Origin of the sequence: Agrobacterium genomosp. 13 str. CFBP 6927, assembly GCA_900012615.1 — a bacterium.
Lineage (GTDB): Bacteria > Pseudomonadota > Alphaproteobacteria > Rhizobiales > Rhizobiaceae > Agrobacterium.
Window position 1 is genome coordinate 1,095,596 of sequence record LT009757.1, and the last position, 112,571, is coordinate 1,208,166.

104 protein-coding genes, 2 tRNA genes, 2 rRNA genes and 2 pseudogenes (2 of these 110 running past the window's edge) are annotated in these 112,571 nt (G+C 59.1%); 55 read left to right on the forward strand and 55 right to left on the reverse strand.

Annotated elements, in window-relative coordinates; translation table 11 throughout:
• The 3 genes from AGR13A_RS19340 to AGR13A_RS19350 all read left to right on the forward strand — a co-directional run.
• Positions 1 to 1,188, forward strand: a 23S ribosomal RNA gene (locus tag AGR13A_RS19340) (it extends 1,611 nt beyond the left edge of the window).
• A gap of 254 nt (positions 1,189 to 1,442) precedes the next feature.
• Positions 1,443 to 1,557, forward strand: a 5S ribosomal RNA gene (rrf, locus tag AGR13A_RS19345).
• A gap of 236 nt (positions 1,558 to 1,793) precedes the next feature.
• Positions 1,794 to 1,870 (forward strand) — tRNA-Met (locus tag AGR13A_RS19350).
• A 103-nt stretch (positions 1,871 to 1,973) separates the two neighbouring features.
• Here AGR13A_RS19350 and AGR13A_RS24735 read toward each other — a convergent pair.
• A pseudogene (locus AGR13A_RS24735) lies at positions 1,974 to 2,102 on the reverse strand (UDP-galactopyranose mutase); the annotation flags it as partial.
• A 129-nt stretch (positions 2,103 to 2,231) separates the two neighbouring features.
• Here AGR13A_RS24735 and AGR13A_RS19355 point away from each other — a divergent pair.
• From AGR13A_RS19355 to AGR13A_RS19410, 12 genes are all read left to right on the forward strand, one after another.
• Positions 2,232 to 3,140, forward strand: coding sequence for a LysR family transcriptional regulator (locus AGR13A_RS19355; RefSeq protein WP_080838724.1), 909 nt, complete (start codon positions 2,232 to 2,234; stop codon positions 3,138 to 3,140).
• 147 nt (positions 3,141 to 3,287) lie between these two features.
• On the forward strand, positions 3,288 to 4,070 hold the full coding sequence (locus AGR13A_RS19360) for a carbon-nitrogen hydrolase family protein (protein WP_308400350.1): 783 nt from the start codon (positions 3,288 to 3,290) through the stop codon (positions 4,068 to 4,070).
• A gap of 15 nt (positions 4,071 to 4,085) precedes the next feature.
• The gene (locus AGR13A_RS19365; RefSeq protein WP_035228478.1) at positions 4,086 to 4,751 is read left to right on the forward strand and encodes an RraA family protein; all 666 of its coding nucleotides are present in this window, start codon (positions 4,086 to 4,088) and stop codon (positions 4,749 to 4,751) included.
• 62 nt (positions 4,752 to 4,813) lie between these two features.
• Entirely contained in the window at positions 4,814 to 5,854 is a 1,041-nt protein-coding gene (locus AGR13A_RS19370; protein WP_080838727.1) for an ABC transporter substrate-binding protein, read from the forward strand.
• 299 nt (positions 5,855 to 6,153) lie between these two features.
• Entirely contained in the window at positions 6,154 to 7,227 is a 1,074-nt protein-coding gene (locus tag AGR13A_RS19375; RefSeq protein WP_080838729.1) for an ABC transporter ATP-binding protein, read from the forward strand.
• The gene (locus tag AGR13A_RS19380; RefSeq protein WP_035228474.1) at positions 7,224 to 8,102 is read left to right on the forward strand and encodes an ABC transporter permease; all 879 of its coding nucleotides are present in this window, start codon (positions 7,224 to 7,226) and stop codon (positions 8,100 to 8,102) included. The genes AGR13A_RS19375 and AGR13A_RS19380 overlap by 4 nt, the downstream gene beginning before the upstream one ends.
• Before the next feature lie 12 nt (positions 8,103 to 8,114).
• Positions 8,115 to 8,909, forward strand: a complete 795-nt coding sequence (locus tag AGR13A_RS19385; protein ID WP_035228471.1) for an ABC transporter permease — start codon at positions 8,115 to 8,117, stop codon at positions 8,907 to 8,909.
• An 11-nt stretch (positions 8,910 to 8,920) separates the two neighbouring features.
• Positions 8,921 to 10,321: an ethanolamine ammonia-lyase subunit EutB gene (locus AGR13A_RS19390; protein ID WP_080838731.1), complete on the forward strand. Its 1,401-nt coding sequence runs from the start codon at positions 8,921 to 8,923 to the stop codon at positions 10,319 to 10,321.
• The gene (eutC, locus tag AGR13A_RS19395) at positions 10,321 to 11,097 is read left to right on the forward strand and encodes an ethanolamine ammonia-lyase subunit EutC (RefSeq protein ID WP_080838732.1); all 777 of its coding nucleotides are present in this window, start codon (positions 10,321 to 10,323) and stop codon (positions 11,095 to 11,097) included. Before AGR13A_RS19390 ends, eutC begins: the two co-directional genes overlap by 1 nt.
• 104 nt (positions 11,098 to 11,201) lie before the next feature.
• Positions 11,202 to 12,599: an NAD(P)/FAD-dependent oxidoreductase gene (locus AGR13A_RS19400; RefSeq protein WP_080838734.1), complete on the forward strand. Its 1,398-nt coding sequence runs from the start codon at positions 11,202 to 11,204 to the stop codon at positions 12,597 to 12,599.
• Positions 12,596 to 13,858 (forward strand): NAD(P)/FAD-dependent oxidoreductase, encoded by a 1,263-nt coding sequence (locus AGR13A_RS19405; protein WP_080838735.1) that lies wholly within the window; start codon positions 12,596 to 12,598, stop codon positions 13,856 to 13,858. Before AGR13A_RS19400 ends, AGR13A_RS19405 begins: the two co-directional genes overlap by 4 nt.
• Positions 13,858 to 15,255: an FGGY family carbohydrate kinase gene (locus tag AGR13A_RS19410; protein ID WP_080838737.1), complete on the forward strand. Its 1,398-nt coding sequence runs from the start codon at positions 13,858 to 13,860 to the stop codon at positions 15,253 to 15,255. The genes AGR13A_RS19405 and AGR13A_RS19410 overlap by 1 nt, the downstream gene beginning before the upstream one ends.
• An 11-nt stretch (positions 15,256 to 15,266) precedes the next feature.
• On the opposite strand, the gene AGR13A_RS19415 is transcribed toward AGR13A_RS19410, so the two are convergent.
• Positions 15,267 to 17,036 carry a diguanylate cyclase gene (locus AGR13A_RS19415; RefSeq protein ID WP_080838738.1) on the reverse strand — a complete coding sequence of 590 codons (1,770 nt, stop codon included), beginning with the start codon at positions 17,034 to 17,036 and terminating at the stop codon, positions 15,267 to 15,269.
• A 317-nt stretch (positions 17,037 to 17,353) separates the two neighbouring features.
• On the opposite strand from AGR13A_RS19415, the gene AGR13A_RS19420 reads away from it, so the two are divergent.
• Positions 17,354 to 17,758: a hypothetical protein gene (locus AGR13A_RS19420; RefSeq protein ID WP_035223908.1), complete on the forward strand. Its 405-nt coding sequence runs from the start codon at positions 17,354 to 17,356 to the stop codon at positions 17,756 to 17,758.
• Positions 17,759 to 17,871: 113 nt separating this feature from the next.
• Here the strand turns inward: AGR13A_RS19420 and AGR13A_RS19425 are convergent, their stop codons facing one another.
• Complete coding sequence (locus AGR13A_RS19425) at positions 17,872 to 18,591, reverse strand: SDR family oxidoreductase (RefSeq protein WP_167377597.1); 720 nt, start codon at positions 18,589 to 18,591, stop codon at positions 17,872 to 17,874.
• 76 nt (positions 18,592 to 18,667) lie between these two features.
• On the opposite strand from AGR13A_RS19425, the pseudogene AGR13A_RS25225 reads away from it, so the two are divergent.
• The 3 genes and pseudogenes from AGR13A_RS25225 to AGR13A_RS19435 form a co-directional block, all read left to right on the forward strand.
• Positions 18,668 to 18,847: pseudogene (locus tag AGR13A_RS25225) on the forward strand (helix-turn-helix domain-containing protein); the annotation flags it as partial.
• Between the two features lie 12 nt (positions 18,848 to 18,859).
• Complete coding sequence (locus AGR13A_RS19430) at positions 18,860 to 19,588, forward strand: LysR substrate-binding domain-containing protein (protein ID WP_308400303.1); 729 nt, start codon at positions 18,860 to 18,862, stop codon at positions 19,586 to 19,588.
• Between the two features lie 109 nt (positions 19,589 to 19,697).
• Positions 19,698 to 21,647 carry an ABC transporter ATP-binding protein/permease gene (locus tag AGR13A_RS19435; RefSeq protein ID WP_080838740.1) on the forward strand — a complete coding sequence of 650 codons (1,950 nt, stop codon included), beginning with the start codon at positions 19,698 to 19,700 and terminating at the stop codon, positions 21,645 to 21,647.
• 34 nt (positions 21,648 to 21,681) lie between these two features.
• Here the strand turns inward: AGR13A_RS19435 and AGR13A_RS19440 are convergent, their stop codons facing one another.
• Entirely contained in the window at positions 21,682 to 22,935 is a 1,254-nt protein-coding gene (locus AGR13A_RS19440) for an MFS transporter (protein WP_080838742.1), read from the reverse strand.
• Between the two features lie 92 nt (positions 22,936 to 23,027).
• Here AGR13A_RS19440 and AGR13A_RS19445 point away from each other — a divergent pair, with 92 nt between their 5' ends.
• The 6 genes from AGR13A_RS19445 to AGR13A_RS19470 all read left to right on the forward strand — a co-directional run bounded on the left by AGR13A_RS19445 (position 23,028) and on the right by AGR13A_RS19470 (position 28,224).
• On the forward strand, positions 23,028 to 23,879 hold the full coding sequence (locus AGR13A_RS19445) for a LysR family transcriptional regulator (RefSeq protein ID WP_080838744.1): 852 nt from the start codon (positions 23,028 to 23,030) through the stop codon (positions 23,877 to 23,879).
• 169 nt (positions 23,880 to 24,048) lie between these two features.
• Entirely contained in the window at positions 24,049 to 24,258 is a 210-nt protein-coding gene (locus tag AGR13A_RS19450) for a TOBE domain-containing protein (protein ID WP_035223899.1), read from the forward strand.
• 341 nt (positions 24,259 to 24,599) lie between these two features.
• The gene (gene msrB, locus AGR13A_RS19455) at positions 24,600 to 25,085 is read left to right on the forward strand and encodes a peptide-methionine (R)-S-oxide reductase MsrB (protein ID WP_035223897.1); all 486 of its coding nucleotides are present in this window, start codon (positions 24,600 to 24,602) and stop codon (positions 25,083 to 25,085) included.
• Between the two features lie 18 nt (positions 25,086 to 25,103).
• Entirely contained in the window at positions 25,104 to 26,978 is a 1,875-nt protein-coding gene (locus tag AGR13A_RS19460; RefSeq protein WP_080838746.1) for a cytochrome c biogenesis protein DipZ, read from the forward strand.
• A gap of 21 nt (positions 26,979 to 26,999) precedes the next feature.
• A complete protein-coding gene (gene msrA, locus AGR13A_RS19465; protein ID WP_080840336.1) occupies positions 27,000 to 27,701 on the forward strand; it encodes a peptide-methionine (S)-S-oxide reductase MsrA in 702 nt (233 codons plus the stop codon).
• Positions 27,702 to 27,741: 40 nt separating this feature from the next.
• Positions 27,742 to 28,224 carry a GAF domain-containing protein gene (locus AGR13A_RS19470; RefSeq protein ID WP_080838748.1) on the forward strand — a complete coding sequence of 161 codons (483 nt, stop codon included), beginning with the start codon at positions 27,742 to 27,744 and terminating at the stop codon, positions 28,222 to 28,224.
• Positions 28,225 to 28,278: 54 nt separating this feature from the next.
• Here the strand turns inward: AGR13A_RS19470 and AGR13A_RS19475 are convergent, their stop codons facing one another.
• Positions 28,279 to 29,094 carry an AraC family transcriptional regulator gene (locus AGR13A_RS19475; RefSeq protein ID WP_308400304.1) on the reverse strand — a complete coding sequence of 272 codons (816 nt, stop codon included), beginning with the start codon at positions 29,092 to 29,094 and terminating at the stop codon, positions 28,279 to 28,281.
• 55 nt (positions 29,095 to 29,149) lie between these two features.
• Between AGR13A_RS19475 and AGR13A_RS19480 the strand changes: the two genes are divergently transcribed.
• Positions 29,150 to 30,067, forward strand: a complete 918-nt coding sequence (locus AGR13A_RS19480) for an NADP-dependent oxidoreductase (protein WP_080840340.1) — start codon at positions 29,150 to 29,152, stop codon at positions 30,065 to 30,067.
• 87 nt (positions 30,068 to 30,154) lie between these two features.
• Here AGR13A_RS19480 and AGR13A_RS19485 read toward each other — a convergent pair whose 3' ends face one another.
• The 12 genes from AGR13A_RS19485 to AGR13A_RS19540 form a co-directional block, all read right to left on the reverse strand.
• On the reverse strand, positions 30,155 to 31,402 hold the full coding sequence (locus tag AGR13A_RS19485; protein ID WP_080838750.1) for a glucarate dehydratase family protein: 1,248 nt from the start codon (positions 31,400 to 31,402) through the stop codon (positions 30,155 to 30,157).
• Positions 31,402 to 32,199, reverse strand: a complete 798-nt coding sequence (locus AGR13A_RS19490) for a sugar phosphate isomerase/epimerase family protein (RefSeq protein WP_080838752.1) — start codon at positions 32,197 to 32,199, stop codon at positions 31,402 to 31,404. Before AGR13A_RS19490 ends, AGR13A_RS19485 begins: the two co-directional genes overlap by 1 nt.
• Positions 32,196 to 33,230, reverse strand: a complete 1,035-nt coding sequence (locus tag AGR13A_RS19495) for a hydroxyacid dehydrogenase (RefSeq protein ID WP_167377598.1) — start codon at positions 33,228 to 33,230, stop codon at positions 32,196 to 32,198. The genes AGR13A_RS19490 and AGR13A_RS19495 overlap by 4 nt, the downstream gene beginning before the upstream one ends.
• Positions 33,227 to 34,396, reverse strand: coding sequence for an SGNH/GDSL hydrolase family protein (locus AGR13A_RS19500; protein ID WP_080838756.1), 1,170 nt, complete (start codon positions 34,394 to 34,396; stop codon positions 33,227 to 33,229). The genes AGR13A_RS19495 and AGR13A_RS19500 overlap by 4 nt, the downstream gene beginning before the upstream one ends.
• A 14-nt stretch (positions 34,397 to 34,410) precedes the next feature.
• Positions 34,411 to 35,160, reverse strand: coding sequence for an SDR family NAD(P)-dependent oxidoreductase (locus AGR13A_RS19505; protein WP_035223889.1), 750 nt, complete (start codon positions 35,158 to 35,160; stop codon positions 34,411 to 34,413).
• An 18-nt stretch (positions 35,161 to 35,178) separates the two neighbouring features.
• The gene (locus AGR13A_RS19510) at positions 35,179 to 37,509 is read right to left on the reverse strand and encodes an alginate lyase (RefSeq protein ID WP_080838758.1); all 2,331 of its coding nucleotides are present in this window, start codon (positions 37,507 to 37,509) and stop codon (positions 35,179 to 35,181) included.
• 71 nt (positions 37,510 to 37,580) lie between these two features.
• The gene (locus AGR13A_RS19515) at positions 37,581 to 39,110 is read right to left on the reverse strand and encodes an extracellular solute-binding protein (RefSeq protein WP_080838760.1); all 1,530 of its coding nucleotides are present in this window, start codon (positions 39,108 to 39,110) and stop codon (positions 37,581 to 37,583) included.
• A 60-nt stretch (positions 39,111 to 39,170) separates the two neighbouring features.
• The gene (locus tag AGR13A_RS19520; RefSeq protein WP_035223884.1) at positions 39,171 to 40,052 is read right to left on the reverse strand and encodes a carbohydrate ABC transporter permease; all 882 of its coding nucleotides are present in this window, start codon (positions 40,050 to 40,052) and stop codon (positions 39,171 to 39,173) included.
• 11 nt (positions 40,053 to 40,063) lie between these two features.
• Entirely contained in the window at positions 40,064 to 40,993 is a 930-nt protein-coding gene (locus AGR13A_RS19525; RefSeq protein WP_080838762.1) for an ABC transporter permease, read from the reverse strand.
• Positions 40,990 to 42,105: an ABC transporter ATP-binding protein gene (locus AGR13A_RS19530; protein WP_080838767.1), complete on the reverse strand. Its 1,116-nt coding sequence runs from the start codon at positions 42,103 to 42,105 to the stop codon at positions 40,990 to 40,992. Before AGR13A_RS19530 ends, AGR13A_RS19525 begins: the two co-directional genes overlap by 4 nt.
• Positions 42,106 to 42,135: 30 nt before the next feature.
• Positions 42,136 to 42,924, reverse strand: a complete 789-nt coding sequence (locus AGR13A_RS19535; protein WP_237681201.1) for a GntR family transcriptional regulator — start codon at positions 42,922 to 42,924, stop codon at positions 42,136 to 42,138.
• Positions 42,925 to 43,237: 313 nt separating this feature from the next.
• Positions 43,238 to 44,089, reverse strand: a complete 852-nt coding sequence (locus AGR13A_RS19540) for a type 1 glutamine amidotransferase domain-containing protein (protein ID WP_080838770.1) — start codon at positions 44,087 to 44,089, stop codon at positions 43,238 to 43,240.
• A gap of 131 nt (positions 44,090 to 44,220) precedes the next feature.
• On the opposite strand from AGR13A_RS19540, the gene AGR13A_RS19545 reads away from it, so the two are divergent.
• On the forward strand, positions 44,221 to 45,111 hold the full coding sequence (locus AGR13A_RS19545; protein WP_139786098.1) for a LysR family transcriptional regulator: 891 nt from the start codon (positions 44,221 to 44,223) through the stop codon (positions 45,109 to 45,111).
• A gap of 42 nt (positions 45,112 to 45,153) precedes the next feature.
• On the opposite strand, the gene AGR13A_RS19550 is transcribed toward AGR13A_RS19545, so the two are convergent.
• On the reverse strand, positions 45,154 to 46,053 hold the full coding sequence (locus AGR13A_RS19550) for a LysR family transcriptional regulator (RefSeq protein WP_080838774.1): 900 nt from the start codon (positions 46,051 to 46,053) through the stop codon (positions 45,154 to 45,156).
• Between the two features lie 116 nt (positions 46,054 to 46,169).
• On the opposite strand from AGR13A_RS19550, the gene AGR13A_RS19555 reads away from it, so the two are divergent.
• The 6 genes from AGR13A_RS19555 (at position 46,170) to AGR13A_RS19580 (ending at position 52,506) form a co-directional block, all read left to right on the forward strand.
• Positions 46,170 to 47,102, forward strand: coding sequence for a VOC family protein (locus tag AGR13A_RS19555; RefSeq protein ID WP_080838776.1), 933 nt, complete (start codon positions 46,170 to 46,172; stop codon positions 47,100 to 47,102).
• A gap of 142 nt (positions 47,103 to 47,244) precedes the next feature.
• Complete coding sequence (locus AGR13A_RS19560; protein ID WP_080838778.1) at positions 47,245 to 47,937, forward strand: hydrolase; 693 nt, start codon at positions 47,245 to 47,247, stop codon at positions 47,935 to 47,937.
• A 72-nt stretch (positions 47,938 to 48,009) separates the two neighbouring features.
• On the forward strand, positions 48,010 to 48,300 hold the full coding sequence (locus AGR13A_RS19565; RefSeq protein WP_080838779.1) for a XapX domain-containing protein: 291 nt from the start codon (positions 48,010 to 48,012) through the stop codon (positions 48,298 to 48,300).
• Positions 48,300 to 50,282: an amidohydrolase gene (locus AGR13A_RS19570; RefSeq protein WP_080838781.1), complete on the forward strand. Its 1,983-nt coding sequence runs from the start codon at positions 48,300 to 48,302 to the stop codon at positions 50,280 to 50,282. The genes AGR13A_RS19565 and AGR13A_RS19570 overlap by 1 nt, the downstream gene beginning before the upstream one ends.
• 188 nt (positions 50,283 to 50,470) lie before the next feature.
• Positions 50,471 to 50,911, forward strand: coding sequence for a DoxX family protein (locus tag AGR13A_RS19575; protein ID WP_080838783.1), 441 nt, complete (start codon positions 50,471 to 50,473; stop codon positions 50,909 to 50,911).
• Complete coding sequence (locus AGR13A_RS19580) at positions 50,908 to 52,506, forward strand: MFS transporter (protein WP_080838786.1); 1,599 nt, start codon at positions 50,908 to 50,910, stop codon at positions 52,504 to 52,506. Before AGR13A_RS19575 ends, AGR13A_RS19580 begins: the two co-directional genes overlap by 4 nt.
• Before the next feature lie 46 nt (positions 52,507 to 52,552).
• Here AGR13A_RS19580 and AGR13A_RS19585 read toward each other — a convergent pair whose 3' ends face one another.
• Genes AGR13A_RS19585 through AGR13A_RS19595 form a run of 3 tightly spaced genes read right to left on the reverse strand, consistent with a single transcriptional unit; the run spans position 52,553 to position 54,709 of the window.
• Entirely contained in the window at positions 52,553 to 53,149 is a 597-nt protein-coding gene (locus tag AGR13A_RS19585) for an NUDIX domain-containing protein (RefSeq protein ID WP_080838788.1), read from the reverse strand.
• Positions 53,150 to 53,176: 27 nt separating this feature from the next.
• A complete protein-coding gene (locus tag AGR13A_RS19590; RefSeq protein WP_080838790.1) occupies positions 53,177 to 54,022 on the reverse strand; it encodes a PhzF family phenazine biosynthesis protein in 846 nt (281 codons plus the stop codon).
• Between the two features lie 57 nt (positions 54,023 to 54,079).
• A complete protein-coding gene (locus AGR13A_RS19595; protein WP_080838792.1) occupies positions 54,080 to 54,709 on the reverse strand; it encodes a LysE family translocator in 630 nt (209 codons plus the stop codon).
• Between the two features lie 148 nt (positions 54,710 to 54,857).
• On the opposite strand from AGR13A_RS19595, the gene AGR13A_RS19600 reads away from it, so the two are divergent.
• The gene (locus AGR13A_RS19600) at positions 54,858 to 56,237 is read left to right on the forward strand and encodes an aminotransferase-like domain-containing protein (protein ID WP_167377599.1); all 1,380 of its coding nucleotides are present in this window, start codon (positions 54,858 to 54,860) and stop codon (positions 56,235 to 56,237) included.
• 24 nt (positions 56,238 to 56,261) lie between these two features.
• Positions 56,262 to 56,870 carry a nucleotidyltransferase domain-containing protein gene (locus AGR13A_RS19605; protein ID WP_080838794.1) on the forward strand — a complete coding sequence of 203 codons (609 nt, stop codon included), beginning with the start codon at positions 56,262 to 56,264 and terminating at the stop codon, positions 56,868 to 56,870.
• Between the two features lie 14 nt (positions 56,871 to 56,884).
• Here the strand turns inward: AGR13A_RS19605 and AGR13A_RS19610 are convergent, their stop codons facing one another.
• The 3 genes from AGR13A_RS19610 to AGR13A_RS19620 all read right to left on the reverse strand — a co-directional run bounded on the left by AGR13A_RS19610 (position 56,885) and on the right by AGR13A_RS19620 (position 60,168).
• A complete protein-coding gene (locus AGR13A_RS19610; RefSeq protein WP_080838796.1) occupies positions 56,885 to 57,667 on the reverse strand; it encodes a pyrroline-5-carboxylate reductase in 783 nt (260 codons plus the stop codon).
• A gap of 114 nt (positions 57,668 to 57,781) precedes the next feature.
• The gene (locus AGR13A_RS19615; RefSeq protein WP_035223856.1) at positions 57,782 to 58,528 is read right to left on the reverse strand and encodes a F0F1 ATP synthase subunit A; all 747 of its coding nucleotides are present in this window, start codon (positions 58,526 to 58,528) and stop codon (positions 57,782 to 57,784) included.
• Positions 58,529 to 59,007: 479 nt separating this feature from the next.
• A complete protein-coding gene (locus AGR13A_RS19620; protein ID WP_080838799.1) occupies positions 59,008 to 60,168 on the reverse strand; it encodes a calcium:proton antiporter in 1,161 nt (386 codons plus the stop codon).
• A 316-nt stretch (positions 60,169 to 60,484) separates the two neighbouring features.
• Here AGR13A_RS19620 and AGR13A_RS19625 point away from each other — a divergent pair, with 316 nt between their 5' ends.
• A complete protein-coding gene (locus AGR13A_RS19625; protein WP_035223938.1) occupies positions 60,485 to 60,766 on the forward strand; it encodes a K+/H+ antiporter subunit F in 282 nt (93 codons plus the stop codon).
• Positions 60,767 to 60,868: 102 nt separating this feature from the next.
• On the opposite strand, the gene AGR13A_RS19630 is transcribed toward AGR13A_RS19625, so the two are convergent.
• Positions 60,869 to 62,407 carry an FAD-dependent monooxygenase gene (locus tag AGR13A_RS19630; protein ID WP_080840347.1) on the reverse strand — a complete coding sequence of 513 codons (1,539 nt, stop codon included), beginning with the start codon at positions 62,405 to 62,407 and terminating at the stop codon, positions 60,869 to 60,871.
• Between the two features lie 239 nt (positions 62,408 to 62,646).
• Positions 62,647 to 63,501: a LysR family transcriptional regulator gene (locus AGR13A_RS19635; protein ID WP_080838806.1), complete on the reverse strand. Its 855-nt coding sequence runs from the start codon at positions 63,499 to 63,501 to the stop codon at positions 62,647 to 62,649.
• A 167-nt stretch (positions 63,502 to 63,668) separates the two neighbouring features.
• Here AGR13A_RS19635 and AGR13A_RS19640 point away from each other — a divergent pair, with 167 nt between their 5' ends.
• Positions 63,669 to 65,189: an MFS transporter gene (locus AGR13A_RS19640; RefSeq protein ID WP_080838807.1), complete on the forward strand. Its 1,521-nt coding sequence runs from the start codon at positions 63,669 to 63,671 to the stop codon at positions 65,187 to 65,189.
• Positions 65,190 to 65,216: 27 nt separating this feature from the next.
• On the opposite strand, the gene AGR13A_RS19645 is transcribed toward AGR13A_RS19640, so the two are convergent.
• The 21 genes from AGR13A_RS19645 to AGR13A_RS19745 all read right to left on the reverse strand — a co-directional run bounded on the left by AGR13A_RS19645 (position 65,217) and on the right by AGR13A_RS19745 (position 88,035).
• On the reverse strand, positions 65,217 to 66,398 hold the full coding sequence (locus AGR13A_RS19645) for an acyl-CoA dehydrogenase family protein (protein ID WP_080838808.1): 1,182 nt from the start codon (positions 66,396 to 66,398) through the stop codon (positions 65,217 to 65,219).
• Positions 66,399 to 66,513: 115 nt separating this feature from the next.
• Positions 66,514 to 67,617: an LLM class flavin-dependent oxidoreductase gene (locus tag AGR13A_RS19650; RefSeq protein ID WP_080838811.1), complete on the reverse strand. Its 1,104-nt coding sequence runs from the start codon at positions 67,615 to 67,617 to the stop codon at positions 66,514 to 66,516.
• A gap of 176 nt (positions 67,618 to 67,793) precedes the next feature.
• A complete protein-coding gene (locus tag AGR13A_RS19655) occupies positions 67,794 to 68,879 on the reverse strand; it encodes an LLM class flavin-dependent oxidoreductase (protein WP_080838814.1) in 1,086 nt (361 codons plus the stop codon).
• The gene (locus AGR13A_RS19660; RefSeq protein WP_080838816.1) at positions 68,876 to 70,609 is read right to left on the reverse strand and encodes a dipeptide ABC transporter ATP-binding protein; all 1,734 of its coding nucleotides are present in this window, start codon (positions 70,607 to 70,609) and stop codon (positions 68,876 to 68,878) included. The genes AGR13A_RS19655 and AGR13A_RS19660 overlap by 4 nt, the downstream gene beginning before the upstream one ends.
• Entirely contained in the window at positions 70,588 to 71,436 is an 849-nt protein-coding gene (locus AGR13A_RS19665) for an ABC transporter permease (RefSeq protein ID WP_080838820.1), read from the reverse strand. The genes AGR13A_RS19660 and AGR13A_RS19665 overlap by 22 nt, the downstream gene beginning before the upstream one ends.
• On the reverse strand, positions 71,433 to 72,437 hold the full coding sequence (locus AGR13A_RS19670) for an ABC transporter permease (protein ID WP_080838821.1): 1,005 nt from the start codon (positions 72,435 to 72,437) through the stop codon (positions 71,433 to 71,435). The genes AGR13A_RS19665 and AGR13A_RS19670 overlap by 4 nt, the downstream gene beginning before the upstream one ends.
• A gap of 36 nt (positions 72,438 to 72,473) precedes the next feature.
• A complete protein-coding gene (locus AGR13A_RS19675) occupies positions 72,474 to 74,123 on the reverse strand; it encodes an ABC transporter substrate-binding protein (protein ID WP_080840351.1) in 1,650 nt (549 codons plus the stop codon).
• A 481-nt stretch (positions 74,124 to 74,604) separates the two neighbouring features.
• Positions 74,605 to 76,914 (reverse strand): molybdopterin guanine dinucleotide-containing S/N-oxide reductase, encoded by a 2,310-nt coding sequence (locus tag AGR13A_RS19680; RefSeq protein WP_080838822.1) that lies wholly within the window; start codon positions 76,912 to 76,914, stop codon positions 74,605 to 74,607.
• 18 nt (positions 76,915 to 76,932) lie between these two features.
• A complete protein-coding gene (locus AGR13A_RS19685) occupies positions 76,933 to 78,324 on the reverse strand; it encodes an FAD-binding oxidoreductase (RefSeq protein ID WP_080838823.1) in 1,392 nt (463 codons plus the stop codon).
• 120 nt (positions 78,325 to 78,444) lie between these two features.
• Positions 78,445 to 79,047: a 2-hydroxychromene-2-carboxylate isomerase gene (locus AGR13A_RS19690; protein WP_035223836.1), complete on the reverse strand. Its 603-nt coding sequence runs from the start codon at positions 79,045 to 79,047 to the stop codon at positions 78,445 to 78,447.
• A gap of 11 nt (positions 79,048 to 79,058) precedes the next feature.
• Positions 79,059 to 79,622, reverse strand: a complete 564-nt coding sequence (locus AGR13A_RS19695) for a TetR/AcrR family transcriptional regulator (protein ID WP_035223834.1) — start codon at positions 79,620 to 79,622, stop codon at positions 79,059 to 79,061.
• A gap of 49 nt (positions 79,623 to 79,671) precedes the next feature.
• The gene (locus AGR13A_RS19700; protein WP_080838827.1) at positions 79,672 to 80,700 is read right to left on the reverse strand and encodes a ketopantoate reductase family protein; all 1,029 of its coding nucleotides are present in this window, start codon (positions 80,698 to 80,700) and stop codon (positions 79,672 to 79,674) included.
• 392 nt (positions 80,701 to 81,092) lie between these two features.
• A complete protein-coding gene (locus tag AGR13A_RS19705) occupies positions 81,093 to 81,377 on the reverse strand; it encodes a copper-binding protein (RefSeq protein WP_035223830.1) in 285 nt (94 codons plus the stop codon).
• 24 nt (positions 81,378 to 81,401) lie between these two features.
• On the reverse strand, positions 81,402 to 81,878 hold the full coding sequence (locus AGR13A_RS19710; protein WP_035223828.1) for a cupredoxin domain-containing protein: 477 nt from the start codon (positions 81,876 to 81,878) through the stop codon (positions 81,402 to 81,404).
• 40 nt (positions 81,879 to 81,918) lie between these two features.
• Positions 81,919 to 83,268 carry a multicopper oxidase family protein gene (locus tag AGR13A_RS19715; protein WP_080838832.1) on the reverse strand — a complete coding sequence of 450 codons (1,350 nt, stop codon included), beginning with the start codon at positions 83,266 to 83,268 and terminating at the stop codon, positions 81,919 to 81,921.
• Between the two features lie 14 nt (positions 83,269 to 83,282).
• On the reverse strand, positions 83,283 to 84,743 hold the full coding sequence (locus AGR13A_RS19720; protein WP_080838833.1) for a TolC family protein: 1,461 nt from the start codon (positions 84,741 to 84,743) through the stop codon (positions 83,283 to 83,285).
• On the reverse strand, positions 84,740 to 84,970 hold the full coding sequence (locus AGR13A_RS19725; RefSeq protein WP_035223825.1) for a hypothetical protein: 231 nt from the start codon (positions 84,968 to 84,970) through the stop codon (positions 84,740 to 84,742). Before AGR13A_RS19725 ends, AGR13A_RS19720 begins: the two co-directional genes overlap by 4 nt.
• Positions 84,971 to 85,057: 87 nt before the next feature.
• Positions 85,058 to 85,468, reverse strand: a complete 411-nt coding sequence (locus tag AGR13A_RS19730) for a hypothetical protein (protein WP_080838836.1) — start codon at positions 85,466 to 85,468, stop codon at positions 85,058 to 85,060.
• Between the two features lie 89 nt (positions 85,469 to 85,557).
• Positions 85,558 to 86,487 carry a hypothetical protein gene (locus AGR13A_RS19735; RefSeq protein WP_080838838.1) on the reverse strand — a complete coding sequence of 310 codons (930 nt, stop codon included), beginning with the start codon at positions 86,485 to 86,487 and terminating at the stop codon, positions 85,558 to 85,560.
• A 96-nt stretch (positions 86,488 to 86,583) separates the two neighbouring features.
• Positions 86,584 to 87,483 (reverse strand): helix-turn-helix transcriptional regulator, encoded by a 900-nt coding sequence (locus AGR13A_RS19740; RefSeq protein WP_080838840.1) that lies wholly within the window; start codon positions 87,481 to 87,483, stop codon positions 86,584 to 86,586.
• A gap of 105 nt (positions 87,484 to 87,588) precedes the next feature.
• Positions 87,589 to 88,035 (reverse strand): acetyltransferase, encoded by a 447-nt coding sequence (locus tag AGR13A_RS19745; protein WP_080838842.1) that lies wholly within the window; start codon positions 88,033 to 88,035, stop codon positions 87,589 to 87,591.
• Between the two features lie 235 nt (positions 88,036 to 88,270).
• Between AGR13A_RS19745 and bioB the strand changes: the two genes are divergently transcribed.
• The 7 genes from bioB (at position 88,271) to AGR13A_RS19780 (ending at position 95,782) form a co-directional block, all read left to right on the forward strand.
• The gene (gene bioB / locus AGR13A_RS19750; RefSeq protein WP_080838844.1) at positions 88,271 to 89,290 is read left to right on the forward strand and encodes a biotin synthase BioB; all 1,020 of its coding nucleotides are present in this window, start codon (positions 88,271 to 88,273) and stop codon (positions 89,288 to 89,290) included.
• Complete coding sequence (locus AGR13A_RS19755; protein ID WP_080838845.1) at positions 89,287 to 90,429, forward strand: 8-amino-7-oxononanoate synthase; 1,143 nt, start codon at positions 89,287 to 89,289, stop codon at positions 90,427 to 90,429. Before bioB ends, AGR13A_RS19755 begins: the two co-directional genes overlap by 4 nt.
• Positions 90,426 to 91,064: a dethiobiotin synthase gene (gene bioD / locus AGR13A_RS19760; RefSeq protein ID WP_080838847.1), complete on the forward strand. Its 639-nt coding sequence runs from the start codon at positions 90,426 to 90,428 to the stop codon at positions 91,062 to 91,064. The genes AGR13A_RS19755 and bioD overlap by 4 nt, the downstream gene beginning before the upstream one ends.
• Complete coding sequence (locus AGR13A_RS19765; protein WP_080838849.1) at positions 91,061 to 92,356, forward strand: adenosylmethionine--8-amino-7-oxononanoate transaminase; 1,296 nt, start codon at positions 91,061 to 91,063, stop codon at positions 92,354 to 92,356. The genes bioD and AGR13A_RS19765 overlap by 4 nt, the downstream gene beginning before the upstream one ends.
• A gap of 42 nt (positions 92,357 to 92,398) precedes the next feature.
• The gene (locus AGR13A_RS19770) at positions 92,399 to 93,385 is read left to right on the forward strand and encodes a beta-ketoacyl-ACP synthase III (RefSeq protein WP_080838851.1); all 987 of its coding nucleotides are present in this window, start codon (positions 92,399 to 92,401) and stop codon (positions 93,383 to 93,385) included.
• A gap of 105 nt (positions 93,386 to 93,490) precedes the next feature.
• Positions 93,491 to 93,685, forward strand: coding sequence for a hypothetical protein (locus tag AGR13A_RS19775; protein WP_080838853.1), 195 nt, complete (start codon positions 93,491 to 93,493; stop codon positions 93,683 to 93,685).
• A gap of 252 nt (positions 93,686 to 93,937) precedes the next feature.
• Positions 93,938 to 95,782, forward strand: coding sequence for a site-specific integrase (locus AGR13A_RS19780; RefSeq protein WP_080838855.1), 1,845 nt, complete (start codon positions 93,938 to 93,940; stop codon positions 95,780 to 95,782).
• Between the two features lie 350 nt (positions 95,783 to 96,132).
• On the opposite strand, the gene AGR13A_RS19785 is transcribed toward AGR13A_RS19780, so the two are convergent.
• Together AGR13A_RS19785 and AGR13A_RS19790 are read right to left on the reverse strand one after the other, a co-directional pair.
• Entirely contained in the window at positions 96,133 to 96,846 is a 714-nt protein-coding gene (locus tag AGR13A_RS19785; protein ID WP_080838857.1) for a hypothetical protein, read from the reverse strand.
• A complete protein-coding gene (locus AGR13A_RS19790; protein WP_308400305.1) occupies positions 96,846 to 98,222 on the reverse strand; it encodes a DNA cytosine methyltransferase in 1,377 nt (458 codons plus the stop codon). The genes AGR13A_RS19785 and AGR13A_RS19790 overlap by 1 nt, the downstream gene beginning before the upstream one ends.
• Positions 98,223 to 98,381: 159 nt before the next feature.
• Between AGR13A_RS19790 and AGR13A_RS19795 the strand changes: the two genes are divergently transcribed.
• Genes AGR13A_RS19795 through AGR13A_RS19810 form a run of 4 tightly spaced genes read left to right on the forward strand, consistent with a single transcriptional unit; the run spans position 98,382 to position 103,124 of the window.
• Complete coding sequence (locus AGR13A_RS19795; protein ID WP_080838859.1) at positions 98,382 to 99,920, forward strand: ATP-binding protein; 1,539 nt, start codon at positions 98,382 to 98,384, stop codon at positions 99,918 to 99,920.
• Entirely contained in the window at positions 99,908 to 100,699 is a 792-nt protein-coding gene (locus tag AGR13A_RS19800; RefSeq protein ID WP_080838862.1) for a hypothetical protein, read from the forward strand. Before AGR13A_RS19795 ends, AGR13A_RS19800 begins: the two co-directional genes overlap by 13 nt.
• Positions 100,696 to 102,372, forward strand: a complete 1,677-nt coding sequence (locus AGR13A_RS19805; RefSeq protein WP_080838864.1) for a DEAD/DEAH box helicase family protein — start codon at positions 100,696 to 100,698, stop codon at positions 102,370 to 102,372. The genes AGR13A_RS19800 and AGR13A_RS19805 overlap by 4 nt, the downstream gene beginning before the upstream one ends.
• Positions 102,369 to 103,124 (forward strand): MvaI/BcnI family restriction endonuclease, encoded by a 756-nt coding sequence (locus tag AGR13A_RS19810; RefSeq protein ID WP_080838866.1) that lies wholly within the window; start codon positions 102,369 to 102,371, stop codon positions 103,122 to 103,124. Before AGR13A_RS19805 ends, AGR13A_RS19810 begins: the two co-directional genes overlap by 4 nt.
• Before the next feature lie 192 nt (positions 103,125 to 103,316).
• Here AGR13A_RS19810 and AGR13A_RS19815 read toward each other — a convergent pair whose 3' ends face one another.
• Complete coding sequence (locus AGR13A_RS19815; protein WP_080840356.1) at positions 103,317 to 104,549, reverse strand: hypothetical protein; 1,233 nt, start codon at positions 104,547 to 104,549, stop codon at positions 103,317 to 103,319.
• A 271-nt stretch (positions 104,550 to 104,820) separates the two neighbouring features.
• Between AGR13A_RS19815 and AGR13A_RS19820 the strand changes: the two genes are divergently transcribed.
• The 5 genes from AGR13A_RS19820 to AGR13A_RS19840 all read left to right on the forward strand — a co-directional run bounded on the left by AGR13A_RS19820 (position 104,821) and on the right by AGR13A_RS19840 (position 107,952).
• The gene (locus tag AGR13A_RS19820; protein WP_080838869.1) at positions 104,821 to 105,099 is read left to right on the forward strand and encodes a hypothetical protein; all 279 of its coding nucleotides are present in this window, start codon (positions 104,821 to 104,823) and stop codon (positions 105,097 to 105,099) included.
• Positions 105,100 to 105,321: 222 nt separating this feature from the next.
• The gene (locus AGR13A_RS19825; protein WP_080838870.1) at positions 105,322 to 105,765 is read left to right on the forward strand and encodes a hypothetical protein; all 444 of its coding nucleotides are present in this window, start codon (positions 105,322 to 105,324) and stop codon (positions 105,763 to 105,765) included.
• Between the two features lie 852 nt (positions 105,766 to 106,617).
• Positions 106,618 to 106,956 carry a DUF2293 domain-containing protein gene (locus tag AGR13A_RS19830; protein ID WP_080838872.1) on the forward strand — a complete coding sequence of 113 codons (339 nt, stop codon included), beginning with the start codon at positions 106,618 to 106,620 and terminating at the stop codon, positions 106,954 to 106,956.
• Complete coding sequence (locus AGR13A_RS19835) at positions 106,946 to 107,335, forward strand: hypothetical protein (RefSeq protein ID WP_080838874.1); 390 nt, start codon at positions 106,946 to 106,948, stop codon at positions 107,333 to 107,335. Before AGR13A_RS19830 ends, AGR13A_RS19835 begins: the two co-directional genes overlap by 11 nt.
• A gap of 230 nt (positions 107,336 to 107,565) precedes the next feature.
• Entirely contained in the window at positions 107,566 to 107,952 is a 387-nt protein-coding gene (locus tag AGR13A_RS19840; protein WP_080838877.1) for a hypothetical protein, read from the forward strand.
• A gap of 153 nt (positions 107,953 to 108,105) precedes the next feature.
• Here the strand turns inward: AGR13A_RS19840 and AGR13A_RS19845 are convergent, their stop codons facing one another.
• From AGR13A_RS19845 to AGR13A_RS19860, 4 genes are all read right to left on the reverse strand, one after another.
• Positions 108,106 to 108,312: a hypothetical protein gene (locus AGR13A_RS19845; protein WP_139786099.1), complete on the reverse strand. Its 207-nt coding sequence runs from the start codon at positions 108,310 to 108,312 to the stop codon at positions 108,106 to 108,108.
• Between the two features lie 499 nt (positions 108,313 to 108,811).
• On the reverse strand, positions 108,812 to 109,036 hold the full coding sequence (locus tag AGR13A_RS19850) for a helix-turn-helix domain-containing protein (protein WP_167377601.1): 225 nt from the start codon (positions 109,034 to 109,036) through the stop codon (positions 108,812 to 108,814).
• Positions 109,037 to 109,310: 274 nt separating this feature from the next.
• A tRNA-Gln gene (locus AGR13A_RS19855) sits at positions 109,311 to 109,384 on the reverse strand.
• A gap of 123 nt (positions 109,385 to 109,507) precedes the next feature.
• Positions 109,508 to 109,945, reverse strand: a complete 438-nt coding sequence (locus tag AGR13A_RS19860; protein ID WP_035223808.1) for an Lrp/AsnC family transcriptional regulator — start codon at positions 109,943 to 109,945, stop codon at positions 109,508 to 109,510.
• A gap of 128 nt (positions 109,946 to 110,073) precedes the next feature.
• On the opposite strand from AGR13A_RS19860, the gene rocF reads away from it, so the two are divergent.
• Positions 110,074 to 110,994 carry an arginase gene (gene rocF / locus AGR13A_RS19865; RefSeq protein ID WP_035223806.1) on the forward strand — a complete coding sequence of 307 codons (921 nt, stop codon included), beginning with the start codon at positions 110,074 to 110,076 and terminating at the stop codon, positions 110,992 to 110,994.
• An 11-nt stretch (positions 110,995 to 111,005) separates the two neighbouring features.
• Positions 111,006 to 112,061, forward strand: a complete 1,056-nt coding sequence (locus AGR13A_RS19870) for an ornithine cyclodeaminase (RefSeq protein ID WP_080838883.1) — start codon at positions 111,006 to 111,008, stop codon at positions 112,059 to 112,061.
• Between the two features lie 25 nt (positions 112,062 to 112,086).
• Here the strand turns inward: AGR13A_RS19870 and AGR13A_RS19875 are convergent, their stop codons facing one another.
• Positions 112,087 to 112,571 carry the 3' portion of a DMT family transporter gene (locus tag AGR13A_RS19875; RefSeq protein ID WP_080838885.1) on the reverse strand. Its footprint extends 400 nt past the window's final position, so 485 of the gene's 885 nt are visible here — the last part of the coding sequence; its start codon lies off the right edge, out of view; it ends in the stop codon at positions 112,087 to 112,089.

Genomic DNA, 112,571 nt, shown 5'->3' on the forward strand with positions numbered 1-112,571 from the left:
CAAATTGCACGCGTAACTTCGGAAGAAGCGTGACCCCATTTTAGGCAACTATGATGGGGTGGCACAGACCAGGGGGTAGCGACTGTTTATCAAAAACACAGGGCTCTGCGAAGTAGCAATACGACGTATAGGGTCTGACGCCTGCCCGGTGCTGGAAGGTTAAAGGGAGGGGTGCAAGCTCTGAACTGAAGCCCCAGTAAACGGCGGCCGTAACTATAACGGTCCTAAGGTAGCGAAATTCCTTGTCGGGTAAGTTCCGACCTGCACGAATGGCGTAACGACTTCCCCGCTGTCTCCAACATAGACTCAGTGAAATTGAATTCCCCGTGAAGATGCGGGGTTCCTGCGGTCAGACGGAAAGACCCCGTGCACCTTTACTATAGCTTTACACTGGCATTCGCCAAGGCATGTGTAGGATAGGTGGTAGGCTTTGAAGCAGGGACGCCAGTCTTTGTGGAGCCATCCTTGAAATACCACCCTTATCTTCGTGGATGTCTAACCGCGGTCCGTTATCCGGATCCGGGACAGTGTATGGTGGGTAGTTTGACTGGGGCGGTCGCCTCCGAAAGAGTAACGGAGGCGCGCGATGGTGGGCTCAGACCGGTCGGAAATCGGTCGTCGAGTGCAATGGCATAAGCCCGCCTGACTGCGAGACTGACAAGTCGAGCAGAGACGAAAGTCGGTCATAGTGATCCGGTGGTCCCGTGTGGAAGGGCCATCGCTCAACGGATAAAAGGTACGCCGGGGATAACAGGCTGATGACCCCCAAGAGTCCATATCGACGGGGTTGTTTGGCACCTCGATGTCGACTCATCGCATCCTGGGGCTGGAGCAGGTCCCAAGGGTATGGCTGTTCGCCATTTAAAGCGGTACGTGAGTTGGGTTCAGAACGTCGTGAGACAGTTCGGTCCCTATCTGCCGTGGGTGTAGGAATATTGACAGGATCTGTCCCTAGTACGAGAGGACCGGGATGGACGTATCTCTGGTGGATCTGTTGTCCTGCCAAGGGCATAGCAGAGTAGCTATATACGGAATGGATAACCGCTGAAGGCATCTAAGCGGGAAACCAACCTGAAAACGAGTGTTCCCTATCAGAGCCGTGGAAGACGACCACGTTGATAGGACGGGTGTGGAAGCATGGCAACATGTGAAGCTTACCGTTACTAATAGCTCGATCGACTTCTTCGTTCCCATTGAATATGTTCATCAAGCAAAGCTTGATGACATCATCTTCTGTCCTCACGGGCCACAAGGCCCTGCGGACGGCGCGCCAAACGATTGGCGACGGACTAGCGTCCTGTATGGCTGCCAAACTCAACATCGAGCAAGGCAGGCAAACGGACCAGTCAAAGAAAGACGTGTAAATTAAAACGAAGCGCAAGCTTCCCAGCTTCTCGAAACAACACGCATGTGAAAACATGTTCAATGTTGCGTTTTGCCGACCTGGTGGTTATCGCGGGGCGGCTGCACCCGTTCCCTTTCCGAACACGGCCGTGAAACGCCCCAGCGCCAATGGTACTTCGTCTCAAGACGCGGGAGAGTAGGTCGCTGCCAGGTCTGCAAAACGCAACATTCTATCTTCTCTAAGCAAACTTCGGCCCAGCCGATACATAGGGCCGCTTACGCGGCCTTTTGCAGTTTAAGACAAAGCTTTAAAAGCAATAAAACAGCGTACAAAAATCATGTGCGCCTCTTACAGGAGATAAATTGCTCCGCAATTTACTCCGCCAGAAATCCGTCGTCGCTAAAGCAACGACGTAGTCGCGACATTCGGCTTCACCGAATGCGCTGGACGCGGGGTGGAGCAGCCCGGTAGCTCGTCAGGCTCATAACCTGAAGGCCGCAGGTTCAAATCCTGCCCCCGCAACCAATATCTCATAAGACATTCAAGACTTATCAAAGGGCCCGAGGAAGCTCAGGGCCCTTTTGGCGTTGTGCGGAAATTGTCATTCAAGCAGCCAATCCGGCCGGGCCTAAACGGGTGAATGCAGAAATGCAGGCATGGAACCGCCCTCTGATCGCCTGGCGCGATAGAGGCGGGCGGTGTCGAGTGCCTCCCGGATGGTCACGTCCATGTCCAGATAGCGATAGGTCCCGAGGCGGCGGCGTTGATCCCTTGATTATGGGGGCGCGCATCGGACATACTCGCACTCGAACCACAAAGGCCACGGGCAAGACGATGCCAGAGACGCAGTGCTGGATCGCGGCGCCATGCGAGAAGATTTTACCTCATGAATACGCGATTTCTCGAGACTTTCCTCTGGGCTGCACGGCTGAACAGCTTTTCGGCAACTGCGGAACGTTTGCACACCACCCAGGCATCCGTGTCTAACCGCATTGCCGCGCTGGAGAGAGAGCTTGGCGTTGTGCTGTTCACGCGTGATGTGCGCTGCGTCAACTTGACGCCTGCCGGTCGTCTGGCGTTGCAGCATGCCGAAAAGATCGTCAACCTGACCGGGGAGTTCCGGCAGATCGTCAGTAGCCGCGAGGCGCTGAGAGGCACAGTGCGCATCGGTGCTGCGGATACGATTGTATATGCGTGGTTACCACAGCTCATTCGCCGTATGAATGAACGATATCCCGGTGTCAGCCTTGATCTGACCATCGACACCAGCCTGAAATTATCCCAGCGCATTCAGAACGGTGAGGTGGATGTCGGTTTCATCATGGGGCCGGTCTTGGCAGCGAATATCTATAATTCGCCGCTCTGTACATTCGAATCATGTTGGGTCGGCGCGATGGAACTGGCGTTGCCGGAAACGGGTGTCACACTCGAAGATATCGCGCATTTTCCGCTGCTTACCTTCTCGACAGGATCGCAGCCGCACCAGGCGCTGCGCGCGCTGCTCGATTCCCACGGGCTGTCTGACAGTCGCATCTATAATTCCAACTCCCTCTCGATCATGACCCGCCTTGTGGCCGCCGCCGTTGGCGTGGGCGCGTTGCCGCGCGTGCTGGTGGACGGCATCATCAAATCAGGCGAAGCGCGTATTCTCGATATCACGCCGTCGGTTCCGCCTCTGACCTTTCATACCGTTTATCAGGAGCGTGGCGACAACGCGCTTGCCCGCGCCATTGCCGACATGGCGACGGAAATCGTCAGTGAAACCACCACGCAATGGATGACGGCTGCCGCCTAAATTTTATGCTGCAGTGCGGAATGATTAATCTATAAGCTTACCTTATGGGGTTCGATAGAGTTTTTCCGTTTGTAATGGAAACAGTTCCCGTTCTTAATTCTCCTCGCAACATGAGAGGAGAGCAACGTGAAAGTCTCACTTGTTCAAATGAATACCCAGAATAACAAGGCAGAAAACCTCAAGGTTGCTGCCGATCTAATTGAGAAAGCAGTCAAGGCGGATAATCCTGACCTTGTTGTTCTTCCGGAATACTTCGCATTTCTTGGAGATAATCATCAGGAGATGCATGAAAGCGGGGAAGAATTCCCCGGCGGCGAAATCTACGCGCTGCTGTCGGGACTGGCGAAGAAGCACGCGATCACGCTGCATGCCGGTTCCATCGTCGAGAAGGAAGGCAATCGCTTCTACAATTCGACACTCGTTTTTGGTCCGGACGGTAATCAGATCGCCCGCTACCGCAAAATTCATCTGTTCGACGTCGATACGCCGAACGGCATCAGCTATCGCGAATCCGATTCGGTCGCCCGTGGCGAAGATGTCGTGACCTACAAGGTGGGTGACAAGACGGTTGGTTGTGGCATTTGCTACGATATTCGCTTCCCCGAACTGTTCCGCGCCCTGCGGGATAAAGGTGCAGACGTCATCGTTCTGCCAGCCGCCTTCACCCTGATGACAGGCAAGGACCATTGGGAAGTGCTGGCCCGCGCCCGCGCCGTCGAAACCCAGACCTACTTTCTGGCTGTCGGCCAGATCGGCACCCATGCGGGTGGCAAGAAGGCCTGCTGGGGGCATTCCATGGTCATCGATCCGTGGGGCCACATCGTTGCGCAATGCTCTGACAGTGTTGGAACTGCCGGCGCTGCCCTCGATTTCGACTATTCGGCCAAGGTGCGCGCCAACGTGCCGGTGGCGAACCACCACGTTCTCTGATCGGAGAAAGACCCAATGTTTATCGTCAACCCAATGCCGGACCAGATCGACGCGGACATCATCGAGCTTCTTGAAAAGGTCGAAGTCGCAACGATCGGTCATGTGCTTCATTCCGGCTTCGTCGATCCTGAAATCCGGGCGGTTCTTCCGGGCAAGCGGGTGGCGGGCACCGCCGTCACGCTGCGTATTCCGAACGCGGATTCGACCATGCTCCACTATCTGACACAGCTCGTGCGTCCGGGCGATATCGTCCTGATCGACCGTTGCGGTGATACCCGCCACGCCTGCTGGGGTGGTGTCATCACCAATACCATGAAGATGGCCGGCGTTAAGGCCGGTGTCGTCGATGGCCCGGCGACCGACTTCTCGGAGTTCACCAAGGTCGACATGCCCATGTGGTGCCGCGGCCCGTCGCCCATCACCACCAAGATCCTCGGGCTGGAAGGCGCGATCAATGTTCCGATCAGCGTCGGCGGCCAGATGATCAATCCGGGTGATGCGATCCTGTGCGATGAAAGCGGCGTTGTCGCCCTTCATCCGAGCCAGGCCCGCGCCATGGCGGAACGCGCCATCAGCATGCAGGAGGCCGAGATCGTGCTTCTGGAACGCCTGCGCAACGGCGAAAAGCTGCCGGATATTTCAGGTGCCAATAAATTCGTCCAGGCCAAGCTGAGCGCCTGACACAATCTTACGGGTGGCGGACCCGTTCGCCACTCCCAATAACAATAGAGGAGAACAGGACAATGAAGAAATCGATACTTCTGAGTGGGATTCTCATGCTTGGTGCGGCCGCCCTGCCGGCGCATGCCCAGCAGACCGTAACGTTCCTCGGCTATAGCGGCCTTTTCCAGGAGCGTTATACCAAGGCCGTCATCGAGCCTTTCATGGCCGCCAACCCTGACATCAAGGTCGAATATTTCCCGCAGCAGGGCTCCGCCGCCATGCTTGGTTCGCTGCGCGCCCAGAAAGCTGCTCCGCAATCGGATATCGCGCTGATGGATGTCTCCGTGGCCAAAACCGGCACGGATGAAGGTCTGTTCGACAAGATCGATGAAAGTATAACCAAGAATGTCGCCGACCTCTATCCCAATGCGCGTTTCGAAGGCGTGGCTGGCGTTGGCGTAACGTTCGACAATCTCGTACTCATTTACAATACCGACGCCATCAAGACGGCGCCTGACAGCTGGAATGCCCTGAAGGATAGCGCCCTCAAGGGCAAAGTCGCCATGCTGAGCGCCCCCGATATCGTCGGTATCGGCACGACCATCATCATGAATCACATGAATGGCGGCACCGACTTCATCAAGAATATCGATGCCGGCATCAATGCCATGGCTGAAGTTGCTCCAAACGTCCAGACCTGGGAGCCGAAGCCGGAAGTCTATCCGAATGTCGTCAACGGTCAGGTGTCGCTGGGCGTGGGCTGGAATGCCCGCAGCCAGGTGAATGCCGATGGTTCCAAGGGCAAAATGAAGGTCGTCCTTCCGAAGGAAGGCACGATCCTCCAGATCAATACGCTCAATCTCGTCAAGGGTGGCCCGTCGTCAGAAGCCGCGCGAAAGTTCGTTGATTATGCGCTGAGCCAGGAAGCCCAGGCCGCCTTTACCGCCGCCATGTATTATGCGCCGACCAACTCCAAATCCACGGTCGCTGCCGATGTGAGCGAGCGCACGGTCGTCAAGGCGATGGACAAGGTCATCCCCGTGGACTGGATTGGCCTCTCCAAGGTCCGCGACCAGATTACGCAGGACTGGCGCCGCAAGGTCATTCCGCTCAGCCGTTGAGACTTTGCGCCGAGCGCAAAATGAAAGGATTTCCGCAACCTCCACAGCGGTTGCGGAAACGGCATATCAAACACCCACGGCTCATTTCTTCTGTCGGCGCTGGGGCGACGGAAGGGATGAACTGACGCGGCGATGCATTCCGAGCGGGCCGACTGGCCTGCTAAAAGGGAGGCGCCGTGAAAAAACGCCGCGAATTTCGCGGCGCCTGCTTAGATCAAGGGACAGGGCATTTCCGCTCCCCTGCGGGCCGGACGTGTTCTGGAGAAAGGCAAGAAGCCATAATGGGAACTTCAGATATCATGCAGCCAGGATTCCTCTCGATTCGTTCACTGACCAAGCGCTACGAGACCATCGTCGCCGTGGATAATCTCAATCTCGAGATTCCCAAGGGTGAGCTGGTTGCCTTCCTCGGACCTTCGGGCTGCGGCAAGTCGACGTCGTTGCGAATGATTGCAGGCCTCTCTCCTGTCTCCTCGGGTTCGATCCTGATCGACGGCAAGGACGTGACGAAGCTTGCGCCCTACAAGCGGGACATTGGCCTCGTTTTCCAGAGCTACGCGCTCTTTCCCCATATGACGGTCCTCAAGAACGTCATGTTCGGTCTTGAAATGCGCAAGGTGCCGGCTGCCGAAGCGGAACGGCGTGCCCGTGAAGCCATTGCCATGGTCCGTCTGGAGGGGCGCGAAGACCGCCGCCCAGCCCAGCTTTCCGGGGGCCAGCAGCAGCGCGTCGCACTGGCGCGCGCCCTCGTGATCCAGCCCTCCATTCTTTTGTTCGACGAACCTCTTTCCAATCTCGATGCCAAGCTGCGTGACGAGATGCGCGCTGAAATCCGGCGCATCCAGAAACAGCTCGGCATCACATCCATTTTCGTCACGCATGATCAGGTCGAGGCGCTCAGCATGTGTGACAAGGTCGCCGTGCTCAACGGCGGTCGCCTGGAACAGCTCGGCACACCGCACGATCTCTATGAGCGCCCGGCAACCGCTTTCGTCGCCTCCTTTGTCGGTCGCACCAACAGGCTGGTCGGCAATGCGTCCGGCGACCGCATCACGGTTGGTGATGCGGTGCTGCGTGCGCCCGGCGCGCATAGTGGCGAAATCGACCTGATGGTACGGCCGCATCGTATGGCCATGACGGTCGCCGGCGATGCCGCGCCCGATTTCGACGGGGCGCCGGTCAATCGCATCGCCGGCGAAGTCCGCGATGTCTATTATGCGGGTGACATCCTGCATTACGAGATTGCCGCCGGCGGGCAGACCCTGTCCGTGGAGCGTGCGACCTCGGGCGGTGAGACGCCGGTTTCGGCAGGTAGTACAGTCAGTCTTGTCTGGCGCGTGGAGGATACTCTGGTCTTCGGAGCGAACCGATGACAGCGGCGGTCATGATCACGGCTCCCGGCGGCCGCACCTCTTCCATCGTTTTTCTCGCAACCCTTCTTCTTGGGCCGATCATTGCGGTCAACGGTCTGGCCTTCGTCATGCCCGTTTTCAATCTGCTTCTGCTTTCCTTCCGCGAAAGCCTCGGCGGCGGCGGTCTCGGGGAGGCGCACACGCTCGAAAACTGGTCGTCAACACTGACCGACGGTTTTTATATCGAACTGATCGGTCAGAGCATTCTCACCAGCCTTCTGATCACCGTCCTGACGCTTGTCGCCTCCTATCCCATCGCGCTTTATCTTCACCGGGCACAGGGCCGCTGGAAGACGCTGCTGCTGGTGCTGGTCATTTCACCGCTGCTCACGTCGGCGGTGGTGCGCACCTATGGCTGGATCGCGATCCTTGCGGATGATGGGCTCATCAATAACATCCTCTTCGCGCTGGGCGCTGAAAGCGGCGTGCGTCTGCTGTTCAATAAGATCGGCGTCGTCATCGGGCTCACCGAAATCCTGATGCCCTACATGATCCTGGCGCTGCTTGCCGGTTTCGGCAGGCTTGATCCCCGTGTCGAGGAGGCCGCGGAAACGCTCGGCGCATCGCCCTGGAAAGTGTTCTGGCGGATCATCGTACCGCTCACCATGCCCGGTGTGGCGTTGGGCTGTCTGCTCTCCTTCGTTCTGGCGGTCAGCTCGTTCATCACACCCAAGCTGCTCGGCGGCGGCCGTGTCTTCCTTCTGGCAACGGAAATCTACGATCAGGCCATCGTGACGCTCAACTGGCCTCTGGCCGCGACGCTTTCGATGATCATCCTCGTGATCTTCGGTGCCGCTCTGGTGCTCTATTCCCGGCTTCTGCGGGCCATTCTGTAAAGGAGATCGAAGATGGAAGAACGTCCCGCTCCGCTGGCGCTGAAAATCGTCGCCTTCATCATGTTCCTTTTTCTGCTTGCGCCTGTCGTGCTCGTCGTGCCGATCTCGTTTTCGGCCGACAGCTACATGAGCTTCCCGCCTTCGGGCTGGAGCCTGCGCTGGTATGTCGATCTCATGCACAATTCCAAGATGATTGGCGCCCTGGGCACCAGCACACTTCTCGCGATCATCGTCACCGTGCTGTCCATGCTGATCGCACTGCCCGCCTCCTATGCCATCGTGCGGATGCGGGTGCTCGGCGCGGATGCATTGCTCGCCTTCTTTACAGCACCGCTGCTTCTGCCAACCATCGTTCTCGGCCTTGCGATCCTGATCGTCTTTGCCGGCGCGGGCCTGCTCGGCACCTTCACCGGTCTGGTGATCGCCCATCTTATCATCGTCTTGCCCTATGCGCTGCGTGTACTCACGACGTCGCTTGCGGGCCTGCCGTTGATCTTCGAGGAGGCCGCCTCCACGCTTGGGGCATCACCGCTCACGGTCTTTAGCCGGGTCACCATGCCGATGATTGCGCCCGGCATCGTCGCGACGGCAGCACTTTCCTTTCTCGTCTCGTTCGATGAAGCCGTGATTTCGCTGTTCCTCACCGGTCCGCGCATCACAACTCTTCCCGTCGCCATGTATCAGCATGTCGAAACCCAGGCCGATCCGCTTGTTGCCGCCATTTCCGTTCTTCTGATCGTGCTGACGCTTGCCGTTGTCCTGATCGTGGACCGCACGGTGGGCCTGACGAAGACCTTCGTGAAATAAGGGCTGGAAGAATGGCATATCGACAGATCGCCGCCGGCACGACCTATCGTTTCGACGATTTGAAGATCCTGATGGCGAAGGCGACACCGGAAAGGTCCGGTGACCAGCTCGCCGGGCTGTCGGCAGAGGGGCCGGTGGAGCGACTGGCGGCGCAGATGGCGCTTGCCGATCTGCCGCTTTCCACCTTCGTTGCACAGGAATTGATCGCCTCTGATGAGGACGAGATTTCGGCGCTGATCGCTCGCCAGCATGATGCGCAGGCTTTTGTCCCCGTGGCTTCCTTGACGGTTGGTGAGTTTCGCGAATGGCTGCTCAATCCCAGGGTCGGGCAGATGGAACTTGAAGCGGTAACCTGGGGCCTGACGCCGGAAATGGTGGCGGCGGTCTCAAAGATCATGCGGCTTCAGGATCTGGTGGCGGTATCGGCCAAGCGGGAAGTCGTAACCCGCTTCCGCAACACGATTGGTCTTTCCGGCCACCTGTCCACCCGCAACCAGCCCAATCATCCCACTGACAATTCCCGAGGCATCGCCATCTCCGCCATTGATGGGCTGCTGCTGGGCAGCGGCGATGCGGTGATCGGCGTTAATCCGGCCACCAGTGCGGTGTCGGACTATATCCGCGTCGTGCAGCTGCTCGATGATCTGCGGCAATGGCTCGACATTCCAACCCAAACCTGCTGCCTTGGCCATGTGACAACGGCGATACGGGCAATGGAACGGGCTGCGCCCGTTGATCTGGTGTTCCAGTCGATTGCCGGTTCCCAGAAGGCCAATGCGGGCTTCGGCGTCGATCTCGCCCTTCTGCGTGAGGCCCATGAGGCGGGTCTGTCGCTCAAGCGTGGAACGATCGGCAGCAACCTCATGTATTTCGAGACGGGGCAGGGTGCTGCCCTGTCGGCGGGTGCGCATTTTGGCATTGATCAGCAAACGATGGAGGCGCGTGCCTATGCCGTGGCGCGCGAATTCTCACCGCTTCTGGTCAATACGGTCGTCGGCTTCATCGGTCCCGAATATCTCTACAATGGCAAGCAGATCATCCGCGCCGGCCTGGAAGACCATTTCTGCGGCAAATTGCTTGGCCTGCCGATGGGTGTCGATGTTTGCTACACCAACCATGCCGATGCCGATCAGGAAGACATGGATGTGTTGCTGACCATGCTATGCGCCGCCAATGTCAATTTCGTCATCACCGTGCCCGGTTCGGACGATGTGATGCTGAATTACCAGACGCTTTCCCATCATGATTCCATCTATGCCCGCGAAACGCTGAAGCGTCGGCCCGCGCCGGAATTCGAAGCCTGGCTGGTGGCTATGGGCGTCACGGATGCCGCTGGCAATATGATCGAGAACCCGGCGCTGATGAACCGCGGCCTTCGCGAACTCGATTTTCTGGCAAAGGACGCTGCCTGATGCGCCATCCCCGGTCGTCCCTCATCTCCGGTCCGCCGGAACGTCTCAAGGCCCTGCGGGTCGCAACGGATGCACGGGTGGCGCTTGGTCGTGCCGGCGCGGGCCTGCCCACGGGCGCGGTGCAGAGATTTCTGCTGGATCATGCGCAGGCGCGTCAGGCCGTGTGGCGTCCGCTGGATGTTGACAGGGTGGAGCGTGAGTTGCGCGAGGCGGGTGCTGATATCGTGCATGTCGCAAGCCGCGCGCCAGGCCGTGCGGATTATCTGCGGCGACCCGATCTCGGCCGCGCGCTCTCAGCCGAGGGCCGTGCTGCGCTGGAAGGACATGGCAGAGGGGCCGACGTCGCGCTGGTGATCGCCGACGGGCTTTCGGCGACGGCTGTGGAGATGAATGCCGTACCGGTAGCAACGGCGCTGCTGGAAGCGCTGGCAGGCGAAGGGTTGACGGTCGCGCCGGTCACTCTTGCCACGCAGGCGCGGGTGGCGCTGGCGGACGATGTAGGCGCTACGCTTGGAGCAAAGGTGTCAGTGATCCTGATTGGCGAACGGCCCGGCCTTTCGGCCGCCGACAGTCTGGGCGCCTATGTCACCTTCGGGCCAGAGACCGGATTGCCCGATTCCCGCCGAAACTGCATCTCGAACATTCGCGATGGCGGCGTGTCGCCCGCCGAAGCGGCCCGCAGGATCATGGCCCTGATCAGCGCCATGTGCCAGCAGCAGACGAGTGGCGTGACACTGATTGAATCCGAAAGGCCGGTGACGGCTTTGTCCGACTAACAGCAGACCTAACCTCATTCTCAGGCACGACCCCGCAGGGTGTCCCGGCTCGATCCGTCGAGCCTGCCGATTGCGTTTTTGAACCACTAAAATGAAGGGACGTCATGGTCCAGAACCCCTCCATAAAATTCGACATCGCCGTCATCGGGGCCGGGGTGGTCGGTTGCGCGGTTGCCCGCCGTTTCGCGCTGGCCGGTGCGAAAGTCGTGGTCATCGAAAAAGGTTCAGATATCCTTTCCGGGGCGTCGAAGGCCAACAGCGCCATCCTGCATACCGGCTTCGACGCGCCGGAAGGCAGTCTGGAACTGGAACTGGTGAAGGCGGGCCGGGCGGAATATCTGTCGATTCATGGGCAGATGGGCCTCAGCCTTGTTGAAACCGGCGCGCTGGTCTGCGCGTGGAATATCGACGAGGCGCAAAGTCTGGAAGCGATCGCCGGGCAGGGGCGGCGCAACGGAATTGCAGAACTCGGTCTCCTCACGGCGCGGCAGGCCCGGGAAACCATGCCGGGCTTGTCGGGCCATCTTATTGCCGCGCTCGAAGTCCCCGGCGAACATGTCATCGATCCGTGGTCCGCACCGCTGGGTTATCTCACACAGGCGGTGGCGCTGGGCGCGCAGCTGGTGTGCAACGCCGAGGTCCTGTCCGGCGTGTTTGACGGGGTATGGCGTATCGAGACGACCGCGGGTCCGATCCTTGCGGCAGGCATTGTCAATGCCGCCGGGCTGTTCGGCGATATTGTCGATGCGCGGCTCGGCCTTATCCCGGACTTCACCATCAAGCCTCGCAAGGGACAATTCGTCGTTCTCGACAAGGCTGCCCGCCGGCATGTGTCGCGCATCGTCCTGCCCGTTCCCACCGAAATCACCAAGGGCATCGTGGTGTGTCCGACCGCCTTCGGCAACGTTCTCATCGGCCCGACGGCGGAAGAGCAGGATGATCGTGACCGCGCGACGGTCGAGACGGCGGCGCTGGAAGCGCTGCTGAAGCGCGGTACGGAGATCGTTCCGGCGCTGGCCTCCGTTTCCGTGACGGCTGTCTATGCCGGCTTGCGCCCGGCCTCTGAAAAGAAGCATTACCGGGTCTCTGCGCGGCAGGACCGGCGGGCGATAACGCTTGGTGGCGTCCGTTCCACCGGCCTTAGCGCGGCACTCGGTCTGGCGCAGCATGCTCTGGCGCTTCACGAAAGTTTCGGCACGCGTTTTGTGCCCCCTCCCGTGGTGCCTGAGGTAAGGATGCCGAACCTCACCGAAACCTGCGAGCGCGACTGGCAGCGCGCCGATCATGGCGAAATCATCTGCCATTGCGAACTTGTCACCCGCCGCGAGATCGACGCGACATTTTCCAGTCCGGTGCCGCCGGGCGATTTTGGCGGGCTGCGGCGGCGCACCCGCGCCGGCATGGGGCGCTGTCAGGGTTTTTACTGCAATGCCCGGCTGGCAGCGATGACGGGCGACCGTCTGGCTGTACCGCTTGCAGTCTGTCCGGGAGACGACCGATGAACGTCTTGCAGCCTTTTCAGCAGACACGTGAAAATGTTCCAAATGCGGATGTCATCGTGGTCGGTGGTGGCCCGGCGGGTGTGGCGGCAGCGTTGGAGCTGAAGGCCCGTGGCATTGCGCGCGTGATGATCCTCGAACGTGAGCCGGCACTGGGCGGCGCGACCCGGCATTGTTCGCACTCGCCCTTCGGCATGCGCGAATTCGGACGCATCTATTTCGGCCCGGCCTATGCGCAACGCCTGCAGCGGCAGGCGCAGAATGCCGGTGTGGATATCCGCACCGGTCATTCCGTTGTGGAGCTGGGACAGGACGGCTCGCTGCTGGTGACATCGGCGTGCGGGGTCGAAACGTTGAAGGCGCGGCGCATCGTGCTCGCCACCGGCGCGCGGGAAAAACCGCGCTCCGTGCGGCTTCTGCCGGGCGACCGGCCGGTGGGCGTGATTACCACCGGCGCGCTGCAATCCTATGTCGCCTTTCACGGCATCATGCCCTTTCGCCGACCGCTTATCATTGGTTCGGAACTGGTGTCCTTCTCCGCGCTCCTCACCTGTCTGACGCATCATGCGCGGCCGGTGGCGATGATTGAGCCTGAGCCGAAACCGCTGGCGCGGTCGTTTTTCGGGTGGTTTCCGCGACTGGTTGGCGTGCCGTTTCATTGCCATGCAGTGCTCACGGATATTCGTGGGCGCGACCGTGTTGAAGAGGCAGACATCCGGCTGGCGGATGGCCGGGTCCTGACCGTCAAGTGCGACGGTGTTCTTCTGACCGGGCGGTTCACACCGGAGGCAGCACTTCTGAACGCATCTCCGGTCGATGTGGCGGCGGGCAGCGCGGGGCCGATGATCGATCAGGACGGCCGGATGGCCAACCCGATCTTCTTTGCCGGAGGGAACATATTGCGAGCCGTGGAAACGGGTGGCTGGTCGTTCCGCGAAGGCAGCCGCGTGGGCGCCGCCGTCGCCGACGATCTCGCCCGCGAGCCAGGTAATGACCGGCCAGTGCCTGTCACTTTCGCCGATCCCGTCAAACTTGCCGTACCCACCATGGTGCGATCGCAGGGACTTGACCGCCCGGCTTTTCGTGATTTTCAGCTGCGCTTTACAAGAGGTGTTCGAGGCAGGCTTTCGCTTCATCTCGATGGAACGGAAGTGTGGAGCAAGGCCGGCCTATGGCTGCCTGAACGCCGTGTGCTTGTGCCTATTCCCCGCGCCGCTGTTGAAGCGAGCCATATTGCCTTTCACTTCCGGGAGACGGATTGATGCGCATTGCAGCTATCGATCAGGGAACGACATCAACCCGATGCCTTGTGGTAAGCGACGGCGGTACGGCAGAGGTGGTCGCCAGCCTGCGTCATGCGCAATTTTATCCGGCGCCCGGCCATGTGGAGCATGACCCGGAAGAGCTGTTGCGCAACATCCGCGCGGTACTGGCCGCTGCCGGGCCGGTGGATGGCATCGCCATCGCCAACCAGGGCGAGAGTTGTCTGGCCTGGGATGCCGAAAGTGGTGAGGCGCTGTCGCCGGTCATCGTCTGGCAGGATGCCCGCACTGCCGAGGCACTGGAGGCTTTACCGCCATCGGCTGCGCAACGATCAAAAGAGATTTGTGGTTTGCCGCTGGACCCCTATTTTTCGGCCAGCAAACTGTCCTGGCTGGTAAAACACAATCCGGCGGTGGCGCAGGCGCTGGCCGAGGGGCGGTTGCGGCTGGGCACCACCGATGCCTTTTTTCTGGATCGGCTGGCTGGCCGTTTCCGCACCGACCTTGCAACGGCTTCGCGCACCGGTCTCATTGATCTGGCAACCGGTGACTGGAGCCCGGAACTTTGCGCGCTTCACGGCGTGCCGCTGGATTGCCTGCCCGCCATCGGCCCTGTCGATGGCGGCTTCGGTTCCTTTGAGGGAACGCCGATCCGCGTTTCCATCGTCGATCAGCAGGCGGCACTCTATGGCCATGGTTGCCGTAAACCTGGCGATTGCAAGATTACCTTCGGTACGGGAGCTTTCCTGTTGGCGGTGACAGGGAGTGAACCTCCGCTGAAAGGAGAGCTTCTGCCGACCATTGGCTGGCAAAAGCAGGACGCGCCCGCCGTTTTCGCCATCGAAGGCGGGGTCTACGATGCCGGCGCCGCGCTCGAATGGGCGCGAAAGATCGGCCTCTATACTGACAATGCGGAACTCGACGGTTTCGAGGGGCCGTCGGCCATTCGCCGCGGCCTCGTATTCGTGCCCGCACTTTCAGGCCTTGCCGCACCCTACTGGGACAGGCAGGCCGTGCCGCTCTTCATTGGCATGGACCATGCCACCGGGCGGGCTGACATGGTGCGGGCCCTGCTTGAGGGCATCGCCTTGCTGACGGTTCGATTGATCGAGGCGGCGCAGGCCGTCGTTCCCGTCGGCGATACAATTTCCATCGATGGCGGCCTGTCGAACAGTCGCTATTTCGCCCGTTTCCTAGCTGCTGCCAGTGGCCGGACTATTTGCGTTCCGGCCATGCGCGAATTGACGGCGCTTGGTCTGGCGGAACTATGCGACATCAATGTCGCCGCCATGCGAAACGATGTCGAGATATTTACACCTGATGGTTCGGTTGAAACCGCAGACCACGCTCGGTTTGCGCGCGCGATCGACAATGCACGGGGCTGGCGCAACCCGTGAGGCCTTGCCACTCACATGGCGTCCGACGACACCCACCTGTTCCGTCCCGTCTGCTTGGCGTTTAGAAGAGCGGCATCCGCTCTTTCCAATACGCTGCTTACGGTCCCTGCCTCTGGTGACGTTGCGATGCCGATAGAGATGGTAATCGGATCAAGCAGGCGGCCGCGATAGGTAAAGGGCGCCCGTTCAACGGCGTATCGAAGTTTTTCTGCAAGTTTGATGGCATCTTCAATACCCGCGGCCGGCATCAGCACGGTGAATTCCTCACCGCCGAAACGGAATAATTCACCCAGATTGCCAACGGCCTCCGAAAGGACCTGGGCGACATATTGCATCACCGCGTCTCCGGCATCATGGCCGAAGCGGTCATTGAAGCGCTTGAAATGGTCGATGTCGAGCATCAGGCAGGCAAGCGTGCTGGTTGGCTTTTCAATATGCCTGTTCAGCGCCTCATCGAGAGACCGACGGTTCAAAAGACCGGTCAAGGCATCCTGTTTTGCCATGCCGACCAGTCGCTGCCGAAGCTGAAGGTTTGCAACGGCAAGGCCGATATTTTCGGCGAGGAGTTCCAGATACAGGCGCTCTGCCTCCAGAGCCTCGCTGCTCTGCGGAATTTCAAGATACAATAAGCCAACGGTATCGCCCAATGCCGTCAGTGGTATGCACAGGCCCGTTCCAAAATTTCCCTGTAGGTGGTGGCAGACGACATCGTCGCCGTCCGGTTTGCTGGCATGGGGGCGTCCGCGGCGGAGCGCCCAGCAATCGTCGATCGAAAACTCCGGGGCGGAAGATGAAGGATCGGACCATTGGCCCGTCGATTGGAGGACCGAACTATGTTCCTTGAGCACGAGCAGCCGGCCGGCGATGGCGGGGAAAATCTGCGGCATGAATTTCGAGACGACGTCGGATAATTCATCCTGATTCTGACAGGCCTGAATTCGGTGCATCATTTGCAGGATCAGGTCCTTTATGCGCTGGTTCTTGCGATGCTCCGCGTCAAGCCGTTCCCGTTCCAGCCCGTTGCTGCGGAAGATCCTGATGGCCTGATTCATTTCGCCAATTTCGTCACGGCGTCCTTCGTCGGGAACGTCGATACTGTAGTCCTGGCGGGCAAGGCGCATGACAATATTGCTCATCCTGATGAGGGGTACGGCAACACGCCTGCTGAGGACGAAATAGAGTACGGCCACAAACATCAGGGCGGTCAGGGCAAGCATGACCTTGGCGATCGACCCGTAGAAATCGCTTCGGCTTTTGGCCTGGTCAACGGTTGCCTGCGATCGGGCTGCAATGGTCTGCCTCAGCGTCTCGACGGTGCTCACCAGACCCGTATGCAGTTGATAATATTCATCGCCAAACAGGAGTTGTTGTGCATCGTTCTGGCGGCCCGATCGATAGAGACCGATGGCCTCACGCTCCATCTTGTCCAGTGCATCGGCACGCTTGCGTATATCCATAAATGTGCTGGACTCTTCCGGGGAAACACCGTGGGCGGTCAGTTTAGGCAGGGTGTTCTCGAGGCGGTTTTCCTGATCTTCATCGACGTAAAATTTCGCCAGGTGCTGCTCATCGCCGCGCATGACGTAAAGACGCGCCTCCTCGGTACGCTCATCCGCAATGATCGCCAGTTCCTCAGCGAGATCGTTGAGATCAAGGTGAGTTTGGATTGCCACCCGTTCCTGGGAGGCGCTTCTGGCCGACAGAATGAACGTCGTTGCCGATACTGTCGTGAGCACGAGGGTTACGGCATAAGCCAGGTTCGTGATGGTGCTGAGTCGCATGATGGGCGCCGTCTGCTTGCCGCAAGGTGATGACCGGATGCGGCGGGTCTAATTTCAGTGTCTGCTTATTTTAAGCCATCTCGTTAAACGGGAAGTCAACGCTCCGGTTACATCTGCATGCTGCCAACGGGAGCGAAACCGCGGCAATTTCGAAATCAAGGGCCGCCCGCTGTCTCATTTCGAACAGCCACCCGCGTACCAAAAGTTGTTATCGGAGATTGACTCTCGTTTAAGAGTAAGTGAGCTTCGGTAAAGATGGGGCATCGTTCTGACGCGACCCGCTAAAAAGTCAAACATCACCGAAATTGGACATTGATATGAGAACTGTAATTGCCGCCCTCGGCTTCGTTGCCGTTTCGAGTTCCGCTTTTGCCGCTTCTTGCGAAAAAAACTTCACGGTTTCAGGCGTTCCGATGGTAACGGCCGTTTCCTATAAATCCTGGCAGGAATTGCCGAAGGCAAAGGCGTCAACAGTTCTCCAGAAGCTTGCCCAGGCCGTGGCAGCGGAAGGCTTCTCCGGTATCCAGGTCAACAAGGCTTTGTCATCGGTCGATGCGCATCAGGAGACGACCGGGAGCGGAAGAGTTCAGACCCTTCGGGTTGTCGCGCGGCAGAAGGGCGCAGGCGTGCGGATCGACGTTGTGTTCAATATTCAGGCGGGGCAGATCACCGACAAGAACGTCGTTCGCACAGGCATCTGCAACATCATCAGCGGCGCCTGATAAAACGCGGCGGCGCGGCGGAGCCATTATTACCCTGGCGGAGATCGAGATCGTCCAGTCGTTCGACAAAATGGACGATCTCCTCAATAGGCGGAGGATTTTCGACGATCCCGCTACCGCAGGGAATAACCGCCGTCGCTGAACAGCGTATTGCCGGTCATGTTGGTGTTGTCGAGCAGGAACAGCGCCGCGTGTGCCTGCTCCTCAACCGTTGCCGGGCGCTGAACGAGGCACAGCTTTCCCCAATATTCATAGGCGAGCTCGCGTATCTCAGCCGGCCGTTTGCGCCATAACTCGCTATCGGTTGTTCCCGGTGAAAGGCAATTGACCCGGATTGGATTGAGCTCAATGGCAAGTCCACGTGCGAGTCCTTCCAGCGCCGAATTACACGCGGCGTAGGCCGGTGCACCAATAGGGCGCACGGATGCCGCGCCTGACATCAGAAGGACGGATGCGTCAGACGTCAAACGAGGCAGGGCGGCGTGAATGGCCCAATATTGCCCCCAGAATTTCGCTCTGAACAGGTCCTCGCTGGTCTCCGGGTCGCCTTCCGCGAATGTGCCGGTGCTGTATGACGCTGCCGGCGTGAAAAGCCCGGAAAGCGAAGGGGCTTCGGCAAAGAATTGGGCAAGCGAGGCACGATCGGTGATTTCTACGGTGCGGCCTGAAGCCCGATCGCCCAATTCGGCGAGCGTCTTTGACAATCGTTCCTGAGAACGGCCGCCGAGCAGGACATGATCTCCCCGTTCAACGAGTTTGCGGGCGAGTGCCAATCCGATACCGGATGTGCCCCCGATGATGGCGTAGGTTTGATTTTTGCTCATGGAAGACATCTTACGTCACATCTTTCACGCGGCAGAAACGCATAATTTTCCTTCGATTGCGGAATGAAATTCGTTAGTAGAAATTATGCGACATCAATCCGGCGATGACATCGGCGCGTTTCTGGCAGTCTGCGAAGCGGGTAGCTTCGTCGCGGCCTCGGTGCGTTTGCGGCTTTCGGCTTCCGCTGTGGCAAAGTCGGTGGGGCGATTGGAAAATCGGCTCGGTATAAGACTGTTTCAGCGTACGACACGCAGGCTGCACCTGACGGCAGAGGGTGTGATTTATCGCGATGTTTGCCAGCGAGCGCGCAAGGAGATCGAGCGAACCGAGGCAGCAATCGCGGGTCTCGCGCATGAACCGGTTGGCACACTCAATGTCAGTTTGCCGCCGCTCTTTGGTGCGAGGATCGTTGCGCCGGCGCTCTATGCGCTCTGCCGGCAATGGGTGAACCTTGATTTCAGCATTTCCACTTCGACGGAACCGAGCAACCTCTTGGATGGCACGACCGATCTTGCGGTCAGGATTGGCGAAGTTCCGGATGTGAGCGGGCTCAAGGCTCGTTTGCTCGGTCACCAGCGCATTGTTCTCTGTGCTTCCAAGGCCTACTTTGAAGGGCGGCCGGTGCCGCAGAAAATTGAAGATCTGGCGGATCACACCGTGATCGCTTCTCCACGCAACGGCAAACCTGCGCCATGGCAGTTTCGCGGCGCTGAAAGCGAACTCCTGACCTGGCATCCCAAGGCGCGCCTTTTGCTAGATGGAAGCCTGCTGACGTTTTCGGCAATTGTGGAGGGACAGGGGCTCGGTCTTTTGCCCCGCTGGCTCATTCGTGACGAGCTGTCCAGCGGACGTCTGGTTTCCGTTCTGGATGATCGGGTTGCCGGGCATTTGCCTATCCATGTGCTGTGGCCGGCTTCACCCGTCATGCTGCCTCGTTTGCGCGTGGCGATTGATGCCATTGTGCACGCCACGAGGCCCTTGTTTATGGATGGGACGCTGGCCTAAGCGGCAGAAACATATGCGGACGAGCGCTGCCCCAGAAGAAAATTGGAGAATGTATCACCTTCCCTCACAAGGGCGTGAAACCTTTCAGGCGATCATCCGTTAAGCGCCCATGACCGACGCTGACGCAGGACCGAAACCGGTCGATGGTGCCGACCAGAATGGTACCAAAACCGCATCCGCGAAGGATGCTCAAGACACCGATGATCCCCTCCCGCCAGAGGAGATGGAAGCTGCTTTGGGCTTGACGCCTGAAGAGGCCGAACAGGCTCGTCGGAGATATCTGCTGAAGCGCTTCTGGATCAGCGCGCGAGGTTTCTGGAGCCGTCGTGGCGATGGGCTTGCATGGCCATTCTCGCTCGGGCTTCTGGCAATGATTGGCATAAATGTCGGTGTCCAATATGGCATCAATGTCTGGAATCGCGGGATCTTTGACGCGATTGAGAAGAGAGACGCGGCTACGGTCTATTTTCTCGGATCCGTTTTTCCGCCACTCGTCCTGGGAAGCGTCTTCATCGTGACCTCACAGGTCTATGTCAGGATGCGTATTCAGCGGCGCTGGCGCTCCTGGCTGACAAAGGCGCTGGTTGGAAGATGGATCGCAAATGGCCGTTATTATCAGCTCAATCTGATCGATGGCGACCATCAAAATCCGGAGGCGAGGCTTTCTGAGGATATGCGGATCGCCACCGAGGCACCCGTGGATTTCATTTCGGGTGTCATCGCTGCCTTCGTGTCGGCTTCCACCTTTATCGTTGTTTTGTGGACGATTGGTGGCGCCCTGACGGTCTCGATCGGCGGTACTGTGATTACGATCCCCGGCTTTCTCGTCATTGCGGCCGTCATCTATGCGCTCATCACATCCAGTTCCATAGCCTTCATTGCCCGGAACTTCGTCAAGGTTTCCGAAGTCAAAAACCAGGTCGAAGCGGAGTTCCGCTACACGCTCACCCGCGTCAGGGAAAATGGCGAGAGTATCGCCTTGCTTGGCGGCGAAGACGAGGAGCGCAGCGATCTCGACAAGAGGTTCGGTAATGTCCGGCGGCAGTGGCGGTTGATGGCGCAGCAATATATGCGCACGACAATTGTGTCGAATGGATCGATGCTGATTGCCCCCGTCGTGCCGGTTCTGCTCTGTGCGCCGAAATTTCTCGATGGAAGCATGTCCCTTGGCGAGGTGATGCAGTCCGCGTCCGCTTTCACCATCGTCCAGTCCGCATTTGGCTGGCTGGTCGATAATTATCCGCGCCTGGCCGACTGGAATGCCTGCGCGCGCCGCGTTGCCTCCCTGATGATGTCGCTGGATGGCCTCGAACGGGCCGAAAAGAGCGACACTCTCGGTCGGATCGTGCGTGGCGAAGCGGAAGGCGAGACAATACTCAGCCTCAAGGATGTTTCCGTTTCGCTGGGTGACGGAACGGCTGTCGTCAAAGAGACGGATGTCGAAATCGGTTCGGGCGAGAGGGTATTGGTGGCGGGGGAATCCGGATCGGGCAAGAGCACGCTGGTTCGGGCCATTTCCGGTCTTTGGCCATGGGGTGGGGGCAGCGTGAATTTCCGCGCCGGCAGCCGACTGTTCATGCTGCCGCAACGGCCGTATATTCCTGCCGGCACGCTCCGTCGGGCTGTCTGCTATCCGCAAGCGGCTGAGAGCTGGACGCTGGAAGAGATCGGGGCGGCTCTCGACAAGGTTGGTCTCGGTCAACTCAAGGACAGGATCGAAGACGATGCGCCCTGGGACCAGACGTTGTCGGGCGGTGAAAAACAAAGGCTGACCTTCGCGCGCCTGTTATTGAATGCCCCCGATATCATCGTCATGGATGAGGCGACGGCAGCCCTGGACGAAAAAAGTCAGGACAAGATGATGCAGACGGTGATCGATGAACTACCCGACGCCACGATCATAAGCGTGGCGCATCGTGCAGAACTGGAAGCATTTCATAGTCGCAAGATCACACTGGAACGTCGGGAAGGCGGCGCGAAGCTTGTCAGCGATATTGATCTCATTCCCCGCAAGGCGAGAGCAGGCTCGCTGCTTCGCCGAATGGTCAAGCGGAAGTGACGCTTCGGCCGACACTTTGCTCCCACGTCCCACGTTACGAGCCCGTTTGAGAGAGAGGGAGGCGCGACGATGAGATGGCCAGAGGGAGCGCCGTTACAAACACCGGCACGATCAATGCCGACCATGCTGCCCCATAGCCGAAATGGTCGACAAGGAGACCGAATATGTAGGGGCCGATTGCCATGACCGCCAGACAAATGGTGGAAGCGAAGGCGATCGTTGATGCAATCGAACCTTTCGGCGCACTTTCGGCGATTTCCAGCAGGTAAAGCGGAAACCAGCCGATGCCGAATATGCCCAGCAGGACAAGCACCAACAGGATAACGGGTGCCGGGGTGCCGATGGGAAGGATTGCCAGGATTGCGGCAGTGCCTGCGGCAATGATGGATACACGGCCGAATGATTGACCGCGAAGACCGGGCCGAAAGCGATCGCTGATCCATGGCAGCAGAACGCGGCCCGGAATGCCCGCAAGCTGTGTTGCCGCGAACATCGAGGAGGCGACAAAGAGGCCAAGTCCCAGTCCGTCAGCCATGAACCCGATGACATGCGCCGTAAGGGTAAATTGAAAGGCGGACATGGCAATGCCAAGCCGCAATACGGGCCAGAAACCGCTATTCTGACCGACGATGCGGACGAGTTTTGCCAGCGGAAGCGGCGGCTCCGTTTTTGCCGCCAAATCGCTTCCCTCGCGATACAACCCCCAGAAAAGCGCAGCGCCCAGCACGGAGATCGCGGCGCAGAGCCATGCTGCGGCATGCCATCCGTAACGGACTGCCATAAAGGGAAGGAGAGCGGCTGCGATCATCGTTCCGAAGGGAACGGCTGCCTGTCGAAACCCTGTCGCGATGCCGCGTTTGGCGGGCGGGAACCAGCGCATGATCGCCCGCGTGCCGCCCGGCTGGACCGCTGCATAAGTACCACCCAGAAACGCGATGCAGACAAGCAGCGCGGGCAGGCTGTTTGCGAATGCCGCCGCACATGCCATCGCGATCGCCATGCCGAGCATGGCAATGCCGACGATGCGGCGTTCGCCATGAATGTCGATGGCGCGGCCGAGCGTGAACATGGTCACGATCTGGATAGCGTTCATGACGGTGACGGCGAGTGACGCGGATGCAAGAGAGACGCCAAAGGCTTCACGCCAGAAGGGCACGAGAATGTAGATGCCCTGCGACACGAACGAGCCGGCGGTCTGCGTGCCGACTGCCACGGCAAGCACGGCCCAGATCCTGGGATCGGTGACGGAAACGGGTGTGGGCGAAGTCGAAGAAATCTGTGACGACACGGAAAAGCTCCTATCAAGAGTTTTCGTGCAATAGCCTTCCCGGAGAGCCGATAGAATTAAGGACTTGCACATTTCAATGATAACAGCTTGTTATGCAAACCATGCGCTCATTGGATCCCATAGCCGTCGAGGCTTTTCTTCTTGTTGCCGAACTGCAGTCGTTCACCCGGGTGGCGGGCGTCATGAATACGTCGCAGGCCGCCATATCCCTGCGCCTGCGTCGGCTTGAAGAAATGTTGGGGCATCGCCTGGTCGAACGGACGCCGCGCCGGGTGCGATTGACGGCGGCAGGGGAACGTTTCCTGGAGCCGGCCCGCGCCTATGTCGCTGCCGGCCGTCGTGCGAGTGATGTCTTTGAGCAGGAGCCGACACGTCTGGCGATCGGCGTCACGCATCATTTGATCGGAGCCGACCTGCCTCGAATACTCCGGGTGATCAGTGAACTTGAGACCAGCGTCACGCTCCATCTTCGTACAGCCGGCACAAGGACCCTGCTTGAACTCTACGATGCCGGAGAGCTCGACGCGATCGTCGTGTTGCGGCATGACGATATCCGACGAGACGGGGAGCCTCTGTTTCAGGAAAGCTTTGGCTGGTACTCCAGCCCGGATTTTGATCTTCCTGCAAGCGCCCCGGTGCCGCTGGTTCTTCAACCGGAGCCCTGCAACTTACGAGCCATGGCACTTCGGGCGCTGGATAGCGTGGATATTGCGTGGCGTGAGGCTTTTGTCGGAACCGGGGCAACGGCGGTGGGCGCAGCGGCGGAAGCCGGCATCGGCGTCGCGCTCCTGGCGCGAAGCGCCGCTCCGGCGGGCGTGCGGGAGGTGAGGAGCCGCTTTCTGCCGGCGCTTCCAAAACTGGATGTCGTGATGATTTCCACAGTGACCGGCGATCGTGCGAACTCTGCGCTCGCACGTATCACCCGTGCATTTCGATCATCCTGACGAGGCGGGTATTTGCCTTTTCTGGGCTTTTGGAGAGCCAGCGCCGAAGTACCTTTGGTTCAACTGCCTCGTAAATTCTTTTAGTCATTGGCCCCGTAAATTCTTGGCAGCCGCCGCAGAGCATCTTAGACTCGGCCGATCGTATCGACATGGGCAGAAGGAGTTGACGATGAAGATCAGTGCGCGCAATCGCCTCAAGGGCAAGATCATCGATGTCGTCAAAGGGGCGACAACTGCACATGTGCGTATCGATATTGGTGGCGGTATTGTCGTCACCTCATCCATTACCAATGATGCCGTCGATGAACTTGGACTGAAGGTCGGCGGGGATGCCTATGCTGTCGTCAAGGCATCGGACGTCATGGTCGCGGTGGACTGATCCGCCCCCCCTCGAGCTTCTGACAAAAAAGCGGCGTCGGCTCATCCGTATATTGGGTGAGCGGACAACACTCGCAAGTTAAGTCCTTGCCGATAGGCATTTAAGCGACTACCGATATATTCTCATAAACATATCGACGATCATCAATACCGGGGTGACTTGTCAGCGCTGCCGCGCCGAATTTTCGGGACGGCCAGACCTTCAGGCGAAACGAAATGGCCGCGTTACACCTTGAAATGGCGTTTGCGTCCCGATCACGAATATGTGCTCCGAGGGCTGTAACTTCCTCGGCCTTGCCCTCGTAAATATTGAAAGAATTGGTTCAACGGGAGGATCGAGCAATGGTGAACAGACGAGAGCTTCTCAAAGGAGCGGCATTCGCGGCGATTGCGCTTCAGCTTGGTGGCGGACGAGCGTTTGCCGCGACGGGTTCTTTCCCCATCACCCTGACCGATGAGGAATGGCGCAAACGCCTTACCCCGGATCAATATGAGGTTTTGCGGAAAGAGGGCACGGAATATCCGGGATCCAGCCCATTGCTGCATGAAAAGCGCCGGGGCAATTTCGCCTGCGCCGGTTGCGATCAGGAGGCGTTTTCTTCCACCACCAAGTTCGAAAGTGGAACCGGGTGGCCGAGCTTCTGGGCCCCCTTGGAAAACGCGGTCGGCACCACGCAAGATACCTCTCTTGGAATGGTGCGAACGGAGGTCCATTGCGCCCGTTGCGGCGGTCATCTGGGCCATGTTTTCGATGACGGTCCCAAGCCAACCGGTCTTCGCTATTGCCTGAACGGCGTGGCGCTGAACTTCCATCCGACGTCGGCCTGACCGATAGGGAATATTGCGATGTTGCTGTTTCTTCTCGCCTATACAGGCGGCGTGCTGACGATCGTCAGTCCCTGCATCCTGCCGGTTTTGCCGTTTGTTTTTGCACGTGCCGGTCGACCTTTCATGACCAGCATCCTTCCCATGCTGGTCGGCATGGCGGCAACCTTCGCCGGCGTGGCGACACTCGCGGCGGTCGGGGGCGGCTGGGCGGTCGAAGCCAATGAATATGGGCGGGTGGCGGCCATCACGCTGCTGGCAGTCTTTGGCATCTTTCTGCTCTTCCCGTCATTGTCGGAGCGTCTGACCCGGCCGCTGGTGGCGCTGGGCGCGAGACTTTCGCAATCAGCCGACCGGGAAACAGGCCGTGGTTCGGTTGTCGCCGGATCGTTGATGCTCGGCGTCGCCACCGGCCTCCTGTGGGCCCCGTGCGCGGGACCGGTTCTCGGCCTCATTCTGACTGGAGCGGCACTACAGGGGGCCAATGTCGGAACCTCGCTTCTGCTGCTTGCCTATGCGCTCGGCGCGGCGACGTCTTTGATGCTTGCCCTTCTGATCGGCGGCCGGGTTTTTCAGGCCATGAAACGCTCCATCGGGGCAGGGGAATGGATAAGGCGCGGCCTGGGCATTGCCGTGCTTGTCGCGGTCGCCGCAATCGGCCTCGGCCTCGATACCGGCTTCCTGACACAGGCGTCGCTTGCCAGCACCTCAGCGCTCGAACAGAAGCTGATCGATGGATTGGGCGGCAAGCCGGATCAGGATATCGCTGGAGGCGGCGCGATGAAGCCCTCGACCGTGATGCAGAAGGATGCCGTGCAGAATGGCGCGATGCAGGGCAATCCCGCGATGATGTCTGCCAATCCGGCCGCGATGAGTGGCTTGAGCGCGATGATGATGCAGGGCAAGCCATCGGCGTCCACCGCAGAACAGCTTCCGGTCGAAGGCACCGCTCCGTCGCTCGCAGGCGCGGTTGAATGGCTCAATTCGCAACCCCTGAGCATGGAGCAGCTGAAGGGCAAGGTCGTGCTCGTCGACTTCTGGACCTATTCCTGCATCAACTGCCTGCGGTCTATCCCCTATGTCCGCGCCTGGGCCGAAAAATACAGGGATCAGGGACTTGTCGTGATCGGCGTGCACGCACCGGAATTCGCTTTTGAAAAACGCATCGACAATGTCAAAAAGGCGATTGCTGATCTCGGTATTGTTTACCCCGTCGCCGTCGATAATGACTATGCGATCTGGCGGGCATTCAGTAATCAATATTGGCCGGCGCATTACTTCATCGACGCAAAGGGACAGGTCCGCTACCATCATTTCGGTGAGGGCGAATACGACCGGTCGGAGCGTGTCATCCAGCAGCTTCTTGCGGAAGCGGGAAAGACGGATGTCGGCTCGGATATCGTCGCGGTCACCGCAAGTGGCACGCAGGCGGCCTCCGACACGGCCGACGTGCAATCGCCGGAAACCTATGTCGGTTACGAACGGGCGCAGAACTTCATCAGTGCCGGCGGGATCGTCAACGATCAGGCCCACGCCTATGTCGAGGAAAAGCCCCGGCGCAACGAATGGGGTCTAACCGGCAACTGGACGGTTGGTGCCGAACATGCGGCATTGAATGACAGCGGCGGCGGCATTTATTATCGGTTCCGGGCCCGGGACCTGCATCTGGTCCTTGGTCCAGGTGCAGATGGCAAGCCGGTGCGCTTCCAGGTCACGATTGATGGCAAGCCGCCGCGTGAAGACCATGGCATGGATGTCGATCCCGATGGAAACGGCACCATTACCGAACAGCGCCTTTATCAACTCGTCCGCCAGAGTGGACCGGTAGAAGATCACACATTCGAAATCCGCTTTCTGGACGCTGGTCCCGAAGCCTATGCATTCACCTTCGGTTGAAAGGAAAAGGTCATGAGACGCATGTTTGCGTGGAAAGCGGTAACGGCAACGCTGGCCGTCGGATCCGCGATAATGTTGGCAAGTCTGAGTGTAGCCTCGGCGCAGGAAGGCATAGCGCTTCCCGCGCCTGCGGCAGATGTTTCCCCAAGCACCGCAGCCACCGAAACGGCGGTTTTTGCCGGCGGTTGTTTCTGGGGCGTGCAGGGTGTCTTCCAGCATGTGAGCGGCGTCAAAAACGCAGTCTCCGGTTATGCGGGCGGCGCAAGGCAGACGGCGAATTATGAAGCGGTTGGCAGTGGCAAGACCGGACATGCGGAGGCCGTGAAGGTGACCTATGATCCGAAGCAGGTGACCTATGGTCATCTGCTGCAGATCTATTTTTCAGTCGCCCACGATCCGACCGAACTGAACCGCCAGGGGCCGGATATCGGCACGCAATATCGTTCCGCCATTTTTCCCGCAAATGAGGATCAGGGCCGTGTGGCGAAAGCCTATATTGCCCAGCTCAACAAGGCACGTCTTTACGACGCGGCGATCGTGACGACAATCGAGCCGGGCCATGCTTTTTATCCCGCCGAAGCCTACCATCAGGATTTCCTGACGAACAATCCGACCTATCCCTACATCGTCTATAACGACCTTCCGAAGCTCGAAAACCTGCGCAAACTGTTTGCAAGGGATTTTCGCGAGAAGCCCGTGCTGGTCGTCGAGAACGGTATTTGATATCAGCCGTCAACCCAGACGATTAAGGAAGGTGCCGGACATGTTTGAAGCGGTCTCTATCGACACTGCCGACAAGACCGAATTTTACCGCGAGCTCGCCCAGCAATTGCAGGCCTTGTTCGAGGGAGAGGCGGACATGATCGCCAATGCCGCCAACATGTCGGCGCTGATCTATCAGATGATGCCAGACCTTAATTGGGCGGGTGTCTACCTGTTGAAGGGCGAGCAGCTGGTTCTTGGGCCCTTCCAGGGAAAACCTGCCTGTGTTCGCATCCCCGTTGGCCGCGGCGTTTGCGGCAGCGCCGTTGAGCGGAAGTCATCGATCCTGGTTGAGGACGTCCATGCCTTCCCTGGCCACATCGCCTGTGACGCAGCCTCGCGTTCGGAACTGGTCGTCCCGATTTTTCGGGACGGTGCGACGATCGGTGTCATCGATCTCGATAGCCCTTTGCCGTCACGGTTCGATGCCGACGATCAGGCGGGTATCGAACGGCTCGCGGAAATCTTCGCAGGTTCATTTTAGGCTGCAAGGAGAGGCCGCGGCTTGCAGAGGGGCGGTTCTGAAACGATCCGTCTTTCAGGCCAACTGGTCTTCCATGCCAAGGAAGCTGGTCGGCGTCATGTTCGTGACCTGCCGAAAGGCATGTGAGAACGAGGCGGTACTGGAAAAGCCGAATTCGGCTGCCACCCCTGCGATAGGGTTTCCTCTCGCGAGGTGATCCATGGCCTGCACGATACGAGCCCGTTGCCGCCAGGCCTTAAATGTCAGGCTTGTCTCTAAAGGAAAAAGCCTGCTCAGGGTTCGGACCGATGTCGCGGCTCTCGAGGCCAGTTCCTCAATGTTCAATCTGTTTTTATGGTCGTCGAGAGCCATATTGGCGACACGTATTCCGATCGTGCTCGTTGGCAGCGGCAGGAATGTGGGGGCATGGGCGGTGGATGTCAGTTCGTGTAGCATGAGCCTTGCAATGAGTTCGGCCTTCTCCTCCTCGATCTCGGCAACGAAAGCCGCCTCCAGCAGGGATTGCATGAGCGGGGTAACATGCAGGGCAAATGTACGCTCAAGCGGCATCGGCGGCGCCCATGCTCGTGCTGCCGATGGCTCCCAATGAACCATCCATAATTCCGCATCCGTCAGGACATCGACGCGATGGGGAACGCGGGCTGGAATCCAGACTGCGAGCTGGGAGGGCACCAACCACCGGCCCTCTTCGGTATGGACCTGCACCATGCCGGATGCTGCAAAGGTCAGTTGCGCCTCGTCATGGGTATGGATTGGCAAGCCGCCGCCGCGCGGCTTGAAGCCTCGTTGGAACATAAACGGACGTCCGGGCATGATTGGCCTCTCAGCGATGTCGATTGGCAGCACATCGATAAGGCGTTTGGCTAGCATGGAAGACGTCGATGGTCGAGGACTCATCGAAGCCGGAACAAAGGTGAGTGAAGATATGAAATCAGTGATCATCAACGAATATGGCGACAACGCCGTGCTCACAGTTGCCGATGTTGAACGTCCGGAGCCGGGTCCCGGCGAGGTGCTGGTGAAGGTGCATGCGGCAGGCGTGAACCCCATCGACTGGAAGATCCGCAGCGGCGCCGGCCAGCGGATGGGCATGACCCTGCCGATCCATCTTGGCGGCGAGATCGCCGGCATTGTTGAAAAGCTTGGACCGGGCGTCACCGAATTCAAACTGCGCGACGGTGTTTACGGCATCATCAAGGCTGGCGGGTTCTCGGAATATGCGGTCGCCAAAGTGACGGATATCGCAGGCAAACCTTCCAACCTGGAGTTCATCGAGACGGCTGCGGTGCCGCTCGGCGCCTTGACGGCGTGGCAGGCACTGTTCGATGTGGCCGGCCTTTCAAATGGCCAGCGCCTGCTCGTCACCAACAGCGCGGGCGGCGTCGGTTCTCTGGCTGTGCAGCTTGCCAGGGCGAGAGGGGTGCATGTCACCGCAATGGCGTCCGGCCGGAACGAGGCATACGTCCAAAGCCTCGGCGCGGACGAGTTTATCGACTATACGAAGCAGCCCTTCGAAATGGTCGCTCGCGATATGGATGTCGTCTTCGACACGGTTGGAAGCGACACGTTCAAGCGGGCGTTCGCCACTCTCAAACAGGGCGGTTTTCTGGTAACGGCGGTGGCTTTCCCCACCGAAGAGGACAAGCGCCATGGCATCGGCGTCGCGCGTGTGCAATGCAAGCCCGATGCGGAACAGCTCGCATCCATCCGTAAACTGGTCGAGCAGGAGAAGGTGCGGCCCCATGTGGCAACCGTCCTGCCGCTTGCGAGCATAGGGCAAGCGCTGGAACTGTCCGAAAGCGGGCGCACCCGCGGCAAGATCGTTCTGCAGATCAGCAGCTAGGAACAGCGGTTTCGCATCAGCATGGATGGAGGCTCCGGCTCAAGCCGGAGCCTTTTCCTGGTCCGAAACATTGTGATCGGGTTCTGGTTACCAGCGCGGCACGCGTCTTTCATAGGCTGGATCGAAGAGCTTCATGTAAGCCGTGTCATCACGCTCTTTCATGGCTGTCTGCTCATAGAGTGCGGCAAGTTCGGAAAGCTTCTGCCGGTCGAGCGTGACGCCAAGTCCCGGTCCCTCGGGTACATCCAGCCGGCCACCCCGGAACGTGAATGGCGTGCCTTCGATGATGTCGACACCCGTCCATGGGTAATGCGTGTCGCAGTCGAAACTCAGGTTTGGCGTTGCTGCGGCCACGTGGATCATTGCCGCAAGGGTGATGCCGAGGTGGGAATTGGAATGCATGGAGACGCCAAGTCCCAATGTCTCGCAGATTTTTCCAAGATGGGTCGAGGCGCGCAGTCCTCCCCAATAATGGTGATCCGACAGCACGATCTGGACCGCGTTTTTGCGGAAGGCCGTCGCGATCTGGTCGAATTCCAGAACGATCATGTTGGTGGCGAGCGGGATGGACGTCGCGGCTGCCACCTGCGCCATCTGGTCCATGCCGATGACCGGATCCTCCAGATATTCCAGGACATTTTCGAGCTTGCGGGCAATGTAAATCGCCGTCTCCACGGTCCAGCCACCGTTGGGGTCAATCCGCAACGGATGATTGGGAAAGGCTTCCCGGAGCTTCAGCATCGTCTCGATCTCAAGATCGGGATGCAGAACGCCGCCTTTCAGTTTCAGCGACTGGAAACCGTATGTTTCAACCATCCTGCGGGCTTCGCCAACCATCTGGTCGGGTGTGAGAACCTCTCCCCATTCATCCGGGGCCTCGCCGATGTGGCCCGCAAATTTGAAAAACAGATAGGCGCTGAAGGGAACGCTGGTGCGAACCGCGCCGCCAAGCAGATCAGAGACCGGCCGCCCGAGAAGCTTGCCCTGAATGTCGAGGCAGGGGACTTCGAAGGCCGAGGCGACCACGTCCGTCAACTTGTGATCAGCCACCGCCGATTTGGCATTGATGCCGCCGCTGCCCGGCAATGCGGCGACGACGCGGGATTTCAGCGCGTGAAGATGAAACGGGTCCAGCCCGATGAGAGCCGGTGCGGCGCGCCGCAACCCGTCAAGCGCCTTGATACTGCCGTAGCTTTCCCCGAGGCCGACCGTGCCGTCGTCGCATATGACCTCGATGACGGTACGCAGCGCATGGGGCTGATGGACGCCCTTGCAGTTCAGCAGCGGCCTGTCAGGAATGGCGACCGGCGTGAGATGGATTTCGGCTATGCGCATCAAAAAGCTCCTTGTCGCCACCAGCTGCGCGCAGCTTTCAGCGCATCGTCCAGCGGTGGCAGTGCGGGATGCCAGTGGCGTTCCCATTCCAGACTGAGAGGGATGTGTCGTTCGTCCGACTGTAAAATAGAAAGCAGTTCCGCCATGGGAAAATCACCCTGGCCGGGCAAAACGTAGCGTCGCCGACCATCGCTATCCGTGGTGCTGTCCTTGACGTGCAGATGGACGATGTTTTTCGCGATATGGTGCCAAAGGGTCTCAAGATCGCTGCCTTTGGCCCAGGTGTGGTGGGTGTCCCATAAAATCCGTGCTGTCGGCACGCGTTCGATGAAGGTGAGAAGCTGATCGAAATCCGCCAGCGCATCGTGGGTCTCGATCATCAGATCGACATTCAACCCGCGGGACTGCCGTAGAGCACGCCAGTCCTCCAACAGCGGTGCTGCGCGGTTTATCTCATCCGGTGTCAACCGTTTGCCACCGTCGAAGATGCGCAAATGGGAAATGTCAGCAGCTTCTGCCCAGCCAATGAAAGGCTCGATGGCGGCGAGATCGGTGCTTCCGAAGAGCCGAATGGAGGTGTTGAGAGCGGCAATCTTGAGATCGCGTTCGGCCAGAAATGCTGCAAACGCCGCAGGTGTGCCAAACTCGGAGGCGAGGGCCGGGATCAGCTCGACCGTACCGGATAATGCGCGCAATTCCACAGTCGCAATACCGTGTCGTTGCGCCAGATCGGCCGTCTCATGAAGGCTGAGCTCGGAGCAGCCGAGGGTCGAAAAGCAATGCTGGAAAATCGTCATGCCATACGCTCCATATCCCGCTTATGGACTGGATGAAGCGGGGCAAGCCCCGCGATGAAACGTTCGATCTCGGTGATGGCGAGATCGGAAAGCGCCCGCAATTCATTTCCCAGCGACCCGGCGATATGCGGCGTGAGGACGACATTGGGCAAATCGTAAAACGGGCTGTCCGTCGGCAATGGTTCCGGTTCCGGCGTATCGATGAGAATGCGCAACCGTCCTGAAACCGCCTCTGTCAGCAATGCGTCATGATCGACCAGCCAGCCCCGCGCCGTATTGATGAAAATGGCATGATCCGCCATCAGCGCCAGCTCGCGGGCGCCAATCATATGGCGGGTTTCAGGCAGGATCGGTGCATGCAGGGACACGACGTCGGACCAGGCGAGAAGCGCGTTGAGCTCCATTTTAGTCGCGCCAAGTGCCGCGGCCTCATCCACCGAAAGAAAAGGGTCGTAAACGGCGATTTCGAATTTGCCGCGCGCCAGCATCTCCATGACCAGCCGACCAATTCGTGAAGCGCCGACAATGCCGATCCTGCGGGCATGATTGCCGAGATAGGGCAGCCTCATGCCACGCCTGCTGCCAAACCCACCGGTGCCGCGTTCGGCCCTGTGTTCTTCGCGCAGACGAAACACATCCTTGCCGCACATGATGATGGCCGCATAGGTAAATTCGGCAACCGGGACAGCCATGGCGGATGCCGCCGTGGTGATGAGAATATCGGACGTTTCCCAGAATTCGGTGGGTGCAACCGTGCGCACCGAGGATGCGGCATAGGCGACCATCTTTAACTTTGGCGCACGGGCGAGGCGCTCGCGCGTCAAGGAAGGTGTACCCCAGGCGGCCAGCAGGATATCCGCTTCGGCCAGAGCCTCGACCCCCGCTGCCGTGTCGAAATCCGTATAGGGGAAACCGGGGATGATATCCGCCACCGCATTCAACCGTGCCCATTCGCGCTCACCGAAGAAACCTTCCGGTAGTTCCCTGCGCATGGCGATTAAAAGCCGTGGTTTCTTCTGAAATTGTCTCATACGCGCACCGGGCTTGAAACAGGACGAACATCGATGCGGTCAACCTCGATTTCGATCGGTCGGGAACCGGGCCGCAGGATGACATCGAGAAAAAGCTTCGGAGGCGCTTCACCCGGCCTGAGTTTCAACGGAGGAGTTCTGAGCGCTCCGCTCCATTGGGCGGTCGGGAAAGGAAAAAGCGAACCGTCTGACGCGCGGAAAGGCGCAAGGGCGATTGCTTCCTGCCCTTCGGCTGCAGCATCTTTCAGCCGGAGCGATATTCCGAGCACGTGCCCATGCGCCGGCACCTCCACATCGCATATCGCCTCCACCCAGAAGCCCGTGCCCGGATGGATAAGCTGCCCGCCGAGACTATGGCTTTGCTCAGTCGTTTCCGTGACTGTCAGGGCCGAAAAATCCGATGCCAGATTGCCTGTCGGGTTGTTTACCGGGTCGAAACGGTCGTCTTTTGGCAGGATGCGGGCCGGCGCGCGCGGCACGATCGTTTCGAGATAGGTCGCAAGCCGCTTTCCGACGGCAAAAGCGCCGGAAACGGCAAAATGGGTGCCGTCATCGGAATAGCCGGGATAGGGCTCGCCAAATTCACTTTCAGGGTCAACCCACGCCGAATTCCAGTCGAAGACATGGCAATTGGCGTGGCTGGCGGCAAATTCGATGCTCTGCCGGTTGATCCAATGCGCCTTTGCCCGTTCCGCACCGCCGGCCGGCCATTTCCCAATGCCCCGTGCGAGGATCGGAAGCAGGATGACCACCTTGCCCGCGTCGAGCAGAGCCGAGACGATCCGCGCCCGCGTATCTGCAATCGTCTGGCGTGTTTCCACCATCATGTCATTGGTGCCGGCATCGACGATGATCAAATCGAAATCCGATTGCAGCTGTCGCGGCAACCGGCGTTCAATCTCGATCGCCTTCTGGCCGGAGACCCCGAAATTGAGGCCGGAAAAGAACCGGCTGACACCCGGCCGGTTGCTCGGCTCCCAGCCCGGCGGCACGGATGGATCGTGGTGAACGGGGCAGCAAAGCCTGCCATGCGACAGGACCTCGGCCCAGCTCATCCAGCCGCGTGCCGATGTGGCAAGCGAGCTGGCGTCGCCGATATGGTTCTGCTGGACGAGCGAGGTGCCGAGAATGGCAATCCGGCTCGCCCTTGGTAACGATACGGACATGGTTTTACCGGATATCAGGAGAACAGGACGCCGCCATTGATGTCGTAGCAGGCGCCGGTGATATAGGCGGCATCGTCGGATGCGAGGAAAGCCACCAGACCGGCAACGTCTTCGCTCGAGCCTTCCCGCTTCAGCGATGTGGCACCCGCCACCCTTTCACGTACCTCCGGTTTGGTGAAGGTGTCATGGAAGGTGGTCGAGATCATGCCCGGGCAAACGGCGTTCACGCGAATGTTCGGGCCGGCTTCCTTGGCAAGGCCGCGGGTGAACGTCATCACGGCACCCTTGGAGGTCGCATAGGCTAGCGCGCCCGGACCGCCGCCGTCACGGCCCGCCTGCGACGAGAAGGTAACGATCGCCCCGCCCTTTGCCATTTTTGGCAATGCTGCCTTGGCCGTCAGGAACAGCGACGTCAGATTGACGTCGAGGACCTGATGCCAGAAGGCTTCATCCATATCCGCAATTGTCTTGCGGGCGATAAGGCCACCGGCAACATGGACGAGGCCATGGATCTCGCCGAATTTGTCCGAGGCAGCAGAAATCGCGGCCTCGACTTCGCTTGCATTTGTCAGGTCGGCCTTGATTGCCAGAGCCGAACGGCCAAGTTTTTCGATTTCGGCAACGGCCGTGGCCGCACCCTCGGCCGCACCATTATAGGTAAGAACGACATTGGCGCCCTCCTGTGCAAAACGAATGGCGCATGCCCGGCCGATATCCCGGCCGGCGCCGGCGACGACAACGGTCCTGTTGGTAAAACGCTGCATTTGAAGAACCTCGTATGGTTAGAATTGCTTGGGAAGGGAGAGCTTGAAACGCTCGTCATCGACATCGCTGAAATAGATGTCGGTGGAAAAACCCTGGTCATCGATGAAGCTGAAGATGCGCTTCGGCTCCTTCAGGCTGTAAGGCACGAGAAGGGTGACAAGGCGATGCCGGGTGGCGGCTGGAACCGTGGCGCAGACATGATGATGAATGTCTAGCCCTTCGAATTCCTTCGGATCGATATCGGGAAAACCTTCCACGGCGCTGATTTGCGGCGTGCCGGCCGAAGAATAGACGAACTGCCCGTAAAAGCCTGCTTTCTGGCCATTGTAGCGGAAGCTCGACCTGCCGGTCTGCGGGGCTCCGAGTGTATGGCAAAGCCATTGCAGTTCCTGGGGTTCGGAACATTCCACCTCATCGACAATCACGAAATAGCTGTCATTGACGAAGTGGGTTTCGCGCAGAGCCTTTTGAACCAGCGGGTTTGCAACCTGATAAGCGGCCGTCGCATCGCCGACGATACGCACATGGCCGGGCTTTTCCTCGACCGAGACGATGCGGCCGGCGGCGCGGCGGGCAAGCGCCTTGTCCTTTTCGGCATATTGTCCCTTGCCGCCGATCAGCACGGCGTTTTTCGACCGTGTCTGGCGACGCCAGTTCAGATGCATCTGCGAATTGAACGCCACGTAATAGCCGGACTGGATCGCCAGATCCTCGCCATGGGCATAGAGGACAAAGGCATTCTGGTCGCCATGGCTGTGGCTCAGCGAACCATAGGGGCTGGATTTGAAGACGAATTGCAGATGCCGGTCCGGGTCTTCCATGTGTTTCTGGATGGTCGCCCAACCGATATCGTCGAAAACCGCGAGTGCGGGTAAATCGGCCGGTGAAACGGCTTCTACCTGCTGGTAGTCGTGGCGATAGACGAGATCGTCGAAGTTCAGATCCCACCAGCCGTAATTATAGAAGGCCATTTCCGTGCCCGTCGCATCGGCCTTGATGTGATCGAAGTACCATTGATAGTGGCCGTTGCCGGTAACGCCGGCGAATTGGCGGACGTTGTAGCCGAGCTTCAGGCCGGGAAGGTCGCCGAGCGTGGAGTCGTCGCCGAAATTGGCGCGGCGGGTTCCCGGCGCCTTGGTGTAAAGCGGGAAGCGCCCGGTATTCTGGAAAAACGGCCGCTGATAGAGGTCGTAACCCATATAGGAACGGATCAGATTGGCAGCCTCGATGAGATAGGCCATGCCGGTCATCCAGTAGTGCGGACCTTCCGCCCAGCCGCCATCGGTTCCGGCCCATGGAGAATAGAGGGTGGCAAGGAACTCGACGGTATAGTCGAGCCATTCGCCCGCCTCATCGCTTTCGCCCTGAAGCGCGATGCAGGCCGGTGTCAGGACTGCCGAGAGCGAGCGCACCGCATGGCTGTCATAGGGAAACACGTGAATGCGGGCGTGCGCGATGACATGATCTGCAACTTCCCGCGTCCGTTCAAGAAGAACAGACCGCACGGTCTTGCGTTCGTCTTCGCTCAGATGGTCGTAAAGCCAGTCATAACCCCAGGCGAGTGCGACGACGACACGGAAACCCGCCTCGTCATTATAAGCCCGGGAGGTCGCGCCTTTCGGATCCCAGCCGGCGACCGCCAGCAGCCACTTGCGGGATGCATCGAGCAGATCGTCGCGTCCAAGCACACGGCCCGCTATGGCCAGATGCCGGATCGCATAGATCACTTCCTGGCAGTCAATATACATCTGCCGCCAGAGTGTCGCGACGCGCATATTGTTGGGATAGGGCTGTGGTTCCGGCATGACCGGCCGCTCCAGCCAGGGTTTGACCGATTTTTCGTAGAATTCGGACCAGCCGCAATGGTTGGGGTCCTTTGCCACGGCGTCCGCGAAGGCGCTCAACTGCTCGGGATTGAGCCACAGCCTTGGATGGCTGGCATGGGCGGCGGCATGGCGCGCCTGCCTGCCGGGTAGCGGCGTTTTCGGCAGCGACGCGCCGATCTCGAAGCTGCGCACGGTGCTCCAGTTGGAATCCGGCGTTGCGGTGTTCTGATCCCAAAGCGCATAACACCAGTGATAACGGCCTTCCGGCAAGGCCTCATCCGGCGTGAAGAAATTCCAGGCGAGATCTTCGAAGACGAGTGTTTTTTTGTCGGCGAAACCGGGATCGGTGGAAATGCGCAGCACGTAACGCGCGCCGTCGTCGATATCGGGTAGCCATGAAAAGCGCGGAGGGTTCTCCGTCGGTGGTGCTTCTTCGCTCGGCTCGTAGCCAATGGTCAATGAACCCGGCCGGGGTTCATCGAGAAGTGTCTGTCTGGATATGGCCGGGGCAGAGGGACGCATTGCGCTCTAACTCCTATGAAAACGGAAGGAAAAGGATGGCGGCGACAAGGCCGCCATCACGGTCGAAGGGTTTATTGCGCGGCCTTGTATTGACGGTCATAGGCCGATTGCATGATCTTGATGACCTCGTCGTAGCCGAGCGCGGTGAGGCGCTTCTTATAGGCGTCCCAGCCGGTATCGACGTCCTGCGCGCCGAGAATCCAGGTCTGCTGCATCTCGGTCATGTAGGTGAGGATGCTCGGCCAGTAGCGGTCGAAGGTCGCTTTTTCCTCGGCGTTCAGGGAGACGCCCATGAACTCGTCCTTGAGGCAATTGCACTTCTCGTACATGTCGATGCCTTCGAGAGCGATCTTGTTCGTCCACTGGCGCTCATATTCGTAGTCCATCCAGTATCCGCGCGGGATTGCCGCACCGACCGCCCATAGTTGGGCATTCACCGGGTCCTTGTTGGCAAGGATTTCCTTCTTGAACTGCGGTTTGCCGTCGACCATCTCGTAGGTCAGGCCCTCAACACCGAAATTCGACAGGATGCGGCCCTGCTGCGAGAACCAGAAATCGAAATATTTGATGGTTTCGACCGGGTGCTCATTGGTTGCCGAAATGGCCCAGCCGACGGGCTGGACACGCAGGCGGCGGGAATCTTCGAAGCGCTGGCCGGAGACCGTTTTTGGCGGCAGCATCGGCTTTAACGCAAAGCCCTCGATCTTGGGCGATAGCGCATCATTGTAGGTCGAGGTGCTGGCGAACCAGTCATGCGTCATGCCGCCGAGATTATTGCCCAGCAGATATTCGCGCGAGCGGGCGCCGCGGGTGAAAATCTCCTTGTCGATCAGGCCTTCCTTGTACCACTTGGCAACATTGGAAATCCCGGTTTTGTAGTTTTCCTCCGCCCAGGGGTGACGCAGCTGTCCGTCATATACGGCAAAGTCGCCATAACGTTCGGATCCGGACACGCGCGCATCCCACAGATTGATGAGGCGGACGGCATCGATTTCCTCGCGGGCGAAATAGGGAACCTCATCCTTGAGGCCGTTGCCGTTCGGGTCCTTGTCGCGGAAGGCCTTCAGAACCTCATAGACTTCTTCCGGCGTTTCCGGCTGCTTGAGGCCAAGCTTGTCGAGCCAGTCTTGACGGATGAACCAGCCGCGCGAGAACTTGCCATCAGGCACATAGGGAATGAAGTAAAGCTTGCCGTCCGGTCCGGAGATGGCGTTGCGGATTTCCTTGTGGCTGTCGAAGAATGCTTTGAGATTTGGGGCGTTTTCCTCGATCAGCTCGTCGAGCGGAATGAACGCGCCCTCCAGCCCGTAACGGATGAAGTCTTCCTTCAGCCCGCCGGAGGCATCGCCGCCAACGATATCGGGAAGATTGCCCGAGGCGATCAGAAGATTGAAGGCGTCGCGGCTGCTGGTGGTCGCCAGCGACGCCACGTTGCGGACATGAATATTGGTGATTTCCGCGGCCTTCTGCTCCACCGGCCATTTTTCCGAATAGACGTATTTGTCGCGGAAGTGGAAATGAATCGTCAGTTCCAGCGGGTCTTCAGTGATCTTGCCCGTATCCTGTGCCAATGCCGGCAGGGACAGGGTTGCGGCTGTCATCAACGCCAGTAGGGGCGCGCCTTTTCGTAGTGCTCTCACAGGTTCTCCTCCCTTGTGCTGCTACTCTTTCACTCCGCCCAGCAGAATTCCTTTGGTGAAATACTTCTGCGCGTAGGGGTAAATGATGAGGACGGGAATGATTGAAGCGATCATGATCGCTGACGTCACCGTCTCGAACGAATAGTGGGCGGTGAGCAGGCTCGAGGCGAATTCGTCGTTCGAGTTCAGATCGACAATCACGCGCTTCAGATAGACCTGAAGCGGGATCTTTTCCTCGCCGCGCAACAGCACCATGGCCCAGAAATAGCCGTTCCAGCGCGAGACGATGCAGAACAGCGCAACGGTGACGATGGCGGGTTTCGACAGTGGAATGAACACCTTCCACAGCAGCTGCAATTCGCTGGCGCCATCCATCTTGGCGGCCTCTTCGAAGGATTTCGGCACGGCTTCGAAAAAATTGCGCAGCAGGATGACGTTGAAGGCGTTGGCCGCGAAGCCAAGAATGATGCCGAAGCGGCTGTCGAGAAGTCCAAGGTCGCGCATGTTCAGAAAGAAGGGGATCATGCCCGCGTTGAACCAGAGCGTAAATGCGATGGCTATGTTGAAGAAGGTGCGGCCGCGCAGGCGTTTGCGCGAGAGAGCATAAGCTCCGGGGATCATGATCAGCAGGCTCATCAGCGTGCCGCCGAAGGTGTAGATGAAGGTGTTGCCATAGGCGACCCAGAACATCCTGTCGGACAAGACCCGGTCATAGGCGGCAAGCGTGACATCGACGGGCCAGAGCGTGACGCGGCCGGCGGTGACGGCGGCGCCCGAGGAGAGCGAGACCGAAAGCACGTAAATGAAGGGATAGAGCGTCGACAGGACGAACAAGCCGAGAAGAATGGCGTTTGCCCAGCCGAAAATCTTGTCGCCGCGGGAATAGAGATTGAAGTTAGCCATGTTTCAGCTCCTCACCACAGCGATGTCGACGAGACTTTTCGGCTGATGCGATTTGCCGAATAGACGAGAACGAAAGCGATGACGGCGTTGAACAGTCCGGCGGCCGTGGCCAGGTCATACTGGGTGCCCTGCAGGCCGGTGCGGTAGATGAAGGTGGAAACGACGTCCGCCGTCTCATAGGTGGATGGGCGGTAAAGCAGGATGATATATTCAAACCCGACTTCGACCAGATTGCCGATGCGGATGATCAGCATGATCACGATTGTCGGCAGGATGCAGGGCAGGGTGATGCGCCACATCATCTGCCAGCGCGACGCGCCGTCCACCCGGGCGGATTCATAAAGCGTCGGGCTCACGCCGGCGATGGCGGCGAGATAGACGATGGATTCGAAGCCTGCCTCTTTCCAGACGGATGAGCCGATGTAGACGGGGCGGAACCATTCCGGTTGGGTCAGGAAGTAGATCGGCTCAAAGCCAAGGCCTTTCAGCAGAAGATTGACGATGCCGATCGATGGCGACAGGAAATTGATGACGATGCCGGCAACGATCACCACCGAAATAAAGTGCGGCAGGTAAACGACCGTCTGAGCCCAGCGGCGCGCGACACCATTTTGAACCTCGTTGAACATCAGGGCCAGAATGATGGGGACCGGAAAGGCGAAGATCAGTCCAAGGCCGCTGATCTTGATGGTGTTCCAGAAGGAGCGCACGAACATGTCATTGTGGAAGAGTTCGACGAAATTCGCAAAACCGACCCAGGGACTTTTTTCGATACCGCGAAAAATCGAGAAATCCTGGAATGCGATGACCAGCCCGTACATGGGCTTGTAGAGGAAGACCGCAAACCAGATGAGCATCGGCGCCAGCAGCAGATAGAGCTGCCAGTCGCGGCGCATATCTTCCTGAAGATTGTGGAGGCGTTCCTGAAAACCCTGTTTCATGCCTGCGCCCCACCTCTCGCCTTCAGCGATCTGCCGGTCGCCGCATCGAAGACGTGGATGCGCGCGGTATCGATGCCGAGGCGGCTGACGCCGTTCAGAGTATGGTCGCCATAGAGTGTTTCGGCCTTGGCGATAAATGGCTGGCCATCGGCCGTGCCATGCAGGAGCGCTTCCGCACCCAGCGGCTCCACGAGGTCGATGCTGCAATTTAATGTTTCACGACGCTCTTCGGTCTCTACCGACATGATTTCCGGCCGCAGGCCGAGTTTGACCGGCTGCCCTTCCGTGGCGTTCTTCGCGAAAGCTTCGGGAATGCTGAAGCGCTGGCCGGAACCGCCCGCAAGCACAACCTTCACGCTGCCATCCCGTTTCTCGATGGTTCCATCAAGAAGGTTCATTGGCGGCGAGCCGATAAAGCTTGCGACAAACGTATTTGCCGGTTCGAGGAAGACCTCCATCGGTGAGCCGACCTGCTCGATATGGCCGCCATTCATGATGACGATGCGGTCGGCGAGCGTCATCGCCTCGACCTGGTCATGGGTGACATAGATGCTGGTGGCCCGCATCCGCTTGTGCAGCAGCTTTATTTCGGCGCGCATGTGGGTGCGCAGCTTGGCGTCGAGGTTTGAGAGCGGCTCGTCAAAAAGGAAGATTTTCGGCCTGCGCACGATGGCGCGACCCATGGCGACGCGCTGACGCTGGCCGCCGGAAAGATCAGCCGGCTTGCGGGCCAGATATTCGGTGAGCCCCAGTATCTGGGCGGCTTCCGCAACGGCCTTGTCGATGGCGGCTCGTTTCTCGCCCCGGACACGCAGGCCGAAGGCGATATTATCGGCGACGCTCAGATGCGGGTAAAGCGCGTAGTTCTGGAACACCATGGCGACATCGCGGTCTTTCGGGGCGATCTTGTTGACCACCCGGCCGTCCATTGAAACGGTGCCGTCCGAGATGTCTTCCAGCCCAGCAAGCATGCGCAGCGTGGTGGATTTTCCGCATCCCGAGGGACCAACGAGGACAACGAATTCCTGCGGCTGTATGGAAAGATTAATACCATGGACGACTTCGAGAGCGCCGTAGCGCTTGACGACATCGTTGATTTGAACTGCAGACATGAAAGGCCCCTCCTCAAAAGCCTTGAATGTTCAGTCAGGCGTCTTCGACCCCCGTGAAGCGCGCTTCCTCGTGACGCGCGTGTTGACCTGTTCGATGAAGGTCCAGATCTTCGGGTTTCTGGAGAGTTCTGCGATCTTGGTTTCGAGTGATCCGAGATGGCGCTGGACGGCTTCGCGTGCGGCCTCGACATCGCCCGACTCGATGGCGCTTACGATTGCCTCGTGCTCCCCGATCACCTTTTCGGTGCGGCGAACTGCAAAGACGCGCTTCAGGTGGCGCATGCGGTCCATTTCACCTTTCGCCTGATTGACGACGCTCCAGGCGCCGGGAAGGCGGGCTGCTGCGAAGATCGTGCGGTGAAACTCTTCGTCCAGCAGGAAGAAGTCCGTGAATTCCTCGTCTTCGGCTGCCGTGCGCTGCTGGGAAATACAGGTTTTCAGACGGGCGATATCTTCAAGCGAATGCCGCTTTGTCGCCTCTATGACGGCGCCTTCTTCCAGCTTGAACCGGATGAAGCAGGCTTCCATGTAACGCTGAACGTCAATCGGTGAGATATAGGTGCCGCCCTGCGGCACGACAGTCACGAAACCTTCCTCAGAAAGACGGATGATCGCCTCGCGCACGGGCGTCTTGCTGACGTGAAGCAGCGCCGCGATCTCCTTTTCCGACAGCGCCCGTCCCGGAAGAAGCTTTACCTCGACAATCAATTTGCGAAGCAGGGCATGAATCCGATTGGTCATGTTCCCGTCAGCCGGCAGATCTTGCGGGGTGACGAGTTCGGACAATGGCAGCGATGGAAATTCGACTGGGTTAGACATATCAATTACCAAACTGAGATATCAGATGTGGTTATGACATATCTGTTGTGTTTTGGTGAGTCAAGCCGCGTTGATCAGCTTGGTGGGTTATCTGATCAGCTTTGGTCTGGAGGTATCCAAGATTACCGGGGTGTCTGGAGCCCAGACTGATGCCGGGTGCTTGCGGGAGAGCTCTGTCTGACGTGCTCGCCTGAATGGCAGATTTGCCAATGAGGTCGTTCCGGTTGGGACGACCTCATTGCAGTCAAAGCAGAAGATTAGCCGGATAGTGAATGTGCTCGGCTGGATGAGTTTTCTCTCCAACCGACGGCCGTCACATCTTTGTTTTCAAACGCTTGAGGATTTCGCTTGCGACTTGATTTGCGGTTGCCGGGTTCTGGCCTGTGATCAATTCACGGTCAGTTACCATGTTCGGTTCGAAGGCCGTCTTGTTGCTGACGAAAATCGCGCCGGCTTGCTGCAGGGCATCCTGGGGATAGAACCTCATCTCACCGCCGCCAAGCAACGGCTTGGCCATCTCTTCTTCCTCATTGCTGAAGACGGTGACCCTGTATCCAGCATAAATCCAGTCGGCGGGGGTCTTCGGGGTCGCACCGGTCTCCAGGTCGTCTTTGAATGTAGCGGCATCGTCCAGGGTGGACATCAGGGCAATCGGCCCATGGCACATCAGCGCCGTTATCTTTCCCTCCGTGTGAAACTGCCGGAGAAGCGGGCCAAGTTCGGGGCTGACCAGCAAATCCTGCATGGGGGCATGTCCGCCCGGAACATAGACCGCGTCGAAATGATCATAACCGATCTGCTTGATGCGCGAGAGGCTGACGACAGGTGAAGCACGCTCATCCAGTATCTTCAGTTCCGCAAGCAGGGCTTCGCCCGCGCGCATGGCGGCCTCGTCTCCGCCGAAATACATTTTGTCGATTGAGGTCTTGTCGACGGCCGGGATTTTGCCCTTCGGCGTTGCGAAGGTCACCTCGTGGCCGGCGTCGAGAAAGGCTTTTACCGGCTGCATCAGTTCATTGAGATAGAAACCTGTCTTGAAAACCTTGCCATCCTTGAGGTCAAGATGATTTTCGTCCGAGAGCACGACGAGGATGTTGGCAGCTTCGGCCTGCGCGCCGGCGAAGATGAGTGCAAGCGTTGCCGCAAGCGAACGGATCAGTTTCATGTCTGTCTCCTGGGGTGGCTGATATCATCGGCGGCGGGGCCGCATGCATTCGATTAAGAGGATTTATTCTCTCTGACGAAGGCGATAAACATGACCTTGTGTAAATCATTTGTTCTCGGGAGGATGTAATCATGCGGCGTTTCGATTATCTCGGTGACGTGGAGGCTTTTGTCACCGTTATCGACAAAGGGTCGATCAGCGCCGGTGCGGTGGCGCTCTCCACAACGCCATCGGTCCTCAGCAGGGCGATCACGCGCCTCGAAACGCGTCTGGGAACGCAACTGGTGCGGAGGACGACACGGCGTCTCAGCCTGACCGAGGCAGGCCTTGCCTATCTGGAACAGGCTCGAGCGGCTTTCACGATAATCAGCGATGCAGAGAGGGCGGTGCAGGGGCGGGATGGCCCGCTGGGCGGGCGCATACGCATCAGTGTTTCCACGACCTATGGGCATTTCCGGCTACCGGAAAAACTGGCGCGCTTCGCCACCCTTCATCCGAAGGTGCAGATCGAAGTCAGTATTTCAAACCGGAACGCCGATCTGGTCGCCGAGGGTTATGATATCGCCATCCGTCTCGGTCACCTTCCCGACAGCGGGCTTGTCGGCCGCAAGCTGGAGGATGCGCCGCTGCGTCTGGTTGCCTCCCCTGCCTATATCAAACGCATGGGTATGCCACACTCGGTCGACGATCTGGGTCGGCATCAATGCCTTCCATTCATCATGCCCAGTACCGGCCGCCCCGGCGCCTGGCTGTTTTCAGTTGATGGTAAAGATATCGACTGGATGCCGCAAGGCACGATCGAGGTTTCTGAGGACGTGTTGGGCGTCATGTCCCTGGCCGAGGCGGGCATGGGCATCTGCCAGACCTATGATTTCATTGTGCGCGAACGGATCGAACGCGGCAGCCTTGTTGAACTTTTGCCGCAGGCGTCAGGTCGCTCGCGCCCGTTCTCGATCCTTTATGTTCCCCATAAAAGCCTTTCTGCGGCTACCCGCGCGCTCGTCGAGACGCTGCTCGAGTAGCGTGCGATGCAAGTGCGCGCAGGGGAATGCCGATCCCGAAGCCTACTCCAGCGCCACCATATAGGCCGGCAGCTGCTCCTCGAAGAATTTCGAAAAAGTGGCGATGCGGGGTGGCAGGGCCTGATAGGGCGGATAATAGAGCGTCAACCAGAGTTCCGGCGGTGCCCAGCCTGGCAGGACATGAACGAGCCGGCCGCTGCAAATATGTTCGGCGATGTGAAATCCCGGCAGCATGGCCACGCCCGCGCCATCCGCCGCCATATCAGCCAGCACCTCGCCATTATTGGCGCTGAATGCGCGACCGGCCGCGATGGTAATGCTCGATCCGCCGTCCGAGAGTGCCCAGTTCTCCCGCCGGCTTTCGCCGCTATAGGCAAGGCAATCGTCAGGGGTCAGTTCGCTTGGATGTTCCATCTGCGTAAACCGACTGCCCGGTGCCGCCACCAATATTCGCGGCACGGCCCTGATCTTGCGCCAGATGGTGAATTTGTCCGATGGGGCCGACGAGATGCGGATCGCGAGATCGTAGTCGTCGTCAACGATGTTGACGAGGCCGTCCGAGAGGGAAATCTCGAAGCACATTTTCGGATAGAGTTCGCGGAAGCCGGACAGGATTGGCGGCAGCACCGTCTTGCCGAGCCATGTTGGCGCGCTGATCCGCAACCGCCCTTCGTCGGCCTTATGGGCATTGCGGACATCGCGCCGTGCATTTTCGAGCGCCTCGACCGCCGGCTGAATCTGCGCGGCAAAGACAGCGCCATCCGTCGTCAACGACACCTGACGGGTGGTACGGACAAATAGTTGCACACCCAGATCATCTTCAAGCGCGGCAATCGCACGGGTGACGGCGGCGGCCGTCATGCCCAGTTCGCGGGCGACCTGCGCGAAGTTGCGCTTTTCGGCGGCCATCAGAAACGTTTTGAGAGCTTTGTGATCGTTCATCCGATTATTTCAAAAATTGCAATTCATTCAAGAGAAATATTGCAATTCCGCGATGCAATCAAGCGGGTTACATCTTTGTCATCGAAACGGACACACCAGCAAGAAAGGCTCCGGCCATGATCAAGGATATCAAGGGTCTGCACCACGTCACTTCCATGGCGTCGGATGCCAGGCAGAACAACAGATTTTTCACCGAAACGCTCGGGCTCCGCCGGGTGAAGAAGACCGTCAACTTTGACGAACCCAGTGTTTATCACCTCTATTACGGGGATGAAAATGGAACGCCCGGCACGGTCATGACCTATTTTCCCTTTGCCAACATGATGGCCGGTCGTCCCGGCGTCGGCGAAGTGGGCGAGACCCAGTTCTCCATTCCGAAGGGTTCGCTGGGCTTCTGGAAGGAGCGTCTGAGTGCCAAGGCTGCCACCGGCATTCAAGCCGACACGGTCTTTGGCGCCAATCGCCTGCGCTTCACCGGTCCCGATGGCGATGGCCTTGCACTCATCGAAACAGCTGATGACGCCCGTGCTGCCTGGCTGGCTGAGGGTATTTCCGAAGACAACGCCATACGTGGTTTCACCGGCGCGCGCTTCAATCTGAACGACACGGCCGCGACTGAGGAACTTCTTCACTTCATGGGATATGAACGGGCAGAAGTCGAAGGCAATGTGACGCGCTTCATCGTTCCCGGGGGCAACGGGGCCGATACGATCGATCTCGCAACCCTGCCAAAGACGCCCTTTGCCCGTCCGGGAGCAGGCTCTGTCCACCATATCGCCTTCGCAGTCGAAAACCGCGAAAAGCAGCTCGAAGTGCGCAAGGCGCTGATGGATACCGGCTATCAGGTTACCCCCGTTATCGACCGTGATTATTTCTGGGCGATCTATTTCCGCACACCGGGCGGCATCCTGTTCGAGATCGCCACCAACGAACCCGGCTTCGACCGGGACGAGGATACGGCGCATCTCGGCGAAGCACTCAAGCTGCCGAACCGCTATGAGCCGTTCCGCAACCAGATCGAGGCAAATCTCGCTCCTCTCGCTGCATAAACCGGGCGTGTAATCCACGCCCACTGATCGATACTTCCGCGCCTTTTCAAGACGGCTGCCCGTGCCGGGCAGCCGATTGGCGAAGCCTTGTCAATTTCCACCGCCGCAGATCGGCAATCACCACCAGAACGGAGAAACGAAAATGTCCAAGCTCGAAGTCCTGACCCCCGCCAACAGCCAGCTCATCTTCATCGACCAGCAGCCGCAGATGGCTTTCGGTGTGCAGTCGATCGACCGTCAGACCCTGAAAAACAATGTCGTCGGCCTCGCCAAGGCGGCAAAGATTTTCAATATCCCGACGACCATAACCACGGTCGAAACGGAAAGCTTCTCCGGCAACACCTTCCCGGAACTGCTCGCGGTATTCCCCGAGAACGATATCCTCGAGCGCACCTCGATGAACTCCTGGGATGACCAGAATGTTCGCGATGCGCTGGCGAAGAATGCGGCGGCCGGCCGCAGGAAGATCGTTGTCTCCGGTCTCTGGACGGAAGTGTGCAACACCACCTTTGCGCTCTCCGCGCTCCATGATGTCGCGGATTACGAGATCTATATGGTGGCGGACGCCTCCGGCGGCACCTCCGTCGATGCGCACAAATATGCCATGGACCGCATGGTGCAGGCCGGCATCATTCCAGTCACCTGGCAGCAGGTGCTGCTCGAATGGCAGCGCGACTGGGCACGCAAGGAAACCTATGACGCCGTCACCTCGCTGGTGAAGGAACATTCCGGCGCCTACGGCATGGGCATCGACTATGCCGTCACCCATGTCCACGGAGGCGAAGAGCGCGTCAAACACGGCAAGCGCATCGGCCCCAACCCGGCCAAGAAATAAGCTTTCAACCGCGCCGCACCGGCAGGATCGCCATCCAGCCCGGTGCGGCTTTCACCCATCGAGGAGGTTCCCATGAAAGTCTATCTTCTGTCCCTTGGCGCCGGCCTGCTGGTCGGCATCGTTTACAGCCTGCTCAATGTGCGTTCTCCCGCACCGCCCGTCATCGCTCTCGTCGGCCTGCTCGGCATCCTGGTTGGCGAGCAGATCATTCCCTTCGCGAAGACGATCGCCGGCAAGGAACCGGCCGTCGTTTCGTGGATCAACCAGATCAAGCCGCACATGTTCGGCCATATGCCGAAGGGTGGCGCTGAAACCACGGGTCTCGCCGAAGTTAAACAGCCGATCGAGCGGGAGAGAGGCTGATGCCGACACGACGCACCTTTCTTGGCGCGGCTTCGAGCCTTGCCTTTCCGAATCTGTTTTCACCGGCTAAGGCCGCTGATCCCATCAAGACCGGAGGTTCTTCCATGCATCCAGATACGATCCTTCACAATGGCCGCTTCACGACGCTCGACCGCGGCAATCCGAATGCAACGGCAGTCGCCATCAAGGACGGCCTGTTTCTGGAGGTGGGAAGCGACGCCGAGGTCATGGCCCTTGCCGGACCGGATACGAAGATCATCGATCTGAAGGGCAAGCGGGTTCTGCCCGGCCTGATCGACAACCACACCCACGTCGTTCGCGGCGGCCTGAACTTCAACATGGAACTGCGCTGGGACGGCGTGCGCTCACTTGCCGATGCCATGGACATGCTGAAGCGTCAGGTGGCGATCACCCCGGCGCCGCAATGGGTGCGGGTCGTCGGCGGCTTCACCGAACATCAGTTCGTCGAAAAGCGCCTGCCGACCATCGAGGAAATCAATGCGGTAGCGCCGGATACGCCGGTCTTCCTGCTGCATCTTTACGACCGGGCGCTGCTGAATGGCGCAGCCCTTCGCGCCGTCGGCTATACGAAGGACACGCCGAACCCGCCCGGCGGCGAGATCACCCGCGATGCGAACGGCAATCCGACCGGCCTGCTGCTGGCCAAGCCGAATGCCGGCATCCTCTATTCGACGCTCGCCAAGGGGCCAAAGCTGCCGCTTGATTATCAGGTCAATTCCACCCGCCACTTCATGCGTGAGTTGAACCGGCTGGGCGTGACCGGCGTGATCGATGCTGGCGGCGGCTTCCAGAATTATCCTGACGATTACGAGGTGATCCAGAAGCTGTCGGATGAGAACCAGATGACGGTTCGGCTGGCCTACAATCTCTTCACGCAGAAGCCGAAACAGGAGAAGGAGGATTTCCTCAACTGGACGTCATCGGTCAAATACAAGCAGGGCAACGACTATTTCCGGCACAATGGCGCAGGCGAAATGCTGGTCTTTTCCGCTGCCGATTTCGAGGATTTCCGCCAGCCGCGCCCGGACATGCCGCCGGAAATGGAAGGCGAGCTCGAAGACGTCGTCCGGATTCTGGCGGAAAACCGCTGGCCCTGGCGTCTGCACGCCACCTATGACGAGACGATTTCGCGAGCGCTGGATGTTTTCGAAAAGGTCAACCGGGATATCCCGCTTGAAGGCTTGAACTGGTTCTTCGACCATGCCGAAACCATTTCCGACCGCTCCATCGACCGAATTGCCGCCCTTGGCGGTGGCATCGCAACCCAGCACCGCATGGCTTATCAGGGCGAATATTTCGTCGAGCGTTATGGCCAGGGCGTGGCGGAAGCCACACCGCCGATTGCGCGAATGCTGGAAAAGGGCGTGAACGTTTCGGCCGGCACGGATGCAACGCGCGTCGCCTCCTATAATCCTTGGGTGTCGCTGTTCTGGATGGTGACGGGCAAGACGGTCGGCGGCATGCAGCTTTATCCGCGCGCCAATTGCCTCGACCGCGAGACGGCGCTGCGCATGTGGACCGAAAAAGTCACCTGGTTCTCGAACGAGGAAGGCAAGAAGGGCCGCATCGAAAAAGGCCAGCTCGCCGATCTCGTGGTGCCGGACAAGGATTATTTCTCCTGCGCGGAAGATGAGATTTCTTTCCTCACCTCGGAACTGACCATGGTGGGCGGCAAGGTCGTTTATGGCGCCGGCGACTTCAGGACGCTGGATGAAAGCAATATTCCGCCGGCGATGCCCGACTGGTCGCCTGTGCGAACCTTCGGCGGTTATGCCGCCTGGGGAGAGCCGCAGGGCGCTGGAAAGAACTCGCTCAGACGCGCAGCCATCACATCTTGCGGCTGCGCCAATGATTGCGGCGTTCACGGCCATGACCATGCCGGTGCATGGACGTCGAAATTGCCGATTGCCGATCTGAAGGGCTTCTTCGGAGCGCTGGGCTGCTCCTGCTGGGCAGTCTGAGCCCGGCCAGCGGAAAAATCCACCGGGCAGCGGATCGCCGCTGCCCGGCCTGCTCAAGAATATTGCGTAATACGCAATTATATAGAAACTATTGATGCAATTGTTGGCGATAATCCTTTGCGCCAATATCGCTCCATCAGATGAACGCAGCGCCGCTCGAACCGACCGGCTAGATCGCAGGAGCAAAAATGACCGAGCCATCTTCAACCCTCCGCCCTCGCGGGCTTCTCGCCGATATCGTTGCCGCGCCAGTAACGAAAACCCTAGCGCTTCTGGCGCTCTGCTCGGCCTATATTCAGGGGCCGCTGACCAAGATCTTCGACTTCCCCGGCGCGATTGCCGAGATGAGCCATTTTGGCCTTCAGCCGGCGGTCGCATTCGCTGTCGTCGTCATCCTGTTCGAGCTTACCGCCTCCGCTCTGGTGGTGTCGGGCTTTCTGCGCTGGGCCGGCGCTCTGGCGCTTGCGGGCTTCACGCTTCTGGCCACCTTCATCGCTCTTCGCTTCTGGGAAATGGCGCCCGGCATGGACCGCATGATGGCCACCAACGCCTTCTTCGAGCATCTTGGCCTTGCCGGTGCCTTCATTATCGTCGCTGCAATCGATCTCACGAAAGGAACAGGCAAATGAGTGCCGCAAAGTCCTCTGCGAGCAGCTTTGCTCCCCTTGCACAACCGGTTTTCGCGGTCCTCTGGGCGGCGACGGTGCTTGGCAATACCGGCAGCTTCATGCGCGATGTCGCCAGTTCATGGCTGATGACCGATCTTTCGGCCTCGCCGGCGGCCGTCGCCATGGTTCAGGCGGCCGGAACCCTGCCGATCTTTCTTCTGGCGATCCCGGCCGGCGTGCTGACCGATATTCTCGACCGCCGCAAGTTCCTGATCGCCGTGCAGCTTCTGCTGGCCTCGGTCAGCGTCACCCTCATGGTTCTTTCCCATACCGGCCTGTTGTCCGTCAGCGCGCTGATCGGGCTCACCTTCCTCGGCGGTATTGGTGCGGCGCTGATGGGGCCGACCTGGCAGGCCATCGTGCCGGAACTGGTGAAGCGTGAGGATATCAAGAGCGCCGTGGCGCTGAACTCGCTGGGCATCAATATCGCCCGCTCCATCGGTCCCGCCGCCGGCGGCATCCTGCTCGCGGCTTTCGGCGCGGCATTCACTTATGGCGCCGATGTCGCAAGCTATTTCGTGGTCATCGCCGCGCTTTTATGGTGGCCAAGGGCGAAGAACGCCAATGATGCACTGGCCGAAGGTTTCTTCGGGGCATTCCGGGCGGGCCTTCGTTACACCCGCGCCAGCCGGCCGTTGCATGTCGTCCTGCTGCGGGCCGCGATCTTCTTTGCTTTTGCCAGTGCCGTTTGGGCACTGTTGCCTCTGGTCGCCCGGCAATTGCTCGGCGGAGATGCCAGCTTTTATGGCATCCTGCTTGGCGCGGTCGGTGCCGGCGCCATCGGCGGCGCGTTGATCATGCCGAAACTGCGCGCACGTTTCGATGCTGATGGCTTGCTTCTGGGGGCAGCCCTTATTACCGCACTCGTCATGGCGGGATTGTCGCTTGCTCCGCCCAAATGGCTTGCCATCATCATCCTTCTCTTCCTTGGCGGCGCATGGATCACGGCGCTGACGACGCTGAACGGTGCTGCTCAGGCAATTCTTCCGAACTGGGTGCGCGGTCGTGGCCTCGCGGTCTATCTCACCGTCTTTAATGGCGCCATGACGGCGGGCAGCATCGGCTGGGGTGCGGTTGGCGAAGCGGCGGGCGTGCCGGGAACCCTGCTGATTGGCGCTGCTGGTTTGTTCGTCGCCGGTCTCGTCATGCATCGTCTGAAGCTGCCTGCCGGAGATGCGGATATGGTGCCTTCCAACCATTGGCCCGAGCCGCTCGTTGCCGAGCCGGTGGCCCATGACCGTGGCCCGGTTCTGATACTGATCGAATACAATGTCGAAAAGCATCATCGCAGCGCATTCCTGCATGCGCTTGACGAGCTGTCCCAGGAACGTCGACGGGATGGCGCCTATGGCTGGGGTGTGACCGAAGATTCCGCTGATCCGCAGAAGATCGTCGAATGGTTCATGGTAGAATCCTGGGCCGAGCACCTGCGACAGCACAAGCGGGTCTCCAATGCCGATGCGGATCTACAGGGCAAGGTACTCGCCTATCACTCGGGTCTGGAAAGACCGGTCGTGCGGCACTTCCTGACAATCAATCGTCCAGGCAAAGCTTGAATTGGAAAAGGGGCCGATTGGCCCCTTTTTATTATCCGGGTCAGGATCAGCGCAGGCCGTGCTTTTCCTGCAAAAGCCGAAGGGCAAGATGCTGGAGCAGAATAATCGTCTTTGCATCGCGGATTTCGCCACGGTCAATCATCCGCATCGCCTCGGGAAGGGCGATTTCCAGCACATCAATATCCTCTCCTTCGGCAGCGGAGCCGCCGCCCGCGCCGACCTTGTGTTTTTCGGCATATTCGCCATGGAAAAAGGCCAGATATTCCGTGACCGATCCGGGGCTCATATAGATATCGAACAGATGCGTGAGTTCGGAAACCTCATAACCGGTCTCCTCAATCAGTTCCGCACGCATGCGTGTTGCAGGCTCTGCGCCCTCCAGCAGTCCCGCCGGTGTCTCGATCAGTGATTTCAGGCCGCCGTTCAAAAGAACCGGCAGCCGGAACTGGCGCGTCAGCAGGACGTGGTCGTTCGCGGGATTATACAACAGGCATGTCGCCCCGTTGCCGCGATCATAGGCCTCCCGGGTCTGCCGCTGCCAGCTTCCGTCTCTGAGCCGGAGTTCATATTCATATTTGGTCAGCCGTCCCCAATCATCTGCCAAGACGCGTTCGGAAATCGGGCGGTAAACGCTGCTGTCCATCCAGTCACCTCGTTTTCATCTGTCTTTTCAAAGGCCTTGCAACCGGCCCTCGACATGTGTGTGCGTTTCGCCGCCGACCCATATCTGGCCGGCATCGTCGCGTGTCAGGTAAATGCGGCCGTTCCGGCCAAGGCGTGTGCCTTGCGCGGCGATATAGTCCTGCTTTACCACGCCCGTGGCAAACAGCCATTGCGCCAGCGAGGCGTTGAGACTTCCGGTGACGGGATCTTCGGCGATAGTGCCCAGATGATCGCTGAAGAAAGCGCGGACCTCAAAGGCGGTCTCGCCGCCTGTCGCATGCGGACCCACCACGCCGATATCGATATGCCGGTGCCAGCTGCGGGCCGGGTCAAGAGCAAGCACTTTTTCTGCTGAAGCAAGTCTGATCCCCAGCCAGCCGGGACCATTATCGACCCAGGCGACATCAACAATGTCGCGCGCGTCGATGCGCAGGATCTGCAGTGCCTCTTCCAGTTCAGCCGGCGTTGGTGCACCGGAACGGATCAGAGGCGGGGCGGCAAAGGAAAGCCGTCCATGCTCATTCCGGATCGTGACCAGCCCCGCACCGCATTCCTGCACGATTTCCGTTTCGTTTTTTGGCGTACCCTTGGCGGAGAGCCAGGCATGGCAGCTGCCCAATGTGGGGTGTCCGGCAAAGGGCAACTCCCTGTCCAGCGAGAATATCCTGACCCGGTAGTCAGCCTTTGGATGCGTCGGCGGCAGCAGAAATGTGGTTTCGGAAAGATTGAACCACCGCGTCAGTCGCTGCATGTCATCCGTCGTCAAATTGTCGGCGCCGGTGACGACCGCCAGCGGATTGCCGGAAAGCGGACCGGCGCTGAACACATCGATCATATGGAGTGTAAAGGTCATAACATCGCTCTTTCAGTTTGAATCAATGGGTGGTGGTCGTGGAGAGGGTTGGGGCGTTCAGCCCTGCCAGACAAGCAGTTTAATGCCAGCAATGGCAAACACGGCAGAAAGCACGGATTCGATCCAGCGCCGCAATCTGGTGTAGAGCGCAACCATCGAGGCCGTAGAAAAGAGCAGGGCATAGCCGCCGAATACGATGATACCGAGGACTGCGCAGCCGCCAATGATTGCCGGCAGCATGCCGGCTGACCCTTCCGCGCGAAACCCCAGCGACATAATCGCTATCCAGGAGAGGATGGCCTTTGGGTTGCCGATATGCATGAGAAGGCCCTGCCGGTAGAGCGCCCGATAGCGCGGCCTTGCACGCCCGGCATTCGTGCGCGCGATGTCGTGGGCCGGCCTCAGGGCCGATCTGCCGGCGCGCAAGGCGAGATACAGCAGATAGAAGCCACCGACGATCTTGATGACGAAAAGCGCCTGGGCATAGGTGGTGAGCACGGCGGACAGGCTGGTCGCCGTAAGGATCGCCCAGAAGAGCGAGCCGGTGATAACGCCTGCGGCCAGGACGAGCGCCGGCAAGCGGCCGTCACGCATCGCCGTCGCCATGATCGCCAGGTTGCTCGGCCCCGGGCTGGCGGTGGCGATGAGATAGGTGCCATAGACGAGGGCGAGCTGGCTGGCGATCATTCGGACGTTCTCCGGCAATCAAAGGGCGTCCCCGGCAAGAGCGGGAGGTCGTCGCGTTGAACGATGTGGGTTTCACGAAGCGACGTCATAGCCTATGTTACACTTGCTGTTTATTGAAATAGTGTAACGTGACACTTTAAACGAGGTGGTGCCTGTGCTGCTGCAATCCCCCTGGACGCCCCGCCTCGCGAACATCGAGGCGAATGCAGCCGAGCGGCTGGTGCTTGCCCTTGCCGATGACATTATCGAGGGGCGGCTGGCGGGGGGTGACCGCCTGCCCGCCCATCGTGATCTGGCATGGAAGCTGGGCGTTGGCCTCGGCACGGTGACGAAAGCCTATGCAGCTCTTGAACGGCGCGGCCTGACGCGCAGCGTCAAGGGGCGGGGTACATTCGTGGCGCTGCAGGAGGCGCATGCCGACCGGCGGATCGACCTCTCCTCCAACGCGCCGCCGCCCACGCTCAACCCCCGCATTCTGGCAAAAACGCTGACCGGGATCGCGCGCAAGATCGATGCGGATCATTTCAATCTCTACGCCCCGCCCGCCGGGCATGTGGAACACCGCCGTGTTCTGGCGCGCTGGCTGGAAAAGCTGGGATTGTCCATCGATCCGTTGCATCTGGTGCTGACGAGTGGCGCCCGTCAGGCGCTGGCGCTGGCCTTCGATCTTGCCTGCGGTCCCGACGGTCTGCTGCTGACCGAGCGGATCACCTATCCCGGCGCCCTTTCGCTTCTCCGGCGCAAGGGGTGCCGGATGCGGGGGGTGGAGATCGACGCCGAGGGAATGGTGCCTGAGGCGCTTGCGGAAGCGCTTGGCGGCACGGCCTCGCGCGGTGGCAGGGCGGTCTATCTGACGCCGACATTGCACAACCCGACAACCGCCACCATGGGCGCGGCGCGACGGCAGGCCATTACGGATATTTGCCGCCGGGCAGGTGTCTGGATCATTGAGGACGGCGTGTATGCGGCATCCGAACCCGGTTTGCGTCCCCTGGCGGCATTGGCGCCTGACATTTCATTGCATGTGAATGGATTGTCCAAATCGCTCGGTCCCGGTTTGCAGATCGGCATGCTCACGCTGCCGACAGGATTGAAGGGCGCAGCGGAGCGTCTTTTGCAGGATGTGCCGATGGCCCCTTCGGCGCTTTCCTGCGCGGTGGTCGAGGAGTGGCTGGCCACCGGCATCATTGCGTCGGTCCAGCGGGATCTGCATCACGAGGCGCGGCGGCGCTCTGCTCTCGCTGTTTCTCTTCTCGGCGTCAGCGAACTGGTCTCGCATCCCGCTGCATATAATGTCTGGCTTCCGATGGAACGTGACGCCGCCGATCGTTTCGTATCCATCGCATCCGCAAGCGGTATAGGATTGACCGCTCCGGAGTCCATGATGGTGGATCCGCAGGATCAGGCAAGCGGCATTCGGTTTTGCCTCGGCGGCCCGTCATTCGACGACCTGACCGGGGCAATGATGCTTCTGGCGGGATTGCTGAAACGGTGGTCCGACGCAGCCGGGACCAAATCACGACCATGACAATCGCATGAGAGATCCGACAGCATGAATAATCAAAGCCTTGTCCCTGATCAGGATATCTGGGAGCCCTGGAGCCCTGCCGAGCTTTTTCGGCGATTGAGCAACGTATCGCGACCTTGGTGCGTGGTTGGCGGATGGGCTCTCGATCTGTGGCACGGGAAGAAGACACGCGAGCATGAGGATCTGGAATTCACGGTCCTGCGTCAGGATCTGGGCATTTTCCGGCGTGAATTGAACGATATGGAATTTTACACCGTCAATGACGGCGTGCTCGAGCGGTTGGCCGCTGACCGGGAACCGGCGACGGAGATTTTCCAGATATGGTGTTTCGATCGTGCCGCTCTCCGCTGGCGGGTTGATATGATGATCGAGCCGGGAACGGATGACAGCTGGGTCTACAAAAGGGATCCGCAAATTACGCGGCCCCGCATCGAGATGGTTGCGCTGACCACAGACGGTATTCCTTACCTAAACCCCGCCGCCGTGCTGCTGTTCAAGGCAAAGCACCGCAGGCCCAAGGACGAGGAGGATTTCGCACACGCCGCACCGAAATTGCCGGCGTCCGAGCGTCGGTGGCTGCGGGATTGTCTCGAACACCTCCACCCCGAACACGAGTGGGCAAAGGCGCTATAGGCATCGAATTGCGCCTATTGCGCAATCCGCTCCAGCACGCGGCTCAAAGCCTGCTTCAGCGCATCCGAACCGCCATTGTCGTTGAAATCGTTCAAGACCTGCTCGTTGAGCCCGCCTTTGGTGGCGAATTCACGGCTGAGGTCGATGAAGTCGATGTCCCTGCCGGCATGGAGCGTTACCTCGGATAGGCCGGCGAAGAGGGGTGCAAGATAGGCGCGCGCCTTTTCTTCCGGCAGGCCGTTTTCGACAAGCCACTCCGTCGTGTGCTGCAAAATGCCGAAATAGGTGGCCATCAGCGCGCTTGCGGCGGCGAGAAGGTCGTATTCCGCCTTGGTTTCGCATTCCACCGCATTGCCGAGAACGTTGAAGATCGCCGCCGTATCCATATCGGGCGGATATATGGCGGTGACGCCCTTGCGCCGGGCAACGAAGGGTAGGGGAATTGCCTGCGTGAGGCGCACATCCGCACCGATCCAGTCGAGAAGGGCCTGCCGGTCTGTCGCGGCAACGACGCTTATGACCTTTTGTCCATCCCGGAACCGCAAGGCGCGGATGACCTCTTCGGCGATCTGCGGGCGGATCGCCAGCATGACGGTGTCGCAGCCGTCGACGATTGCCTGATTGTCGCCGGACACGATCACCTGCGGAAAATCGGCGGCAAGCCGGGCCGAGATATCCGCGCTGCGCTGGGAGACCATGACATGCGGCACGGCGGCGGGCTTGCCGAGCAGGCCTCTTACCATGGCATCGGTGATCGCTCCGGTTCCGATGAAACCGATCTTCTGGGGAAGGGACATGTTTGCTCCGCGCGGTGAGGGCCGAAAATACGTCGGCCATCTGATTTTCGCGCAATGCTAAATTTTCAGCCCGGAATTGTCGACACGCAGGTGGCCGATTTCCAGATCGGTATGCTAGTGGCCCGGATGCAAGGCGTCATTGAGGTACATGCAGGTCAGCATGGTGAAGACATAGGCCTGAATGGCAGCCATCAGGAACTCCAGCGCCGTGATCGCGACCGTCATGAAAAGCGGTGCGATGGCGCCGATCATGCCGAGGGCATTGACGCTGGCCAGCGACACGACAAAACCGGCAAAGACCTTCAGGGTGATGTGACCGGCAAGCATGACGGCAAACAGGCGGACGGAGTGGCTGACCGGTCGCGACATATAGGAGATGATTTCAATCGGCACGATGATGGGTGCGAGAATTGCCGGGATCCCGGCCGGCTTGAAAAGGCCGAGAAAACGAATGCCGTGTTTGAAAAGCCCATAAAGCGTGACGGTGCCGAACACCATCATCGCCAGACCAAATGTGACGATGATCTGACTGGTGACGGTGAAAGCGTAAGGAAACATGCCGATCATGTTCGCGAACAGAATGAACATGAAAAGCGAGAAGACGAAGGGGAAGAACCGCATTCCCTGCTCGCCGGCATTGTCACGCAGTGTCTTGGCGACGAACAGGTAAAGCATTTCAGCACTGGATTGCCACCGGCCGGGCACGAGGCGCGCCCTGCTCGTGGCCAGCAGCAGGAACGAACTCGCCAGGGTGACGGTGAGGAACATGTATGCCGAGGCATTGGTGAAGCTCAGATCGATATCACCGATGGTAATTTCAACGAGGGGTTTGACTTCGAATTGCTCGATAGGGCCGGCCATGGAAGGTCCTTCAGTAGATTGCGGCAATGACGGGGACATGCTGATGCGCAAGGTCGCGGCTCTGCCGGACGCAGGAAGGCCACGCGTTTGATGGAGCATCAGAAATGAGGAGGGTGTTCGCTAGGTCGGTCATCCTGATCCCAAAATTGAGAATCAGGGCCGTCCCCGGAACGCTTCAAGGCACGGGTCGTCCCGCGCGAGCGCTTTCTAGCCAAATCGCCGGCGGGTGGCAATGGCTTTCGGGCAAATGCATCAGCGCGGGAAAGTCTGACCGCGTGGTTGGCGACAAAAATGAAGATCAAGGCCGATGAGATCAGCGTTTTCCAGCTTGCAGTGCGCTCGTGCGCACTCCGCATGGCCGTTTCCGAAATGTCTCGATAAAGCGTCTGCGGCGTTTTCCACATCATGAATCTCACGATTGTGGGGCCGTCCCCGTTTGGTTTCGCAGAGCGCGGGCCGTCCCGCGATGCCGGACGTTTTCAGGCCGTAAACAGCAGCAGCCCAAAGATCGCGAACAGCATCAGGTGCAGAAGACCCTGTACCGCGGAGGTTCGCCTGCCCAGATAGGTGAGGGTCGTGAGCGCGATGGTCAGCGTAAACAGGATGGTTTCCGTGGACGAAATTCCAAAGATCACCGTTTTGCCGGACAGGAGGCCGACTGTCAGAACTGCCGGCACGGTCAGCCCGACTGTCGAGACGAATGCGCCGAGGCACAGGTTGATTGCCCTTTGTGTCTCGTTTTTCAGCGCAGCCTTGACGGCCGTGATCGATTCCGGCGTGAAGACGATGATCGCAATGAGCACGCCGCCAACCGCCACGGGAGCTCCGGCCCGGGCGACGCCATAATTGATGACGACGGCAAGGTCATGCGCGAGCAGCACGATCGGTAACATCAACCCGATCAGCATCGCCGAATGAATGATGTTTTTTCTGCGCGCCCCGCCCTCCTGAGGAACATGATCATCCGTCATGCCGCGAGCGATTGGTTCCGCCAGCCGGATGGACATCCGGCCCGGTTCGGGCTGCATGAAGTGGCTGCGGTAGCGCCCCATCTGAAGGGCAAGGAACCCGCCGTAGACAATCACGGTCACGACCGAAACCACAACGGCCTGAAGAGCGGTAAAGGTGCCGTTGCCTGCCGGCAGCGTATTCGGCACCAGCAGCGCGACCCCGGCCAATACAACCGTCATTGCGATGAAGGAGACGGCCCCCGGCGCATTATATTCCTGTTCGCCATAACGAATCGCGCCCGCGAACAGGCAGATACCCGTCACGAGGTTGAGAATGATCATCATCACCGCGAATATGGAATCTCGTCCGATCGTCGGCGCCTCGTTGGGCCCGAGCATCACGGCGGCAATCAGGATCACCTCGATTGCAACGATCGAGAGGGTGAGAATGAGCGTTCCGTAAGGTTCGCCCAACTGATGGGCAAGTTCGTCAGCCTCTTTTACGACACCGAAGGCCGCCATCAGGATTGTGGCGAAGAGAACGAGAAAGCAGGAGATTGCGATGGTCGGCGTCATATCGGGCGAAAGCCATGACTTACCGGCGAATTGGAAAACCACGACGACCAGCCAGGCCACGATGAGTTTGGGCCAGGGGCCCCGGATAAATGATGGAGATTTTGTATCTGACATTGCAGGCGACCTCATCTGGGGTCGTCCCCGGCAATCTGTCGCATTCGGGTCGTCCCGAACGAAGCTTCGTCAAGCAGCTGGCTTCAGCGATACCATGACCGGGTTCTTGGAGGCAATGGCGCTTAAATAGCTGTCTTGAAGATAGGTGCCACTGATGATAGCACCCATTTGTGCAGGACGACCTGCGCCATCCGGATCAAGAGGGGACGGCCCCGTGTGTAAAGAACACGAGGAGAGAGCCATGATCCCTTCCGACCACCCTTTGCAGATTTGCCTTCTTTCTCCGGCGCGACCTTACTGAGCGGTGTCGGCGATGTTGAGTTCGGATATCATTTATTGGTCGACCAGTTTTGCCCAGGGAATGCTTCTGCTTTCCATGGCGCTTGCCACATATCGCCTGATCAAGGGTCCACGCGCGCAAGATCGTGTCATGGCTGTCGATACCATCTACAATCTGGGAATATTACAGGCGCTGGTGTTGGCGATTAAAACCGGAAACGCCCTCTACCTTCCCTTCATTCTCATCCTTGCAGTTCTCGGCTTCGTTTCGACGGTCGCGCTGGCGAAGTTTCTCATGCGAGGTGAGGTGATCGAGTAACGGGTTGGCTTCGGTCGTGTCGGTAAAATACTGGAGCTGGCGGCGGCTTTTGCCGCCGTCAAGCGCATCGTTTAACAAGGCCGTTCCCTGCTTCAGCTACTGTCAAGCCACGCCGAACCATCGGGCCGCCGCCTGCGCGATTTCCTCTTTGTCGGCAATGGAATCTGCAGCCCAGGCGACGATCCCGTCGGGACGCACCAGCACGGTGCTCAATCCCAATCGATCCGCAGCGTCGACCGCGACATATGCGATCTGTCCTTTCCAGCGATCGGTCAGTGATTGAAGGGATGCATCCGCGCCAAAGTTCAAGAGCAGGCCTTTTCCTTCTCGCAAAAGTTCGCCGGTCCTCCTCCCGTCCACCAGTTCGAAATCCGGGACGCTGTGGCCGACAAGCGGATGGTTGCCGCCAAGATCGTGGCGGATGGAAACGCCCCAGACGCGCTCGGCAAAATATGTCGCGCCATCGCGGGTCTCGATGAGATCGCGGATGATGGCCTCCAGCGCCCGGCTGCTCCGGCCTGGACGCATGAGCGCGACCTGGGCGCGCGACCAGTCGAGAACCCGCGCGCCGATCGGGTGCCGTTCGCTCGTATAGCTGTCCAGCAATCCGTCCGGTGCAGTGCCATGGATCGTCGCTGCAAGCTTCCAGCCAAGATTGATGGCATCGCCCAGCCCGAGATTGAGCCCCTGTCCGCCAAGCGGAGAGTGGATATGCGCGGCATCACCGGCCAGCAATACCTGGCCCCTGCGGTATGCCGTGGCCTGATAGGCGCGGTCCGTCCAGGTGGTTGCAAGCTGAACATTGGTGACAGTGACGTCGGTGCCGGAAACATGCCGCAATACCGCTTGCACATGCTCCAGCGTTATCGGGCTGGTGCGGTGAAACCGGCCGCCGTCAAAATCGACCATCGCGATGGTTCCGGGCTTCTGATAGGTGTACATGCCGGTTGGCGTGTAGTGACGACCCGCAGCGAGTTTTTCCGGATTCGCCATTTCGACCTCGACGGAATAGCCGGTAAATTCGGGGTCGGTGCCGATGAAATCGAAACCGCCAGCCTTGCGCACGGTGCTGCGGCCGCCATCGCAGCCAACGAGCCACCGTCCGCGAAATGTCCGGCCGCCGGCGCGAATGGTTACGGCCCCGTCCGACTGCTCGAAGCCATCAATACCGGCACCCCGCCGGATCTCGGCACCCATAATATTGGCACGTGTCTCCAGAACGGATTCGATCTCTTCCATGCTGGAAGCCATGGTAACGGGTGTCGAATCCGGCAGGCGATAGGCCCATTTCGAGGTATCGATAGTGTCGTGAAAAAACTGAATGCCGGCGAAGTGGCCGCCTGGACGGCGCTGCTGGTGCATCCAGTGCTGGGCCGACAAATGGCTGTCGTTCGATTGCTCTTTGGTGCGCTGCCGTTCGGCAAGATCATCCAGCAAGCCGCGCCGGTCGAAACTTTCGATGGTCGGCGCGGAAAGGCCACGCATGCCGAAGGGAAGTTTCTTGAGCGGAGAGCAAGGGTCAGGGGCTTGCTCCAGCACCAGGACCGAAAGGTTTGCGAGACGAAGCTCGCAGGCGAGAAACAGGCCGACAGGGCCGGCGCCGGCAATGACAACATCATAAGTGTCTGGATTATTTGACATGAACTGCTCCTTCTGGTCGTTCGACCGGAGCGGCTCGTCGATTTTGAGAACCACACGGACGAACAATTTGACGCCTGAACAGCGTCGTTGTTCGTCGTGGGACTCATGCACGGGGCATGGACAGAGCTTTCGTTTCCGAAAGGACTTGGGCTAGACCACACCAAGTCGTGCCTTTTTCGACGCTTCTCTATAGCGCCGCAGCGACCGCCCGGCAAGCCATATCCGGCCCTTGCCATGGCTCACTGTCCCGGCCGGTGCTCCCGGAAAGCGGCGGCGAGCGTGCGCAGCGCCTCGCGCGATCTGCTGTCGGTGAGGGTGGAGAACATGACGATCTCGGTGGAAGGCAGCGGCGGCAGATCGAAACGCTGGCTGACCTCGACGGTCCCGGGCGGTGCCAGACGGCAGGAGAAGGCCGAAATGGCGAGCCCTGCCGACACGGCTGCGGTTACCATCGACGACGTTCCGCCGAGAAACACTTCCGTCCAGGCGATGGCGGCGGCATCGAGAGTGCGGGTGGCGATATCGCGCACGCCGCAGGCCGGCGAAAGGGCTGCCAGTCGCAGCGGTTCACCCTGTCTATGCTCGAATTGCGGGGTTGCGAACCAGCCGAAATGCTCAGGCCCGAGCACTTCGCCATCCCGTCTGTCATCCTCGCGCCGGATGATTGCGGCGTCGATCTCGCCGCGGTCGAAGGCGTCCAGCAGCGCGCGGGAATTGTCCATGCGCACTTCAATCGTCAGCCCCGGATCATGTGCATTGAGCCGCGCCAGCAGCGTCGGCACTTCCGGCCCGGCAACATGGGCGGCGATGCCAAGGCCGAAACGGCGGCGCGTGGACGAAAGGCCGGTGATGGCGCGATCATGCGCGGCCAGGAATTCACGGGCAGGAGCGAGAAACACGGCGCCTTGTGCCGACAGCCTCACCGAGCGCGGCGTTCGTTCGAGGAGCCGCTGGCCGAGCCGGTCCTCCAGCCGCTTGAGCTTGACGCTGATGGCGCCCTGTGTGGTTCCTAGCGTTTCGGCGGCACGGGTGAAGCTCTGCAGATCGGCGATGGTGACGAAAGCCTGGACGGCATCCACATCCAGCGTGGTCATGGCAATGATCCAAATTTGTTGTCTCTGAAATATCCAAGCATCCAATTCAGTTATGGTCAAGCCTTCACTAGTTTGCCTTCGGCTCTGCAACATATCCACCGCAGCGAGCGAGCCTCCGTCATGGCCGGATTTCGCCGCTACGGTGTGAACCACGAAAGGCTGAAGAAGTGACCCTTGCCGTTACCGCCCCAACCGCCAGCAGAAGCGCGCTTGCGCTTGCTGCCGTCTGTCTCTCCGCGCTCATGTTCGGGCTGGAAATCTCCAGCGTGCCGGCAATCCTGCCGACACTCGAACAGGTGCTGCATGCGGATTTCCGGCAGCTTCAATGGATCATGAACGCCTATACGATCGGCGTGACGATGGTGCTGATGGCAACCGGCGCGCTGGCCGATCGCTTCGGCCGTAAACGCGTTTTCATCGCAAGCATCATCGCTTTCGCCCTTGCCTCCCTCGCCTGCGGCATGACGGAAAGTGTGGCGGTGCTGATCGGCGCACGTTTTCTTCAGGGCTTGAGCGGCGGGGCGATGCTGGTGTGCCAGATCGCCATCCTCTCACACCAGTTCCGCACGGCCCGCGAGCGCGGCATGGCGTTCGGCTGGTGGGGTATTATCTCAGGTGTTGGGCTGGGTTTCGGGCCGATCATCGGTGGCGCGATTGTCGCCCTCTGGAGTTGGGAATGGGTCTTCCTCGTTCACGTGGCGCTCGGCATCGTCACATTGCTGCTAGCCATGGCCGGTGTCAGGGAATCGCGTGACCCGGAGGCGACACGCCTTGATCTTGCCGGCATTGCCACGCTGTCGGTTGCGGTGTTTTGCCTTGCCTTTTTCATCACACAGGGGCCTGAACTCGGTTTTGCCAGTGCAAAGGCGCTGTTGATCCTTGGTGTCGCGGCTGCGAGCTTCATCGCCTTCGTCATCGTGGAAAAGCTCACGCCAAGGCCGATGTTCGATTTTTCCGTGTTCCGTATCCGGCCCTTTTCCGGCGCGATCATCGGCTCGGCGGCGATGAATATCAGCTTCTGGCCGTTCATGATCTATCTGCCGATCTGGTTTCAGGCGGGTCTTGGTTATGACAGTGTCACCGCCGGTCTCGGTCTGCTTGCCTACACGCTGCCGGCGCTGGTCGTGCCACCGTTGGCGGAGCGTCTGTCATTGCGTTATCAACCCCGCCTTGTCATCCCGGCCGGGCTATTCACCATCGGTCTGGGCTTCATGCTGATGAAACTTGGCGGTAGTGCTGCAAATGCGAGCTGGCTGACCATGCTGCCCGGCTGCATCCTGTCCGGCATCGGGCTTGGCCTTACCAACACGCCGGTGACCAATACGACCACGGGCGCCGTCCCTGCCGCCCGTTCCGGCATGGCCTCCGGCATCGATATGAGCGCAAGAATGATCTCGCTCGCCATCAATATCCCGATCATGGGCTTCATTCTGGTTGAGGGCGTGTGGTCGTCGCTCAGGGCCAATCTGCCGTCCGGTCCTTATACCGATGACCTGCGTTCCCTCGCGGAGAAGATCGCGGCGGGAACCGCCGGATCGTCGGCAGAGCGTGTTTCGGGTGCACTTGTCCATCAGGCACTCACAGACGGTTTCGGTCTGGTCATGCTTTATGCCTGCATCAGCGTCTGGCTGCTCGCGGCTCTCAGCTTTGTGGTCTTTGGCCCGGCGCAAAAACCTGTCCACGTTTAGGGAATTGCCTTGCGCGGGGCCGATAGATCAGGCGGTTTTCAGGATCTGCAATGCCGCTGCGGGCTGGGCGGCCGCATTCTCGTCGCGGCTCCAGCGGCCAAAGGCGGCGCGGCCCAGAATCGCAATCGACGTGTCTTCCTGCGGCGCATGGACGAGCACTGTCTGAATGTCGCGGAAATGCCGTTCCAGCCCCAATTCGCTTCCAAGACCGGGATTGCCGATGCCGCGCACGGCGATCTCAACGGCATCGCGCAGCTGCCGGCCGGCAAGCAGTCTTGCCCTGATGAAGCCTTCGGCATCGCCATTATTGTTTTCGAGCGTACCGAAAATGATCTGGCGGGCGCCGGAGACCAGAAGGTCGATTTCGCCCGAAAGCGTGATGAAACGTTCGGTGCGGGCGATGGGATGGCCGAGATTGGCCGGCACGCGCTCATGCGCGAAGCGGATGAACTTGGCCTGAGCGGCTTCGGCCACGCCAAGATAAAGCGCTGTCAAAGCCAGTGTAATGGCTGCATGCGCCCGGTTGTCCTGCTGGGCCACCGATGGATCGACGAGGTCGATGACGTTTTCCGCCGGGATTTCGACATTGGCATAGTCGACGTCATGCGATCCGGTGGCGCGCATGCCTAGGCTCTGCCAGTTCTCGATGACCTTGATGCCCGGCAAGCCGTTCGGCACCACGAATGTTCCCACCCGCGCCGGTGTTTCGTCGGTATGCGCCCAGACAAGAAAATGCGTGAGGCCATATGCACCCGTCACGAAACGCTTGCGGCCCGTGATCGACCAGCCGGTTTTTGTCCGGCGGGCAAGTGTCGCGGGCAGACCGCCCCGCGCCGGCGACCCCAGTTCCGGTTCGACGCGCGCGGCATTGAGCAGCAGCGGCTTTTGTTTCGCGTCCGACAGAAGCCGCCTGTAAAGATCTTCCGGCCAGTGGTTTTTCGCGGCCTGACCGAGATGGGTAAAGATCGTCATGGCGCTGATGAGGGCCACGGACGGATCGCCCCGGCCAAGCGCCGCCAGAATGTGGGCGGTATCGGCAAGCGTGGTACCCTGACCGCCGTAGCGTGTCGCAACCGTGCTTTCGAGGAGGCCGCTTTCGTGAACGGCGCGGATACCCGTCCAGGGGAACTGGCCGGTCTGGTCCGCATCCGGTGCGGCCTGCTCAAGGACGCGCACGGTTGCGTCGAGGACGGTTGTGTCATGGGACATGCGTTGTCGAGGCTCTCTGGCTATGGAGGAAAGCGCCATGTCCCCGACAGGGACGGCTTGCTCCGTCTGCACTTGAAAAAAATGCCCGGCCAGATGACCGGGCCGGATTGCGGCATCAGGCTGCGGTCTTTTTCTTCGCCTCTTCCCGTTCGCGAATGCCTTCACGGACAAGCGGCAGGATGTAGCGGCCATAATCCACCGCATCATTGTAATTGTCGTAACCCCGGATCGAGATCAGGTCGGCACCGAGGTCGATATAATCGAGGATGGAATCCGCGATGGTGCGTGGCGAGCCGACCAGCGCCGTGGTGGCGCCGCTGGCATTGGTGGCCGTTACTGTCGGATACCAGAGGGCGCGGTCATGCACGTCACCGCGTGCGGCGATCTCCAGAAGCCGTTGCGAACCGACATTCGCCGGACGCGGCGCATTCAGCGGTGCGCGGGTGACGCCTTTCTGGCGGTTCTCGTTCAATCGATCCAGAGTTCTGTGGGCCTTTTCCCAGGCAAGCTCATCCGTCTCGGCGACGATCGGCCGGAATGTGACCCAGATACGGGGGCGATCCGTGCGGCCCGCCTTTGCGGCTTCGGCATAGACCCGCTCGATCTGCTGCTTGGTTTCAGCAAGCGGCTCACCCCAGAGCCCGAAGATATCGCAGAGCGAACCGCCGATGCGATAGGCGGCATCCGACGAGCCGCCGAGCGAAATCGGAATAAGACCGTTGGTCGGGCGCACGGCGCTACGGAACTGCTTGAACTGGTAATATTTTCCATCGAAGTCGAAGGGCTCTTTCGAGGTCCAGGCCAGACGCAGGATTCGGATATATTCCTCCTGACGCTCGTAACGTTCTTCCTTGTTGAGGAAGTCGCCTTCACGCGCCTGTTCTTCGTCGCTGCCGCCGGCAATGAAGTGCACCACGACACGTCCGCCGCTCAACTGGTCGAGCGTTGCGAGCGATTTGGCGGCGACCGTCGGATAAACCGTATTCGGCCGCAGCGCGACGATGATCTTGATGTTTTTCGTGTGGGCGAGCACCGTGGCGCCCAGCGTGAACGGATCGAAGGACGAGGAGGAGTAAGGGATCAGCGTGTAGTTGAAACCGTAATCGTCGAGCGCACGCGCGTAGCGCTCCAGAAAAACGGGATCCACGGGCGCATCGGGCAGAGGGTTCAGGTCGTTCGACGCATTGGGAAAACTAACGCTAATAAATTCCGCGGCCATGGGGGCTCCTTCAGGTTCAATGCGGGCATGTTAGGATGCGGCGGATTAACGAGGAAGACAGGTCTTTCTTTTTCTATGGAATATGTAGAAAATATTCCCTGTGACGGCCTTCGCTATAGGACCGGTGACCGCCGTGGTCTGCTGTCTTAACCCTTGGCGCCGATCGGCTCGTTATTTCAGGAAGAGGAGATGGGCGACCAGCCGAGGCTCGGCGCCACCGTGCTTGCGAGATCGCCCAGCAGCTGAATGTTTTCGGCAAGACCGAAGGCCGGCGGCAAAAACAGCACGACCTCATCGGCTGCTGCAAGGCCCGGATCGTTGAACACCGCTTCCAGCACCTGATCGGGCGTGCCCTGAAAGACCGGCGAAATCTGGTAGCCTGCCGGCTGGGCTGCCTGTTCGAGGGCGCCTTTGGGGCGAGAGGCGGCGATACCCTTGGTGCGCCGCTCCAGATCATAGGCAGCGTATTTTTCCCGAAGTTCGGCCGTGGTGCCGACCAGAATGGAGGCGGCGACGGCAACCGGCGGCGGCTCCGTTTTCCATGTCTTGCGCCATGTGGACCGGAAAGCCTCGATGATACGCGCCTGATAGTGTCCGAAACTCTCGCCCTCGGCCTGATCGTGCTGGACGGTTCCCGAGATAAGGCCGATGCCGAGTTCTGCCGCCTGCACCGCCGAGCCGATGCTTGCCGCGCCCTGGCGGATACGCGAGCGAAGCGTCGGGCTGTGCGGCGTTACACGCAGTTCGGTGCCCTCCGGATTGGACTGTCCTCCTTCGACACGGTGCAGGATATCGCCCGCGATTGCCGAAAGAAAGCGTGCCTGGCGGCGTCTGGCCTCCGTGCGGGCATCGGTGTCGACCGTGCCGAACACCGCATCGAAATTGGCGTTTGCACCGGTCGAGATGGCAAGTTCCAGGCGCCCGTCAATCAGGAGGTCGGTCGTGCCGGCTGCTTCGGCGAGCAGGATCGGATCCTGATAACGCATCGGGATGACGGCTGAACCCAGCGTGATATGACGGGTGTGCTGGCCGGCCGCGGCAAAGAACGGCAGCGGCGAGGATAGATAGTGATCGAAATGCCGCTGATAGGCCCAGCCAGACTGATAGCCCAGTTGTTCGGCGGCCTTGAAGAGTTCGATGCCTTCGCGCAGCCCCTGCGCCGGTCCGGCATCGTCGTTAAAGGAGACTCGGGTGTTGAATCCGAGCCGTTGTTTGGGGCGGAAGGGCGCAGGCAGAGTATCGGCGGGTGCGGCGATGGTCATGCGATCTTTTCCTTGTCGAGAACCCGCCGGGGCAGAGCCTGTGGCGCACGGGCCATGGTGGCGGCACCGGACGGGATCGATTCCAGCAGTGACGCGGTATAGGGATGCTGCGGATTGTCGAAGATATCGAGAACCGTTCCGTGCTCGACGATACGCCCGCGCTGCATCACCGAAACCGTGTGAGCGAGCTGGCGCACCAGCGCGAGGTCATGGGAGACGAAAACATAGGTCAGGCCGAGCTTTGCCTGCAACGACAGCAGCACGTCGACAATGTCGGCCTGCACGCTGACATCAAGCGCGGAGGTTGGCTCGTCGAGCACGATTACATCCGGTTTGAGAACCAGCGCCCGGGCAATGGCAACGCGCTGGCGCTGCCCGCCCGAAAGCGCCGCCGGTTTGCGGGTGAGCAGGTGTTCGGCCAACCCCACATTGGAAAGAGCCTCGCGGACATTCTCCAGCCGTTCCGCACGGGTTCCGATCTTGAAACGGTCGAGCGGTTCGCGCACCAGCTGCTCCACGGTCCATGTAGGATCGAGAGAGGTGAAAGGGTTCTGGTAAACGAACTGGAGATGCCGCCATGTTGCACGCAGCGATACGTGAGAGCGGCCGGCCAACTCTTCGCCAGCTACAGATATCGTGCCGGTATCGGGCTCCTCGAGGCCGAGCAGCAGCCGGATGGTCGTCGTCTTACCCGAGCCGGACTCGCCGACCAGGGCATGGGTGGTACCGGCGGGCACGTTGAAGGATACGTTGTTGACAGCCGTCAGCACCCGGTCGCCGACCCGGAAATTCTTGGTGACGGCTTTGAGCTCGATCTTCCGCTCCGTGGCGGCTTCGGCCTTCAGCAGCCGGAAACCGGGGTCACGCAGGCGGGCATAACGGTCCGGATTGAGGGCCGGGACATCGGCATGCAGTTTCCTTGCATAGGCGGAAGCGGGCGCGGAAAAGACCGAAGCGGTGCTTCCGGCCTCCTGAACGGTGCCGCCCTTCAGGACCACCAGCGAATCTGCCCGTTCGGCGGCAATCGCCAGATCGTGGGTGATGAGGAGCAGGCTGATATCCAGCTCATGCTGCAACCGTGAAAGCAGGTCTAGGATACGTTTCTGGATCGTGACATCCAGTGCCGAGGTCGGTTCGTCGGCGACCAGCAGCGATGGGCGGGGCAGCACCGCAAGCCCGATGAGTACACGCTGCAGCATGCCGCCGGATAATTGATGCGGGTAGGAATCGTAGACAACGTTCGGGTTGTCGAGCCCCACCTGCGCGAAGGTCTCGAGAATGAGGGCCTTGCGGATCGCCTTGTCAGGTTCATCGAGGAGGGCTGCCGCCTCCATCGCCTGCGCGCCGATTGTCCTGACAGGATTGAGCGAATTGCCGGGATCCTGCGGGACGAAGCCGATGGCGCGTCCCCGCAGCGGCCGGAAGCTGCGTTCCGGCAAAGCCAATATTTCCTGACCGCCGAAGGTGACGCGACCCGTGGCGTGTCCTCCGCTCGGCAAAAGCCGAAGCACCGCGCGGGCTATCGTCGACTTGCCGGAACCGGACTCGCCGATGAGGGCAAGGCTCTTGCCACGGCCGAGTTCGAAACCGACATTGCTGACGACTTCCTGGCGCCCATAGGCAACCGAGAGGTCGTCGACGCGCAGGAGCGGGACGGGAGCCTGCTGCGGTCTACCCGCAAAGGCGATGGAGCGGTCGATCGTTGTGGTCAGTCTGTCTTGCGTAGCCATCGGCTGATCCTGTTTACAGAGAGGACGGTCGCGATTGTGACGAAGGCGGGGGCGTATACCAGCCACGGCCATTTGAGGTAGTCCTTGCCGATCGAGATCAGCAGGCCCCAGTCGGAGGCGGGCGGCGGGTCGCCGTATCCGAGAAAGGCGAGGCTGGCGATCACGAGGATCGACTCGCCGAATTGCAATACGGCAAGCGGCAGCACCGAGCGCGATGCGTTGGGCAGGACGTGGCGCAGAAGAATGAACCAGCGCGAGCCGCCGAGCAGGAAGGAGGCCTCCACGAATGTCGCCTGTCGCGTCTTGATGACCTCTGCACGCGTAACGCGGGCGAAGACGGCGACGGCCGAGACACCGGTGGCGATTGCGGCATTGATGGTCTCGAAGCCGATGGCGGTAACAACGATGACGGCCAGCAGGAATTTTGGAATTGCCAGCAACACATCGACCAGTCGGGCGAGGACGACATCGACCCAACCGCCGAGAAAGCCCGCCAGAAGTCCGATGAGACCGCCGGCGAACACGCCGATGACCACTGCGACGAGGGCGCTCGAGACGGAGGAGGCGGTGCCATAAACGACGCGGGCATAGAGATCGCGACCGAGGTGGTCGGTGCCGAACCAGTGCTCGAGACTTGGCCCAAGCAGCTTGTCCGTGGGAACCCCGTTGATCGGACTGTGGCTGGTAAAGAGGCCGGGAGCCAGCGACCAGGCGATCACCAGCGTGATGATGGCGAAGGACAGCGCCACGGTTACCGGTATCCGAAAGCCCGCCAGTCGGTCGGCGAGGCTCGTGCCCGGCGGGTAAGGGTTTGAAGAGAAGGTCATGGGGTCACCGCCTTGGTGGTGGGTGTTTCATCGGCGATGGCCGGGCGACGTTTTTGCCCATCGAGGATTTTCACGCGCGGATCGAGCAATGGGTAAAGCAGATCGGCAATCAGATTGACGAGGACGAAGACCACGGCACCCAGCGAAACGATCGCCTGCAGGACAGGCAGGTCCTGCGTGCTCACCGAGCGCTGCACGAGGCTGCCGAGACCGGTTCGTCCGAAGACCGTTTCGGTGATCAGCGAATTGCCGATCAGTTCGCCGACCGTAATGGCGATAACGGTGACGACGGGTAAGGAGGCCGGCTTGAGCAGATGCTGTGCAAACAGCCGCGCCTGTCCGATGCCGCGGCTGCGGGCGACGGCGGCATATTCCTGTTCCGCCTCCTTGTCGAGATTTGCGATGAGCACCTCGGCGATCTGTGCGGAAAAGGGAATTCCGATCGTGATTGCCGCAAACAGCGTTGCCCAGAAGCTGTCAGGCTCGATGACGCGGAAAAGGCGCAGCTGGAAGCCAAAGAGATGTATGAGTATCAGGCCGATCACGAAATTCGGTGTTGATAGAAACAGCGAAGGAAAACCCCGGAGCAATCCCTGGCCATAGCGTTTCGGAATGACCTGGGTTCCATAGGCAACCGCCATCGCCAGAAACAGGGCGACGGCAAGTCCCGTGGATGCCAGCACCAGGGTGGAAGGCAGCACCTCGGCGATCAAGGTCGCAACGGGCCGGTTGGAGCGCATCGAGATGCCCAGATCGCCGGTCAGAAAGCCTGACAGTGACGACCAGAGTTGCACGATTACTGGCCTGTCGAGGCCCTGCGCGGCGATGATTTCCGCGATTTCCTGTTCGGTAAACCCGTTCTGCGGGTTGCGCAGCACACTGGTTATCGGGTCGCCAGGCAGGATGCTGACGACCACGAAGGTGAAGACATAAGCCAGCAGTATGACGACGACCGCCTGGCCAAGCCGTTTTGCGGCGTAGGTTAGGTAGGCATTGCTCATGCCGGTGCTCTCCTTCACGTTGCTCGATGATGCGGATCAGTCGCTGAGGGAAGCGGTGTAGTAGCTGGCGTAAGCGACGCCGTTATAGACCTCGCCCTTGAGCTTCGGCGACTGCACGTAAATCCGCTGCACGATCTGGGTTCTCGGAATGAAATAGCCCTGCTCGAGCACGTATTTCTGCAGCTGGTCGAGAAGCGGGCTGCGCTCGTCGAAGGAGCCTGCGCCGGCGATCTTGTCGCGCAATCCGTTGAGTGTCGCGTCGCGGTCGTCCAGCGCGAACCAATTCTCACCATTATTGGCGTTGGTGAGAATGCTGGCGACGGTGCCCGCGTCGATGAAGCTGCGCGTCACCTCATAGGTCGGAACGGCGGCACCACCGAACTTGACCTTTTCGCCGTAGGTCACGACGTCGTAAGAGCGGATGGTGACTTTCCAGCCAAGTTTGCCGAGCTGCTGGGCAATGAGCTCATCGACAGACTTCGATGTGGCAAGATAGGGATTGGAATGGATCGTCAGCGCGAGCGGCTTGCCGTCCTTTGTACGGATGCCGTCGGCGCCCTTGACCCAGCCGGCCTCGTCGAGCAGCTTTTCGGCCTTGGCCGGATCATAGGCAAGGAGATCGCTGTGATCGGTCGCTCCCGGCACATTGCTCTGGATAAAGGATGCGGCGAGTTTCCAGTCGGGCGTATAGACGGTGTCGATGATTTCCTGACGATTGACGCCGGCCTGAAGCGCCTGACGAACCTTCACATCATCATAGGGAGGAAGCTTGGTGTTGACGGCCCAGCCGTTAACGAAGCCGAGGTAGCGTGGCGTTGCGACCGTGAAGCCTTCCTCGTGCAGGGATTTCAACTCCTGGGGGGATGCATTGTAGGCGACATCGGCCTGACCGGACTGGACCGAGGCGACACGCAGTGAAGGTTCCGTCACCAGTTTATAGGTAATGGAATCAAGATAGGCCGGGCCCGTGTGGCCAACGGCTGCCGGACCCCAATTGTAATCCTTGCGCTTAACCAGCTTGACGTAGTCACCTTCCTTCCAGGATTCGACGACATAGGGGCCGCTGCCGGAGGTTTTGCTGAGGTCCGCCTGCTGGGTGGCGGGCTGTGCGATTGTCTTCGGGGAGATCAGGATGGAGCCGTGATAGCCGAGTGTGGGAATAAAGCCGAGTGTCGGCTTCTTGAAGAAGACCTTCACCGTCGTTGCATCCACCGCTTCGGCACGGTCATAGGTCTTGGGGAAGAGGCCGATCGGGTTGATGCCTTCGGCCTTGCGGCCGGCATACCAGATGTCGAGATTGGCAACGACTGCTGCCGCATCAAGGGGCGTACCGTCGGAGAAGGTTACGCCGCTCTTGAGATGAAGCGTGAATTCGGTGGCGTTGTCGTTCTGCTCCCATCGTTCGGCAAGCCAGGGGCTGACTTTTCCGTCGGCATCGACATAAAGCAGCTTGTCGGCCACATGGCCCCAGATATGGCCCTGAAAGCTGGAGATGGCGCTGTTGTTCGGAATCCAGGTGTCACCAAGCGAGTCGATGAGGAAGGTGATGTCGCCGCCGTTGCGCGGGGTGTCGGCTGCCTCAACCGGAGCAGGCCCCGTCGCCGCCAGAAGCGCGATTGCACCTGCAAGAGTGGTCGTCAGCAGGCCCCGGCGGGAGAAGGAAAAAAGGGAAGAACGTATCGTCATTAAAAAATCCTGATTGGTAGAGTTGTGTCTTGTCTTGCTGGTTTCATGGGCCACCGCCGCTTCACGCCCGCCAATTGCGCGCATGGGAAGGCGTTCACGCGGGCAGTCTGCCGCGAGGTTCAAAGGCCCAGAAATCGGGAAAATGTGCCTGCCTTATCCCGTTGGACAGTCAGGCCGATGCTGCGGTGTCGCCGTTACCGTTCAGCGATGGACGGCTCATTCGATCGCAGGCCGTGCTTACTGATACATCGTGCGGTCATGACGCGGTCCCTTTGTTTGAAATTCGGATCTTGATGCATAACGTAGCAGGGTAGTCAGAAGGAGAAAGACCAGTTGTTCTTTTTCTATCGAATTAATGGATTATTTTGCCGCGGTTTACGAAGGTGGTAGGATCAGCTTTTCCGGGGCTGATGACACCCTCGCGCTGGGCTTTTCGGCTGTGCCGAAACATCAAGGCCGTGGGAATGGCGGATGGCGGCGATCAACCTTCCGTCACGCCATTCACAAATGCCATCTTTTCGAAAATCCGTACCGGAGGTGCTTCCCCGAGGAAACGCTCGACCTCCACTCTGGTGATCTGGCCGGTCGAACCCTGCGCCAGTTTCGAGGTGCCGATATCGCGTGTCAGGATGTTTGGATTGCCATGAATGCACATGGCATGTTCTGCCTGCGGGTCATTCGGTTCGAACCACGCACCCGTGGCCAGCTGCATCACGCCGTGGCGTACATCCGTGCTCAGAACGGCTGCGGCAAGGCAACTGCCACGACTGTTGAACAGCCGGACGATATCGCCATCGGCAATGCCACGGCGGGCGGCATCTTCGGGGTTGATACGCACGGGTTCGCGGCCCCTGATCTTGGTGGAACGGCTGAAAGCGCCATAGTCCAGCTGGCTGTGCAGCCGCTGATGCGGCTGGTTGCAGATGAGATGCAGCGGATAAAGGGCCGCATCTTCCGATGTCGTTCTGCCGGAATACCATTGCGGATGGCCGCCGCAATCATCGTAACCGAAACCTTCTATCGTCTCGGAGAAGATTTCGATTTTTCCGGATGGCGTCTTCAGCGGGAAGGTGGACGGATCGTCCCTGAAGGCCCGCGCAGGCCCTCCATCATCCGGCTTTAGCGGCAGGTCAATCTCTCCACGCTCCCAGAATGTCTCGAAATCGGGCGCTTCGTGCCCGCCGGCGGCGAGCGCCCCACGCGTCGTTTCATAGAGGAAGGCAAGCCATTCCCGGCTGCTGCGGCCTTCGGTGAAGGCTTCGAATTTGCCGAGGCGGCGTGCGATCCCGGAGAAGATTTCATAGTCATCCTTCGCCTCGCCAACCGGCTCGATCAGCTTTTTCATCGCAATCATCAGGGGATCGCGGTCGGCCGCGCCAATATCGTCGCGCTCCAGCGTTGTTGTCGCCGGCAGCACGATATCGGCGTGACGTGCGGACGATGTCCAGGCGGTCTCATGGACAATGATGGTCTCCGGCCTTCTGAAAGCCGCCCGCAGCCTGTTGATGTCCTGATGGTGGTGAAACGGGTTGCCGCCCGCCCAGTAAACCAGGCGGATATCGGGATAGCGCATTCTCTGGCCGTTATAATCATAGTCGTCACCCGGATTGAGCAGCATATCGGCGATTCGTGCGACGGGGATAAAATCCGCAACCGGGTTTTTGAACTGATTGAGTGTCGGCAAGGGAACGGCCAGCAGGCTCTTGCCGACATTGCCCAAAGCGCCAAGGGAATAGGAATAGCCGCCGCCGTCGAGGCCCATCTGGCCCAGCATGGCGGCCAGGACAATGCCCAGCCAGACGGGTTGCTCGCCATAATCGGCGCGCTGAAGAGAATGGCTGACGGTGATCAATGTCCTCGCGTTCGCCATGTCGCGGGACAGTTCCTTTATCGTGTCGGCGCCGATGCCGCAGATGCCGGACGCCCATTCGGGGCTTTTCGCGACGCCATCGGTCCGGCCCAGCAGGTAGTCCTCGAAACGCTGATAGCCGACAGTATAGCGGTCGATGAATTCGCGATCATGCAGGCCCTCGGTGACGAGAACATGGGCGAGGCCGAGCATCAGCGCAACATCGGTGCCGGGTTTGACCGGCAGCCATTGCGCATTCAGCTCATTCGGAAAATCGTCCTTCAGCGGGCTGATCAGCACGAAGCGCGCGCCGCGCGCAGATGCGCCTTTCAACTTCTGCGGCACGGTATGCACGCTGTTGCCGCCGCCATGCACATCCGTGTTTCTGAGCGCCATACCGCCGAAAGCGACGATCAATTCGCTGCTGCGCTCTATCGCATCCCAGGTCACGCTCTTGCGGTCGAAATGGTCATAGGGTCCAAGAACATGCGGAATGATGACCATCGCCGCGCCGGAACTATAGGTGTTGACGGAACGCACATAGCCGCCAAGGACATTCAGAAAGCGGTGAACCTGGCTTTGCGCGTGATGGAAGCGGCCGGCGCTCGACCATCCGTAGGACCCGCCGAATACGGCCTGCGGGCCGAAATCCGCGTAAACACGCTGAAGCTCTTTTGCGACGATATCCGTCGCCTGCTGCCAGCTGACTTCCACATAATCATCCGCACCGCGCATTCTGGCGTTATCGGGTTTTCCCTCCAGCCAGCCACGCCGGATCGCCGGGCGCCGGATGCGCGCGCTGCTGTCAGCGATTGCCGGCAGATTACCGAGCAAAGGCGAAGGGTGTGGATCACCCGGATGCGGACGGATATCGAGCTTGCCATTGCGGTAGCTGCCCGAAAACGCACCCCAGTGGGAGCTGTGGGTCCTGTAATTATCCATCTGCGAAATCCCGCGTGGTCAGAGCGTTTCTTGGCGGCCGGGCAAAATCTTGCCCGGGTTCATGATGCCAGCCGGATCGATGGCGTTTTTGATGACGGCCATGAGGTCCACCGCATCGCCGTGTTCCTGTCGAAGATAAGCGATCTTGCCGGTGCCGACCCCGTGCTCGCCGGTGGAGGTGCCACCGACAGAGATGGCGTGCTGCACCATCTTCTTGTTGATTGCCGCCACCTCATCGAGTTCCGTCTGGTTGGCAGGGTCGACGGCGAAGACCACGTGATAATTGCCGTCGCCCACATGGCCGAGAATGGCGGCGGGTACGCTGCAATCGCGCAGCAATTCACGGGTCTTCACGATGCAGCCGCTCAATTCAGAGACGGGCACGCAGACATCGGAGGACCAGCCCCTGGCGTTCGGGCGCTGTGAGACCACGGCATAAAACGCATTGTGACGCGCTTTCCACAGGCGGTTTCTGTCCTCCGGCGCATTCGCCCATTCAAAATCCCTGCCGCCATTGTCTTCCACGATCGCGGCGACCATCTCGACCTGTTCCTGAACGCCGGCCGGCGAGCCGTGGAACTCGAAGGCGAGCGTGTCCTCGACCTTGAGGGAAAGATTGGAATAGGCGTTGACGGCTTCGATCAGGCCACGGTCCATCAGTTCCATTCTGGCGACGGGAATGCCGAGCTGTACCACCGTGATGGCTGCGGCAACCGCCTTTTCGACGTCTTCGAAAGAGCAGAGCGCGGCCGAGATGGTTTCCGGAATGCCGTAAAGGCGCAACGTCACTTCTGTAATGATGCCAAGCGTTCCTTCGGAGCCGACGAAAAGCCGCGTCAGATCATAGCCGGCTGACGATTTGCGTGCTCGCCCGCCGGTGCGGATCACCTGGCCATTGGGCAAGACGACCGTGAGTGACAGCACATTCTCCCGCATGGTGCCGTAACGCACGGCATTGGTGCCCGACGCGCGCGTTGCGGCCATGCCGCCGATCGAGGCATTGGCGCCGGGGTCGATCGGGAAAAACAGGCCCATATCGCGCAGATATGTATTCAGCTGTTCGCGCGTGACGCCTGCCTCCACCGTGCAGTCGAGGTCCTCTGCGCTGATGCGGACGATTTTCGACATGCGCGACAGGTCAACCGAGACGCCGCCGCGCACCGCCGTCAGGTGGCCTTCGAGCGAGGTGCCGGTGCCGAAGGCGATGACGGGAATACCTTCAATGGCGCAAAGCCGGACGGCTTCCGCAACATCATCCGTGCTCTCGGCAAAAACGACGGCATCGGGGATCGTCGGCGTATGGTGGGATTCACCACGGCCGTGCTGTTCCCGCAAGGCCTGAGCGGTGGAAAAGCGCTCGCCGAAACGGTTGCGCAAAGCGTCCGAAAGAGCGGAAGGCAGTGCGCTCATCGCGACACTCCGCGCGAGGACGGCGGGAAGAGAGACATGGGGAACTCCACAAGAACGGTCCGAAGAAAGCCGCAGACCGGGCGCAGCCAAGCGGCAGCGAGCACCCGGTCACGACAGGGATCAGGCGACCAGTTTTTCGCCCTTGAGATGACGTTCAAGGAAGGGAAGGCTGTCCTGTCCCCAATAAAGTTCGCCCTCGTAACGGAATGTCGGAAGTCCGAACACGCCTGCTGTCTTTGCTGTTTCGTAATTGGCTTTCCAGATGGCGGCGATAGCGTCGCTTCCGCCGCGCTCATCCAGCGCCTTGCCGTCGAAGCCGGCTTTGTCCGCGATTGCACGGCGAATCTCGGCCTTGCCGATGTCTTCGCCGCCTTCCCAGAAGGCTCCCTGAAGTGCCTTGGTCAGTTTCAGCCAGTCCTCGCCCGCCTCGATGGCGGCAATGACCATGAAGCCTGCGGGGGTAGGATCGGAAAGGGCGGCACGGTTTTCGAAGTTCAGCGACTTGCCGCGCAACGCGGCCCAGCGTTTTAAATCCTTCGTCCAATAGGCACGGCGCGCCTCCGGACGGTTGCGGGAATAGATCGCGCCATTATCCTCGATCAGCGGAATGATGTGGGGTCGGATCGTGGCGTTCTGTTCACCGGCAAGGGCGGCGAAAGGCTCCAGGCCGAGGAAGGCCCAGGGGGAGCCGATGCCGAAGAAATAATCGATGGTCTTTGTCATATCTGGTTTCCTCAGGATGCCTGGCCGGCTGCAAGATCGAACACCGAGAGCGCACAGTCCCGGGCGATGAGAACGGCATGCGGATCGCGCCCGACGGCGACGGTCGCGAGTGCGCCTTCGTAAAGAAGCGAAAGGTGAGATGCGGCCTGATCCGGCCGGCCCCCTGTCTTGGACATGACCGTCTCAAAGATGTCCCGCACCATTCGCTTATGGGTTCTCGCCACGGTGACGACCCGATCGGAATCGCCGTGTTCGGCAACCGCAAGTGCAAAGGCGCAGCCTCTGAATTCGGGGCTGTCGGCTTTCTCGTAAAGCCGCTCGAAAATCACCCGGATCTGGTCCCTCGGATTGTTCGTTGCGGTCAAAACATCCTGCAGCGAGCGAATGACACGGTCGTGGCGATCCTGAAGATAGGCAGCAACGAGGTGATCCTTGGATGGAAAATGTCGATAGAGTGTCGCCTTGGCGACCTTCGCTTCTTCAATAATGCGATCGATCCCGACTGCCCTGATACCCTCGTTGTAAAACAGCGCACCGGCGGCGGTGAGGATCTGATCTGGAATGGCTTCTCTCATTTTATCGCTTCAGTTTGGTGGTTTTCATGTGAAGAATGGATCGACCGCGTCATTGCGCGGCGGCGAGACCGTTTTTGTCGCGATCCTGCAATTGCAGGACAAGAGACCGGATTGCATCGAGCGGCGCCGCCTTCGAGAAACGGCCCTGATGCGCCAGCCTTCCGGCAAGGGACTGGATAGCCTCGTTATAAGGCGTCGCAATGTTGTGCAGACGCCCGAGCAGCACGATTTCCCCGTTGAGATAATCGACCTCGCTGGATGCGCCCCGGGCGAAACTCTGCCAGGTTGATTGCTGGCCAAGCTCGATGCCGCTGTTTTCTGCGATGCTCCAGCTCGAAATATCGATGGTCCGCTCGGAAGGAGAGGCGAGATTGTAGCCGGCGGCTTCAAGCGCCTGACGGGCCTCATGGACCAGTGCCTCGGCGATGGAGGCCCGCAGATCGTCTTCTACTGCAAACAGATCCAGCGCATTGCGGACATTGTGAAGGAGTTTTGCCGATTTCCAGCGACGGATATCGTTGCTGGTTTCCGCGAGATAATTGGCGCGAGCAAGGTCTGCGGCAATTTCCGTCGCCGTATCGTCGGAACCGGCAGGGAAACGCCCTATGGTGACGACGCCGACCTGCGGATTGCCGGCTGCTGCCACTGCGCCCGTTTGCGTAAACCGGGCAGGGGTCAGAATGCTGGCCCCATAGACATTGGCGAAGGTTCTAAGCGCCAGGGCTTCCGTCGCCAGACCGTTCTGAAAGGTAACCAGCGGCAATTGCGCGGCCGTGGCGCCCTCCGCGCCCTGCACCTGACGCCATGACCAGTCCGCCAGCGTGGCCACCACATCCTGTGTCTTCACGGTCAGCAGCAGAATATCATCGAGTGCCAGTTCGGGCGGTTCGGATACATCAAAGGCGTTCAGCCTTATCTGCTGCGTACCCGATGGCCTCTGATAGCTCAGGCCCTGTTTGATAATGGAAGCAATCTGTGCGCCGCGCCCGACCAGAGCATATTTGATGCCGGAAAGCTCGAACTGCGCGGCAAGACTCGCGCCGACCGCACCTGCGCCGATAATAACGTATCGTGTCACCTTTTTCCCCAATTCAACCGGACCGATATTGCGCCAGCATCAATTGCAGCGGTTGAGATTGCGGCATTGATACAGGATTTCGTTCAACATCGTCCCTCCCTGAAGGCGGCCAATGATGACAGCTAGCCTAGGGATCAGAACCGCGTCAAGAAAGACAGGTCGTTCTTTTTCTATTTATTTTGTAGAAAATCATTTGGCATATGGCGGCTTTGCGGCCACCTCATTCCCGACCGTCAGGCAAGGCGGAACTCCCTGCTGCAAATCGGCTTGTTTTGAGCATGGGTGCCGGCGATTCGAAGGCCACGCTTCGGCATGAATATTTGACATGGCGCACACGCCCGTGCCAGTGCCGCATTTCGGTCCGTCACGGGCGTGTGCAGGCTTTGGGGGCCTTATTTCACCTGGGCGACGACCAGCTTGCCGTCTGCGCGCTCGGCGACGAATTCGATGTTCGCGCCTTCCTTGAGCTTGGCGAGCAGAGCATCGTCCTTGACGCGGAACACCATCGTCATGGCAGGCATGTCGAGGTTCTTCAGTTCCTCATGGATGATGGTGACTTTTTTCGCGGCGGCGTCGACCTTCTTCACCGTGCCCTTGGTGAATTCCTGGGCGAATGCGCCGAAGGGTGCGGCAAGCAACAGCGCTGCTGCAATGGAGATTTTAACGATTGTCTTCATGGTCGGATTCCTTTGCTGAATGGGTTACTTTGCCGAAACTTTGAGATCGCCGCGCATGCCGGCCTCGTAATGCCCGGGTTTCAGGCAGGCGAATTCGAACATCCCGTCATTGGTGAATTTCCAGATGATTTCGCCGCTTTCGCCCGGCGCAAGGCTGATCGCATTGGGATTGTCATGTTCCATCTCCGGGGCCTTCTCCATGGCGGCCTTGTGCTCAAGATTGGCCTTCTGCTCGTCGAGGATGAATTCGTGGTCCAGCTCGCCGACATTCTTCACGGCAAAACGCACGGTCTTGCCCTTCTTGAATTCAAACTTGGCGGGGGTGAACAGCATCTTGCCGTCAGGCGTCTCCTTCATCGTCACCTGGATGGTTTGCGTCACCTTGGATTTGTCGCCGGGTTCGCCGATCGCCATTGCATCATGGCCGCCGCCGTGTGTGCCCGAGGCGAAGGCGGGTGTGGCAAGAGCGGTGAGAAGCAGTGCAAGTTTCAGTCTGGTCATTGCATGTTCCTTGGTTCTGTGGGGGTTGTGGTCTGCACGATCAGCCGTGTTTCATGGGTTTCGGCGTGATCTGTGTTTTGGGATCATTGGTCTTTTCGGTCGCCGGCACGTCGCCGGTCCATTCCCAGGCCTGGGTTCCGGGCGGGTTTTCGTACCAGCCGGGATCTGAGTAATCGCCGGCGGAAATGCCTTCGCGGACCTTCACCACGGAGAACATGCCGCCCATCTCGATTGGGCCGTGCGGACCCCAGCCGGTCATCATGGGAACGGTATTCTCGGGGATTTCCATTTCCATGGCACCCATATCGGCCATGCCGGCGGTGCCCATCGGCATATATTCCGGCCGGACCTTGCGGATTTTTTCGGTGACGGTCTTCTTGTCGACGCCGATGAAGGTCGGGACGTCATGCCCCATCGCGTTCATCGTATGGTGCGACTTGTGGCAATGGATGGCCCAGTCGCCGACATATTTGGCGTCGAATTCGTAAGCTCGCATCGCACCGACAGGGATGTCGATGCTGACTTCGGGCCATCGCGCCTCGGGCCGCACCCAGCCGCCATCCGTACAGGTCACCTCGAAATCGTAGCCATGCATGTGGATCGGATGGTTTGTCATGGTCAGGTTGCCGACGCGCACGCGCACTCTGTCATCCTTGGAAACCACCAGCGGATCGATGCCCGGAAACACCCGGCTGTTCCATGACCAAACATTGAAATCCGTCATGGTCATGATTTTCGGCACGTAGGAGCCGGGGTTGATGTCGAAGGCGTTGATCAGGAAGACGAAGTCGCGATCAACAGGCATGAATGCCGGATCCTTCGGATGGATCACGAAGAAGCCCATCATGCCCATCGCCATCTGGACCATTTCGTCCGAATGCGGGTGGTACATGAAGGTACCCGATTTCACGAGATCGAATTCGTAAACGAAAGTCTTGCCGACGGGGATATGCGGCTGTGACAGGCCGCCGACGCCGTCCATGCCCGAGGGCAGGATCATGCCGTGCCAGTGGATGGTCGTATGTTCCGGCAGCTTGTTGGTGACGAAAATACGCACCCGGTCGCCTTCGACGGCTTCGATGGTCGGACCGGGCGACTGGCCGTTATAGCCCCAGAGGCGGGCGGTCATGCCCTCTGCCATCTCGCGTTCCACCGGCTCGGCGACAAGGTGGAATTCCTTGACGCCGTTGTTCATCCGGAATGGCAGGGTCCAGCCGTTCAGGGTGACGACCGGGTTGTAATCGGGACCGGTGGTGGGCTTGACCGGCGCCTGGGTTGCCGCCGTCTCCATCACGGCCGCTTCCGGCAGGCTGCTATTCGATGTCTTTGCCCATGCCGCCGTAGAGACCATTGCGGCGCCGACACCCAGAAAGTTTCTTCTATTGAACATGGCCGTTTCCTTTCTCAATGTCCGCCACCGCCGCCACCAGCGGCGGCAACTTCTGTTTCTGCCCCTGCCGTAGCCGCGCCACCGCCATAGATGGCGGGAGCGAGGCCGGCTTCCGCGAGCCAGAAGTCGCGTTTGGCATTGATGGCGAGCAGGTTCGAATTGACCTTTTCGCGGCTGTCGGCGAGCAGTTCGAAGGTATTGGTGAGCATGCCGTTATAGGTGAGCAGCGACTCTTCCTCGATCTTCGTTCGCAGCGGCACAACGCTGTTGCGATAGTGCCGGGCGATATCGTAGTTCGAGCGATAGGCCTGATAGGCCGAACGGGCTTCGGAGCGGACATTGACCGCCTTTTCCGCCAGCAGATTTGCCGCGCGCATATAGGCAAGTTCGGATTCCCGCATTCTTGCCCGGCCGGAATCGAAGATCGGAATGACGAATTCCAGTTCTGCATTGCCCGTCGTCTGTTTGTTTATGGCGTCCTCGTCACGCTCGCGTTCGGTCTCGAAACCGGAACGAAGCTCGAGATCGGTGACGTATCGGGTGGCCTCGGTGAGCTTGAACGACCGGGCGGTCGATTCCAGATCGAGTTTGGCGATCTGCAAATCCACGCGGCGTTGCAGCGCCTCGGCCTCGATCATGTCGCGTTTGGCAATATCCTTGGGAAGCTGCGGCAGGCGATTGGGGATGCTGTATTCGATGTCTCCTCCCCACAGTCCCATCAGCCTTGTCAGCTCTTCCTTCGCAAGACGCGCCTCAAGCCTTGCCTTGGCGATCTGGCCTGTCAGCTCGGCATAAAAGACCTGTTCGCGGGCCTGGCCCTCCTTGTTCAGGGAGCCGGCCTCCCCAAGCTTTTTGGCAAGTTCCGAGGCTGCATCCGCCGCCGTCTGCGCCTGAGCGAGCTGGCCGACATTTTCCCAGGCCGCGACAGCCGTGATCCACGCCCGGCGGGTATCCGCCGCCAGTTGCAACGTCTTCAGTGCGGCTGCGAGCTGCGCCTTGCGGAAGCCGGTATCGGCGATCTCGACATTCTGTTTAAGAGTGGCCAGCGCCAAAATATTGGTGACGATCACACCCTCGATCGCCTTGTAGGCCCTGAGCCCCGGCGTGCCGATGCCCGTCAGCCCGATACCGACCCTCGGATTGACCAGCATGGTCGATTGCCAGGCGGTTGCGGCCGATTCACCCAGATCCGTATAAGCAGCCTGAAGGCCCTTGTTGTTGAGCAGCGCGACCTGAACCGCTGTTTCGACATCGATGGTTTTGGTGGCCATCAGCGACTTGACGCGGGCCGAAGTCGCCTGCGCCTCTGCCCTGTTCTGTATCCAGACCGTCTGCTTTCCGGTCGCTTCGGATGTTTTGGCCGATACGGTGGTGAAGCCCGCATTTTTCGAGGTGTAGTCGGCGGCCGTGACACAGCCGCCGAGAATGACGGGGAAGGAGAGGGCGGCCGCGAGTTTGAATATGCCTATCGTCATGATGCGTCTCCTTTCGGAGCCTGCGCATCGTTCTGGTTACGCCAGGGCTTCGGGTCAGCCGGGGCGCGGTGCGTATAACCCGTAACCGGCGTTTGATAGCGGATGGGTGCGACGCCGAGCGACGGGTTCGCCGCGTCTTCAAACGAGGTAGCCTCGTTCATCAAGGATGTGGCCGTGCAGCCGCCCAGAAGCAGGGGCGCTGCCACCACGATGTAAATAGGATTCATGGTAATGTCCGAACAGGAGATGTAACGGCGCGACGGCGCTAAAGCCGCTCACGCACGGTCATTGCCCAGCAGGCGGGCTTTGCCTGTTCAGATATTCGGTGGACGGTGAAGGAGCGGGGTCTCGCCCACGGCCTTGCTATCGTCGAGGAAGGAACGAATGGAATTGTCGACGGGTTTGCCCAGCGCGTCATGAGCGATCAACACGGCCATGCCGAGACAGAAATCGCCACAGCATTCCGGCTTGACCGGCTTTTTAACGCCGCTGTCGTGCTCTGCCGCATCCATCTTGTGATGATCGTCGGACGCCATGGCCGAACCACCGTGGCTCTTCATCGCGCCATGATCCATCATGACCGATTGGTCGTGCGGCATTCCCGCAGCGTCTGGACCATGCATTGCGGCATTGACGGTGGAAACGCTGTAACCCGCCAGTGACAGTATCATCACCAGTCTAAACAGCAGTGCCGTCAATTTCGATGTTTGCAACATCTTACGCATGGGCAGTAGAAGAGCCGTAGTTCTCGAATTTTGTCAATGGGTATCACTCATAACCATCGACAAATGCCGTGCCCTCCGGTTCCGCAACCTCACGTCGTCTCCATGAAGGCATCATCGAGAATGAGGAGCTTGCGCGCCTGCATGCGGGCATATTCCTCGTAAAAGCCCTGCGATATCCAGAGCGCCGAGCGACCCCGCCGTCCGCTCCAGCCGATGCCGCCGATCAGTTCGGCTGCCGCAAGCTTGCGGGCAACATGGGGGCGGGTAAGGGAGAGCGATTTTGCCAGTTCCGACACCGTCTTCACATCCGTCAGGTGCCTGCCCTGTTCCGTCGGCTTTTCCCAGTCTATCCCGGCGATCAGGCGATCCATCAAAAGCCCGCCGGCGTCGAACCAGTTGAAGATGATGGAAAGTGGCCCGGGGCAGCGGACCTCGGGATTGGAAAGCAGCGCTTCCGTCACGCGGGGATGGATGTGCGCGAGCATGGTTTCGGACTGTTTGATGAATCTGGAGGCCCTGAAACCTTCATCGATCAGGTCGAGTGCCTGAAAATGCACATCGTACCAATGTGCAAGCATCGCCAGGGTCAGCTGCGAAGGCGCCACCCCGTTGCTCTTTTCTCCGTCGGATTTCACCTCTCTCGTCAGCCCGCGTTTCAGCGCCTCTTCGAAAAAGGCATAAGCGACATCGTGGCTGGCGAGGCCATGGCGGAGCGCGAGACGGCCGAAATCTTCCCGCGTTAGGGCGGGCTCGCCCGCTCCGGTTTCGCAGATGTCACATTTTTGAAAATACAGCGCTAGCAGCGCATGGCAAAGGAGCCGGCTCTGGCGCGTCGCAAAAAGCGCGATCATGCCGGGCGAACCTTCATAAAGGGCGATGAAACTTCCGGAAAGCAGACGCAGTGCTGCCGTGAAGGAACTCGTCCGGAGCAGCCGGTCGATTTCACAGGGCGGCGGGCTGCGGCGAAATGCGGTGGCGTCGGGCAGCCCGGAAATCGCGAAATCGAAAAAATTGGTCATGGGAGCGCTCCTCAGATTGCCGGACGGGACTGCACGATCCATCGGCTTTACAGAGGTGGAGATGAGGCGTCTTCTCATTGCGCGCAGAGGTGAAATTTAAGCGGTCGGCAGACTTATCGCGCGTGCCTCGCCAGGCGTCATGCCAAAGGTGTTGCTGAACACCCGGTAGAAGGTGGCCAGGCTGTCAAAGCCGCAACCATAGGCGACCTGCGTTATTGGCAAAGCGGGAAATTCCAGCAGCAGGCGTCGCGCTTCCTCGATACGCATGGAGGAAAGCGTCCGGGAAAACGACAGTTCCGCGCCCTCGAAAACGACATGCAATTGCCGCAGCGAAATGCCCAGTTCCTTCGCCACCGAGGCGGGTGTCAGGTTTTGCCGGGATTTTTTGTGCATCATGATGTCCTGGGCGGCATAACAAAGCCCGGTCCTCAGCGCGGCGCGCACCTCCGGCATGGAGGACGAAAGCCGCCCGCGCACCGTCATGGCAAGCCGGGCGACATGCGCCACATCGCGTGCGGGGTCTATGAGCCTGCCGTTGTCGGCGTTCAGTGCATTGAAAAGCGCTCGGAAGGGCCGGGAGAAGGCGGTATTGTCGCTATAACGCGTCGCAAACAGGTCATCGGCCGGCTGGCCAAGCATGACCTCGTAATCGACGGGAATCTTGAGCATCCTGTAGTGAAAGGCCGCCTCGCCGCCCGGTAACGCGTCATAGGGTAAATCCGAGTAGTTGATGGTGATATCGCCACCGCTGACGGCATGGACACGGTCTCTGCCGGCATGCAGCAGCCCCGAGCCCGTTACCTGCAGGCCGATGCAGAGGCTGTTGCCAGCAATGCGGGCTATATCCGCTTCCGTGCGGTTGACCCGGTAAGAGGAGGCGCGCATCTCGCTTACGACGGCACCGGCAATGGCGCGCGCCTGAAACGACCCCCTGAAAGTGTGGCGACGATCCGGAGCAAGTTCGATCGTCACGCCGAACAGGCTTTTGCCGCGCACCTCGCGCCATTGGTCGAAGCGGTGCTCGGGCTGAAAATCATCGGTTGCGAAACGGATGATGGTGTTCGTGACTTGCTCCTCCCCGAAAATTCCTGTCCCGGCGGCTTATTTTTCCGCCGCACGAAATTGAAGATGAACGAGCGGATAGGGCCGTTGCTGCCCATCGAGGTCGGAACGTCCCGTCGGCTCGAAACCGAGCCGACGATAAAAGCCCATTGCCTGCGCGTTCTGCTCATTCACATCGGTGGTCAGCGTCGGAGATGCGGCGAGCGCCGCCTGTACGAGCGCCCTTCCAATCCCTTTGCCATGCTGGTCCGGATCAATGAAAAGCGCTTCCATATGGCCTTCATGCAGAAACATGAAACCAAGGGGCTGATCGGATGCATCGACCGCGAGCGTCAAGGGGACCTGCGGCAGAAAAGCCGTCACTTCCTCCTCGATCGCGATGCGATCTGCCGGAAGAAGGAAGTTATGAGTGGCGTCGACGGCCCTGCGCCATATTTCAAGGATGCGAGCCGTGTCGCGAGTGTCGGAAGAGCGAAGTGTAATCATGTCTTAACCCTTAGCAATTGCCAGCTTTTTGCGCCATGGGGGCGATTCTGATCTTTCTTAAAAAGTGTTTTCTCATCTTTTCGGTCGGTCTTCAGAAGCTCGGAGATCGGGCTGCGCCTGTCCCCTCGATTCCTGCGGTCGACGATTTTTCAGAAAAAAGCGCTTGCAAAAGCCGCGTTAAAAAAAATAGATAAAAAGAAGTTCTATCTATTTATTTTAACCGGAAGGCCGTCAAATGGATCAGATCGTTACGCAAATGGAGCCAAACACGGCGCCGCCTCCGATGAATGGAGCAGATTCGTCGCTAGCAGAAGCTAAAATTATCTATAATTTACCGTTTAATGATCTCCTCTTCCAAGCGCAGCAGGTGCACCGCCGACATTTCGATGCCAATGCCATCCAGATGAGCCGGCTTTTATCCATCAAAACAGGCGGCTGCCCGGAGGATTGCAGCTATTGCAGCCAGTCTGCCCGTAATCCGACCGGACTGAAGGCCTCCAAGCTGATGGAGGTGGAACGGGTGCTGGCCGAGGCGCGCAAGGCGAAGGAAGGCGGCGCGACGCGGTATTGCATGGGCGCAGCATGGCGCAACCCCAAGGAGCGTGACATGGAGGCGGTGGTGGCCATGGTCGAAGGCGTGAAGGCGCTTGGCATGGAAACCTGCATGACGCTCGGCATGCTGACGCCGGAGCAATCCGAACGGCTCGCCGATGCCGGGCTCGATTATTACAATCACAACGTCGACACATCGGAACGGTTCTATTCGCAGATCATCACCACCCGCACTTTCGAGGACCGGCTGGAAACGCTCGCCAATGTCCGTGATGCCGGCATAAAGGTCTGCGCCGGCGGCATTCTCGGCATGGGGGAGACGGTCGATGACCGTATTTCGATGCTGGTGACTCTCGCCAATCTGCCAGTTCCGCCGGAAAGCGTGCCGATCAACATGCTGATCCCGATCCCCGGCTCGAAGCTCGCCAATGCCGACCCGGTCGATCCGATCGATTTTGTCCGCACCATTGCGCTTGCGCGCATCCTCATGCCAACGTCGCATGTGCGGCTTTCCGCCGGGCGCACGGAAATGAGCGATGAGACGCAGGCGCTCTGTTTTCTGGCCGGGGCGAATTCCATCTTTATCGGCGAGACGTTGCTGACGGCGGATAATCCGGGCGAAGATCACGATACGGCGCTGTTCCGGCGGCTGGGTCTGAAGCCGATGGAGCTACAGCCTGCGGGGGCGGGAGGGTGCCGGTGACCGTTTCGGCGCTCTCTCCTTATGAAGCGAAGCTTGCCGGCCTGCATCGCAAATCGCGGCTGCGCGCGCTCGCCCCTCAGGAGGGGGTCGACTTCACCTCGAACGATTATCTCGGGCTTGCCGATGCGCCCCGGCTGAAGGCGGCGATTGCTGCCGCCATCGAAAGAGGCGTGCCTGTTGGTGCCGGTGGCTCGCGGCTGCTGCGCGGCAACCACCCGGAACATCAGGCGCTTGAAGCGGAGGCGGCGATGTTCTTCGGTTCCGAAAGAACGATCTATTTCGGCAGCGGATTTGCCGCCAATGTCGCGCTTTTCTCTGCCTTGCCGCTTCGGGACGATCTCGTGCTTCACGATGAACTGATCCATGCCAGCGTGCATGATGGAATTGCGGCCGGCAAGGCGAAGGCTGTCGCCGTGCCGCATAATCAGGTCGAGGCATTTGAGCGGGAAATAAACCGTTGGCGGCAGGCGGGCGGCAGGGGCCGCCCATGGATCGCGGTGGAAAGCCTCTACTCCATGGATGGAGACCGTGCGCCGGTTGCGGCCCTTGCCGATCTTGCCGAGCGGCACGGCGGCTTCCTCGTTGTTGACGAGGCGCATGCCACCGGCATTTTCGGATCCGGCGGGCGTGGCTTTGCTGCCGAACTGGAAGGTCGGGGCAATGTCGTGGCGCTGCATACCTGCGGCAAGGCGCTTGGCCTTTCCGGTGCGCTTCTGAGCCTGACTGCGGTTCTTGCCGATTATCTCACCAATCGCGCCCGCGGTTTCATCTATTCGACAGCGCCGTCCCCGCTGATGGCCGCAGCCGTGCGTGAGGCCTTGCATATCGTTGCCGACGAGACCTGGAGGCGGACACGGCTGGAGGAATTGGTAAACTTCGCCAGTGAAGAATTGCACGCCCGACTTGGTATGGCACCCAGCGGCTCGCAGATATTGCCCGTCTTGATCGGTGACAATGCCCGTGCGCTGAGGATCGCTGCGCGTCTGCGTAATGGCGGTTTCGATGTACGTGCGATCCGCCCGCCGACGGTACCGGAAGGCACGGCGCGCCTGCGCATATCGATCACGCTCAATGTGGATGAAAGTCAGATCGCGGACATGATCGGGCTGCTCGCCGCTATTACGGAGGAGGAGCGATGAGCCCTCGTTTCGTCGTTTCCGGCACCGATACGGGCATCGGCAAGACAGTCTTTTCCGCAGCGCTGGCCCATGCCCTGCAAGCGTATTACTGGAAGCCCGTGCAATCCGGGCTGGAGGAAGAAACCGACAGTGAGGTTGTGGAACGGCTGGGCGGCGTGCCCCGCGCGCGCATCCTGCCGGAAAGCTATCGTCTGAAAATGCCGGCCTCACCGCATCTTTCGGCCCGCCTTGAAAATGTGACGATCGATCCGGAACGTCTGTTTCCGCCGCAGACGGACGGACCGCTGGTGATCGAAGGGGCGGGCGGCCTGCTGGTGCCGCTCACCGACACATTATTGTTCGCCGATATCTTCGCCCGCTGGCAAATTCCGCTGATACTGTGCACCAGGACGTCACTTGGCACCATCAACCATACGCTGCTGTCGCTTGAGGCGCTGCGGCAACGCGCAATTCCGGTACACGGCGTTGTGTTCATCGGCGACGAGAACCGGGAAAATCAGCGCATCATCGCCGATATCGGCAGGGTTCGTTCGCTTGGCCGGTTGCCTCACCTGCCGGCGATGACTGCGGACGCGCTCCACCAAACATTCGCTCAACAATTTGATCTCGCTGATTTTCTGGAGGTGCCGGCATGAGCCGTTCCCCTGTCTGGCACCCCTTTACCCAGCATGGGCTGGAACCGCCGATGAAACGCATCGTCTCGGCGGAGGGCGCGTATCTGGTCGATGACAACGGCAAGCGGCTGTTCGATGCCATTTCATCCTGGTGGGTCATCACCCACGGCCACCGGCACCCCGCGATCATGGCAGCCATTCGCGCGGCGACCGAGGCCTTCGACCAGATCATCTTCGCCGAATTTTCCCACGAACCGGCGGAAACGCTGGCCAGAGGGTTGATTGAACGCGCGCCCGCCGGGTTGGAACATGTGTTTTATTCCGATAGCGGCTCGACCTCGGTGGAAGTCGCGCTGAAAATGGCGCTCGGTTATTTTCATAACCGCGGCGAAAAGCGCGACCGCATCGTGGTCATGGAGCACGGCTACCATGGCGATACGATCGGTACCATGTCGACGGGCGAACGTGGCGTGTTTAATGCCGCTTATGAACCGCTGCTTTTCGGCGTCGACCGGCTCGTTTTTCCGGAGGCGGGGCGCGAGCAGGAGACGCTCGACATGTTCGAGAGCTTCTGCCGTTCGGGCCGTATCGCCGCTTTGTTGATCGAGCCGCTGGTTCTCGGCGCCGGTGGCATGAAGATTTATGGTGCGGATGTTCTGGCCGGGTTGAAACAGATCGCTGAACGCCACGGCTGCCTGCTCATCGCCGATGAGGTGATGACGGGCTGGGGCCGAACCGGAAGCATGTTCGCCTGCGAGCAGGCCGGGATCTCGCCGGATATTCTGTGCACCTCCAAGGGGCTTACGGGCGGTTCTCTGCCGCTTGCGGCAACGCTGTGCAGCGGCGACATCTTCGATGCGCATTTTTCAACTGACCGCCGCAAGACCTTTTTCCATTCCAGTTCCTATACCGCCAATCCGATCACCTGTGCTGCTGCCGTCGCCAATCTGCAGGTCTGGCGCGATGAGCCGGTGGCGCAGCGCATCGGGCAATTGCAGGAAGCCTTGCATGCTGAACTCGGGCGATTTGAAGGGGACGGGCGTTTCGGCAACATCCGCCAGGCGGGAACCATAGCGGCTCTCGACCTCAACGTGCCTGCTGGCGGTTATCTCGCCGAAGCTGGTCCTCGAATGCGGCAATTGTTCCGCGAGCGCGGGCTGATCATCCGCCCGCTCGGAAACGTCATCTATCTGATGCCGCCCTATTGCACGACGGCAGAGGACCTGACCTACGCCTTTGACGCCATCGATGAAGTGGCCTCGATCGTGACTGACGCCGCTCCGGCCAAATCGCGCGCCACTGGAACCGCGTGAACCAGACATCCGCATTTTCCAAGCGTTCGGAAAGGCCTGACAATGCAGACACGTTCCTCCCGTATGGCCGGTTTCGGACATGCCGTCCCCGCGCGATGCGTCGGCAATGCCGAGATAGAAGCGCGTCTTGGGCTGGACGCCGGCTGGATCGAGCGGCGGACGGGTATCCGCACGCGTTATTGGGCCGGAGAGGGCGATACGTTAAGCGGACTTGCGGAAAGAGCCGGCCGTTTGGCGCTGGAAGACGCCAAGATCGGCCCTGACGATATTGCGTTGACATTGCTGGCAACCTCGACGCCGGACCATCTTCTCCCGCCTTCCGCACCGCTGCTTGCCCATCGTCTCGGCCTGAAACGTTCCGGCGCTATCGATCTTGCCGGGGCCTGTTCCGGTTTTCTTTATGCGCTCACCCTCGCGGATGGTTTTGTCCGCACCCATGGCCGTGCGGTACTCGTCGTCGCCGCCAATATTTTGAGCCGCCGCATCAATCCGGCGGAAAGGGCGAGCGCGGTTCTATTCGCCGATGCCGCCGGGGCCGTTGTGGTTGCCCCGTGCCGGGACGCTGAGCGTGGCCTTCTCTCCGCCGATCTCGTTTCCGATGGCAGCGGCTATGACCTTATCCAGATAGGGGCCGGCGGCAGCAGCCAGCCTTTCTCCCTTGATATGCCGATTGAAGAGACGCTGATGACGATGCGGGATGGGCGCGAAGTCTTTTCCCGCGCCGTCGCGTTGATGACGCAGACCTCACAGCAGGTGCTGCAACAGGCCGGTATAAAAACCGCCAATATCGACCGCTTTGTTCCGCATCAGGCCAATGCCCGCATGTTCGACGCCGTCTGCGGCAATCTCGGCATTGACCGGCAAAAGACGGTGCGCACGGTCGAGACTTTCGGTAATTCGTCCGCCGCCACCATTCCGCTTTCGCTTTCGGTTACCAATGCTGAAAGACGCTTCGTTGAGGGAGAGACGCTGTTATTGACTGCGGCAGGGGCGGGCCTGACCGGAGGTGCAGTGATTTATCGAGTTTAAGCCAACTCACAAAACGGCAGGCCTCATCGCGTGAACGGGTGTGCGGATGTCATTGCGGCCCTGCAGCTTTTCGTCATAGTCTCAAAGCAAACCGGGAGGCTGCCATTGAACCTCGATGAAAAAGAACATGATGCAACACAGCCAAGACGCTCGATCTGGCCCTGGCTGCTGCTGGCGGTTCTCACGCTTTTGGCCATTTACGCTTATTCAGAAGTGACATCGATGATCGATGATACCGTCAGGCTCTGGAACGACCTCGTGCAACTATTCTGGTGGATTGTCCCGGACCAGTCGCCTTGACGCGAGACCGAAGCGCCGTATGGCGGCTGGCAATAGGGAGCAATGCAGCGCAATCTGAAAAGCCGGATATGTCGGCATTTCGTTCCGCATAATAATTTGATTTTATATGAGAAGATGGTTGGCTGGGGAACCTGGACGATAATCCAACTTTTCTCACGCCTTTGAATATCTTCAACATATTGCCAAGAAAAAGCTTTCTCGTCTAGAGGTGTTCCGGTTTACTGTTCCGGTAAGCTGTTCCGGGAGCCCTTGATGACACGACGCTCAAACCTCATTCGCCGCGAAGGCGGCACCTACTATGCCCGGATCTACATCCCTGCAGAGCTGCGGCATCACTTTCCGAGTGAGGACAAGAAGATCTCACTTCGAACCAAGGATGAGGCGACCGCTAAGCGCCGACTCAATGCCGAAGTCCACAAGTGGGACGTCGTGTTCGACGACATGCGCGCCCGCCGACATTTGAGCGACCAGGACAAGGCGGTCGCCGTTTGGGAGCACTATGAGGCGAGGCTGAACGAGGACGCAGAGAGGCGGCGCTCGATGCCGACGGATGCGGATCTCGAAAGGGAAGCTGCCCTGGTCTGGCTGCGTATCGATCGCCGCGAGATCCGGTCTGATGACATGGTAAGCATGATCAATGGCTATGCAGACCTTGAGCTCCTAAAGCGTGCTCGGCAGGATGACGCTAACCTTCGTTCGCGTCGGTTGACGGCGCTAAAGCGAGACCTGGCAGCCGGCAGGTATGCCCTGGTGGAAGAGGACGTGCGTCATTTTATAGAGCGGCATCAGCTGTTGGTGGACGACGGATCCGAGCAGTTTCGCGAACTTAGTGCACTCATGATGCGCGCTGATATCGAGGCCCTTGAGCGGACGGTAGAGCGAGACGCCGGCGACTACTCCGGGAGACCCAAGGATCCCATCGTCAAGCCGGCCTTCGCCAAGCCCCGCGAAACTGCGGCGCCGGGCCAATCAGTTATGGAGCTGTTCGAAGTTTACGCCCGCGAAAACCCTCGCAGCGTCACGCCCGACACGTTGGCCCAGGCTCGCCGCGATATTGGTCTATTCGTCGACCATGTCGGCACGACCTTTCCCGTGTCGAAGATCGACAAGAAAGCTGTCCGCGAATGGAAGGCACTGCTGATGCTCTATCCTGTCAAGGCGACTGAGACAAAAGAGTTCAAAGGCATGAAGATCGCCCAGATCGTCGCGCACAACGAGACGGTCCGGAAGTCGGTGCTAAGTGTGAACACCGTGAACCGCTATCTTTCTAACCTTGCCGCTTTTTGCAGCTGGCTCGTCGGACATGGATACATCGATTACAATCCAACCGAAGGGATGTTCTTGGCCAAGGACAAGCGGAAGAAGGTCTACCCGTTTACGGTCGACCAAATGAACGCTCTTTTCCGGTCGCCGTTGTTCACAGGGTGTGCAAGTGACGATGCGCCCCGGTTCTGGAACAAGCCGGGTGATGTCAGGATCCGTGACCATCGATATTGGATACCATTGATCATGCTCTACTCAGGCGCCCGGCCTGGCGAGATTGCGCAGCTCGGCCTATCAGATGTCCGGGAGGAGCGGCAGACCTGGATCTTTGATGTCACCGAAACCGCAGATGATGGCAGCGATGAAGTGAAAAGGCTGAAGACTGAAAGTTCTCGCCGTGTTGTGCCGGTCCACCAGGAGCTGATTGAGCTAGGTTTCCTCGACTACTTGGCGGCAATTCGAGACGGCGGGCATACGCGCGTTTTCCCACTCGCAGTCCGAAACGAGCGCGGGCAGATGTTATCCGATTACAGCCGTGACTTCGGTCGATACCTCGAGAAGATCGGTCTCAAAAATGGTCGAGGGTTGTCGCTCTATTCCTTCCGCCACGGGGCCTTTGATGCGATGAGACGCGCCGGCTACCTTGATGAGCAGTTCAATTTCATCTTCGGACATGTCAGCACCGGTAATCGTGTGACTCAGGGCTACGGGGTCTTGACACAGGGCGTTCTCGAGCAGCGCGCCGAGCTGGTCAACGCGATTGGCTATCCCGGACTGGATCTTGAACACCTTGTAATTCAACCAGAGAGAGAGTCCATGCGTTCGCTTGGATGATGCCCTCGGTTGTAAAGCAAGCTGTCACGGCAGTCTGGATTGTGCCTCCACATAAATCAACGCATCGGTTTGAGGTTCGTTAGCTCCAGAGTTCGTACGGCACAATTGGTCCCAAGCTGACACCGGATCTTATTCTGTTACCCGTCAACAGGACCATCAAAGAATGCCGTTCGATCAAACCGCTCGGAAAAGGCATTCCCAAAACGCAGTGTCATTCGCCGTGGCTGGATCGTTAGGCGGCTAGGGCGCGCGTCGTTGCACGGGGTTCAGCAGCACTGATGAAGGTCGTAGATGCCTCAAGCTGCCATCGGTAGTTTACAACGCCTTGAGTCGCCGGCTCAACAACGACCCTAGCGGATCGGTTTTTCCTTGCGCCTAGCTTTTAGGTAGTTACACCTTTCGCGGACAGGGCAATTTGGGCACGCGGGCTTCCTCGCTTTGCAGATTAATGCAGCAAAATCGAGGACCGCCCAATTGACTTGTTCTGGACTCGCGCCGCGCACTATCCAGTGCGCGGCCTGCTGTAGCCAGGGGTCATGTCGGATATCTGCCAACCGTCGCGGTCGAACGAAGCGCTCAATCACCCTTGCCATATTGACATCCAGTAGTGGGGTGGCCTCCCCATGTTGGAACATTACGATAGCGTTCGAGACGTATTGTCCCACCGCGGGGATGCTCCTATGCAGGGCGCTATCACCGGGGAAATTCCCGCCACGCGCGGCTGCGTACTTGGCAAGTCCAAGTAGCGAGACCGCCCTTCGCCGCCATAACCCGAGAGGTTTTAAGAAGTGCTCGAGATCCTCCGTACTGGCCACTGCTAGATCCTCCCAGCTAGCGAAACGTTCGAAGAAATCGTTGTAGAAGCGGGCTACCGCGGCTGCCGTCGTCCTCTGGAGCAGCACTTCGACCACAATTTGTTGGTAAGTCTTCGCATCACGGTTACGCCAAGGGAAGTGACGGCCGTGGTCTGCGGCCCAGCAGAGCAGGTCAGCACGGAGGAGCGTGAGCTTCCTTTTTTCCGCCGTGCGCAGCGAGTCCCGTTCAGAGAGCTCGCGAGGCGTCATTAGCGACTCTTCCTTGTAGCGATCGAAAGGATATGGTTAAAATGCCTTCCGACTTCCTCAGCCAAGCCAACTGGAACCGCGTTCCCAATCTGCGTGTATTTCGGAACCTCTCGTTCGAAGTTCCCCTCCCGCGGGTTGCCTGCTCGGCGGATACCGCCAGTTGTTCGCTTGCCTGCAAATTCATACCAATCTGGAAACAGCTGTAGTCTGGCCCATTCTCTAACCGTCAGCGTCCGCGCTTGTGCAAAGTGTACGTAGTCGTCCGGCATTGAAGTTGCGGTGATGTTAGGGGCCAGATTGCCCCAACGACGCCGCAGCACACGCTGAGAAAATTTCCGCGTCTTCGCTTCTTCTGGAATCTCTCCGTGGTTCTCAAGCATATGCTGAAACTTCGACACGATCCGCGACGAGTGCTTGGAGTATTCGTGGTCCGTCACAGGTTCACCTAAAGCAAGAACCCGGCCTTCTCTAGTGCTGCGCAGTCTCCGCTGGATGTCCGTCGTAGGATCTGAAAGATAATTGCGGGTCGCGAACAGGCCTTTCGGATAGCAAGATTGCGCCAGCTGTGCCTCGATAGTGGGATCGACAAGATCTGATAATAGATCAACTAGGTCTGGGTATGCAGCGCCGCTCGGGCGGGGGAGAAATCCTGCAGCGACAGCATCTTGCTCATCGTTCGCTAAATTCAACAATGTAGAGGCCGCCGCATCGACGATATCCGACCGTATACCCACAAGAAGTACTCGTGGACGGTTTTGAGGAACCCCGTAATCACTCGCCTTTACTAAAGAAAATCTCACCTCGTAGCCTTTGATCGCCTCGAATCTTTTCTTTACGTCAGGCCAAATCTTCCGAGTCGCTTCTTCAGTCCAGTACGAGTTGAGGAGGCCGCGAACATTCTCAAACAAAAAAATCCTTGGCCTTAACCGCTCGATAATAGCCGCCATTCGCTGGTACAATTGGTTAGACGGAATATCCTGCTTGTCGACGGCATATGAGCGCCTATGTCCAATGCCTGAGTAGCCCTGGCATGGCGGCCCACCAGTCAGCAAATCGAGTGTGCCGTTATTGGCACCTTGCTGGGCCTCTTGCAAAGTCGGTAGCACAATTCCAAGTCGCGATAGGTCCGCCACCATTTTCTCCAGTCTTTCGCTCTGAAGTTCATGGGCGTTCCGCGAATGAAGCTCGGGCTGCTCGGCGAACAGCTTTCCACCTACCCGATGCGAACGGTTGCGGAGGTATGTTTCGAGGGCATGCTCATTCAGCTCATTCACGAAAACCGGCGTGAAACCGGCATTTTCCATGCCGAGAGATAGCCCCCCGCAGCCGGCAAACAAATCAACTAGCGTTAGGGAAGGCGGTTTGCATTCACTCAACGAAGGGCCCCTCTGGATTGCATATTCCGGTATCTCTTGCTTATTCGATTAAGAGTTGTCTAGTGTAAATTGCTACTTGTGGGGGCAGCAACGCATTGTCTAATAAATGCAAAGCGTTGCCGCGTCGATCGAATCATTCAAGCCGACACGAAGGTTTACATGTCCACTGTTGATATCACGCCGTCACCACGCGTTCTGAGAATGCTAGGCCAGATCGATTTTGCGCCCTGGCAATGTCTCGCAGAATTAATCGACAATTCCATTGACGCGTTTATCGATCAGTCGGCAGCTGGTTCGGCCTCCGCTGCGCCGCGTATCTCAATAAAGCTTCCTTCGGAGTCCGAGCTTAAGTCCGGCACAGGCGTGATTTCGATTTTGGATAACGCCTCCGGAATGCCGGTCCAGTCGCTGGAGAATGCGGTAAAGGCAGGCTACTCGGGGAATGATCCGGTGGAAAAGATGGGTCTGTTCGGCATGGGGTTCAATATCTCCACCGCTCGGATGGGGCGTAAGACTGAGGTGTGGACGACGCGCGCGGACGATCCTGACTGGACTGGTCTCGTAATTGACTTCGATGAGCTTGAGAGGAACCGAACCTTCCATGCTCCTCTTATTCAGCGGGCCAAGACGAGCGCAGAACTTGAGCAAGGGGTGCACGGGACCGAAATCCGCATTAGTCGACTGGAAGCAGACCGCGTGCGTCCGCTTATTTGGGGTGCTGGAAAGAAAAACACGAAGAACCGGCTTGGTAAAGTTTACGGCAGGGTGATGGCCCGACTGGGCATAGAGATCTTCTATGATGCTGATCTTGTTCTGCCGTGGCGTCACTGCGCGTGGGATGCGAAGCGCTTCGTAGAGACGAAGACCTTTGGGAACGTTCCGGCATGCATTGAAATCGATAAGACGCTTTCCCCGCAGCGATTTTGCACCACCTGTTGGGTGTGGCTGCTGGACGCGGACGAGAGGTGCTCGTCTTGTGGCGAGACCCACCATGTCATCGAGCGGTCGCGGCGGCTGAAGGGTTGGCTGGGTATTCAGCGCTATTTCGACAAGAAACATTACGGCATTGATCTTATCCGCAATGGGCGGGTTATCGAGGAACTTGATAAGTCCTTTTTTACGTTCACCGATCAGAACGGCGACACAGTGTTCGAGTACCCTATTGACGCGGTCCACTGGGGCGGCCGCATCATAGGCGAACTTGAAATTGACTTCGTACGTGTTTCTCACCAGAAAGATTCCTTCGACAAGCTGGACCCCGAGTGGAAGAATGTGGTCGAGCTTGTGAGGGGCAAAACACCCTTACAGCCGCGGATCGCCGAGCGAATGGGGCTCGGCAAAAATGACAGCCCGCTTTCGCGACTCTTCACAGCCTATCGCAAGGGAACAGCCGGTCTCAAAGACCTTGTGCCCGGCACTAAAGACGGAACCGGCCTAAACTCGGGGCTGGTGATGGAATACGTGGAGAAATTCTACGCTGGGGATCCGGACTTCCAGTCCGACGAAAAGTGGTACGAGCTTGTAAAACAAGCCGAGGCAGGAAAACGGGGAGAGTCTAACGGCGCCGCCGTCGCAGGCGGTGAATTCCCGATTGTTATAGATGAGCCGAACGCTAGTGCTGAACCTGCGGTGGGGGCGGCGAGTCCCAGAAACCTGCACCCGAGAAGAACAGCTCCGCTACAGCCATGCCCGAATTAGACGAAGACTTGAGTGGAACCTACGAGGTTGAAGAACTCTCCGGGGATGTAGTTCTCAGGGTCAAAGCCTACCGCCACAAGATCGACATCGACGGTATGCCATTTAGAGTTCAGCCTGACGGCTACTCTTTCCGATTTGACTATAATCCGCGCTCGGAGTTCTTCGAGAACAGGCTGGAGACACCCGCGGATTATCTTGTTGTCGACCTTGCTCAGCACTTTCTGGCCCTCTCTGCGGAGACTCCGCGACAAAAACCTGTGTCGCGCATCGCTAGGGCGATACGCGAGAAGTACTTCTCTCAGTCGTCGGATGACCTGTCGGCCGCTGCCACGGCGGCGTCGTCGTTAATCGACGAGCTGCGCCGACATTACGGTGAGGCTTTGCCCGACGCTGCTCCCGTAGACCCGGGCAGCCTGGCATCCCATGAACTTGAAAGAATTAAGCGGCTAGCAACGAAGTCCTTGGGATTGAACGAAAGCGAGGTCGAGCAATTTATCGTCGACGGAAGGTTCGCAGCATATGTGTCCCAGTCCTACATCGCTGACCTAGTCAGAACATGGCCGGCGATAGCGACCGACGGTAACTTCTTTAGTCGGCCCTATGCAGGCTCGAGTGATAAGCTGAAGCCTATCATTCTCGACGAGATTGTGGATGCGCTCCAAGACGTTGTTTGGCTAGTAGACGAGGGGGCCTCGGCAGTTAGCAAGGATACTGGCTGGAGGCTAAGGTACGCCAAATCCCTCTCTTCCCTCCGTTTGCTTCAATACTGGCGAGCATGACTGTGTCAGGATTCATTTGCGAGGAACGGTTGACTTACGGCCCCTGGCCAGCGCTCGAAAGAGCTCTGGCCAGAGCAATCGACCATGCAGGCTTTACAGATGTAGCGCTTGTTGGCGGGAGCGGTGACCACGGGGCTGATGTCGTTGGTGTTTTCAACGGCCAGCGCTGGGTGCTTCAGGCCAAGTACAGGAAGTCTGGAGGTATTGATGCGGAAGGCGCTCGTGAGGCCATCTACGCGGTTGGGCACTACGAGGCCGAAGTCTCCGTTCTGGCCGCAAATAGCTACTTTTCGCAGGATGCATATAAATTCCAAGCCGAGCAGAAGAACCTTGGATTCGACCTGCGGCTCTGGAATGGCAAGTATCTCCTCGATTTTTTCAATCAATTGCCCGAGTCTCCTCGGAAAAAGCGCGAGCTGCGCGACTACCAAGCCGAGGCAATAGATGAGGTTGAGCGGCGCCGAGGTCGCGGGGAGCAAAGCGCCCTCGTGGTTATGGCAACTGGGCTCGGCAAGTCCATGATCGCCAATCAGCTCATTGTCAATGAGCTGCGCCGTAATCCACACGAAGAGGTCCTTGTCCTCGCGCACATGAACGACCTAGTGCGGCAACTTGAACATTCGTCTTGGTCTCAGCTTCCCAAAAATGTCTCTACGCACTTATGGACGGACGGTGAAAGACCCTCATACCGGGGAGGGGTTATCTTCGCGACTTGGCAATCTGTAGCTGCGGCTATGCAGCGGGGCGAGGAAGATTTGAAGTCTCGCTTCAGGCTGGTTATCGTTGACGAGGCACATCATGCACCGTCAAATGCCTTTAGTCGGTTGCTGAACGACCTTGAGCCGAGCTTCCTCGTCGGCTTGACCGCCACGCCTTGGCGCGGGGATGACAAGGACCTTCGAACGCTCTTCGGCGAGCCCGCATACACCTGCGACATCGTGAAGGGAATGCAGCGTGGCTATCTTGCCGCAGTCGATTACAGGATGTTGACCGACGGTATCGACTGGGAAGAAGTTAGCCGGGCCTCAAGCCAAGGTCTTACAGTTGCGGATCTTAACCGCCACCTCCTCGTCCCTGAGCGGGACATTGGGATGGTCGAGACAATTTCTAAGAAAATAGGGGAGATTAACAGCCCACGGGCTCTGGCATTCTGTCGTTCGATAGAGCACGCGGAGCGTCTCCAGCCGCTGTTTTCTGCCCGCGGCATTCGGGCTGCTCTGATGCACAGCAAGTTGCCTCGTGAACAGAGATTCAAAAACCTGTCAAATTTCAGGCTCGGGAAAATCGACCTGCTCATTTCGATCGAGATGCTCAACGAGGGAATTGATGTTCCTGACGTAAACCTTGTCGCCTTCATGAGAGTCACCCACAGCCGGCGAATCTTCCTCCAACAATTAGGGAGAGGGCTACGTATCAGCAGCGCAAAAAAAGAAGTCATTGTCCTCGACTTTGTTGCTGACATTCGTCGCGTAGCCGCTGGGCTAGAGATGAATAGACAAGCCAAACAAGGTGCATCCGCTCCCGAGGTCGTTCGATATCGCGATGGCCAGATCGTGAAGTTTGACAATGATACACCGGCGAAGTTTTTTGACGAATATCTCGCGGACATTGCGGACGTTGAGGACATCTCGGAAAGCTCAAAGCTGGTTTTCCCAGATGGAGAGGAGTTTTGAGCAACCTATCATCTGAACAGCAGAAAAGAGACGTTACGCAGGCGCTCGCGGAAATTGCACACATGGGGCCGGTTCGATCGACGGGAACTGGCGACATGGCGGTCGGCAAGACTCTGCTCGACCTGCTCGGAATCCCGCAGGAGACGAGCCGTAAGCCTACGTTCCTCGGAATGGTGCTCACGGCAAGGCGCGGCTCATCAGGAGGCGATGCGAACCGGGTCAATCTTTTCGCAATGGTGCCTAGTTGGAATGAAAGCGCGTGTAAGTCGTCTAAGGAGATCGCTCAGAAGTACGGCTACGACCGTGACGGCGGACGGAAGCTTTACGTGTCAGTAAGCTCGCGTCGACCAAACGCTCAAGGCCTACAGCTTTTCGTTGAGCGGTCCACGGGCTTGCTCCGTGAGATCTACGTGCCTCGGCATGGCAACGGTATAGAGCAAGTTGCTTCTTGGAAACTATCGGCGCTTCAAGAGAGGCTCCTGCAGAGGCATCCGGCCTCCGCATGGCTGACTGCTACGGCCTCTCGCCGCGATGGCGAAGAGTACTTCCACTATAGGTTTGTAAAATTTACTGACCAACCGCGTGCAGAACTGCTGCCCGACTTATTGGAGCAGGGCACCGTGACGATGGATCATCTCATTCTCTGCAAGAACGGGCGAGACGTGGAAAAGGGGCCTCTCTTCAAAATCAATCCTTCAAACGTCCGGGCGCTCTTCCCCGAGGGGCCACGAATTGACCTGATGACAATATGAGAAGCCAACAGGTTTTTTGAAGTGGAGCAGGATTTTCCCGAAATCCTACTGGATTGAGTGCAGCCAGAAGCTCTGGATTCCACAGAGATCGCCAGTGCAGGGACTGCGCGACCTGATTACTTGCTTGTGATCAAACCGATTCAGTATTTGCCGTGCCTAAGCTCCTTCGCACCACACCTCCCATCAACTTATCTACCCCTTCATCTCCCTCCGTACCTTCCTCTGAAGGCCGGCAAGCGCGCGCTCGATGACGCGTGCCATCTCCTGGTAATTGATGTGCGTTCCATACGGTCCCGCGCCGACCCGGCTCCTCTTCGGCATCTTGCTTCCCCGCGCCTTATGCCAGCTCAAGAAGTAGCTCTTCTTTAACTTCAGATGATCCCCTCTCGCATCTTCCCGGATTTCGAGGCCAAGCACGCCGGCATTGAGAAAGCGCTGCTTCCTGATCTCTTCGACACGTTCCCTAACCGCAGCAACGGGCCTGGATGAGACCTTCAGACTTCCATGCGGATATGTGGCGAAGGTCGGCAGCCGAAACTGGAAGAAGCTCTTCTGAAGCCCTGTGAAGCTGAACTCGGCGAGACCGTCGAAGTCGGCCAGTCCCGCCTCCTTGCATCCATCCGGTCCCAGCGTGACCTCAATGCGGATGCGCTTCTCCTCTTCCGTCAACTCCTGCCGCGTTCCGGTAGCTTTGTTCTGCTTGTCCACGGTCTTGTTCTGGATCCGCCACATAGCGTGAGAGTCGTTCTTTGCTCCGAGGTAGTAGGTGGACGCGTAAGGTGCTGGTCGATCAGAAATTGGGGTCATCCGGTCTTGAATGTCCCGGAAGGGGTCTTGCTGATTCCGGGCGACAATATAGTCACCGCTCTTGTTGACGATGCCTGGCATCGCTCGAGGCCATTTCATGGCCGCCGTGAGCCACCTGGTTGTCGGGTAGAAATGTCTGACCAGGACGCCGTGCAGTAGTGCTCTGGCCTCCTCGCCGGGGTTGTATGGATAAGCATCGATGCTCACTTCAATCCCGATTATAACCGCCGGTGAAGCGAAGCCGTATTCGCCTTCGATATCCGCGAGCACACGCCGGAGAACACTGAAGTCGGGTTCTTGGACACGGAGGCGGTAGCGACTGGCCGTCCCTCCAGGGCCGATCTCCAACGCCTCCGGAAACTCCTTGCGTCCGGTCAGCCTCGCGATACGATCGTTCAGCTTCCAATGTTGCGACCGTCGGCCGAGCACGAACTCGACATCGATCCAGTCGATTACAGAAGCCCACTGGTAGGCGCCCAGATCTATCTGCGGGCACAGCGCTGTCCTACCCTCGAAGCGCCTCTGTGAGCTCCTGAGAGTCTCCTCTACGTATTGCAGTGTGACGGGCGCATCGAGTTCACTGTCTCGATGCAGGATGACGGCGTGGGTGGAGATCATCAATGGCATCCGGCTTTATGCGAGCGCTCCGGATAGGCCGCATTGCCTCACCGATCCACCGATAATCGACAAAGTCCCCTCACTGTTGCCCATCCGCAACAGGAAAATGTGCATTGCCACATTGGCCTTCGCTATAGCCCAATTCACAGACACGGAGAGACGAATGACTGCCGCGCATCCTTGCCGCATCTTCCTGCCGCCGCACCACGCAGCTCTACACCGTCAACGGACCAACCATTCCGGCAGTCCGTAGCAGCAGAGGATAGAGCAGATGAATACCAACACTCTTCAGACCCCGTCCGTGGAGGATCACCAGAGCGATGTGAGCTGGCTTGACGAATATGAAAAGCAGATCGGCGACACCGACTTCAGCGACTTTATGGTCTCCTTCTCACAGGAGGACGCGAGCGACCTCGGCCTCCGCAGCCGTTCAGTGTCCATCGGCTATATTGACTACCTCCTCGATGGGCACGTGGCGCCACAAGACGAAGAAGCCTCCGTGCGAATGATCGCGCTGATGGATGAACATGCCGGCCCTGGCTGGCGGTGATGAAGACCCCGGTTGAGGCTGCCCGCTGTGAATTCGCCGCTGCAAGTAAGCCGTGACCGTCAAAAATCTCGCTGCAGTGCGGACAATCGTCTGCACTGCAGCCAAGGGAGCGCTATAAGGTAGGTAACAGCCAAGGATTCCACGAATGATTTCATACTCTTTGACCCTTCGTCTCCAATAGGCCCGGCTTGTCGCCGGACCTTGAAAGTAAGGAGAACAACCATGTCCAATACCGACCACCTATATACGAGCACCAGCTGCTATTGCTTCGACTACCCGCCGGAAATCGAGGCCAAGGCTGGCATCAGCGGCCTGACGCTGCCGCGTCGCGAGCTATACCTGATGATTGCACGTGACCGGGAGAAGGATGATCCGAAGAGCGCGGCGTTCTTCCGGGAAGTCGCGAACTACTACCCCGATTGCGACGCCCGTGGTTATCAGATTGATCGTGACGGCAACCGCAACATCCTGGTCGACTACGACGACTGGGATGAACTCAGCGATGAACAGCGCCTACTTCGCGGGAACCGCTACTCAACGATCGCCATCCTCGATAGGCTTCGCTTCCATCTCGAGATGATGGACGACGACGTCTTGCGCAAGGAGGAGGTCGACACCATCCGGCGAGCGATCAACGACCTCGTTGAGCCGTTGTCGATGACTTGAGTGACCTGGGCGCGGTGAGCAACCGCCGGGCCCTTGCAACCAGAGAGTGGCGATGTGGTAGGTTTGGCGCCGATTTTGTTGAGACCACATGTTGTCGGCGCTGCCCCAACATTCCTGTGCGCATAGCCGTATGTATTTCAGTTTACCTGACGTGGCATGCGGCGGACATGAATAGGCCGGGCATCCAAGACGGAAATGTGCTGGACGTCGATTGTTCATCGAGCAATTCCGCTTCGTAGAAAATATGTTTTCGTCACTGTCTAGCAAGGCTTTTGACCTTCGGCTTCGACGCCAAACAGCTACGGCCAGAACTACTATTGGTTGCTTCTAGGATGAGCAGGCGCCGTCACCTTCTGTACTTGCGTTGATGACCGGCAATGCCGAGCCCGAAGTTGACGTTTTTGCGAAAATTCCGCTTTTTGGACTAAAAGCGACAACTAAATGGAAAGCTCCGTCAACATAATGTTGCGTTTCACAGCTACTCCACCCCCTGTCTGTCAACCTAATGGCGTTAAAGGTTGACGTCCGGAACTTCAAAAGTCGAGTTAGGTTGTCAGTGACAACGTGATCGCCAACCCCGTGCACATCCTACAGGTTGCAATTTCTCAACATGGGAGGTTTGGTGCCAAAAACGTTGGTGGCACCTAAAGGCATCCCGATCGACATTCCTCGGAAACCCTAGGACTTCGATTGACAGCCTTCCAAAACCAGTTTTGTGACCCCAGAGACACGACGCGAATAACATTCAAAATACAACGTTGGTTATCCCCGTAATCCACAGGCGTAAGTGTTTGTTTATCTGACACCTCTTGTGATCGTTAGTGAGCTCCACTTGTTGAATTGGAGCACACAATGACGAAATACAGGATTGACGCTGTAACCAAGCATATCCGGAAGAAGCACCCAGGCTGCCCAGACTTTGCAGTTGCTTGGTTTGCCGCCGAGATCGCCAGCAAGAACTGGACAGGGGCCACATTAGGCAAGGCGGTTGGCATTACGATGCAAACGCACCTGCGCCATCACCACACCGACTACGACACTCTTTTGCTCACCGGGATTGACCGAGAGGAAGCGCGCCGGCGCGTCCAGCCGCGCGTGAACGCGATGATAGACAGCTGGCGGCGGCGCCAGGAATCAAAGTCCCAGGAAGCGCAACCGGACAAGGGGAGCCTGGAAGACGATGGGCGGTAACTACGAAAACTGGGACTATCTCGCAGGAATTCTGAATGAGCGCCTCGATGAAAAGGGATACGATGCTTGGCACGCGCTAAGAAACGCCGGGATGAGAGGCACATATCTAACCTTCCTTCTCTCGGGCAGAGCTCGCCTGAAACCCCAATTCGTGACGCTGGTGGCGCAAACGCTGGATCTGGACGAGAACTGGTTGTTCTGCGTCGCCCTTGAAGGCATGCAGCAGACCTATGACCTTCCTTACGTGAGCGCATTCCTATGGCGAATGTTCTCATTAGTAGAAGAGGTGAAGCTGCGAGAAGAGATGAAGCTGCAGGACGCGCAGAAGAAGAAAAAGACGGACAAAAAGAGGAAGAAGAAAAAGAGGAAGACCGACTGACCGCGCCGTCGGCGGATCGACTGCCTGTTGCATGCGTTCCTACCTTCCAGACCGGCGTATCCCGGTCTACACACGCTACACTTGGCGCGGGCCAGACATTTGCAAGGGTCTCCATATGAAGCCCCTGCTATCCGGCGCACGGGTTTCTTCGCCTGCGTGAGCACCCGAGACATCCCCACGCACCCCTTCGCTATAAATAACTCATCAGCATCAACAGATGAGCACGCGATATGAACAGCTTACCGATCCGCGACTACCTTGCCGACTGCATGGCAACTGCAGGCCTGAGCCAGGATGATCTACAAGGCCCATCAGGCTCGCCTGAACGCCTGATCCGGCTTGTCCTGGAGGGCACCGCCAAGATGCCGCTTGAGAAGGTGTCCGACGTGGCTGCTTTGCTCAAGTGTGATGACAGAGCCCTGTTCCGGGTGGCGCTCACGCAATTCTACAGCGCTGGCACTGTTGCCCTCTTGGAGCGCATGCTCGGCCCGCAGGAGAGGAGCGCCGGCGAAGATGCATGGGTGAGTTTTGTCAGGAGCGTGGCACCGGATGATGTGCAGCCCCCTGATAGTTTTGCTCGAAACATGCTGCGGTCCTTATTGAACAGGACTAAATGATCGGAAGTTGCCTAGTGAAAGTTTGGTTGTCGCGCTGGAGCGTGAGCCTTGGTTCTTGTCGTTCAACAGACTCCACGACGGTAGACGTCATCCAAACTGCCCCGCAAGCCGGAGTCGACGTCAGCGAGTGGGCCCTGGCGCCGGTGAGGTGTTTCAGGCGCGCTCGTCGGTCTCAGATTGTTTGAGGTAGTCTAGGATGGCCTTGTCGCTGACGAGCAATTCCTTCACGAACGAGGCGACGTCCACCTCTTCGGAATTGGGGCGGGCTTGATGGGTTGTCGATGTAGGCTGATCCGTGCTCGAAATCGCGCGCGAAGAGCCCTGCTCTTCGGTGCCGCTGCGGTCGTCCTTATCGGTCACGGTTGATTCCTTCTTCGATGAAGCGTCAAGTTGGTTGTAACCTGGTCTCGCCATCGCTCCGCAAGCCACGCGCATTTAATCTCGATCCGCGGATCATACGGTAATTGTTGTCATGCGGCGAGTCTTCGCATGGCGCCAGCGGATCTTAGTCAGCCGCGGCAAGAAGAGGTGTCGCGAGGGAGCACCTTTGTCTCCGATCAGCGATCGATCACTAGGATCGCTGCCATTCCCCGCCTCGGGGCGGCTGGCTGGCTCTCGGAGTGTGATACTTTGGGCCGAGCTGGGAGAACCAAACTGCCTCCGACTGGTCGAGTGCGAGATGAAGACTATGAACGACTACAGCGGCTACAGGTTCGTCTTTTCGAGCGCCCTCCGCATCAGCGCGCATCTGGTGTCGATGATTTTCCGGACGGTCTTCAAGATCGGATGAGCGAGGCGTCGCTGTCCTGCTTGAGCTCGCCGGCCTTCCGATCTTTTAGGTAGACGTCCAGCGCGCGGCTCATGAGGAAGCTCCGCGGTTGGTGATGTTCACGGTCAAGCCGAGCGTCTGAAGGACGGTCAAAGCAAGTCCGACACGACAGCTTTCCTTCCCGCTTTCCAGCTCGCGCACGAACCGAACGCCCACGCCCGCGACGCCGGCAAGTTGTTCCTGGGTAAGTTGCTGCCGCTTCCGCTCAGCACGTATCAGCTGGCCAAGTGCTACGCTGTCTGAGATCGTCGACATATGAATCATCCCTTTCGGGACGATTAAAGCACAATAGGCAAGTGATTGCACGAAAAAGAACCGAACGGGACGATTTCCACTGGAGTCGTCCAGAGGAGAACCAAATCACCCCGCTCGGGACTCTCAAAAGGCGGCGGGCAGGGAGTGCTTATAGAGCGCGCACCCGTGCGTCGGCCTCGGGTCGGCGTGGTCCGGAAAAGTGATACGGAAAACTGTTCCGGTAGCGGTTTGCTACGGTCAGCTAAGTCATTGAAAAATATGAAAAAAGGTAGATTGGCTGGGGAACCTGGATTCGAACCAAGATCGACGGAGTCAGAGTCCGCTGTTCTACCATTGAACTATTCCCCAAAAGCCTGAAGCGCTTCGGCGCGTTCGCTTTGGTGGGTCGTCATATAGATGATTTATTCAGGGGCGCAAGTCGAAAAAATCGAAAAATGCGTTTTCACTGTTCTTTTGCGTTTCGTCTGCTGGTCAGAGCCGGGCGCGGGTCGAGCGCGGGGTGGAGAGCAGAATGCTTGTCTCGCTGCCGGTGATGCCGGGTACGAGACGGATGCGGCGCAGCACCGCGTCGAAATCGCTGAGCGTTGCGGCATTGAGTTCCAGGATAAGGTCCCAGCGCCCGTTTGTGGTGTGGATTTCGGATATTTCCGGGAAACCGCCAAGTGTACGGATGACGCGGTCCGTCACATGGCCTTCAATTTCGATCATCATGATGCCGCGGATCGCGGCTTCCACCGCATCGGCACGCAGGATGACGGTGTAGCCGATGATGGTGCCGTCATTTTCCATCTTTTCGATATGTGACCGCACCGTGGCGCGCGAGGTTTCCGTTTCGATGGCCAGATCGGAAATGCTGCGCCGGCCGTTATGCCGCAAAAGGGTTACGAGCCGTTCGTCGAGGATATCCATTACTAGTCACTCTGATAAATAGATTTTATCAAACTGATAGCCTATTTCAATAATATTGCCAATATTTGATGTTCATTCCGCCATGTCTCTATGGTCTAGTAGGGTTCTGTTGAAAAGCGAGGGTTCAAATGGATATCAGGCTGATTGGTGCGCCGTTGCAGATAGGTGCCGGGCAATTGGGATGTGAGATGGGGCCGAGTGCCTATCGCATCGCCGGTCTTACGCGCGCCCTTGAGGATCTGGGCCATCGGGTGGTCGATACCGGCAATGTGACGCCGGCGCCGCTCAAGGAATTTTCCCACCCCAATCCGGCGGTGCATCACCTCTCCGAGACGGTGGCCTGGACGGAGGCGTTGACCGAGGCTGCCTATCGCGAAAGCGATGGCGCATTGCCGATCTTTCTCGGCGGCGACCACGCGATTTCGGCTGGAACCGTTGCCGGCATGGCACGTCGGGTCGCGGAAAGCGGGCGTCCGTTTTTCGTGCTCTGGCTTGATGCCCATACTGACTATCACACGCTGGAGACGACACGCAGCGGCAACCTGCATGGCACACCGGTCGCCTACTTCAGCGGGCGTGACGGGTTCGCGGGCTATTTTCCGCCCCTGTCCCATGCGGTTCCCGAAGAGAATATTGGCATGATCGGTATTCGCAGCGTTGATCCGGCCGAGAGGGCCGCTCTGGAAGAGAGTGGCATCACCGTTCACGACATGCGCTCGATAGACGAACATGGCGTCGCCGTTCTGCTGCGCGCATTCCTGGCGCGGGTTCAGGAGGCAAACGGCCTACTGCATGTCAGTCTCGATGTCGATTTCCTCGAACCGTCGATCGCGCCTGCGGTCGGCACCACGGTTCCGGGCGGGGCGACGTTCCGGGAGGCGCATCTGGTGATGGAAATGCTGCATGACAGCGGGCTGGTCTGCAGCCTCGATCTGGTGGAGCTTAACCCTTTCCTCGATGAGCGCGGCAGAACCGCGACCCTGATGGTCGATCTTGCCGCCAGCCTGTTGGGCAAGCGGGTCATGGATCGCCCGACACGGGCTGGCTGAGGGAGGGAGCGATGACGGCAATACCGAACCTCAATATCGTACCTTTCGTCAGCGTCGATCACATGATGAAACTTGTGCTCAGAGTGGGGATTGACACCTTTCTGCGTGAGCTTGCCGATGCAGTGGAGGAAGATTTCCGCCGTTGGGAAAGCTTCGACAAGACCCCGCGCATTGCGTCGCACTCCAGGGAGGGTGTCATCGAGTTGATGCCGACCAGCGACGGCACGCTTTACGGCTTCAAATATGTCAATGGTCATCCGAAAAACATGAGGGAGGGCCGCCAGACCGTGACGGCATTCGGCGTGCTTTCCGATGTCGGCAACGGCTACCCGCTGCTTCTGACCGAGATGACGATCCTGACGGCGCTGCGCACCGCCGCCACCTCGGCAGTCGCTGCAAAACATCTCGCCCGTAAAAATGCCCGCTCGATGGCCATCATCGGCAATGGCGCGCAGAGTGAGTTTCAGGCGCGCGCCTTCAAGGCCATTCTCGGCATCGATACGCTGCGGCTTTTCGATATAGACCGCTCGGCCAGCGAAAAATGCGCCCGCAATCTTACCGGCCAAGGCCTTGCGATCAAGATTTGCGATAGTGCACAGGAGGCGGTCGAAGGCGCGGATATCATCACCACCGTTACTGCCGACAAGCAATATGCGACGATCCTGACCGACAACATGGTCGGTCCCGGCATTCACATCAACGCCGTCGGCGGCGATTGTCCCGGCAAGACGGAATTGCACCGGGATATTCTACTGCGCTCGGATATTTTCGTCGAATACCCGCCGCAGACGCGCATCGAAGGCGAAATCCAGCAATTGCCGGCGGACTACCCCGTCATCGAGCTTTGGCAGGTCATTGCCGGTGAAAAGCAGGGGCGGGTAAGCGACCGGCAGATCACGCTGTTTGACAGCGTCGGCTTCGCGACCGAGGATTTTTCGGCGCTGCGTTATGTTCGGTCGAAACTGGCAGCGACCGGGCTTTACACCGAGCTGGATCTGCTGGCCGATCCGGATGAGCCGCGCGATCTGTTCGGAATGCTGTTGCGTTGCGAGGCAGCCCTCGTCTGAGAGGGAAGGCCGTTCGGCAAGTGCTTTAGTCCGCTTGCCGGCGTTCTTTCCGTCCGACAACATGTTCGCGCCAGATGGTGAAGAGACCGGCGGCAATTACGATTGCTGCGCCCAGAACCATATTGGACGTGACGACCTCGCCATAGACGGTGACGCCGATGATGGAGACGAGCACCAGCTGGTAATAGGAAAAGGGCTGTACCGAGGCCGCATCCGCCAGTTCGAATGCCTTGATCAGGCAATAATGGCCGCTCATGCCGGTAATGCAGAGCGCCAGCATCCATCCCCAGTCTTGCGGTGCTATGCTTACCCAATAGAATGGACCGACCAGCGTCAGCGCCGCCGCACCGGCCACGCCAGTATAAAAAAAGCTGGTCATTGCTGAATCGCTTTTGCTGCCGAGTCGGGTCAGGACGCTGTAAAGCGCCAGCATGAAGACGGCCACAAAGGTGATCAGCAGGCTGTTATCGAAACCTTCGCCATCGGGTTTCAAGATGACGAGAACGCCGA

What these genes read in the sequence shown, in the direction of transcription:
- AGR13A_RS19560 (WP_080838778.1), top strand. Translation starts at nt 47,245, where the DNA reads ATGTCCAAGCTCGAAGTCCTGACCCCCGCCAACAGCCAGCTCATCTTC.
- bioB (WP_080838844.1), top strand. Translation starts at nt 88,271, where the DNA reads ATGGATCAGATCGTTACGCAAATGGAGCCAAACACGGCGCCGCCTCCG.
- AGR13A_RS19785 (WP_080838857.1), bottom strand. Translation starts at nt 96,846, where the DNA reads ATGACGCCTCGCGAGCTCTCTGAACGGGACTCGCTGCGCACGGCGGAA.
- rocF (WP_035223806.1), top strand. Translation starts at nt 110,074, where the DNA reads ATGGATATCAGGCTGATTGGTGCGCCGTTGCAGATAGGTGCCGGGCAA.
- AGR13A_RS19685 (WP_080838823.1), bottom strand. Translation starts at nt 78,324, where the DNA reads ATGAGCGCACTGCCTTCCGCTCTTTCGGACGCTTTGCGCAACCGTTTC.
- AGR13A_RS19765 (WP_080838849.1), top strand. Translation starts at nt 91,061, where the DNA reads ATGAGCCGTTCCCCTGTCTGGCACCCCTTTACCCAGCATGGGCTGGAA.
- AGR13A_RS19565 (WP_080838779.1), top strand. Translation starts at nt 48,010, where the DNA reads ATGAAAGTCTATCTTCTGTCCCTTGGCGCCGGCCTGCTGGTCGGCATC.
- AGR13A_RS19655 (WP_080838814.1), bottom strand. Translation starts at nt 68,879, where the DNA reads ATGACCATCGCCGCACCCGCCGATACTCTGCCTGCGCCCTTCCGCCCC.
- AGR13A_RS19420 (WP_035223908.1), top strand. Translation starts at nt 17,354, where the DNA reads ATGAGAACTGTAATTGCCGCCCTCGGCTTCGTTGCCGTTTCGAGTTCC.
- AGR13A_RS19535 (WP_237681201.1), bottom strand. Translation starts at nt 42,924, where the DNA reads ATGTCTAACCCAGTCGAATTTCCATCGCTGCCATTGTCCGAACTCGTC.
- AGR13A_RS19355 (WP_080838724.1), top strand. Translation starts at nt 2,232, where the DNA reads ATGAATACGCGATTTCTCGAGACTTTCCTCTGGGCTGCACGGCTGAAC.
- AGR13A_RS19405 (WP_080838735.1), top strand. Translation starts at nt 12,596, where the DNA reads ATGAACGTCTTGCAGCCTTTTCAGCAGACACGTGAAAATGTTCCAAAT.
- AGR13A_RS19370 (WP_080838727.1), top strand. Translation starts at nt 4,814, where the DNA reads ATGAAGAAATCGATACTTCTGAGTGGGATTCTCATGCTTGGTGCGGCC.
- AGR13A_RS19635 (WP_080838806.1), bottom strand. Translation starts at nt 63,501, where the DNA reads ATGACCACGCTGGATGTGGATGCCGTCCAGGCTTTCGTCACCATCGCC.
- AGR13A_RS19390 (WP_080838731.1), top strand. Translation starts at nt 8,921, where the DNA reads ATGGCATATCGACAGATCGCCGCCGGCACGACCTATCGTTTCGACGAT.
- AGR13A_RS19620 (WP_080838799.1), bottom strand. Translation starts at nt 60,168, where the DNA reads ATGTCAGATACAAAATCTCCATCATTTATCCGGGGCCCCTGGCCCAAA.
- AGR13A_RS19415 (WP_080838738.1), bottom strand. Translation starts at nt 17,036, where the DNA reads ATGCGACTCAGCACCATCACGAACCTGGCTTATGCCGTAACCCTCGTG.
- AGR13A_RS19385 (WP_035228471.1), top strand. Translation starts at nt 8,115, where the DNA reads ATGGAAGAACGTCCCGCTCCGCTGGCGCTGAAAATCGTCGCCTTCATC.
- AGR13A_RS19675 (WP_080840351.1), bottom strand. Translation starts at nt 74,123, where the DNA reads ATGACGATACGTTCTTCCCTTTTTTCCTTCTCCCGCCGGGGCCTGCTG.
- AGR13A_RS19820 (WP_080838869.1), top strand. Translation starts at nt 104,821, where the DNA reads ATGAATACCAACACTCTTCAGACCCCGTCCGTGGAGGATCACCAGAGC.
- AGR13A_RS19380 (WP_035228474.1), top strand. Translation starts at nt 7,224, where the DNA reads ATGACAGCGGCGGTCATGATCACGGCTCCCGGCGGCCGCACCTCTTCC.
- AGR13A_RS19525 (WP_080838762.1), bottom strand. Translation starts at nt 40,993, where the DNA reads ATGAAACAGGGTTTTCAGGAACGCCTCCACAATCTTCAGGAAGATATG.
- AGR13A_RS19705 (WP_035223830.1), bottom strand. Translation starts at nt 81,377, where the DNA reads ATGAAGACAATCGTTAAAATCTCCATTGCAGCAGCGCTGTTGCTTGCC.
- AGR13A_RS19805 (WP_080838864.1), top strand. Translation starts at nt 100,696, where the DNA reads ATGACTGTGTCAGGATTCATTTGCGAGGAACGGTTGACTTACGGCCCC.
- bioD (WP_080838847.1), top strand. Translation starts at nt 90,426, where the DNA reads ATGAGCCCTCGTTTCGTCGTTTCCGGCACCGATACGGGCATCGGCAAG.
- AGR13A_RS19710 (WP_035223828.1), bottom strand. Translation starts at nt 81,878, where the DNA reads ATGACCAGACTGAAACTTGCACTGCTTCTCACCGCTCTTGCCACACCC.
- AGR13A_RS19495 (WP_167377598.1), bottom strand. Translation starts at nt 33,230, where the DNA reads ATGAGACAATTTCAGAAGAAACCACGGCTTTTAATCGCCATGCGCAGG.
- AGR13A_RS19835 (WP_080838874.1), top strand. Translation starts at nt 106,946, where the DNA reads ATGGGCGGTAACTACGAAAACTGGGACTATCTCGCAGGAATTCTGAAT.
- AGR13A_RS19815 (WP_080840356.1), bottom strand. Translation starts at nt 104,549, where the DNA reads ATGATCTCCACCCACGCCGTCATCCTGCATCGAGACAGTGAACTCGAT.
- AGR13A_RS19780 (WP_080838855.1), top strand. Translation starts at nt 93,938, where the DNA reads ATGACACGACGCTCAAACCTCATTCGCCGCGAAGGCGGCACCTACTAT.
- AGR13A_RS19585 (WP_080838788.1), bottom strand. Translation starts at nt 53,149, where the DNA reads ATGGACAGCAGCGTTTACCGCCCGATTTCCGAACGCGTCTTGGCAGAT.
- AGR13A_RS19540 (WP_080838770.1), bottom strand. Translation starts at nt 44,089, where the DNA reads ATGAAACTGATCCGTTCGCTTGCGGCAACGCTTGCACTCATCTTCGCC.
- AGR13A_RS19375 (WP_080838729.1), top strand. Translation starts at nt 6,154, where the DNA reads ATGCAGCCAGGATTCCTCTCGATTCGTTCACTGACCAAGCGCTACGAG.
- AGR13A_RS19645 (WP_080838808.1), bottom strand. Translation starts at nt 66,398, where the DNA reads ATGTCCCATGACACAACCGTCCTCGACGCAACCGTGCGCGTCCTTGAG.
- AGR13A_RS19555 (WP_080838776.1), top strand. Translation starts at nt 46,170, where the DNA reads ATGATCAAGGATATCAAGGGTCTGCACCACGTCACTTCCATGGCGTCG.
- AGR13A_RS19475 (WP_308400304.1), bottom strand. Translation starts at nt 29,094, where the DNA reads ATGCTAGCCAAACGCCTTATCGATGTGCTGCCAATCGACATCGCTGAG.
- AGR13A_RS19360 (WP_308400350.1), top strand. Translation starts at nt 3,288, where the DNA reads ATGAATACCCAGAATAACAAGGCAGAAAACCTCAAGGTTGCTGCCGAT.
- AGR13A_RS19610 (WP_080838796.1), bottom strand. Translation starts at nt 57,667, where the DNA reads ATGTCCCTTCCCCAGAAGATCGGTTTCATCGGAACCGGAGCGATCACC.
- AGR13A_RS19435 (WP_080838740.1), top strand. Translation starts at nt 19,698, where the DNA reads ATGACCGACGCTGACGCAGGACCGAAACCGGTCGATGGTGCCGACCAG.
- AGR13A_RS19720 (WP_080838833.1), bottom strand. Translation starts at nt 84,743, where the DNA reads ATGACGATAGGCATATTCAAACTCGCGGCCGCCCTCTCCTTCCCCGTC.
- AGR13A_RS19365 (WP_035228478.1), top strand. Translation starts at nt 4,086, where the DNA reads ATGTTTATCGTCAACCCAATGCCGGACCAGATCGACGCGGACATCATC.
- AGR13A_RS19870 (WP_080838883.1), top strand. Translation starts at nt 111,006, where the DNA reads ATGACGGCAATACCGAACCTCAATATCGTACCTTTCGTCAGCGTCGAT.
- msrB (WP_035223897.1), top strand. Translation starts at nt 24,600, where the DNA reads ATGGTGAACAGACGAGAGCTTCTCAAAGGAGCGGCATTCGCGGCGATT.
- AGR13A_RS19470 (WP_080838748.1), top strand. Translation starts at nt 27,742, where the DNA reads ATGTTTGAAGCGGTCTCTATCGACACTGCCGACAAGACCGAATTTTAC.
- AGR13A_RS19825 (WP_080838870.1), top strand. Translation starts at nt 105,322, where the DNA reads ATGTCCAATACCGACCACCTATATACGAGCACCAGCTGCTATTGCTTC.
- AGR13A_RS19545 (WP_139786098.1), top strand. Translation starts at nt 44,221, where the DNA reads ATGCGGCGTTTCGATTATCTCGGTGACGTGGAGGCTTTTGTCACCGTT.
- AGR13A_RS19410 (WP_080838737.1), top strand. Translation starts at nt 13,858, where the DNA reads ATGCGCATTGCAGCTATCGATCAGGGAACGACATCAACCCGATGCCTT.
- AGR13A_RS19595 (WP_080838792.1), bottom strand. Translation starts at nt 54,709, where the DNA reads ATGATCGCCAGCCAGCTCGCCCTCGTCTATGGCACCTATCTCATCGCC.
- AGR13A_RS19660 (WP_080838816.1), bottom strand. Translation starts at nt 70,609, where the DNA reads ATGGCTACGCAAGACAGACTGACCACAACGATCGACCGCTCCATCGCC.
- AGR13A_RS19695 (WP_035223834.1), bottom strand. Translation starts at nt 79,622, where the DNA reads ATGAGAGAAGCCATTCCAGATCAGATCCTCACCGCCGCCGGTGCGCTG.
- AGR13A_RS19670 (WP_080838821.1), bottom strand. Translation starts at nt 72,437, where the DNA reads ATGAGCAATGCCTACCTAACCTACGCCGCAAAACGGCTTGGCCAGGCG.
- AGR13A_RS19665 (WP_080838820.1), bottom strand. Translation starts at nt 71,436, where the DNA reads ATGACCTTCTCTTCAAACCCTTACCCGCCGGGCACGAGCCTCGCCGAC.
- AGR13A_RS19735 (WP_080838838.1), bottom strand. Translation starts at nt 86,487, where the DNA reads ATGACCAATTTTTTCGATTTCGCGATTTCCGGGCTGCCCGACGCCACC.
- AGR13A_RS19680 (WP_080838822.1), bottom strand. Translation starts at nt 76,914, where the DNA reads ATGGATAATTACAGGACCCACAGCTCCCACTGGGGTGCGTTTTCGGGC.
- AGR13A_RS19570 (WP_080838781.1), top strand. Translation starts at nt 48,300, where the DNA reads ATGCCGACACGACGCACCTTTCTTGGCGCGGCTTCGAGCCTTGCCTTT.
- AGR13A_RS19630 (WP_080840347.1), bottom strand. Translation starts at nt 62,407, where the DNA reads ATGTCAAATAATCCAGACACTTATGATGTTGTCATTGCCGGCGCCGGC.
- AGR13A_RS19770 (WP_080838851.1), top strand. Translation starts at nt 92,399, where the DNA reads ATGCAGACACGTTCCTCCCGTATGGCCGGTTTCGGACATGCCGTCCCC.
- AGR13A_RS19480 (WP_080840340.1), top strand. Translation starts at nt 29,150, where the DNA reads ATGAAATCAGTGATCATCAACGAATATGGCGACAACGCCGTGCTCACA.
- AGR13A_RS19515 (WP_080838760.1), bottom strand. Translation starts at nt 39,110, where the DNA reads ATGACAGCCGCAACCCTGTCCCTGCCGGCATTGGCACAGGATACGGGC.
- AGR13A_RS19450 (WP_035223899.1), top strand. Translation starts at nt 24,049, where the DNA reads ATGAAGATCAGTGCGCGCAATCGCCTCAAGGGCAAGATCATCGATGTC.
- AGR13A_RS19745 (WP_080838842.1), bottom strand. Translation starts at nt 88,035, where the DNA reads ATGATTACACTTCGCTCTTCCGACACTCGCGACACGGCTCGCATCCTT.
- AGR13A_RS19800 (WP_080838862.1), top strand. Translation starts at nt 99,908, where the DNA reads ATGCCCGAATTAGACGAAGACTTGAGTGGAACCTACGAGGTTGAAGAA.
- AGR13A_RS19400 (WP_080838734.1), top strand. Translation starts at nt 11,202, where the DNA reads ATGGTCCAGAACCCCTCCATAAAATTCGACATCGCCGTCATCGGGGCC.
- AGR13A_RS19850 (WP_167377601.1), bottom strand. Translation starts at nt 109,036, where the DNA reads ATGTCGACGATCTCAGACAGCGTAGCACTTGGCCAGCTGATACGTGCT.
- AGR13A_RS19505 (WP_035223889.1), bottom strand. Translation starts at nt 35,160, where the DNA reads ATGCAGCGTTTTACCAACAGGACCGTTGTCGTCGCCGGCGCCGGCCGG.
- AGR13A_RS19550 (WP_080838774.1), bottom strand. Translation starts at nt 46,053, where the DNA reads ATGAACGATCACAAAGCTCTCAAAACGTTTCTGATGGCCGCCGAAAAG.
- AGR13A_RS19730 (WP_080838836.1), bottom strand. Translation starts at nt 85,468, where the DNA reads ATGCGTAAGATGTTGCAAACATCGAAATTGACGGCACTGCTGTTTAGA.
- AGR13A_RS19615 (WP_035223856.1), bottom strand. Translation starts at nt 58,528, where the DNA reads ATGGCCGGCCCTATCGAGCAATTCGAAGTCAAACCCCTCGTTGAAATT.
- AGR13A_RS19580 (WP_080838786.1), top strand. Translation starts at nt 50,908, where the DNA reads ATGAGTGCCGCAAAGTCCTCTGCGAGCAGCTTTGCTCCCCTTGCACAA.
- AGR13A_RS19500 (WP_080838756.1), bottom strand. Translation starts at nt 34,396, where the DNA reads ATGTCCGTATCGTTACCAAGGGCGAGCCGGATTGCCATTCTCGGCACC.
- AGR13A_RS19830 (WP_080838872.1), top strand. Translation starts at nt 106,618, where the DNA reads ATGACGAAATACAGGATTGACGCTGTAACCAAGCATATCCGGAAGAAG.
- AGR13A_RS19690 (WP_035223836.1), bottom strand. Translation starts at nt 79,047, where the DNA reads ATGACAAAGACCATCGATTATTTCTTCGGCATCGGCTCCCCCTGGGCC.
- AGR13A_RS19590 (WP_080838790.1), bottom strand. Translation starts at nt 54,022, where the DNA reads ATGACCTTTACACTCCATATGATCGATGTGTTCAGCGCCGGTCCGCTT.
- AGR13A_RS19520 (WP_035223884.1), bottom strand. Translation starts at nt 40,052, where the DNA reads ATGGCTAACTTCAATCTCTATTCCCGCGGCGACAAGATTTTCGGCTGG.
- AGR13A_RS19530 (WP_080838767.1), bottom strand. Translation starts at nt 42,105, where the DNA reads ATGTCTGCAGTTCAAATCAACGATGTCGTCAAGCGCTACGGCGCTCTC.
- AGR13A_RS19605 (WP_080838794.1), top strand. Translation starts at nt 56,262, where the DNA reads ATGAATAATCAAAGCCTTGTCCCTGATCAGGATATCTGGGAGCCCTGG.
- AGR13A_RS19445 (WP_080838744.1), top strand. Translation starts at nt 23,028, where the DNA reads ATGCAAACCATGCGCTCATTGGATCCCATAGCCGTCGAGGCTTTTCTT.
- AGR13A_RS19860 (WP_035223808.1), bottom strand. Translation starts at nt 109,945, where the DNA reads ATGGATATCCTCGACGAACGGCTCGTAACCCTTTTGCGGCATAACGGC.
- AGR13A_RS19485 (WP_080838750.1), bottom strand. Translation starts at nt 31,402, where the DNA reads ATGCGCATAGCCGAAATCCATCTCACGCCGGTCGCCATTCCTGACAGG.
- msrA (WP_080840336.1), top strand. Translation starts at nt 27,000, where the DNA reads ATGTTTGCGTGGAAAGCGGTAACGGCAACGCTGGCCGTCGGATCCGCG.
- AGR13A_RS19510 (WP_080838758.1), bottom strand. Translation starts at nt 37,509, where the DNA reads ATGCGTCCCTCTGCCCCGGCCATATCCAGACAGACACTTCTCGATGAA.
- AGR13A_RS19460 (WP_080838746.1), top strand. Translation starts at nt 25,104, where the DNA reads ATGTTGCTGTTTCTTCTCGCCTATACAGGCGGCGTGCTGACGATCGTC.
- AGR13A_RS19725 (WP_035223825.1), bottom strand. Translation starts at nt 84,970, where the DNA reads ATGAATCCTATTTACATCGTGGTGGCAGCGCCCCTGCTTCTGGGCGGC.
- AGR13A_RS19490 (WP_080838752.1), bottom strand. Translation starts at nt 32,199, where the DNA reads ATGACGATTTTCCAGCATTGCTTTTCGACCCTCGGCTGCTCCGAGCTC.
- AGR13A_RS19575 (WP_080838783.1), top strand. Translation starts at nt 50,471, where the DNA reads ATGACCGAGCCATCTTCAACCCTCCGCCCTCGCGGGCTTCTCGCCGAT.
- AGR13A_RS19840 (WP_080838877.1), top strand. Translation starts at nt 107,566, where the DNA reads ATGAACAGCTTACCGATCCGCGACTACCTTGCCGACTGCATGGCAACT.
- eutC (WP_080838732.1), top strand. Translation starts at nt 10,321, where the DNA reads ATGCGCCATCCCCGGTCGTCCCTCATCTCCGGTCCGCCGGAACGTCTC.
- AGR13A_RS19715 (WP_080838832.1), bottom strand. Translation starts at nt 83,268, where the DNA reads ATGTTCAATAGAAGAAACTTTCTGGGTGTCGGCGCCGCAATGGTCTCT.
- AGR13A_RS19425 (WP_167377597.1), bottom strand. Translation starts at nt 18,591, where the DNA reads ATGTCTTCCATGAGCAAAAATCAAACCTACGCCATCATCGGGGGCACA.
- AGR13A_RS19650 (WP_080838811.1), bottom strand. Translation starts at nt 67,617, where the DNA reads ATGGCCGCGGAATTTATTAGCGTTAGTTTTCCCAATGCGTCGAACGAC.
- AGR13A_RS19795 (WP_080838859.1), top strand. Translation starts at nt 98,382, where the DNA reads ATGTCCACTGTTGATATCACGCCGTCACCACGCGTTCTGAGAATGCTA.